This window comes from Pseudomonas sp. TWRC1-2 (genome assembly GCF_049896685.1).
Classification (GTDB): domain Bacteria; phylum Pseudomonadota; class Gammaproteobacteria; order Pseudomonadales; family Pseudomonadaceae; genus Aquipseudomonas.
This window is the reverse complement of the sequence record NZ_JAFCUU010000005.1, coordinates 229,072-344,414: the sequence shown is the minus strand read 5'-3', so window position 1 is coordinate 344,414 and position 115,343 is coordinate 229,072. Positions and strand designations below refer to the sequence as shown.

The 115,343-nt window shown below is 61.5% G+C and carries 92 protein-coding genes and 7 pseudogenes (2 of these 99 only partly in view); 43 read left to right on the top strand and 56 right to left on the bottom strand.

Annotated elements, in window-relative coordinates; translation table 11 throughout:
• The 5 genes and pseudogenes from mdoH to ACP7B3_RS16895 all read left to right on the top strand — a co-directional run.
• Window positions 1-842, top strand: a pseudogene (mdoH, locus tag ACP7B3_RS16915) (glucans biosynthesis glucosyltransferase MdoH) (it extends 1,767 nt beyond the left edge of the window).
• 149 nt (window positions 843-991) lie between these two features.
• Complete coding sequence (locus ACP7B3_RS16910; protein WP_145159943.1) at window positions 992-1,792, top strand: transporter substrate-binding domain-containing protein; 801 nt, start codon at window positions 992-994, stop codon at window positions 1,790-1,792.
• Between the two features lie 220 nt (window positions 1,793-2,012).
• Window positions 2,013-2,810, top strand: coding sequence for a transporter substrate-binding domain-containing protein (locus ACP7B3_RS16905; protein WP_145159945.1), 798 nt, complete (start codon window positions 2,013-2,015; stop codon window positions 2,808-2,810).
• 123 nt (window positions 2,811-2,933) lie between these two features.
• Window positions 2,934-3,893 (top strand): amino acid ABC transporter permease, encoded by a 960-nt coding sequence (locus ACP7B3_RS16900; RefSeq protein ID WP_426179759.1) that lies wholly within the window; start codon window positions 2,934-2,936, stop codon window positions 3,891-3,893.
• Window positions 3,886-4,620 (top strand): amino acid ABC transporter ATP-binding protein, encoded by a 735-nt coding sequence (locus ACP7B3_RS16895; protein WP_369301648.1) that lies wholly within the window; start codon window positions 3,886-3,888, stop codon window positions 4,618-4,620. The genes ACP7B3_RS16900 and ACP7B3_RS16895 overlap by 8 nt, the downstream gene beginning before the upstream one ends.
• A 195-nt stretch (window positions 4,621-4,815) precedes the next feature.
• Here ACP7B3_RS16895 and ACP7B3_RS16890 read toward each other — a convergent pair whose 3' ends face one another.
• From ACP7B3_RS16890 to ubiE, 11 genes and pseudogenes are all read right to left on the bottom strand, one after another.
• A complete protein-coding gene (locus ACP7B3_RS16890; protein WP_410017213.1) occupies window positions 4,816-5,529 on the bottom strand; it encodes a methyl-accepting chemotaxis protein in 714 nt (237 codons plus the stop codon).
• Window positions 5,530-5,700: 171 nt separating this feature from the next.
• Window positions 5,701-6,732: pseudogene (locus tag ACP7B3_RS16885) on the bottom strand (methyl-accepting chemotaxis protein); the annotation flags it as partial.
• Window positions 6,733-7,009: 277 nt separating this feature from the next.
• Window positions 7,010-7,717: a 16S rRNA (uracil(1498)-N(3))-methyltransferase gene (locus tag ACP7B3_RS16880; protein WP_145159953.1), complete on the bottom strand. Its 708-nt coding sequence runs from the start codon at window positions 7,715-7,717 to the stop codon at window positions 7,010-7,012.
• The gene (tatC, locus tag ACP7B3_RS16875; RefSeq protein WP_106577507.1) at window positions 7,714-8,505 is read right to left on the bottom strand and encodes a twin-arginine translocase subunit TatC; all 792 of its coding nucleotides are present in this window, start codon (window positions 8,503-8,505) and stop codon (window positions 7,714-7,716) included. Before tatC ends, ACP7B3_RS16880 begins: the two co-directional genes overlap by 4 nt.
• Window positions 8,502-8,933, bottom strand: coding sequence for a Sec-independent protein translocase protein TatB (gene tatB, locus ACP7B3_RS16870; RefSeq protein WP_369301646.1), 432 nt, complete (start codon window positions 8,931-8,933; stop codon window positions 8,502-8,504). Before tatB ends, tatC begins: the two co-directional genes overlap by 4 nt.
• Window positions 8,934-8,943: 10 nt before the next feature.
• Complete coding sequence (locus ACP7B3_RS16865; protein ID WP_242198780.1) at window positions 8,944-9,222, bottom strand: twin-arginine translocase TatA/TatE family subunit; 279 nt, start codon at window positions 9,220-9,222, stop codon at window positions 8,944-8,946.
• A gap of 25 nt (window positions 9,223-9,247) precedes the next feature.
• Entirely contained in the window at window positions 9,248-9,580 is a 333-nt protein-coding gene (locus ACP7B3_RS16860; RefSeq protein ID WP_049710425.1) for a phosphoribosyl-ATP diphosphatase, read from the bottom strand.
• A gap of 2 nt (window positions 9,581-9,582) precedes the next feature.
• Window positions 9,583-9,975, bottom strand: a complete 393-nt coding sequence (gene hisI / locus ACP7B3_RS16855; protein WP_012721796.1) for a phosphoribosyl-AMP cyclohydrolase — start codon at window positions 9,973-9,975, stop codon at window positions 9,583-9,585.
• 41 nt (window positions 9,976-10,016) lie between these two features.
• Window positions 10,017-11,621 carry a ubiquinone biosynthesis regulatory protein kinase UbiB gene (gene ubiB / locus ACP7B3_RS16850; RefSeq protein ID WP_242198781.1) on the bottom strand — a complete coding sequence of 535 codons (1,605 nt, stop codon included), beginning with the start codon at window positions 11,619-11,621 and terminating at the stop codon, window positions 10,017-10,019.
• Window positions 11,618-12,241, bottom strand: a complete 624-nt coding sequence (locus ACP7B3_RS16845) for a ubiquinone biosynthesis accessory factor UbiJ (protein WP_145159959.1) — start codon at window positions 12,239-12,241, stop codon at window positions 11,618-11,620. Before ACP7B3_RS16845 ends, ubiB begins: the two co-directional genes overlap by 4 nt.
• Window positions 12,241-13,011 (bottom strand): bifunctional demethylmenaquinone methyltransferase/2-methoxy-6-polyprenyl-1,4-benzoquinol methylase UbiE, encoded by a 771-nt coding sequence (ubiE, locus tag ACP7B3_RS16840; RefSeq protein WP_106577513.1) that lies wholly within the window; start codon window positions 13,009-13,011, stop codon window positions 12,241-12,243. The genes ACP7B3_RS16845 and ubiE overlap by 1 nt, the downstream gene beginning before the upstream one ends.
• A gap of 145 nt (window positions 13,012-13,156) precedes the next feature.
• Here ubiE and ACP7B3_RS16835 point away from each other — a divergent pair, with 145 nt between their 5' ends.
• From ACP7B3_RS16835 to ACP7B3_RS16825, 3 genes are all read left to right on the top strand, one after another.
• Window positions 13,157-13,432 carry a polyhydroxyalkanoic acid system family protein gene (locus ACP7B3_RS16835; protein ID WP_106577514.1) on the top strand — a complete coding sequence of 92 codons (276 nt, stop codon included), beginning with the start codon at window positions 13,157-13,159 and terminating at the stop codon, window positions 13,430-13,432.
• A gap of 105 nt (window positions 13,433-13,537) precedes the next feature.
• The gene (locus ACP7B3_RS16830) at window positions 13,538-13,960 is read left to right on the top strand and encodes a phasin family protein (protein WP_426179754.1); all 423 of its coding nucleotides are present in this window, start codon (window positions 13,538-13,540) and stop codon (window positions 13,958-13,960) included.
• A gap of 12 nt (window positions 13,961-13,972) precedes the next feature.
• Window positions 13,973-14,956 (top strand): phasin family protein, encoded by a 984-nt coding sequence (locus tag ACP7B3_RS16825; RefSeq protein ID WP_426179752.1) that lies wholly within the window; start codon window positions 13,973-13,975, stop codon window positions 14,954-14,956.
• Between the two features lie 173 nt (window positions 14,957-15,129).
• Here ACP7B3_RS16825 and ACP7B3_RS16820 read toward each other — a convergent pair whose 3' ends face one another.
• From ACP7B3_RS16820 to ACP7B3_RS16775, 10 genes are all read right to left on the bottom strand, one after another.
• A complete protein-coding gene (locus ACP7B3_RS16820; protein ID WP_145159967.1) occupies window positions 15,130-15,750 on the bottom strand; it encodes a TetR/AcrR family transcriptional regulator in 621 nt (206 codons plus the stop codon).
• Between the two features lie 27 nt (window positions 15,751-15,777).
• Complete coding sequence (phaC, locus tag ACP7B3_RS16815) at window positions 15,778-17,460, bottom strand: class II poly(R)-hydroxyalkanoic acid synthase (protein ID WP_426179749.1); 1,683 nt, start codon at window positions 17,458-17,460, stop codon at window positions 15,778-15,780.
• 88 nt (window positions 17,461-17,548) lie between these two features.
• Entirely contained in the window at window positions 17,549-18,394 is an 846-nt protein-coding gene (gene phaZ / locus ACP7B3_RS16810) for a poly(3-hydroxyalkanoate) depolymerase (protein WP_106577519.1), read from the bottom strand.
• A gap of 166 nt (window positions 18,395-18,560) precedes the next feature.
• Window positions 18,561-20,240, bottom strand: a complete 1,680-nt coding sequence (gene phaC / locus ACP7B3_RS16805) for a class II poly(R)-hydroxyalkanoic acid synthase (protein ID WP_426179747.1) — start codon at window positions 20,238-20,240, stop codon at window positions 18,561-18,563.
• A gap of 249 nt (window positions 20,241-20,489) precedes the next feature.
• On the bottom strand, window positions 20,490-20,867 hold the full coding sequence (locus ACP7B3_RS16800; RefSeq protein WP_145159973.1) for a gamma-butyrobetaine hydroxylase-like domain-containing protein: 378 nt from the start codon (window positions 20,865-20,867) through the stop codon (window positions 20,490-20,492).
• A gap of 171 nt (window positions 20,868-21,038) precedes the next feature.
• Window positions 21,039-22,376 (bottom strand): ATP-dependent protease ATPase subunit HslU, encoded by a 1,338-nt coding sequence (gene hslU / locus ACP7B3_RS16795; protein ID WP_008439258.1) that lies wholly within the window; start codon window positions 22,374-22,376, stop codon window positions 21,039-21,041.
• 37 nt (window positions 22,377-22,413) lie between these two features.
• Entirely contained in the window at window positions 22,414-22,944 is a 531-nt protein-coding gene (hslV, locus tag ACP7B3_RS16790) for an ATP-dependent protease subunit HslV (RefSeq protein WP_010563201.1), read from the bottom strand.
• Window positions 22,945-23,201: 257 nt separating this feature from the next.
• Window positions 23,202-23,903 carry an SPOR domain-containing protein gene (locus ACP7B3_RS16785; protein WP_053253947.1) on the bottom strand — a complete coding sequence of 234 codons (702 nt, stop codon included), beginning with the start codon at window positions 23,901-23,903 and terminating at the stop codon, window positions 23,202-23,204.
• Window position 23,904: 1 nt separating this feature from the next.
• Window positions 23,905-25,641 carry an arginine--tRNA ligase gene (argS, locus tag ACP7B3_RS16780; protein WP_426179744.1) on the bottom strand — a complete coding sequence of 579 codons (1,737 nt, stop codon included), beginning with the start codon at window positions 25,639-25,641 and terminating at the stop codon, window positions 23,905-23,907.
• Between the two features lie 189 nt (window positions 25,642-25,830).
• On the bottom strand, window positions 25,831-28,050 hold the full coding sequence (locus tag ACP7B3_RS16775) for a primosomal protein N' (protein ID WP_426179742.1): 2,220 nt from the start codon (window positions 28,048-28,050) through the stop codon (window positions 25,831-25,833).
• 439 nt (window positions 28,051-28,489) lie between these two features.
• Here ACP7B3_RS16775 and rpmE point away from each other — a divergent pair, with 439 nt between their 5' ends.
• Both rpmE and ACP7B3_RS16765 read left to right on the top strand, forming a co-directional pair.
• On the top strand, window positions 28,490-28,720 hold the full coding sequence (rpmE, locus tag ACP7B3_RS16770; protein ID WP_049710411.1) for a 50S ribosomal protein L31: 231 nt from the start codon (window positions 28,490-28,492) through the stop codon (window positions 28,718-28,720).
• A 287-nt stretch (window positions 28,721-29,007) separates the two neighbouring features.
• A complete protein-coding gene (locus ACP7B3_RS16765) occupies window positions 29,008-30,276 on the top strand; it encodes a malic enzyme-like NAD(P)-binding protein (RefSeq protein ID WP_056860619.1) in 1,269 nt (422 codons plus the stop codon).
• Between the two features lie 149 nt (window positions 30,277-30,425).
• On the opposite strand, the gene ACP7B3_RS16760 is transcribed toward ACP7B3_RS16765, so the two are convergent.
• A complete protein-coding gene (locus ACP7B3_RS16760; RefSeq protein WP_426179943.1) occupies window positions 30,426-32,891 on the bottom strand; it encodes a penicillin-binding protein 1A in 2,466 nt (821 codons plus the stop codon).
• A gap of 221 nt (window positions 32,892-33,112) precedes the next feature.
• On the opposite strand from ACP7B3_RS16760, the gene pilM reads away from it, so the two are divergent.
• The 10 genes and pseudogenes from pilM (at window position 33,113) to hemE (ending at window position 47,568) form a co-directional block, all read left to right on the top strand.
• Complete coding sequence (pilM, locus tag ACP7B3_RS16755; protein ID WP_145159979.1) at window positions 33,113-33,766, top strand: type IV pilus assembly protein PilM; 654 nt, start codon at window positions 33,113-33,115, stop codon at window positions 33,764-33,766.
• Entirely contained in the window at window positions 33,766-34,317 is a 552-nt protein-coding gene (locus ACP7B3_RS16750) for a PilN domain-containing protein (protein ID WP_106577526.1), read from the top strand. Before pilM ends, ACP7B3_RS16750 begins: the two co-directional genes overlap by 1 nt.
• Window positions 34,314-35,285, top strand: a complete 972-nt coding sequence (locus ACP7B3_RS16745) for a pilus assembly protein PilP (RefSeq protein ID WP_426179739.1) — start codon at window positions 34,314-34,316, stop codon at window positions 35,283-35,285. The genes ACP7B3_RS16750 and ACP7B3_RS16745 overlap by 4 nt, the downstream gene beginning before the upstream one ends.
• A 141-nt stretch (window positions 35,286-35,426) precedes the next feature.
• A pseudogene (locus ACP7B3_RS16740) lies at window positions 35,427-36,680 on the top strand (type IV pilus secretin PilQ); the annotation flags it as partial.
• 4 nt (window positions 36,681-36,684) lie between these two features.
• A complete protein-coding gene (gene aroK / locus ACP7B3_RS16735; RefSeq protein ID WP_145159987.1) occupies window positions 36,685-37,203 on the top strand; it encodes a shikimate kinase AroK in 519 nt (172 codons plus the stop codon).
• 124 nt (window positions 37,204-37,327) lie between these two features.
• Window positions 37,328-38,428, top strand: a complete 1,101-nt coding sequence (gene aroB / locus ACP7B3_RS16730; RefSeq protein WP_426179737.1) for a 3-dehydroquinate synthase — start codon at window positions 37,328-37,330, stop codon at window positions 38,426-38,428.
• Window positions 38,429-38,438: 10 nt separating this feature from the next.
• On the top strand, window positions 38,439-40,013 hold the full coding sequence (locus tag ACP7B3_RS16725) for an SPOR domain-containing protein (protein WP_404486495.1): 1,575 nt from the start codon (window positions 38,439-38,441) through the stop codon (window positions 40,011-40,013).
• Between the two features lie 348 nt (window positions 40,014-40,361).
• Window positions 40,362-44,807: a glutamate synthase large subunit gene (gltB, locus tag ACP7B3_RS16720; protein ID WP_426179734.1), complete on the top strand. Its 4,446-nt coding sequence runs from the start codon at window positions 40,362-40,364 to the stop codon at window positions 44,805-44,807.
• Between the two features lie 32 nt (window positions 44,808-44,839).
• A complete protein-coding gene (locus ACP7B3_RS16715) occupies window positions 44,840-46,258 on the top strand; it encodes an FAD-dependent oxidoreductase (RefSeq protein WP_003171228.1) in 1,419 nt (472 codons plus the stop codon).
• A gap of 242 nt (window positions 46,259-46,500) precedes the next feature.
• Complete coding sequence (gene hemE, locus ACP7B3_RS16710; RefSeq protein WP_106577532.1) at window positions 46,501-47,568, top strand: uroporphyrinogen decarboxylase; 1,068 nt, start codon at window positions 46,501-46,503, stop codon at window positions 47,566-47,568.
• 57 nt (window positions 47,569-47,625) lie between these two features.
• Here the strand turns inward: hemE and ACP7B3_RS16705 are convergent, their stop codons facing one another.
• Window positions 47,626-48,867, bottom strand: coding sequence for an MFS transporter (locus tag ACP7B3_RS16705; RefSeq protein ID WP_426179941.1), 1,242 nt, complete (start codon window positions 48,865-48,867; stop codon window positions 47,626-47,628).
• 157 nt (window positions 48,868-49,024) lie between these two features.
• Between ACP7B3_RS16705 and ACP7B3_RS16700 the strand changes: the two genes are divergently transcribed.
• Together ACP7B3_RS16700 and ACP7B3_RS16695 are read left to right on the top strand one after the other, a co-directional pair.
• Entirely contained in the window at window positions 49,025-49,918 is an 894-nt protein-coding gene (locus ACP7B3_RS16700; RefSeq protein ID WP_106577534.1) for a LysR family transcriptional regulator, read from the top strand.
• Window positions 49,919-49,928: 10 nt separating this feature from the next.
• Window positions 49,929-50,210 (top strand): type II toxin-antitoxin system PemK/MazF family toxin, encoded by a 282-nt coding sequence (locus ACP7B3_RS16695; protein WP_426179939.1) that lies wholly within the window; start codon window positions 49,929-49,931, stop codon window positions 50,208-50,210.
• A gap of 213 nt (window positions 50,211-50,423) precedes the next feature.
• Here ACP7B3_RS16695 and ACP7B3_RS16690 read toward each other — a convergent pair whose 3' ends face one another.
• The 20 genes from ACP7B3_RS16690 to ACP7B3_RS16595 all read right to left on the bottom strand — a co-directional run bounded on the left by ACP7B3_RS16690 (window position 50,424) and on the right by ACP7B3_RS16595 (window position 68,054).
• Window positions 50,424-50,876, bottom strand: coding sequence for a hypothetical protein (locus tag ACP7B3_RS16690; RefSeq protein WP_145160003.1), 453 nt, complete (start codon window positions 50,874-50,876; stop codon window positions 50,424-50,426).
• Window positions 50,877-50,902: 26 nt separating this feature from the next.
• Complete coding sequence (locus ACP7B3_RS16685; protein ID WP_106577537.1) at window positions 50,903-52,129, bottom strand: beta-ketoacyl-ACP synthase; 1,227 nt, start codon at window positions 52,127-52,129, stop codon at window positions 50,903-50,905.
• Window positions 52,129-52,857, bottom strand: a complete 729-nt coding sequence (gene fabG, locus ACP7B3_RS16680) for a 3-oxoacyl-ACP reductase FabG (protein WP_145160005.1) — start codon at window positions 52,855-52,857, stop codon at window positions 52,129-52,131. Before fabG ends, ACP7B3_RS16685 begins: the two co-directional genes overlap by 1 nt.
• Window positions 52,854-53,315, bottom strand: a complete 462-nt coding sequence (locus ACP7B3_RS16675) for a hotdog family protein (protein ID WP_242198822.1) — start codon at window positions 53,313-53,315, stop codon at window positions 52,854-52,856. Before ACP7B3_RS16675 ends, fabG begins: the two co-directional genes overlap by 4 nt.
• The gene (locus ACP7B3_RS16670) at window positions 53,312-54,478 is read right to left on the bottom strand and encodes a beta-ketoacyl-[acyl-carrier-protein] synthase family protein (RefSeq protein ID WP_426179730.1); all 1,167 of its coding nucleotides are present in this window, start codon (window positions 54,476-54,478) and stop codon (window positions 53,312-53,314) included. Before ACP7B3_RS16670 ends, ACP7B3_RS16675 begins: the two co-directional genes overlap by 4 nt.
• Window positions 54,475-54,957: a hypothetical protein gene (locus ACP7B3_RS16665; RefSeq protein WP_242198826.1), complete on the bottom strand. Its 483-nt coding sequence runs from the start codon at window positions 54,955-54,957 to the stop codon at window positions 54,475-54,477. The genes ACP7B3_RS16670 and ACP7B3_RS16665 overlap by 4 nt, the downstream gene beginning before the upstream one ends.
• On the bottom strand, window positions 54,954-55,688 hold the full coding sequence (locus ACP7B3_RS16660; protein WP_426179937.1) for a class I SAM-dependent methyltransferase: 735 nt from the start codon (window positions 55,686-55,688) through the stop codon (window positions 54,954-54,956). Before ACP7B3_RS16660 ends, ACP7B3_RS16665 begins: the two co-directional genes overlap by 4 nt.
• Window positions 55,689-55,699: 11 nt before the next feature.
• Window positions 55,700-56,947: an NAD(P)/FAD-dependent oxidoreductase gene (locus tag ACP7B3_RS16655; RefSeq protein ID WP_426179728.1), complete on the bottom strand. Its 1,248-nt coding sequence runs from the start codon at window positions 56,945-56,947 to the stop codon at window positions 55,700-55,702.
• 33 nt (window positions 56,948-56,980) lie between these two features.
• Entirely contained in the window at window positions 56,981-59,293 is a 2,313-nt protein-coding gene (locus ACP7B3_RS16650) for an MMPL family transporter (RefSeq protein WP_426179726.1), read from the bottom strand.
• The gene (locus ACP7B3_RS16645; protein WP_262207964.1) at window positions 59,283-59,978 is read right to left on the bottom strand and encodes an outer membrane lipoprotein carrier protein LolA; all 696 of its coding nucleotides are present in this window, start codon (window positions 59,976-59,978) and stop codon (window positions 59,283-59,285) included. The genes ACP7B3_RS16650 and ACP7B3_RS16645 overlap by 11 nt, the downstream gene beginning before the upstream one ends.
• Window positions 59,975-60,400, bottom strand: coding sequence for an acyl-CoA thioesterase (locus ACP7B3_RS16640; protein WP_262207963.1), 426 nt, complete (start codon window positions 60,398-60,400; stop codon window positions 59,975-59,977). The genes ACP7B3_RS16645 and ACP7B3_RS16640 overlap by 4 nt, the downstream gene beginning before the upstream one ends.
• Entirely contained in the window at window positions 60,393-61,934 is a 1,542-nt protein-coding gene (locus ACP7B3_RS16635; RefSeq protein ID WP_426179723.1) for an HAL/PAL/TAL family ammonia-lyase, read from the bottom strand. Before ACP7B3_RS16635 ends, ACP7B3_RS16640 begins: the two co-directional genes overlap by 8 nt.
• Window positions 61,918-62,853, bottom strand: a complete 936-nt coding sequence (locus ACP7B3_RS16630; protein WP_426179721.1) for a glycosyl transferase — start codon at window positions 62,851-62,853, stop codon at window positions 61,918-61,920. Before ACP7B3_RS16630 ends, ACP7B3_RS16635 begins: the two co-directional genes overlap by 17 nt.
• Window positions 62,850-63,584 (bottom strand): glycosyltransferase family 2 protein, encoded by a 735-nt coding sequence (locus tag ACP7B3_RS16625; RefSeq protein WP_242198842.1) that lies wholly within the window; start codon window positions 63,582-63,584, stop codon window positions 62,850-62,852. The genes ACP7B3_RS16630 and ACP7B3_RS16625 overlap by 4 nt, the downstream gene beginning before the upstream one ends.
• Before the next feature lie 242 nt (window positions 63,585-63,826).
• Window positions 63,827-65,497, bottom strand: a complete 1,671-nt coding sequence (locus ACP7B3_RS16620; protein ID WP_426179719.1) for an AMP-binding protein — start codon at window positions 65,495-65,497, stop codon at window positions 63,827-63,829.
• Complete coding sequence (locus ACP7B3_RS16615; RefSeq protein WP_426179717.1) at window positions 65,494-66,039, bottom strand: hypothetical protein; 546 nt, start codon at window positions 66,037-66,039, stop codon at window positions 65,494-65,496. Before ACP7B3_RS16615 ends, ACP7B3_RS16620 begins: the two co-directional genes overlap by 4 nt.
• Window positions 66,036-66,290, bottom strand: a complete 255-nt coding sequence (locus ACP7B3_RS16610; RefSeq protein WP_106577551.1) for an acyl carrier protein — start codon at window positions 66,288-66,290, stop codon at window positions 66,036-66,038. Before ACP7B3_RS16610 ends, ACP7B3_RS16615 begins: the two co-directional genes overlap by 4 nt.
• Window positions 66,291-66,299: 9 nt before the next feature.
• Window positions 66,300-66,569, bottom strand: coding sequence for a phosphopantetheine-binding protein (locus tag ACP7B3_RS16605; RefSeq protein ID WP_010213712.1), 270 nt, complete (start codon window positions 66,567-66,569; stop codon window positions 66,300-66,302).
• Window positions 66,547-67,359: a lysophospholipid acyltransferase family protein gene (locus ACP7B3_RS16600; protein ID WP_145160031.1), complete on the bottom strand. Its 813-nt coding sequence runs from the start codon at window positions 67,357-67,359 to the stop codon at window positions 66,547-66,549. Before ACP7B3_RS16600 ends, ACP7B3_RS16605 begins: the two co-directional genes overlap by 23 nt.
• Complete coding sequence (locus ACP7B3_RS16595; RefSeq protein WP_426179714.1) at window positions 67,335-68,054, bottom strand: beta-ketoacyl synthase chain length factor; 720 nt, start codon at window positions 68,052-68,054, stop codon at window positions 67,335-67,337. Before ACP7B3_RS16595 ends, ACP7B3_RS16600 begins: the two co-directional genes overlap by 25 nt.
• 349 nt (window positions 68,055-68,403) lie before the next feature.
• On the opposite strand from ACP7B3_RS16595, the gene ACP7B3_RS16590 reads away from it, so the two are divergent.
• Window positions 68,404-69,174, top strand: coding sequence for a ParA family protein (locus ACP7B3_RS16590; RefSeq protein ID WP_106577554.1), 771 nt, complete (start codon window positions 68,404-68,406; stop codon window positions 69,172-69,174).
• A gap of 477 nt (window positions 69,175-69,651) precedes the next feature.
• Window positions 69,652-69,879 (top strand): DUF6124 family protein, encoded by a 228-nt coding sequence (locus tag ACP7B3_RS16585; RefSeq protein ID WP_426179712.1) that lies wholly within the window; start codon window positions 69,652-69,654, stop codon window positions 69,877-69,879.
• Window positions 69,880-70,004: 125 nt separating this feature from the next.
• Here ACP7B3_RS16585 and trxC read toward each other — a convergent pair whose 3' ends face one another.
• The 6 genes and pseudogenes from trxC to ACP7B3_RS16555 all read right to left on the bottom strand — a co-directional run.
• On the bottom strand, window positions 70,005-70,439 hold the full coding sequence (gene trxC / locus ACP7B3_RS16580; RefSeq protein WP_426179710.1) for a thioredoxin TrxC: 435 nt from the start codon (window positions 70,437-70,439) through the stop codon (window positions 70,005-70,007).
• A gap of 230 nt (window positions 70,440-70,669) precedes the next feature.
• Window positions 70,670-72,133: a protein adenylyltransferase SelO gene (gene selO, locus ACP7B3_RS16575; protein WP_426179708.1), complete on the bottom strand. Its 1,464-nt coding sequence runs from the start codon at window positions 72,131-72,133 to the stop codon at window positions 70,670-70,672.
• Between the two features lie 48 nt (window positions 72,134-72,181).
• A complete protein-coding gene (mscK, locus tag ACP7B3_RS16570; protein ID WP_242198854.1) occupies window positions 72,182-75,520 on the bottom strand; it encodes a mechanosensitive channel MscK in 3,339 nt (1,112 codons plus the stop codon).
• Window positions 75,521-75,576: 56 nt separating this feature from the next.
• Window positions 75,577-77,319, bottom strand: a complete 1,743-nt coding sequence (locus ACP7B3_RS16565; RefSeq protein WP_106577559.1) for a potassium/proton antiporter — start codon at window positions 77,317-77,319, stop codon at window positions 75,577-75,579.
• A gap of 230 nt (window positions 77,320-77,549) precedes the next feature.
• A pseudogene (locus tag ACP7B3_RS16560) lies at window positions 77,550-78,149 on the bottom strand (methyl-accepting chemotaxis protein); the annotation flags it as partial.
• A gap of 303 nt (window positions 78,150-78,452) precedes the next feature.
• Window positions 78,453-79,109, bottom strand: a pseudogene (locus ACP7B3_RS16555) (MCP four helix bundle domain-containing protein); the annotation flags it as partial.
• A gap of 343 nt (window positions 79,110-79,452) precedes the next feature.
• On the opposite strand from ACP7B3_RS16555, the gene ACP7B3_RS16550 reads away from it, so the two are divergent.
• Together ACP7B3_RS16550 and ACP7B3_RS16545 are read left to right on the top strand one after the other, a co-directional pair.
• On the top strand, window positions 79,453-79,683 hold the full coding sequence (locus tag ACP7B3_RS16550) for a hypothetical protein (protein WP_038844376.1): 231 nt from the start codon (window positions 79,453-79,455) through the stop codon (window positions 79,681-79,683).
• Window positions 79,680-79,973: a cell division protein ZapA gene (locus ACP7B3_RS16545; protein WP_119738009.1), complete on the top strand. Its 294-nt coding sequence runs from the start codon at window positions 79,680-79,682 to the stop codon at window positions 79,971-79,973. Before ACP7B3_RS16550 ends, ACP7B3_RS16545 begins: the two co-directional genes overlap by 4 nt.
• Here the strand turns inward: ACP7B3_RS16545 and ACP7B3_RS16540 are convergent.
• The gene (locus ACP7B3_RS16540) at window positions 79,970-81,772 is read right to left on the bottom strand and encodes an acyl-CoA dehydrogenase (protein ID WP_426179705.1); all 1,803 of its coding nucleotides are present in this window, start codon (window positions 81,770-81,772) and stop codon (window positions 79,970-79,972) included. The genes ACP7B3_RS16545 and ACP7B3_RS16540 overlap by 4 nt on opposite strands.
• A 228-nt stretch (window positions 81,773-82,000) precedes the next feature.
• Complete coding sequence (gene putA, locus ACP7B3_RS16535; RefSeq protein ID WP_426179703.1) at window positions 82,001-85,954, bottom strand: trifunctional transcriptional regulator/proline dehydrogenase/L-glutamate gamma-semialdehyde dehydrogenase; 3,954 nt, start codon at window positions 85,952-85,954, stop codon at window positions 82,001-82,003.
• A gap of 463 nt (window positions 85,955-86,417) precedes the next feature.
• Between putA and putP the strand changes: the two genes are divergently transcribed.
• The 6 genes and pseudogenes from putP to ACP7B3_RS16505 all read left to right on the top strand — a co-directional run bounded on the left by putP (window position 86,418) and on the right by ACP7B3_RS16505 (window position 93,397).
• The gene (putP, locus tag ACP7B3_RS16530) at window positions 86,418-87,902 is read left to right on the top strand and encodes a sodium/proline symporter PutP (protein ID WP_145160050.1); all 1,485 of its coding nucleotides are present in this window, start codon (window positions 86,418-86,420) and stop codon (window positions 87,900-87,902) included.
• Window positions 87,903-88,106: 204 nt separating this feature from the next.
• Window positions 88,107-90,110: pseudogene (gene tssI / locus ACP7B3_RS16525) on the top strand (type VI secretion system tip protein TssI/VgrG); the annotation flags it as partial.
• Window positions 90,111-90,489: 379 nt separating this feature from the next.
• Window positions 90,490-91,146, top strand: coding sequence for a hypothetical protein (locus ACP7B3_RS16520; protein ID WP_426179701.1), 657 nt, complete (start codon window positions 90,490-90,492; stop codon window positions 91,144-91,146).
• Window positions 91,146-91,544, top strand: coding sequence for a hypothetical protein (locus tag ACP7B3_RS16515; protein ID WP_426179699.1), 399 nt, complete (start codon window positions 91,146-91,148; stop codon window positions 91,542-91,544). The genes ACP7B3_RS16520 and ACP7B3_RS16515 overlap by 1 nt, the downstream gene beginning before the upstream one ends.
• A 57-nt stretch (window positions 91,545-91,601) precedes the next feature.
• Window positions 91,602-92,327, top strand: coding sequence for a DUF4123 domain-containing protein (locus tag ACP7B3_RS16510; protein ID WP_426179697.1), 726 nt, complete (start codon window positions 91,602-91,604; stop codon window positions 92,325-92,327).
• Window positions 92,328-92,560: 233 nt separating this feature from the next.
• Window positions 92,561-93,397, top strand: a complete 837-nt coding sequence (locus ACP7B3_RS16505) for a 23S rRNA (adenine(2030)-N(6))-methyltransferase RlmJ (RefSeq protein ID WP_016975658.1) — start codon at window positions 92,561-92,563, stop codon at window positions 93,395-93,397.
• A 139-nt stretch (window positions 93,398-93,536) separates the two neighbouring features.
• Here the strand turns inward: ACP7B3_RS16505 and msrA are convergent, their stop codons facing one another.
• The 4 genes from msrA to aceE all read right to left on the bottom strand — a co-directional run bounded on the left by msrA (window position 93,537) and on the right by aceE (window position 101,585).
• Window positions 93,537-94,184, bottom strand: a complete 648-nt coding sequence (gene msrA, locus ACP7B3_RS16500; protein WP_106577569.1) for a peptide-methionine (S)-S-oxide reductase MsrA — start codon at window positions 94,182-94,184, stop codon at window positions 93,537-93,539.
• Between the two features lie 73 nt (window positions 94,185-94,257).
• Window positions 94,258-96,951: a putative bifunctional diguanylate cyclase/phosphodiesterase gene (locus ACP7B3_RS16495; protein ID WP_242198870.1), complete on the bottom strand. Its 2,694-nt coding sequence runs from the start codon at window positions 96,949-96,951 to the stop codon at window positions 94,258-94,260.
• A gap of 318 nt (window positions 96,952-97,269) precedes the next feature.
• A complete protein-coding gene (gene aceF, locus ACP7B3_RS16490) occupies window positions 97,270-98,928 on the bottom strand; it encodes a dihydrolipoyllysine-residue acetyltransferase (protein ID WP_426179694.1) in 1,659 nt (552 codons plus the stop codon).
• 11 nt (window positions 98,929-98,939) lie between these two features.
• Window positions 98,940-101,585, bottom strand: a complete 2,646-nt coding sequence (aceE, locus tag ACP7B3_RS16485; protein WP_262206998.1) for a pyruvate dehydrogenase (acetyl-transferring), homodimeric type — start codon at window positions 101,583-101,585, stop codon at window positions 98,940-98,942.
• A gap of 383 nt (window positions 101,586-101,968) precedes the next feature.
• On the opposite strand from aceE, the gene glnE reads away from it, so the two are divergent.
• The 8 genes from glnE (at window position 101,969) to ACP7B3_RS16445 (ending at window position 112,086) form a co-directional block, all read left to right on the top strand.
• Window positions 101,969-104,908 (top strand): bifunctional [glutamate--ammonia ligase]-adenylyl-L-tyrosine phosphorylase/[glutamate--ammonia-ligase] adenylyltransferase, encoded by a 2,940-nt coding sequence (glnE, locus tag ACP7B3_RS16480; RefSeq protein WP_426179692.1) that lies wholly within the window; start codon window positions 101,969-101,971, stop codon window positions 104,906-104,908.
• A 219-nt stretch (window positions 104,909-105,127) separates the two neighbouring features.
• Window positions 105,128-106,162, top strand: coding sequence for a lipopolysaccharide heptosyltransferase II (waaF, locus tag ACP7B3_RS16475; protein WP_106577574.1), 1,035 nt, complete (start codon window positions 105,128-105,130; stop codon window positions 106,160-106,162).
• Between the two features lies 1 nt (window position 106,163).
• Window positions 106,164-107,225, top strand: coding sequence for a lipopolysaccharide heptosyltransferase I (gene waaC / locus ACP7B3_RS16470; protein ID WP_262209742.1), 1,062 nt, complete (start codon window positions 106,164-106,166; stop codon window positions 107,223-107,225).
• The gene (locus ACP7B3_RS16465) at window positions 107,225-108,349 is read left to right on the top strand and encodes a glycosyltransferase family 4 protein (RefSeq protein ID WP_426179689.1); all 1,125 of its coding nucleotides are present in this window, start codon (window positions 107,225-107,227) and stop codon (window positions 108,347-108,349) included. Before waaC ends, ACP7B3_RS16465 begins: the two co-directional genes overlap by 1 nt.
• Window positions 108,346-109,152, top strand: a complete 807-nt coding sequence (rfaP, locus tag ACP7B3_RS16460) for a lipopolysaccharide core heptose(I) kinase RfaP (RefSeq protein WP_369301598.1) — start codon at window positions 108,346-108,348, stop codon at window positions 109,150-109,152. Before ACP7B3_RS16465 ends, rfaP begins: the two co-directional genes overlap by 4 nt.
• Entirely contained in the window at window positions 109,152-109,886 is a 735-nt protein-coding gene (locus tag ACP7B3_RS16455; protein WP_145160075.1) for a lipopolysaccharide kinase InaA family protein, read from the top strand. Before rfaP ends, ACP7B3_RS16455 begins: the two co-directional genes overlap by 1 nt.
• On the top strand, window positions 109,883-110,635 hold the full coding sequence (locus tag ACP7B3_RS16450; protein WP_262209741.1) for a lipopolysaccharide kinase InaA family protein: 753 nt from the start codon (window positions 109,883-109,885) through the stop codon (window positions 110,633-110,635). The genes ACP7B3_RS16455 and ACP7B3_RS16450 overlap by 4 nt, the downstream gene beginning before the upstream one ends.
• Complete coding sequence (locus ACP7B3_RS16445; RefSeq protein WP_426179686.1) at window positions 110,635-112,086, top strand: lipopolysaccharide kinase InaA family protein; 1,452 nt, start codon at window positions 110,635-110,637, stop codon at window positions 112,084-112,086. Before ACP7B3_RS16450 ends, ACP7B3_RS16445 begins: the two co-directional genes overlap by 1 nt.
• An 81-nt stretch (window positions 112,087-112,167) precedes the next feature.
• Here the strand turns inward: ACP7B3_RS16445 and ACP7B3_RS16440 are convergent, their stop codons facing one another.
• Window positions 112,168-114,252: a TonB-dependent receptor family protein gene (locus ACP7B3_RS16440; RefSeq protein WP_426179684.1), complete on the bottom strand. Its 2,085-nt coding sequence runs from the start codon at window positions 114,250-114,252 to the stop codon at window positions 112,168-112,170.
• Between the two features lie 179 nt (window positions 114,253-114,431).
• Between ACP7B3_RS16440 and ACP7B3_RS16435 the strand changes: the two genes are divergently transcribed.
• The 3 genes and pseudogenes from ACP7B3_RS16435 to ACP7B3_RS16425 form a co-directional block, all read left to right on the top strand.
• Window positions 114,432-114,761: a YceK/YidQ family lipoprotein gene (locus tag ACP7B3_RS16435; protein WP_426179682.1), complete on the top strand. Its 330-nt coding sequence runs from the start codon at window positions 114,432-114,434 to the stop codon at window positions 114,759-114,761.
• Between the two features lie 137 nt (window positions 114,762-114,898).
• Window positions 114,899-115,018 (top strand): annotated as a pseudogene (locus ACP7B3_RS16430) (YceK/YidQ family lipoprotein); the annotation flags it as partial.
• A 152-nt stretch (window positions 115,019-115,170) separates the two neighbouring features.
• On the top strand, window positions 115,171-115,343 hold the 5' end (the start) of the coding sequence (locus ACP7B3_RS16425) for a carbamoyltransferase family protein (protein WP_119737974.1). 1,585 nt of this gene lie beyond the right edge of the window; only the first 173 of its 1,758 coding nucleotides appear in the window; its start codon is at window positions 115,171-115,173; its stop codon lies beyond the right edge, outside the window.

Genomic DNA, 115,343 nt, shown 5'->3' with positions numbered 1-115,343 from the left:
ATCATCCTGATCTGGGCCAAGGGCGCGAAAGAGTTCGGCGGCAAGTTCAAGGTGACCTTGTCGATGCTGCTGGAGATGCTGTTCTCGATGCTGCTGGCGCCGGTGCGGATGATCTTCCACACCCGTTTCGTGCTCGCCGCGTTCCTCGGCTGGGCTGCGACCTGGAACTCGCCGCAGCGTGACGACGACTCCACGCCGTGGAGCGAGGCGGTCAAACGTCACGGTCCGCAAACATTGCTCGGCTTCCTCTGGGCGTTGTTGGTGGTGTGGCTGAACCCAAGCTTCCTGTGGTGGCTGATCCCGATTGTCGGTTCGCTGATGCTATCGATTCCGGTGTCGGTGATTTCCAGCCGCGTGAAGCTGGGCCTCAAGTCCCGCGACGAGAGCCTGTTCCTGATCCCTGAGGAATACAATCCGCCGCAAGCCTTGCTGTCGACCGAGAAGTACACCCACGAAAACCGTTGGCACGCGCTGAACGACGGGTTTGTGCGTTCGGTCGTCGACCCGCAGCAGAATGCGCTGGCCTGCGCCCTGGCGACCTCGCGTCACCGTGAAGCGGAGCCGATCGAGCATCTGCGTCAGGAGCGTGTCCGCCACGCATTGAAAGTCGGCCCTGCCGGCCTCAACAACGGCGAGCGCGTGGCGCTGCTCAGCGATCCGGTCGCCCTGGCTCGCCTGCACCAGCAAGTCTGGAGCGAAGGCCACGCCGAGTGGCTCGGCGCCTGGCGTGCCTCGATCAAGGCGGACCCGCACGCGCCTTTGCTGCCGCTGCAACCGCTGTCGTCCCAGGCTCAACCGGCCTGATTCATACGCCCCCGAGGGCCCACCTCGGGGGCGTTTGAAGCGCTGGTCCTACAGCGTTTCGCGCTTCTTCCTCTACGCACTAACGCCTTGTTATTTCGAAACAAAAGTCCTTTGTTCGCGACGTATTGCCGTGCCTGTGGCTGGGTTAGCATCGCCCCCTCGAATTGACGAGGTCACAGGGGGAATCATGAGCAAAAGCTATTGTTGGGCGTGGCTGACAGGCGCTGTCGCATGGGTGTACGCGGGTCTGCTGAGTGCCGGCGCCCTGGATGACGCCGTGCGCCGTGGCGTGCTTAAGGTCGGCACCACGCCCGCCTATGTACCCTTCGAGATGACGGACAAGCAGGGACGCATCGTCGGCTTCGAGATCGATTTGCTCAAGGCCATGAGCCACGCCTTGGGCGTCCAACTCGAATTGGTCACCATGCCCTATACCGACCTGGTACCGGGGCTGATGGCGAACAAGTTCGATCTGATCGGCAGCGGCATGACGGTCACTCAAGAGCGCAATCTGAAGCTCAATTTCAGCGACTCCTTCATCGTGGTTGGCCAAACCGCGCTGCTGCATCCGAGCCTGGCCGGCAAAATTTCCAGTATCGAAGACCTCGACGAAGCGGGTTATCGGATCGCCGCCACGGCAGGTACCACCGCAGAGACAGCGGCGCGACGCTTTCTCGGGGCGGCCCGGCTAAGCAGTTTCGCCACCGCGGAAGAGGGCGTGCGGCAGGTGGTGGAGGGCAATGCCGATGCCTTCATTCATGACGCACCCTACAACCTGATCGCAATGGCCCGGCCGGAAAACCGCACACTGTTGGCGCTTGAGCAGCCATTCACCTTCGAGCCTCTGGCGTTCGGGTTGAAAAAGGGTGATTACGACAGCCTCAACTGGATCAACCACTTTCTTAGCCAGGTGGCCCAGGACGGGACCTACGATCGCCTGCACGACAAGTGGTTCAAGGACACCGCCTGGATGGCCGAGATTGATTGATCGTCATAACCACTTATCTATCAAGACGTTGCCGCGCTCTCCTGCTGAACCTGTCTGACCCTGCGCGTTGCTGCACCGTTGTGGGGCTTTTCCGACATACGCAGGGAACATTTACCCGTGAAACCTTTGTGACGGGCAGCGAGTGGGGTAGGATCGCACCCCGAATTGGTGCAGCCCTTTTGCGCGCCGACTTTATAAGAACCGTTCAGGGGACTTGATGATGAAAAAGTATCTTTCGATGCTGATGCTCGGCGTCACCGCGCTGGTCGCGGCCACTGCGGCCCACGCTGGCGCCATCGATGATGCGGTCAAGCGCGGCACGCTGAAAGTCGGCATGGACCCGACTTACATGCCGTTCGAAATGACAGACAAGCGCGGTGACATCATCGGCTTTGAAGTCGACATCCTCAAGGCCATGGCCAAATCGATGGGCGTCAAACTGGAGCTGGTGTCCACCGGTTACGACGGCATCATCCCGGCCTTCCTGACCGGCAAGTTCGACATGATCGGCAGCGGCATGACCCTGACTCAGGAACGCAACCTGCGACTCAATTTCAGCGAACCCTTCATCGTGGTCGGCCAGACGTTGCTGATTCGCAAGGACCTGGAAGGCACCATCAAGTCCTACAAAGACCTCAACGATGAGAAATACCGCCTGACCTCCAAGCTGGGCACCACCGGTGAGATGGTCGCCAAAAAGCTGATCTCCAAAGCCAAGTACCACGGCTACGACAACGAGCAGGAAGGCGTGCTCGACGTGGTCAACGGCAAGGCTGATGCCTTTGTGTATGACGCGCCGTACAACGTGGTTGCCGAGAAAAAGGTCGGCAACGGCAAACTGGTGTTCCTGGAAGAACCCTTCACCTTCGAGCCGTTGGCGTTTGGCCTGAAAAAAGGCGATTACGACAGCCTCAACTACATCAATAACTTCCTGCACCAGATCCGCAACGACGGCACCTACGATCGCATCCATGACAAGTGGTTCAAGAGCGCCGAGTGGCTCAAGGACATGGAATAAAGGCTGACACCCAGTCGACTTCATCGCAGGCAAGCCAGCTCCCACAGTTGAAATGCGTTCCCTTATGGGAGCGGGCTTGCCCGCGATGACGGCATGCCAGGCGATACATCTTCGGAAAGTGAAATGAAACAGAAAAAAGCCCAATGGCCCTGGCACCTGCTGACCGTGGTCGTGCTGGTTGGCCTGGCTGGCGCGTTGTACTACGCCACCTCGCTGATGTCTTACGAGTGGCGCTGGAACCGCGTGCCGCAGTACTTCGCCTATCAGGCCGAAACGTCGCAGCGCGCCGCCGACATCTCCACCGTGGTGGAACTGGTGCACAAAGGCGACGTCGCTGAAGTGACCCTGCGCAACGACGCCGGCACTGAGCAAAAGCTCACCGTGGCCGACAACAGCCTGCAAGTGTCGCGTGGCGACGATGTTGCCGAGGGCGACGTGGTGGGCGTGACCCGGCATTGGGCGCTGGGGCCGTTGATGTGGGGCTTGTGGACCACATTGTGGCTCTCGGTGGTGTCCGGCATTCTCGGCCTGGCGATCGGTTTGGCAACCGGCCTGTGCCGTCTGTCCAGTAACCCGACCCTGCGCGACCTGTCGACGATCTACGTCGAGCTGGTACGCGGTACGCCGCTGTTGGTGCAGATCTTCATTTTCTATTTCTTCATCGGCACGGTGCTCAATCTGTCGCGGGAGTTTGCCGGGATCGCGGCGCTGTCGCTGTTCACTGGCGCTTATGTGGCGGAAATCGTGCGCGCCGGTGTGCAGTCGATCACCCGCGGCCAGAATGAAGCCGCGCGTTCCCTGGGCCTGAGTGCCGGCCAGTCGATGCGCCATGTGGTATTGCCGCAAGCGTTCAAGCGTGTGCTGCCGCCTTTGGCCGGGCAATTTATCAGCCTGGTCAAGGACACGTCGCTGGTGTCGGTAATCGCGATTACCGAGCTGCTCAAAAGTGGCCGCGAGGTGATCACCACCTCGTTCTCGCCATTTGAAATCCTGTTCTGTGTGGCAGGCCTGTACCTGCTGATCAACCTGCCGCTGTCGAAAATGGCCAGCCGGCTTGAGCGGAGGCTCGCGCAAAGTGATTGAAGTCCGCGATCTGGTAAAAGTCTTCGATACCCGTGGTCACGTGGTGCGCGCGGTGGACCACGTCACCACTCAAGTCGCCAAGGGCGAAGTGCTGGTGGTGATCGGCCCGTCGGGTTCCGGCAAATCCACCTTCCTGCGTTGCCTGAATGGTTTGGAAGCGTTCGACTCGGGCTCCGTCAGCATCGACGGCCTGCAACTGGCTGACCCGAAAACCGACGTGAACGCCTACCGCCGCGAAGTCGGCATGGTGTTCCAGCATTTCAACCTGTTCCCGCACATGACGGTGCTGGAAAACCTGTGCCTGGCGCAAAAAGTCGTGCGCAAGCGCGGCAAACAAGAGCGCGAGGCCAAGGCCCTGGCGCTGCTCGAAAAGGTCGGTATTGCGCAAAAGGCCAACGAGTTTCCGTCACGTTTGTCCGGTGGACAGCAACAGCGCGTGGCCATCGCCCGCGCGTTGGCGATGGAACCCAAGGTCATGCTGTTTGACGAGCCTACTTCGGCGCTGGACCCGGAAATGGTCGGTGAAGTGCTGGACGTGATGAAGACCCTCGCCCTGGAAGGCATGACCATGGTCTGCGTCACCCACGAGATGGGTTTTGCCCGCGAAGTGGCCGACCGGGTGCTGTTTTTCGATCATGGCAAATTGCTGGAAGACGCGTCTCCTGCCGCGTTCTTTGACGCGCCGAAAGACCCGCGGGCCCAGGCCTTCCTGCGCCAGGTCCTGTAAACCTCAAGGCCGGGCTCGATTGGGTCAATTGAGCACCGGCGGCCGCGGTGTGTAGCGACGCACACCGCACCCTCATCACACCGCGATTAATCTTCTCCGGCACTGCATTGTGCGGTGCCTGCAAGCGGGTGAGCCGAAACAGGCTCAAACGCTCAATGGATTCGGCGGCTCGGGTCGGCCGCCGTGCAAGGCGGCTCAGATGCGAAAGCGGCCTACCAGGGTTTGCAAGTAAATCCCCAGGCGCGCCAGTTCGGCACTGGAGGCGGCGGTTTCCTCACTGGCCGAAGAGGTCTGTTCAGACACATCGCGCACATTCAGCACACTGCGGTTGATCTCTTCGGCCACGGCACTCTGCTGCTCGGCGGCGGTGGCGATCTGCGAGTTCATCGCCTGAATGGTCGAGACCGTGCGGGTAATATTGCCCAGCGCGTTGCCGGCCCGACGGGTCAGCTCGACGCTGCTGTCGGTGAGGCCACGGCTGTTGTCCAGGATGGTGGCCACCTGCTGGGTGCCGCTTTGCAGGCCGACGATCAGCTCTTCGATCTCTTCAGTGGACTTCTGCGTACGCTGGGCCAGGCTGCGCACCTCATCGGCGACCACGGCAAAGCCACGTCCGGCTTCACCGGCACGCGCGGCCTCGATCGCGGCGTTAAGCGCCAGCAGATTGGTTTGCTGGGCGACCGACTTGATCACGTCGAGCACGCTGCCGATCTTGTCGCTTTCGCGCTTCAGATGGCCCATGGCTTCGGTGGAATTGCCCACCTCAGTGGCCAGGCGCTCGATCTGGGCGATGGCCTCACCCACGACCTTGTCGCCTTCGCGGGCCTGCTGGTCAGCGGCCACGGCGGCTTCAGAGGCTTCCTCGGCGTTACGCGCCACTTCCTGCACGGTGGCCGCCATTTCATTCATGGCAGTGGCCACCTGGTCGGTCTCGACCTTTTGGCTATTGACCCCCGCGCTGGTCTGCTCGGTGACGGCCGACAGTTGCTCGGCGGCGCTGGCGATCTGAGTGACGCCATCGCTGATGCCACCGATCAGCTCGCGCAGGCCGACGGTCATGCTTTGCGTGGCGCGTTGCAGCTGCCCCAACTCATCCTGGCGCGCAGAGTTGAGGTTGTGGCTCAGGTCGCCGGAGGCGACGTGCTCAGCGACTTTGAGCGTCTGGTTCAGCGGAATGACGATTTGGCGCGTGATGGCCCAGGCGGCGACCACGCCGAAGATCAGCGCCAGTACGGTGGCCAGCAGCAACAGCTGCTTGGCATGCGCCGCGTCGGCATCGCGTACTGCAGTTTGCGAGACGGTGAGTTTTTCGCTGTGGCCCAGCAGGATATCGCCTTGCTCGGTCATGATTTTCAGGGCCGCAGCGCTGGCGACCTGGGAGTCGCGGTACTGGCTGACGGCGGCGCGATAGGCCTGCAGCGACACGCCGGCTTCTTGCAGGTTGGCCTGGTACTGGGCAGGCAATTGGCCTTCCAGTTCGGTGATTTTCTTCAGGGCGTTGTCGATGGCATCCAGGGCAGGCTGCTCGGCCTCTGTCTTGGCGCTGTAGGTGTAGCCGCGCACCTGGAAGCGCGATTGCTGGATCAGCTTGCTCAAGTCGACCACGCTGTTGAACTGGGTGACGCTGTCACCTTGCAGCAGCGCCTTCTCGACCTCATTGGTCTTGGCCACGGCGTTGTCGGCGGTGTCGCCGAGCTTGCTGCGCGCGCCTTCGCGCTTCAGGCCGGCCTGGACCATGGTGGCGAAGGCTTTTTTGTATTGGTTCAAGGCCTCCTGTTGTTGCTCCACCAGGGCCTTGTCGTCGGGTTGCTCGATCAGGGTTTGTGCGGTTTTAAGGCCGTTGTCCAGCTGGGTAAGCAGGCTGTTGACCGCATCCGTGCCTTGTTCGCCGCGACGCATTTCGAAGTCCAGGCGCGCCAGGCGCAGGTCTTTGGTCAGGCCGTTGAGGCTGGAGATAAAGCCCAGTTTGTCCCCGCGACTGATCACATCGCCCAGGCCGGTCCAGCCGGTGAAGGTGGTCAACAACGTCAGGACTAACACCAAGCCAAAGCCAATGCTCAGCTTGCGGTTGACGCTCACATTCCCCAGTTTTTCGGCTAACCAACGATACATACTGCGAACTCCCTTTGAACAAGGCTTGGACTTATTCAGAGGCTATCGGCTGCGCAGGATTATTCTGTAGGCGCGATGGATCATGTTGCGCGTTTTGAGGTGGGCAGGTTTTTTATGGCGAGCGGGCTTGCCCCGCGTTGGGCTGCGCAGCAGCCCCAGTCAGAGCAACGCCGTATGTCAGGCATACCCAGTTGACCGTTTTGGGGCCGCTTCGCGCCCCAACGCGGGGCAAGCCCGCTCGCCACAAAAAGCCCGCTTGGCAGGCAAACGGCGAGGTTTAGAACAGGCGGGCGAGCAGGGCGGTCACGGCGGTTTCTACGCGCAGGATTCGTGCGCCGAGCTGCACGGGTTGCAAGCCGGCTTTGGTCAGCAGGTCCACTTCGTAGGGTATCCAGCCACCTTCCGGGCCGATGGCCAGCGTTACCGGTTCATCCAGCGCACGCGGGCAGGCTGGGTAGTCGCCGGGGTGGCCGATCAGGCCGAGGGTGCCTGCGGTCATGGCTGGCAGGCGATCTTCGACGAACGGCTTGAAGCGCTTTTCGATTACGATCTCGGGCAGCACCGTATCGCGCGCCTGCTCCAGACCCAGAACCAACTGCTCGCGAATCGCCTCGGGCTCAAGGAACGGGGTTTGCCAGAAGCTCTTCTCCACGCGGTAGCTGTTGACCAGCACCACCTTGGGCACGCCCATGGCTGCGACGGTTTGCAGCACTCGGCGCAGCATCTTCGGGCGCGGCAGGGCCAGCAGCAGGGTCAGCGGCAGTTTGGCCGGCGGCTGCAGGTCGAAGCTGACTTGCAGTTCGGCTTCGCCCGGTTCCAGGCGCAGCAGTTGGGCGTTGCCCATCAGCCCGCCAATGCGCCCCACACGCAGGTTGTCACCCACCACTGCGCGGTGGACGTCCTGCATATGCACCAGGCGCCGATCACGCAGGATCACCCGGTCGGCCGCGATAAAGTCGGCCTCCTCAAGCAGCAGCAGGTTCACGGCTGGGTCGCTGGCGGTTGATCGTCGTCGGCGGGTTGGTCATCCGGATGCTCGCCACGTTTGCTGATCAAACTGCCAAACAGGATGCCGATCTCGAACAGCATCCACATCGGCACCGCCAACAGGGTCTGCGAGAAGATGTCCGGTGGCGTCAGGATCATGCCGACCACAAAGCAACCGATGATCACGTACGGGCGCACTTTCTTCAGGTACTTGACGTCAACCACGCCGATCCATACCAGCAGCACCACGGCGACCGGGATTTCAAAGGCCACGCCAAAGGCGAAGAACAGCGTCATCACGAAGTCGAGGTAACTGGTGATGTCGGTCATCATCTCCACACCGGCCGGGGTGGCGGCGGCGAAGAACTTGAAGATCAGCGGGAACACCAGGAAATAGGCGAAGGCCATGCCGGTGTAGAACAGCAGGATGCTCGACACCAGCAATGGCACCGCGATGCGTTTCTCATGCTTGTACAGGCCCGGCGCGATAAAGCCCCAGATCTGGTGCAGGATCACCGGGATCGCCAGGAACAGCGAAACCATCATGGTCAGCTTCAACGGCGTCAGGAACGGTGACGACACGTCGGTGGCGATCATCGTCGCGCCGGCCGGCAGGTACTGGCGCAGCGGTGTCGAAACGAAGGTGTAGATCTGCTGGGTGAAGGCGAACAGCCCGGCAAAGATGATGAAGATCGCCGCTACGCAACGCAGCAGGCGGGTACGCAGCTCGGTGAGGTGCGAGACCAGCGGCATGTGCTGGTCGTTTTCCGGTTTATCAGCGCTCATGGGGCTCGCGGCGGCAATGTAGGGTCATGGGGAGCGGGCGACGCAACGGGCGTCGGCGCTGGCGCTGTCGGGGCAGGTGCGGTGGGTGCCGGGGTGTGTTCCATCACGGGGGCAGCATCAGCCGCAGCCGGCGGCGCGATGCTGTGCTCGGCCACGGGCTCTGTCGGTTTGCTCGGCTCATTGACCGGCGACAGAATCTTGCGCGCTTCCTGCTCCAGCGAAAGGATATGTTCGTTGTGCAGTTGGCGGCGAATCTCGTCAGCGCCGATTTCCCGTTCAACTTCCTGTTTGATGGCGTTGAAACTGCGTTTCAGGCGCCCGATCCATAGGCCGGCCGTGCGCGCGGCACCGGGCAGGCGTTCCGGCCCCAATACCAGCAGGGCGACGAGGCCGACGAGGAGCAGTTCAGAGAAGCTGATACCAAACATTAGTCAGTGCTCACGAGTCTTTGCGGGTCGGCTCTTGGACTTTTTCAGCCTGCACGTCGAAGGTACGACGCTCGGTGATGGGCTGGGTGGCCTGCGGGTGCACAGGCTGCGCCGGGGGGACCGGGTTGGCGGCAGGTTCGGCGGGCTTTTCATCGTCGTTCATGGCTTTGCGAAAGCCCTTGATCGACTCGCCCACGTCAGTGCCCAGGTTTTTGAGTTTCTTGGTGCCGAACACCAGTACCACCACCACCAGAATGACGATCCAGTGTTTCCAGTCAAAAATGCCCATGCTGCAATTCCTCTGTAAAAGTTATTCAGGTGGACGGGCGCGAGGCCTTTTCGGCATGCCCGGACAAGCCGAAGCGACGGTCCAGTTCATCCAGCACTGCCTGCGGATGCTGCCCCAGTTGGGCGAGCATGACCAGGCTATGGAACCATAGGTCAGCGGTTTCGTAGATGACATCGCTGCAGTCGCCGCTGATTTGCGCATCCTTGGCAGCAATGATGGTTTCGACGGATTCCTCGCCGAGTTTTTCCAGAATCTTGTTCAAACCCTTGTGGTACAGGCTGGCGACATAGGAGCTGTCGGCGTCCGCGCCTTTGCGGTCTTCCAGCACCTGGGCCACGCGGTTGAGGGTATCGCTCATGTCTAGTGTCCTGCCGAGTAAATGGCGTGCGGGTCTTTGAGCACCGGTTCGACCACCTTCCATTCGCCATTCTCGAACACGCGATAGAAGCAGCTGTGACGGCCGGTGTGGCAGGCGATGTCGCCGATCTGCTCGACTTTGAGGATTACCACGTCGGCGTCGCAGTCGATGCGCATCTCGTGCAGGGTTTGCACGTGCCCGGACTCTTCGCCCTTGCGCCACAGTTTGCCACGCGAACGTGACCAGTAAATGGCGCGCTGCTCAGTGGCAGTGAGGCTCAGGGCCTCACGGTTCATCCAGGCCATCATCAGCACGCGCCCGGTCTTGTAGTCCTGGGCAATGGCCGGCACCAGGCCGTCACTGTCCCATTTGATCTCGTCCAGCCAGTCTTTCATGTTCCGCTCCGGCAATTTGCGACAGTGTATAACCGGATCGGCTATCGGCGCACGATCAGATAAACACCCACGGCGACCATGATGCCGGCCGGCCAGTGGCCCAGTTGGTTCAACGGCCCACCGATGGCCAGCATCACGCCGCCGACCAGGTGCGCGGCGCCCAGCAGGCGCAGGAACCAATCGTCCTTGCGCTTTTGCCAGGGCGGCGCGGGGTCTTTGGCGTGGGGCTGAGACATGCGCTCGAGCAGGTCGCGCGTCATGTTGGCCAGGTGCGGCAGTTGCTCAACCTGGCTTTGCAGGTTGCCCAGCAAGGTTTTCGGGCTGACCCGCTCACGCATCCAGCGCTCCAGGAACGGCTGCGCGGTGTTCCACAGGTCGAGGTCCGGGTACAGCTGACGGCCCAGGCCTTCGATGTTGAGCAGGGTTTTCTGCAGCAGCACCAGTTGCGGCTGCACTTCCATATTGAAGCGCCGCGCGGTCTGGAACAGGCGCATCAGTACCTGGCCGAATGAAATATCTTTTAACGGTTTTTCAAAGATCGGTTCGCACACGGTGCGGATGGCCGCTTCGAATTCGTTGAGCTTGGTTTCTGCCGGCACCCAGCCCGAATCGATGTGCAGCTGCGCCACGCGGCGGTAGTCACGCTTGAAGAAGGCGAACAGGTTGCGCGCCAGGTAATCCTGGTCTTCCGGGGTCAGGCTGCCGACGATGCCGCAGTCGATCGCAATGTACTGCGGGCTCCACGGGTTGACGGTGCTGACGAAGATGTTGCCCGGGTGCATGTCGGCGTGGAAGAAACTGTCGCGGAACACCTGGGTGAAGAAGATCTCCACGCCGCGCTCGGCGAGCATTTTCATGTCGGTGCGCTGGTCGGCCAGGGTGGCGAGGTCGGTGACTTGCACGCCGTAGATGCGCTCCATCACCAGCACTTTGGGGCGGCACCAGTCCCAATACACTTGCGGCACGTACAGCAGCTGCGAGCCTTCGAAGTTGCGCTTGAGCTGGCTGGCGTTGGCGGCCTCGCGCAGCAGGTCGAGTTCGTCGTAGATGGTTTTTTCGTAGTCGGCGACCACGTCCACCGGGTGCAGCAGGCGTGCGTCGGCGGAGAAGCGCTCGGCGGCGCGCGCAAGAATGAACAGCCACGCCAGGTCCTGGCCAATGATCGGCTTGAGGCCGGGGCGAATCACCTTCACCACCACTTCTTCGCCAGTTTTGAGCTGCGCGGCGTGCACTTGTGCGACCGAGGCCGAAGCCAGCGGGTCGACGTCGAAACGGCTGAATACTTCGCTGATTTTTTTGCCCAACTGCTCTTCGATCAGCTTCATCGACTGTTGGGAATCAAACGGCGGCACGCGGTCCTGCAGCAGCATCAACTCGTCGGCGATGTCTTCGGGCAACAGGTCGCGGCGGGTGGAGAGGATCTGCCCGAACTTGATAAAAATCGGCCCCAAATCCTGCAACGCCAGGCGCAGGCGCGCGCCACGACTCAGCTCCAGCGGTCTGCGCGGGAGCCAGCGCCACGGCAGCACATAGCGCACCGCCAGCAGAAACCACGGCAACGGCAGGGCGAACAGCAGGTCATCGAGGCGGTAGCGGATTACGACGCGCTGGATACGAAACAGACGGCGGACGGCGAGCAGCTTCATGCGTTATCGCTTGGATCAAGGGAACGGCTCAGGCGCTCAACGCGCGCCTCGAGGCGTTCCAGGTCGATTTTGGCCTTGTCGAGTTCGCGAAAGCGCGCTTGCGCTTCCCGTTCTCCGACCAGGGTGCGCGATTCTTCGCTCAGGTATTCGGCAAGGTTCTGGTTGAGGGCGGCGAACCCTTGCTGGTACCAGCGCGAGCGGCTGCGCAGGTGCCCGCTGATCAACTGAGTGGCCACGGGGCCGATCCAGCGTGACAGCTCGTATTCCCAGTCCAGTTCCAGGTCTTGCAGCACGGCGGCCAGGTCCATCAGCACCGCGCTGTCGCCTTCCAGTTCCACGTCGGGGCCGTGGAGGATGGCGGTCTTGTTGCGGCTCAGCGCCAGGTGCAACAGGCTCGAGGCGGGCGCACGCAGGGTGCAGTCGGCTTCGGCGGCCCATTGGGTCGCGAGCAGCACGCCTTCATCGCTGGGCAGGATAAACAGCTGCAAGGCGGGGCTCGTGCAATCGACGGCAATGATTTTGCCGTTCAAGTGCGCGAGCCGCGCCAGGGCGGTGCTGTCCAGGCGCAGCACACGGTTGAGGCCGTGTTCAACGCTGGCGAGAAGGCCTGCGAACAGCATCAGGGTTTGATGCCGCGGTGCAGGGCGACGATGCCCGAGGTCATATTGTGGTAGGTCACGCGGTCGAAACCGGCGTCTACCATCATCGACTTCAGCGTTTCCTGGTCGGGGTGCATGCGGATCGATTCGGCCAGGTAGCGGTAGCTCTCGGCGTCATTGGTGATCAGCTTGCCCATCAACGGCATGAAGGCGAACGAGTAGGTGTCGTAGACCTTGGACATCAGCGCGTTGGTCGGCTTGGAGAACTCCAGCACCAGCAGGCGGCCACCCGGCTTGAGCACACGCAGCATTGAGCGGATGGCGTCTTCTTTGTGGGTCACGTTGCGCAGGCCGAAGGCGATGGTCACGCAGTCGAAATGGTTGTCCGGGAACGGCAGCTTTTCAGCGTCGGCCTGGACGAATTCGATGTTGCCGGCCACGCCTTTATCCAGCAAGCGATCACGGCCAACCTTGAGCATCGAGCCGTTGATATCCGCCAGCACCACCTGGCCGGTCGGGCCGACGAGCTTGGAGAACTTGGCGGCCAGGTCGCCCGTACCGCCGGCAATGTCCAGCACGCGGTTGCCGGTGCGTACACCCGACAACTCGATAGTGAAGCGCTTCCACAGGCGGTGCATGCCGCCCGACAGCACGTCGTTCATCAGGTCGTACTTGGCGGCTACGGAGTGGAACACCTCAGCGACTTTTTCCGCTTTCTGGCTTTCCGGAACGTTCTTGAAGCCGAAGTGAGTGGTGGGTTCGGCATCGCTGCCTTTGCGCTGATCAGTCATATCGCTGTCACCAAAAGAGAATGCGGGACATGATAATCCCCAAGGCTTGCTTTGTCTTGGCAAGGCTGAAGGTAAGATAGACGGTCACCGAGACCTTTTGCCGCATGGCAGGTGTTCTGAGTCGTTATAAAGAGGAGTCATTGCAATGGCCCGTATTACCGTAGAGCGCGCACATTCCCTGGGTAAAGAAGGCGCGCGGGCGAAGGCCGAGAAGTTGGCGCACAAACTCAAAGAGCAATATGGCCTTGAGCCCACGTGGTCCGGCGACACCCTGATGCTCAAACGGTCCGGGGTTAAAGGCACGGTACTTGTGGCGGATGATTCGCTGCGCATTGATGTGGAACTCGGCCTGTTGATGTCGGCCATGAGTGGCACTATCAAATCCGAAATCGAGAAAGCCGTGGATAAGGCGTTGGCCTGATTCGAGCGCGCTTAGGGTGCCGATTCTAATTTTTCACCCTACTTTGTGCCCAAGCCCTCAACTCCTGTGGGCCGTTCCTCGACCCTGATTTGCGTGAGGTGCACCATGGCCAAAGTTATTTTGAAGAAAAAAATCGACATTCAGACCACCGCCCTGAGTGACGTTAAAAGCTACGCCCGCAAGATCTGGCTGGCAGGTCTTGGTGCCTACGCCAAGGTCGGCAATGAAGGCAGCGAGTACTTCAAAGAGCTGGTTAAGACTGGTCAACATGTTGAAAGTAAAGGCAAAAAAGTTGTCGTTGAACAACTTGATGCTGCCAACAGTCAGATTGATCAAGTAAGGAGTAATGTCTCAAGCGTCAAAGGTTTGGTTGAAGTTCAACTGGATAAAGTTGAAAAAGCTTTTGACACGCGTGTTGCCAGTGCCTTGAATCGGATCGGCATTGCGTCTAAACATGACGTTGAGACACTCTCTGCTAAGCTCGAAGAGCTGACGGCATTGCTAGAACGTGTCGCGCGTAAACACTAAGGAGACATCGGGATGGCTGTTAAAAAGACTACTCAGAAAGAAGGCAGCTCGTGGATCGGGGAAGTTGAAAAATATTCCCGTAAGATCTGGCTTGCTGGTTTAGGCGTGTACTCGAAGGTTAGCAGTGACGGCGGTAAGTACTTCGAGACTTTGGTCAAGGACGGCGAAAAGGCCGAGAAGTTGACCAAGACTACAGTCGGTAAGAAAGTAGAAGCGGCAAAGGCGAGTGCGGGTTCTGCCAAGTCGAGCATTTCTGACACGTGGGGCAAGTTGGAAGAAACTTTCGACAAGCGCCTTAACAGTGCCATTTCGCGACTGGGCGTGCCGAGCAAAGCTGAGCTGAAGACGCTGCACGGCAAAGTCGATACGCTGACCCGTCAAATCGAAAAGCTCACGGGCGCAAAAGTGGCCCCGGCTAAAACCGCAGCGGCCAAACCAGCTGCCAAGCCTGCCGCTAAAACGGCTGCGGCAAAACCTGCAGCGAAAGCTGCAGCCAAGCCTCTGGTTAAAGCGGCGGCTAAACCCGCTGCCAAACCTGCGGCCAAGGCTCCAGCCAAAGCCGCGGCTAAACCGGCTGCCAAGCCTGCCGCTAAAACAGCCGCTGCCAAACCAGCCGCCAAGTCTGCTGCTAAGCCAGTGGCGGCTAAAGCAACTGCCAAGCCAGCGGCTAAACCTGCTGCCAAGGCGGCTGCGAAACCTGCGGCTAAAACGGCTGCTGCAAAACCCGCTGCCAAGCCTGCCGCGAAATCTGCAGCCAAGCCAGCCGCGGCAAAACCGGCTGCCAAAGCTGTGGCGGCCAAGCCAGCGGTAAAACCAGCCGCCGCCAAGAAGCCTGCTGTAGCGAAAAAACCAGCAGCGGCAAAACCAGCGGTTGCGGCCAAGCCTGCAACGCCGGCGCCGACCGCTTCGACAGCCAACTCGGTGTCCGCACCGACGCACGCTGCTACTGCCCCGACTGCATCGCCGGCAACCCCGACGCCATCCAGTCAGTCCTGATTTTTTCAGGGCACAAAAAACGCCCGGCCTGTGAAGGTCGGGCGTTTTTTATTGGCGATCTTATTACCCACATAGTTCCAATGTGGGAGCGGGCTTGCCCGCGATTGCGGTCTGCCGATGACATAGGTGCTAACTGACTCACCGCTATCGCGGGCAAGCCCGCTCCCACATTTTCAATCCAGATCATCCAGATATTTCAGGGCAAACTTCTCGGTCGCCTGTCGCGCCGGCAACAACAGATGCGGCGCCACCAGCATCATGATCTGGTACACCACCACGCGCACTTCGCCTTCTCGGTCGAGGATGCGCTGGTAGTCCAGCGAAAACAGCAGCGTCAGGGTGATCTGCTCCACCAATTGCCCCAGTGCCTGGGTATCACTGACCAACTGCCCCGCCGCCTTCAAACGCGCAAGCAGCGATGCCAGCGTGCGCTTGAGCGCCGTGAGCAAGGTGCGAATGCCCTTGGCCAGCTTTGGCAGGCGCCCCGCGAGGTTTGACAGGTCCTGAAACAGGAACCGGTAATGGGCCATGCGCTCGACAATCAGGTGCAGGAACAGCCAGTAATCCTCGGCGCTGAGTTGCGCATCCGCCGGCGGGTCAAGCAGCGGCGCCAGTTCATTCTGAAAGCGCTCGAACAACCCGAGCACCAACGGCTCCTTGCCATGGAAGTGGTAGTAGAGGTTGCCGGGGCTGATCCCCATTTCATTGGCTACCTCCATGGTCGACACGTTCGGTTCGCCCTTGTGGTTGAACAACTGCAAGGCACATTCAAGGATACGGTCGCGGGTCTTCATCCAGTCTTCTTAATGTGATCGTTGAGCTCAGCGCACATGCACGTAAGTGCCCGGCGCCGCTTCCATCGGTGGGTAATTCTGGTTGCCCAGGGCGGTGAGGGTTTCGCGCTGCACGCCGGAGCGTTGTTGAATCCACTCCAGCCACTGCGGCCACCAGCTGCCTTCGACGTGGTGGGCGTCGTAGTACCAGGCTCGCGGGTCGCTGCTCAGCTTGAGGTTTTCGACGTAATTGGCCTTGGGGTTGCCCGGCGGGTTGAGGATGCTCTGCACATGCCCGCTGTTGGACAGCACGAAGCGCCGCTCACCGCCCAGCAATTGCGTGGAGCGATACACCGCATCCCACGGCGTGATGTGGTCGTTGATGCCCGCGACGCTGAAGCTGTCCACCGTGACCTTCTGCAAGTCGATAGGCGTGCCGCACACCTCCAGGCCACCGGGATGGCTCAACGGGTTGTGCTTGAAGAAGTCCAGCAAGTCGCCATGCAGCGCGGCAGGCAGGCGCGTGTTGTCGTTGTTCCAGTACAGGATGTCGAACGCCGGCGGCTCCTTGCCCAGCAGGTAATTGTTGATCCAGTAGTTCCAGATCAGGTCGTTGGGGCGCATCCAGGCAAACACCTTGGCCATGTCCCGGCCGTCGAGCACACCTTGCTGGTAGGAACGGCGCTTGGCGGCTTCCAGGGTCTGCTCATCGGCGAACAGAGTGGCGGGGCTGTCGATCTGGCTGTCCAGCAGGCTCACCAGGTAACTGGCACTGGAGATGCGTCGCAACTGGCGCTTGGCTTGCAGATGGCCTTGCAGTGCGGCGATGGTCAGGCCACCCGCGCAGGCGCCCATCAGGTTGACTTCGCGGGCCCCGGTAATCGCGCGGCACACGTTCAGCGCTTCCTCCAGCGCGGCGACGTAGGTGGACAGGCCCCATTCACGGTGACGCACATCCGGGTTGCGCCAGCTGACCATAAACGTCTGCAGGCCGTTTTTCAGTGCGTACTGCACAAAGCTGTTGGCTGGGCTGAGGTCGAAAATGTAGTACTTGTTGATTTGCGGCGGCACGATCAGCAGCGGCTTGGCGTACTGTTTTTCGCTCATGGGTTTGTACTGGATCAGCTCCAGCAGCTCGTTGCGAAACACCACCGAGCCGGGTGTGGTCGCCACGGTCTTGCCGACTTCGAACGCATGCTTGCTGACCTGGCGGGGCAGGCCGTTGTTGTGCAGCAAATCATCAAACAGGTTGCTCACGCCGCGCACCACGCTGTTGCCGCCGGAGTTGAGCAGTTCCTTGACGGCCAGTGGGTTGAGCAAGGTGTTGGAGGGCGACACCGCATCGTTGAGCAGCGAGAACGCAAAGTGCGCGCGGGCGCGATCGTCAGGGTTGAGGGTGCTGTCGTCGATCCAGTGGCGGGTTTGTTTCTGCCAGCTCAAATAGGCTTGCAGGCTGCGGTGGTACAACGGGTTGAGCTTCCAGGTCGGGTCAATGAAGCGCGCGTCGTTGGGGTTGGGCTCATGCACGGTTTCGCCCAGCAGCACGCGGCCCAGCTGACCACTCAGCGCCAGGGCGTGGCGCGCGGTGTGCACCGGGTTGCGCAAGCCGTGGGCGGCGACGCTGCGCAGGGTCGCCAGCAAATCCCGACCGCGCAGGCCGGTGATTGCATTTTGCGCATTGATGAACACGGCAGGGGTGGGCGCCGGGTTCGTCACGGGTCTTTCTCGCATGAGCCAACACTCCTTCGTCAAGGCAACAACGGGCACGCCAATTCAGAACCATAGTCGGTTCTCGGCAAGTTGCGCGGCGGTGCGGTCCTTACACGGCCGGTCGCGGGTGAATCACGGCCCGCAGGCGCTCCTCTTCGAGAAACTTCATGATGATCGGCGCCACGGCTTCGGCCCGGGTGATCAGGAACAGGTGACCGTCATCGATGATGTGCAACTGCGCGTTGGGAATCCGCCAGGCCAGCATGCGCATATTGATCAGCGGAATCAGCGGGTCGTCGTCGCCCGCCAGCACCAGCGTGGGTTGGCGGATCTTGTGCAGCCAGTGAATGCTGGTCCAGCCTAGCCCGGCGAACAGCTGCCAGTAATAGCCGAGCTTGCCGGCCGAGCGCACTTTGCTGGCGTGCTCGGCGGCCAGTTTCGCGTCACGCCGGAACGAGCCGCCATAAATCATCGGCGCGATGCGCACCACGTGGGACGGTTGGATATAGCGCCGTGGGCTTGCCATCAGCCACAGCACCTTGGGCTTGCCCGGCACCATAAATGCACCGGCAGCGGTGGCGGCGAGGATGAGTTTTTTGCAGCGCTCCGGGTAGTCATAGGCGAACTGCTGCGCGAGCGCGCCGCCCCAGGACACACCCACGGCATTCACTTGGCCGTAGTCGAGGTAATCGAGCATGCGCGCGGTGAGTTTGGCCAGGCCAGGAAAGCGATAGGGCCGACTCGGCGTCGAGGAACCACCGACGCCCGGCACATCGAAGGCGATCACTTCCAGGTCCGGGTCCAGCGCCTGGACGAACGGAAACACCAGCTCAAGGTTGGCGCCGATGCCGTTGAAAATCAGCAACGGCGTCAAGTGAGGCTTGCCCGGGCGTACCGCCGTGCGGATGGCCTGGCCATCCAGGTCGATGGTACGGAAGATGAACGGTTGCGGCATGGGCTTACCCTGCAAAATGGCGCTATTTCCCTGCGGGAACACGGTCAATGTGGGAGCTGGCTTGCCTGCGATAGCAATCTGTCAGTTAGCTCATCATCTAGCTGACCCACCGTTTTCGCAGGCAAGCCAGCTCCCACATTGAACTCATTTCAAGCACAAAATTTATTTATCGTTCATGCACATAAGTACCCGGCGCCGCCTCAGCTGCGGCATAGGTTTTGTTACCCAAAATTGTCGGAGCTTTCTTCAACTTGCCCGCCCGCTCTGCCTGCCACACCTGCCAATGCAGCCACCACGAGTCAGTGTGTTTGGTCGCATTTTCCTGCCATTCCAGCGCCTTGCCCGCCAGGCCATCGCTGGTCTGGTAGCGTGCCTTGGGGTTGCCCGGTGGGTTGAGGATGCTCTGGATATGCCCACTGCTGGACAATACAAACTCGACCTTGCCGCCAAACAACTGCGCCGACTTGTAGCAGGATTGCCACGGCGTAATGTGGTCGTTGGTGCCGGCCAGGGAGTAGATGTCGGCGGTAACCTGCTTGAGGTCGATCGGCGTGCCGCACACTTCCAGTGCGTTGGCACGCACCAGCGGGTTGTTCTTGAACAGTTCAATCAGGTCGCCGTGAAAGGCGGCCGGCAAACGCGTGGTGTCGTTGTTCCAGAAGAGGATGTCGAACACCGGCGGCTCGTTGCCCAGCAGGTAGTTATTGACCCAGTAGTTCCAGATCAGGTCGTTGGGGCGCATCCAGGCAAACACCTTGGCCATGTCGCGGCCCTCCAGCACGCCGGCCTGGTAGGAGTGGCGCTTGGCTGCCTCCAGGGTCTGTTCGTCGACGAACAGCGCTACCTGGGTGTCCAGCGTGGTGTCCAGCACGCTCACCAGCAAGGTCAGGGCGTTGACCTTCTTCTCCCCCAGCGCCGCGTAGTGGCCCAGCAGCGCGGTGCAGGTGATGCCGCCGGAGCAGGCGCCGAGCATGTTGATGTCTTTGCTGCCGGTAATCGCCGTGACCACATCGACCGCTTCCTTGAGCGCCTCGATATAGGTCGACAGGCCCCACTCGCGCTGGGCCTTGGTCGGGTTGCGCCAGCTGACGATAAACGTCTGCTGGCCATTACGCAGGCAGAAGCGCGCCAGGCTTTTTTCCGGGCTCAGGTCGAATACATAGAATTTGTTGATCTGCGGCGGCACCACCAGCAGTGGGCGCTCGTGCACCTGTTCGGTGATCGGCTTGTACTGGATCAGCTCCAGCACGTCGTTGCGAAAGACCACGGCGCCTTCGGTGGTGCCCAGGGTCTTGCCCACTTCGAAGGCACCCATGTTGACCTGGCTCGGCATGCCGCCGTTGTGCACCATGTCCTTGGCCAGATGGGACAAGCCATCGAGCAGGCTTTTGCCGCCGGTTTCAAAGAAGCGTTTGATCGCCGCCGGGTTGGCCGCGCTGTTGGTGGGGGCCATGGCTTCGGTCATCAGGTTGATCACGAAGTGGCCGCGGCTGATGTCTTGATCCGACAGGTTGCTGTCGCCGATCCAGTCGTGCAGTTCCTTGCGCCACGCCAGGTAGGTTTGCAGGTAGCGTTTGTAGAGCGGGTTCTGGCTCCACGCCGGGTCGCTGAAGCGACGGTCATCGCCTTCAGGCACAAGCGCGGATTTGCCGAACATCACGTTCTTCAACTCAACACCGAAATGCGCGACGTGTTTGACGCTGTGTAACGGTTGCTTGATGGCTTGGGTCAGCACCATCTTCGCCGAAGCGAGTAAGTCCTTTTTTCGTAACGCGATGATCGGGTTCAGCCCCAGGGTGTTTTCAGAGGCCTGGCGTTTCAAGTCATCGTTATTCTTGTTACTCATCTACGACGCTCCATTGTCCGAAAGACGAGTACCGGCGATTGCTGCGCACCCAATTTCGATACACGACACCAGCCTGGTACTGCGACTCGGGTGACCGTTGATACCGCATCGTCAAATGCAGGGAACTTGCCAGTTCCATTGGTTACCCGAGTTTAATTTTTTTCGCAAGCGGGCCAATCGTTGACCACGCGACAGGGCATTCAAGCAGATGAAATTAGAAAATGCCCTCTAAAGAGCAAGACGCCTGAGTTAGAGCATCAGCCGCACGACCGACTCGCTCGGGTCGCGGGTTTTGCCGGCTGCTTTGAGCTCAGCAAGATAGTCGGCCCACAGGGCTTCCTGGCGCACGGCCAACTGGTAGAGGTAGTCCCAGGTGAACAGTCCGCTGTCATGGCCGTCGTCGAAGGTCAATTTCAGTGCGTACTGACCGGCCGGTTCTACCTTGATCAGCCTGACGTTGATCTTGCCGAATTGCAGGATGGGTTTGCCGTGGCCCTGGACCTCGGCGGAAGGCGAGTGGGTGCGCAATAGTTCGGCGGGGAGCTGGTAGACCTCGTCGGGCCCGTAGGTGAGGCCGAGGGTGTTGGAGGTTTTGTGCAGGTTTACGGCAGTAGGAAATTTCGACATTGATAATAATCCTGAAGAAACCGGCTCAAAAATGTGGGAGGGCTTCTGTGGGAGCCGGGCTTGCCCGCGATGCAGGCACCTCGGTGTTTCAGAAACACTGAGGTGATGCTATCGCAGGCAAGCCAGCTCCCACAAAAGCCAGGCTCCTACATACGCCTTTTTCTAAAAGGCTTACAGGATATAACGAGACAGGTCTTCGTTCTGCGCCAATTCGCCCAGGTGGCTGTTGACATAGTCGGCGTCGATCTTGATCGCTTCGCCATTCTGCGCACCGGCCATGTCGCCAGCGCTGAAGGACACTTCCTCGAGCAGGCGCTCAAGCAAGGTGTGCAGACGACGCGCACCGATGTTCTCGGTCTTCTCGTTAACCTGCCAGGCAATCTCTGCCAGGCGCTTGATCCCGTCCGGCAGGAACTCAATGCCCAAACCTTCGGTTTTCAGCAGCTCACGGTATTGCTCGGTAAGCGACGCATGCGGCTCGCTGAGGATGCGTTCGAAGTCGCCCGGGGTCAGCGCCTTGAGTTCCACACGAATCGGCAGACGGCCCTGCAGCTCCGGCACCAGATCGCTTGGCTTGCTCAGGTGGAACGCACCGGAGGCGATAAACAGGATGTGGTCGGTCTTGACCATGCCCAGCTTGGTGTTCACGGTGCAGCCTTCGATCAGCGGCAGCAGGTCACGCTGTACGCCCTCGCGGGACACGTCGACGCCACCGGAGTTACCGCGCTTGGCCACCTTGTCGATCTCGTCGATAAACACGATGCCGTGCTGCTCGACCGCTTCCAGCGCCTTGGCCTTGAGTTCTTCCTCATTCACCAGGCGCCCGGCTTCCTCGTCGCGCACCAGTTTCAGCGCTTCTTTCACCTTGAGCTTGCGGCTTTTCTTCTTGCCCTTGCCCATGTTGGCGAACAGGTTCTGCAGCTGGCTGGTCATTTCTTCCATGCCAGGCGGTGCGGAAATATCCACGCCAGACACTTCGGCGACTTCGATCTCGATTTCCTTGTCGTCCAGCTGGCCTTCACGCAGGCGCTTGCGGAACAGCTGACGGGTATTGGAATCGGACGACGGCGCGGCATCTTCGTTAAAGCCCATGCGTGCCGGTGGCAGTAGGGCGTCGAGGATGCGTTCTTCGGCGGCGTCTTCGGCGCGGTGGCTGACTTTGGTCATTTCCTGTTCGCGCAGCAACTTCAGGGCGGCGTCGGCCAAGTCACGGATGATCGACTCGACGTCGCGGCCCACATAGCCCACTTCGGTGAACTTGGTGGCTTCGACCTTGATGAACGGGGCGTTGGCCAGTTTGGCCAGGCGCCGGGCGATTTCGGTTTTACCGACGCCGGTCGGGCCGATCATCAGGATGTTCTTCGGCGTTACTTCAACGCGCAATTCTTCCGGCAATTGCATCCGGCGCCAGCGGTTACGCAGCGCAATGGCAACGGCGCGCTTGGCATCGTCCTGGCCGATGATATGGCGGTTAAGTTCATGGACGATTTCGCGGGGAGTCATGGACATAGTGTTTGGCGGCCTCAAGCGGGAATAAGCCTACGGCTTACTCGGCGAGGTCCTGCTCCTCAATGGTGAAGTTGTGGTTGGTGAACACGCAGATGTCGCCGGCAATGCCCAAGGCAGTCTCGACGATTTCACGGGCCGACAGGTCGGTTTTCTTCAGCAAGGCGCTGGCGGCCGCTTGGGCATAACCACCGCCGGAACCCATGGCGATCAGGCCATGTTCAGGCTCAACCACATCGCCATTACCGGTGATGATCAAGGACGCGTCTTTGTTGGCGACGGCCAACATGGCTTCCAGGCGGCTGAGGGAGCGGTCGGTACGCCATTCTTTGGCGAGTTCGACAGCGGCGCGAACGAGGTGGCCCTGGTGTTTTTCCAGCTGGCCCTCGAAACGCTCGAAGAGAGTGAAGGCGTCGGCGGTAGCGCCGGCAAAGCCCGCGAGAACCTGACCGTGGTATAGACGACGCACCTTTTTGGCGTTGCCTTTCATCACGGTGTTGCCAAGGGAAACCTGGCCGTCGCCGCCCATGACGACTTTGCCGTGGCGACGTACTGAAACGATGGTGGTCAAGGGGAGAGTCTCCACGCAGCGGGGCGAAAATGCCCTGATGGAATCTCATATGGGGGTGGCGGGAGGGATTTCAACCGTAGAGGGTTATGGCGGACGGGCGGTGTTTATAGGTCTTACACCTTCTCAAGCACACCGCAAAACCAATGTGGGAGGGGGCTTGCCCCCGATGGCAGCGCATCAGTCGCCAAAAATAGTGACTGATCTACCACTATCGGGGGCAAGCCCCCTCCCACATTTTGATCCGCGTTGACTCTGAATCAGCGGCTCTGGCGTTGTTGTAACAACAGGTTGCTAAACCCTGCGCCGGCCAGTTGCTTCTGCGCCACGGTCAGCTGTTCACGGTTGCTGAACGGCCCCACCAGCACGCGATACCAGGTCGCATCCTTCACCGTGCCGGACTCCACCGTCACCGCCTGGCCCAGCAGGATGATCTGTGCACGCACGCGATCCGCGTCTGCCTGTTTCGGGAACGAGCCCGCTTGCAGGAAGAACTTGGTCACCGGCGCAGCCTTGGTGGTGGCCACGGGCGGCGGTGGCGGCGGGGTGATCCCGGCCAGCGCAGCTTGCGCCCGCGCGGTGTCGATTTTCGCCGCTTCCGCTGGCGTCACCGGCGTGGTCGGCACTTGCGGCGTCGGCAGGGTTTTCTCCGGCACGGCGTCGGGCGGCACAATCACTTCCGATTCCGGCAGCAGCGTGTAGAAGTCGTATTTCGGCTTCACCGGTGCAGTCGGGCTTGGCGCCGTCTTGTTGGCTTCGGCCATTTTCGTGGCCTTCTGCTGCTCTTGCTTGACGCGCTTGACGTCATCGCCCTTGCCCGGCTCCAGCTTCATCAGGATCACGACGAACGCACCGACCGCCAGGCCGATGGCCATCCACAACCAGCCCGGAATAGGCTTCTTTGCCGGGGCTTGATAGCGGCTGGCGCCGCGCTTGGGGGCAGGTTTTTTCTTGGCAGCCAACTTACATACGCTCCAGGGTTTCCAGGCCTAACAGTTCCAGGCCTTGCTTGAGGGTCCGTCCAGCCAGTGCGGCGAGGCGCAGGCGACTTTGCTTTTGGGCTTCGTCGTCGGCGGTGAGAATCGGGCAGTTCTCGTAGAAGCTGGAGAACAGACCGGCGACTTCGTACAAATAGGTGCACAGGATATGGGGCGTGCCTTTCTCTCCGACGCTGTTCAGCACTTCGCCGAATTGCGCCAGTTTGGCCGCCAGTTCCTGTTCATGCGGGGCATCCAGCACGATCTGGCCTTCAACTTCGCTGAAGTCCTTGCCCAGTTTGCGGAACACACCGGCGACGCGAGTGTAGGCGTACAGCAGGTACGGCGCGGTGTTCCCTTCGAAGTTGAGCATCAGTTCGAAGTTGAAGCTGTAGTCGCTGGTGCGGTGCTTGGACAGGTCGGCGTATTTCACCGCGCCAATGCCCACCACGCGGGCGATGTTGCGCAGCTCGGCTTCGGCCAGTTCCGGGTTCTTTTCCTTCACCAGGTTGTAGGCACGTTCCTGGGCTTCGTTCAGCAGGTCGATCAGCTTCACGGTGCCGCCGTCGCGGGTCTTGAACGGGCGGCCATCGGCGCCGTTCATGGTGCCGAAGCCCATGTGTTCCATGTGCATCGGGTGGGTGACGAAACCTGCGCGGCGTGCCACTTCAAACACCTGCTGGAAGTGCAGGGCCTGGCGTTGGTCGACGAAATACAGCGCGCGGTCGGCCTTGAGCACGCCGCTGCGGTAGCGCACGGCCGCCAGGTCAGTGGTGGCGTAGAGGTAGCCGCCATCGGCCTTGACGATGATCACCGGCAGCGGCTCGCCGTCGGTGGTCTTGAATTCTTCGAGGAACACGCACTGCGCGCCGTTGCTCTCGACCAGCAGGCCTTTGGCCTTGAGGTCGTTGACCACATTGATCAGGTCGTCGTTGTAGGCGCTTTCGCCCATCACGTCGGCCATGGTCAGTTTTACGTTGAGCAGCTCGTAGATTTCCTGGCAGTGCGACAGCGAGATCTCGCGGAAGCGGCCCCACAACGCCAGGCATTCCTCGTCACCGGCTTGCAGCTTGACCACCAGGCCACGGGCGCGGTCGGCGAATTCTTCGGATTCGTCGAAACGCTTTTTGGCGGCGCGGTAGAAGTTTTCCAGGTCGGCCAGCTCGTTGCTGGTGATCGGGTTTTCCTGCAGGTAGGCCATCAGCATGCCGAACTGGGTGCCCCAGTCGCCCACGTGGTTCTGACGGATCACGGTGTCGCCGAGGAACTCCAGCACCCGCGCCACGCCGTCGCCGATGATGGTCGAACGCAAGTGGCCGACGTGCATCTCTTTGGCCAGGTTGGGTGCCGACAGGTCAATGGCCACGCGCTGCAGCGGGCCGGCCTTGCGCACGCCGATCCTGGCGTCGGCCAGGGCGGCGTCCAGGCGCGAGGCCAGGGCCTGGGTGTTCTGGAAGAAGTTGATGAAGCCTGGGCCGGCAATTTCGGCCTTGGTGACGCTGTCGTCAGCCGGCAGCGCGGCAATGATTTTTTCCGCCAGGTCGCGCGGTTTCATGCCCGCAGGCTTGGACAGCATCATCGCGATGTTGCTGGCGAAGTCACCGTGGGTCTTGTCGCGGGTGTTTTCCACCTGGATCGCCGGCGTCAGGCCTTCAGGCAACACACCTTCGTTGACGAGTTGGGTGAGGGCTTGTTGGATCAGCTGGCGAATGGTGTCTTTCATGGTGTTCTCTTTCGACCGCAAGCGGCGGCGCGCGATGCGCAGGTGGAAAAACTGGGCATTATCCGTGGCGAGGGCGGGCTTGCCAACCGTTCAGACCAGATGGCGGACCTGCGGGCCTCATCGCGGGCAAGCCCGCTCCCACATTTAAAGGTGTTCACATTTCAAATGTGGGCGCTGGCTTGCCTGTGATCAATACAAATCTACCGGGTCCACATCCAATGACCATCGCACCTGGCGGCCACTGGGCATTTGCTCCAGAGCAAGCAACCAGCTACTTAATAGTCGATGCAGGGGCGCGCGGGACGTTGCCTGCAAGAGTAGCTGAGCGCGATAACGCCCGGCGCGGCGCTCCATGGGCGCAGGCACCGGGCCGAGCAATTCGATGCCGGTCAGACCCAGTTCGCCGAGCAAACGTTCGGCGGCGCTGCACGCCTCATCCAGAAAACCTTCCGCCTGCCCCGGTTTATGGGCTTCGGCCCGCAACAGTGCAAGGTGTGAGAAGGGCGGCAAGCCGGCAGAGCGGCGTTCGCTCAGTGCCTGTTCGGCGAAGGCGAAGTAGCCTTGTTCTGTCAGCTGGATCAGCAGCGGATGGTCGGCCAGGTGCGTCTGGATAATCACTTTGCCCGGTTCTTCAGCGCGCCCGGCGCGGCCTGCGACCTGCACGATCAGCTGCGCCATGCGCTCGCTGGCGCGGAAATCACCGGAGAACAGGCCGCCGTCGGCATCCAGGATCGACACCAGCGTCACCCGTGGAAAGTGGTGCCCCTTGGCAAGCATCTGCGTGCCGATCAGGATGCACGGCTGGCCTTTCTGGATGGTCGCGAACAGCTGGTTCATCGCGTCTTTGCGCGAGGTGCTGTCGCGGTCGACCCGCAGCACCGGGTAGTCCGGAAACAGGATGCCCAGGCGCTCTTCGGCGCGCTCGGTGCCCGCGCCCACTGGGCGCAAATCCACTTTGCCGCACTGCGGGCAGTGGCGCGGCACCCGCTCCACATGGCCGCAGTGATGGCAGCGCAGCTCGCCGTGGCGCTGGTGCACGGTCATGCGCGCATCGCAGCGCTCGCACTCGGACATCCAGCCGCAGTCATGGCACAGCAACGTCGGCGCAAACCCTCGGCGGTTGAGAAACACCAGCACTTGCTGGCCGGCGGCGAGGGTCTGGCCGATGGCTTGCTGCATCGGCCCGGAAATGCCGCTGTCCAGTGGACGGCTTTTTACATCCAGACGCAGGAAGCGCGGTTGCTTGGCACCGCCTGCACGCTCATTCAAACGAAGGAGTCCGTACCGGCCGGTGTAGGCGTTGTGCAGGCTTTCCAGGGACGGCGTGGCCGAGCCCAGCACAATCGGGATGTCTTCCTGGCGTGCGCGCACCAGCGCCAGGTCGCGGGCGTGGTAGCGCAGGCCTTCCTGCTGTTTATAGGAGCCGTCGTGCTCCTCGTCGATGATGATCAGCCCGGGGTTCTTCATCGGCGTGAACAGCGCCGAGCGGGTGCCGATAATAATGTCGGCTTCGCCGTCCCGCGCGGCCAGCCAGGACTCCAGGCGCTCGCGGTCGTTGACCGCCGAATGCACCAGGGCGATGCGCGCATTGAAGCGCTGCTCGAAACGCGCCAAGGTTTGCGGGCCCAGGTTGATCTCGGGGATCAGCACCAGCGCCTGCTTGCCGGCCTGCAGGGTTTCGCGGATGAGCTGCAGATAGACTTCGGTCTTGCCGCTGCCCGTCACGCCCGCCAGCAGGAACGCGTGGAAGCTGTCGAAGCCTGCGCGAATCGCTTCATAAGCAGCACGTTGCTCGATGTTCAGCGGCAGTTCGGGCTGGGCCAGCCAGTGTTCGTGGCGTGGGTCGGGGGCGTGCTTGCGGATTTCCACCTGCACCAAGCCCTTGGCCAGCAGCAGGTCGAGGCTGTCCTTGCTCAGCATCAGCTTGCTCAATAGCTGATGCGCCACGCCGTGGGGATGCTGCGCCAGCGTGGCCAGGGCTTCACGCTGGCGCGGCGCGCGTGCGATGCGCGGGTCATCGAGGCGCGCGCCGGGCACCATCGACCAGAAGCGCTCCTGGCGTGCCTCGGCCAGCTCGCCCTGACGCAGCAGCACCGGCAGCGCCCAGCTCAAGGTATCGCCCAAACTGTGCTGATAATACTGGGCGGTCCACAGGCACAGCTTGAACAGGGCCGGTGGCAGCGGCGCAGTGGTGTCGAGGATCGCGATGGCCGGCTTGAGCTTTTCTGCGGGTACTTCGCTGTGGTCGGCGACTTCCACCAGAATGCCGATCATTTCCCGGCGCCCGAACGGCACGCGCACGCGCATGCCTGGCTGCAACTGCGCCCGCAGCACGCCGGCGGGGGCTCGGTAGTCGAACAGACGGCGCAGGGGCGAGGGCAGGGCTAGGCGCAAAATGGCGTCGGGCACGCGGGGAATCTCATATAAAGGCAGGCGGTGGCGCAGGGGCGGGAGCCTAGCAGACCTGCGGTAGAGGTGTCCTGTCTCTGCTGCACGAGGCAGCGCTTCTGTGGGCGCTGGGCCTTTTGTGGCGAGCAGGCTTGCCCTGCGTTGGGGCGCGCAGCGGCCCCGATGCCCGCAGCAAGTTCCAACTGCAAAATCGCACCAGCTTTATTGGGGGCTGCTTCGCAGCCCAGCGCAGGGCGAGCCTGCTCGCCACAACACCACCCGGCTCCCATATTGATCGTGGTGTGTCGGGGGTTTTTCTGATGAAAGGGGCTTATATGTGGGCAATCGGCCGCAAGCGCCGCTTGCGCGTTTAAAAAGGTCTGGTAGAATCCGCGGCCTAATTACGTGCGGTATTCGACAATAGTGTCGAGTGGCGGCACGCTAGCCCGAGGAAGTCACCATGAAAGCCGATATCCATCCAGCGTACGAAACCATCGAAGTAACCTGCAGCTGCGGCAACAAGTTCGAAACACGTTCGAACCTGTGCAAGCCACTGGGTACTGACGTATGCAACGAGTGCCACCCGTTCTACACCGGTAAGCAGAAAACTCTGGACACCGGCGGCCGTGTACAGCGCTTCGCAGATCGCTTTGGTGCTTTCGGCAAGAAGCCTGCTACTCCAGCAGAGTAAGGCTCAAAAGCCCTCCGGGTTTTTGTCAGCTGTTGAAGAAGGCGTCCTTTGGGACGCCTTTTTTGTGCCTGCAATTTGGTCGCGCGTGATTCAAATCATTTTTAATAAAAAAATTGTAGACATTTTTTAATGCGATTGTGAACAGTTGAGCCCTTGTATCCCGTGGCTCTTGGCCAAAAGTCGTAGCGCAGGGCCCTTGACACCTGTGACTGCCCAGTCTTGTAGGGACTTTGCGACACGCGTATCCTCGGCGGTCCGTCGACCAACAGTAAAAGCGGAATGCCGATATGTCTGATTTGAAAACTGCCGCTCTCGAATATCATGCCCATCCTCGTCCAGGAAAGCTGAGTGTAGAGCTCACCAAAGCCACTGCCACCGCCCGCGACCTGTCGCTGGCCTACAGCCCTGGCGTTGCCGAGCCCGTACGTGAAATCGCCCGCGACCCTGAACTGGCGTACAAGTACACCGGCAAAGGCAACCTGGTTGCAGTGATTTCCGATGGCACCGCGATTCTCGGCCTGGGCAACCTTGGCCCATTGGCGTCCAAGCCAGTCATGGAAGGTAAAGGCGTGCTGTTCAAGCGCTTTGCCGGCATCGACGTTTTCGACATCGAAGTCGATTCCGAAAGCCCGCAGGCTTTCATCGACACCGTAAAGCGCATTTCCATCACGTTCGGTGGCATCAACCTGGAAGACATCAAGGCACCTGAGTGCTTCGAGATCGAAAAGGCCCTGATCGAGCAGTGCGACATTCCGGTATTCCACGATGACCAGCACGGCACTGCGATCGTTACCGCGGCCGGCATGATCAACGCTCTGGAAATCGCCGGCAAAACCCTGGCTGACGCGCAAATCGTCTGCCTGGGCGCCGGCGCTGCAGCCATCTCCTGCATGAAATTGCTGGTAAGCATGGGCGCCAAGCTGGAAAACATCTTCATGGTCGACAGCAAGGGCGTTGTTCAGTCCGAGCGTACCGACCTGAACCAGTACAAGGCGATGTTTGCCCACGCCACCGACAAGCGCACCCTGGCTGACGCCCTTGACGGTGCAGACGTGTTCGTTGGCCTGTCTGGCCCGAACCTGCTGAGCGCCGAAGGCCTCAAGTCCATGGCGGCCAACCCGATCGTGTTCGCCTGCTCCAACCCTGATCCGGAAATCTCCCCGGAACTGGCCCACGCCACCCGTAACGACGTGATCATGGCCACTGGCCGTTCGGACTACCCGAACCAGGTCAACAACGTACTGGGCTTCCCGTTCATCTTCCGCGGTGCCCTGGACGTTCGCGCCAAGCGCATCAACGAAGAGATGAAAGTGGCTGCGGCCAATGCCCTGCGTGAACTGGCCAAACTGCCGGTGCCTCAGGATGTATGCGATGCGTACGGTGGTGCTCCACTGGCGTTCGGCCGTGAGTACATCATTCCTAAACCAATGGATAAGCGCCTGATCACCCTGATCTCCGATGCCGTGGCCAAAGCCGCCATCGAGACCGGTGTGGCGACCCTGCCGTATCCGAAGCACTACCCGCTGCAAAGCGTGGATGATGTGTTCAACGGCTAAGCCGTCGTAGCGCACCAACAAAAAGCCCCGGCTCTTGCGAGTCGGGGCTTTTTATTACCTGCGATTTAACTGGAGCTGTTTAGACATCCAAATGTGGGAGGGGGCTTGCCCCCTCCCACATTTTGCACCTCGTCGGCTTGAGGTCGCGATCAGAACAAATCGATCGGCGCCCCTTCATCCGCCGGCAGCGGGCTGCCCGGCGCAACGCCATTGCCCAGTTCGTTGACCGACGGCGGCGTGTCTTCGCTCTTGAACAGCTCGAAGTACGCGTTCGGCGTGCTTGGCGAAGCCGCACGGCCACTCACCGGGTCAATCCGCAGGCTGAGAATGCCTTCCGGCTCAGGCTGGGTGTGCAGCGGCTTGTCCTTCAAGGCCGCGCCCATGTAGCTCATCCAGATCGGCAGCGCGACGGTGCCACCAAACTCGCGGCGACCCAGGCTTTCCGGCTGGTCGTAGCCGGTCCACACGGTGGTCACGTAGTCGGCGTTGTAGCCGGAGAACCAGGCGTCCTTGGAGTCGTTGGTGGTACCGGTCTTGCCGGCGATGTCCGCACGGCCCAGCGCCAGGGCGCGACGGCCGGTGCCTTTCTTGATCACATCTTCCAGGATGCTGTTGAGGATATACGTGGTGCGGCCATCCACTACGCGTTCAGCGACAGCTGGCGTTTGTGGGTCGTTTGCGGCAGCGGTGTTCGGTGTGGCTGGCGCTGCGCCCGGTGTCGGCTCGATGGTGATGCCGCCGTTGCTGGGCGCCGCGATGCCATCAGGCGCCGCCACGCCGTTGACCACGTCACCCGGCACGCGCGGAGGGTTGGCGGTAAACAGGGTGTCGCCATTACGGCTTTCGATCTTGTCGATCAGGTACGGTGAGATCTTGTAGCCGCCGTTGGCAAAGGTGCTCCAGCCCGTGGCGATTTCCATCGGCGTGAGAGTCGCGGTGCCGAGGGCCAGGGACAGGTTGGGCGGCAAATCCGACTTGTTGAAGCCGAAGCGCGTCATGTAGTCGATGGTTTTGCCCACGCCCATTGCCTGCAGCAGGCGGATCGACACCAGGTTACGCGACTTGTACAGCGCCTCGCGGATGCGGATCGGGCCGAGGAAGGTGTTGGTGTCGTTCTTCGGGCGCCAGACCTTGTCCAGGTACTCGTCGACAAACACGATCGGGGCGTCGTTGACCAGGCTGGCGGCGGTGTAGCCGTTATCCAGTGCGGCGCTGTAGACGAACGGCTTGAAGCTCGAGCCCGGCTGGCGCTTGGCCTGGATGCCACGGTTGTAGTTGCTCTGCTCGAAGGCAAAACCGCCGACCAGGGCGCGGATCGCACCGTTCTGCGGGTCCAGGGACACCAGCGCGCCTTGGGCCACAGGGACCTGGCTGAATTTCAGGCTGTCGTCTTTCTGGCGTTGCACGCGGATCAAATCACCCACCTGTGCCACGTCCGACGGCTGCTTGGGCATCGGGCCCATGCTGTTGGTGTTCAGGAAGTGGCGTGCCCACTTCATGCTGTCCCACGCCACATGCGCTTCGCCGGAGCGGGTCAGCACCTGCACGCCATCTTTCTTCACTTGGGTGACGATGGCGGGCTCCAGGCCGCTGATCGGGCGCTGTTTGCCCAGTTCAGTGGTCCAGGCGCTCAACGTCTTGCCTGGCAGGCGGGATTCGGGACCGCGGTAGCCGTGGCGCTGGTCATAGGTGACGAGGCCATCGCGTACCGCGTTGTTGGCAATTTCCTGCAAGTTGCTGGGAACGGTCGTGGTCACGCGGAAGCCTTCGGTGTAGGCCTCGCTGCCGTAACGGCCGACCATCTCGGCGCGCGCCATTTCAGCGATGTACGGTGCGTTCACTTCCGGCGTCGGCACGTGGTAGCTGGCATTCAGCGGTTCGGCCACGGCGCTTTCATAGGCGGCCTGGTCGATCTTGCCCAGCTTGTACATGCGGCCGAGGATCCAGTCGCGGCGCTCTTTGCTGCGCGCCGGGTTGGCCAGCGGGTTAAAGCGCGAAGGGGCCTTGGGCAGGCCGGCAATCATTGCCATTTGCGCCAGGCTGGCGTCACGAATCGACTTGCCGTAGTAGACCTGCGACGCCGCCTCGATCCCGTAGGCGCGGTTGCCCAGGTAGATCTTGTTGACGTACAGCTCAAGGATCTCGTCCTTGGTCAACTGGCGTTCGATCTGCAGGGCCAGCAGGATTTCAGTGGCCTTGCGCGAAAAACTGCGCTCGCTGGTGAGGAAGAAGTTCTTCGCCACCTGCATGGTGATGGTGCTGCCACCAGATTGAATGTGTCCGCTTTTTACCAGCTGGGTAGCCGCACGCACCAGACTGCTGGGGTCAACGCCGTAGTGATTGGCGAAATTATCGTCTTCTGCCGACAGCAGGGCATTGATGAAATTGGGTGGAATGTCGGCGAAACGGATCGGTGTGCGGCGCATCTCGCCGAACTCCGCGATCAGTTTTTCGTCGCTGCTGTAGACCCGCAAAGGAATCTGCAACTGGATACTTCTGAGTGCCTCTACGGAAGGCAAACCCGGACTAAGGTAGAGGTAGGCACCGCTGAGTACGAGCAGCAGCCCGCAGACAATCGCGACAATGGAGTACCCGAAAAACTTCAGCAGACGAATCAAGGCTTTTGGATTTCCAGAGAAAAGAATGAGTTAGGCGTCGGGGCATGCATGGCAAACGATGGATCGACCCGAGCAGCAGATAAATAGCGGGAAAAAACGCTGGGCATTAAAGCATTTTTCGGCTTGGGGCGTCATTCACGCCACTCAAACAAGTCGACCGAATGCACGATGGCCGGCGGCAATCAGGCGGTATGACAGGCAAAGTTTTGGGGAGTTTTATGAGAAAGGGATTTTTCAGGCGCAAAACCGACACCCTGCTGGGCGTCGACATCAATGACACGGGCATCAAGCTGATAGAACTGGGCCATTCGGCCGCGGGTTACCGGGTGCAGGGCTACAGCACCCAGGTGTTGCCGCCGAATGCGATGGTCGATGGCACCTTGCTGGACCTTGAAGAGGCAGGGCGGGCCTTGCACCTGGCGTTATCCCGGCTGCGTACGTCTGCTCGGCAGGCGGCCGTCGCTGTAGCGGGCCCTTCGGTCATCACGCGGGTCATCGACATGGAGGCCGGGCTCAGTGATGAAGAGATGGTCTGGAAGATCCAGATGGAAGCCGATCAGTACATTCCTTACCCGCTGGATGATGTAGCCATCGATTTTCAGGTGCGCGGCCCCTCGGCCCAGGATCCGGCCCGGGTCGAGGTTTTACTGGCTGCCTGCCTGAGGGAGCAGGTCGAGGCGCGCACTGCGGTTTTGGCCCTGGCGGGGCTCGTGACACGGGTGGTGGATGTCGAAGGGTTTGCATTGGAGCGCGCTTGCAGTCAGGATTTCGCCAGCTTCACGCCGGGTCATCAAGTCGATGGCACACAATGGGCCGTGGATGCCCACGGGATGGGAATTGCTTGCGGGTTGGCCCTGAGGAGTTTCGCTTGATGACAAGAATCAACCTTTTGCCCTGGCGCCAAGCCCTGGCGGACCGGCGTCGCAAATACTTTCTGATGTTTTTGCTGGCGTTCGCCTGTGCGGCCTTCGCGGCGTTATGGCTGGCGGACCAGGTGATTGACCAGGCCATCGACCGGCAGGGCGCACGCAATAACCACCTGAGCAAAGAAGTGACCGTCGTCGATTCGCGCATCAAGACCATCGGCGACTTACAGGAGCAAAGCCAGCAACTGGCCGCGCGCATGAAAGTCGTGCAGGACCTGCATGATGCCCGCTCTTCCAGCGCGCAGATGTTTGATCAACTGGCCCGCGCGGTGCCCGAGGGTGTCCATCTGCATGAAGTGGTGGCGAACGGCGACACCATCAGTGTCAGCGGCAGTGCCGAGTCCAGCCAGGACATTGCTCAGCTGATGCGCCGCCTGGAAGCCTCGCAAGGCACCCACGCCACTCGGCTTCAGCATGTGCGGGCAGAGGGCGAGCGTGGCGGTAACGAATTCCAATTGATGGTGCGCCAGGGGGAATCCACCGAGGCTCAGCCTTGAGCCTGCCCAGGCTCGACTTTTCCACGTTCTCTCACAACGCTTCGAAATGGCCCTTGCCGGGCAAGCTTCTGCTGGGCTGTGCGCTGGCAGGCTTGGTGCTGGTGGTGGGCGATAGCGTTTATTTGAGCCCGTCACGCGAGCGTTTGCACGAGTGGGAGGCGCAGGAAAAGGTCTTACAACAGCTGCTCGAGCAGAAGGTCGATCTGGCCACCCGCCTTGAGGGCAGCGCCCACCCGGCTCAGGTGATGCAGGAAAAAACCGATGGGGCCTTAGGGCAGTTGTCTGGCGCACCGGACATGCCAGCCCTGCTGGATGAAATTGCGCGGCTGGTGGCTGCCAACGGCGTGGTGGTTGAAGGTGTCACGGTGCTGGACGAGCAAACTCGGCCGTTTTACATCGAGGAGCCGGTGCAGGTCGATGTGGTTGGGGCTTACCACGACCTGGCTACCTTCGTGAGTGCGTTGGGCGGCTTGTCTCGGATCGTTACCGTGCATGACATCACGCTTCGTTCCGAAGGGTCGTTGCTGCGCCTTGGCATGTTGGTGAAGACCTACCGGAGCACGTCGCTGCGCGGCGAACCTGACTCGGTTTTCGAGTCGAGGCCGGCATTTGTCTACGACGCATTTTCCCTGCGTGACCCGTTCCAGCCGGTCGCATTGCAGGTTAATCACCTGCCCGGACGCCCGGTGCTGGCGCCTGACCTTGCCCGGGTCCGCGGCGCCCTGGAAAAGGTCGCCATCGACCAGTTCGAGATGGTCGGTACGCTGTCCCGTGGGGAGCAGAGCTTTGCGCTGTTGCGTGTGGCCTCCACGGTGCACCGGCTGGCCGTTGGCGACTACCTGGGGCCGAACCACGGCAAGGTCACGGCCATTCATGACGGCTACATCGAACTGGCGGAGCTGTTCCCCGATAAACAGGGCGCGTGGCTGGAGCGCCCGCGAACCCTCGTGTTGAAACTCAACTCATAACGGAATCAAACAATGAAATGGACTTTCTCGTCCTTCGGTGTGGCGCTATGGATAGCGTTCACGGCACCGACGGCATTCGCTGTACCCACTCGTGTGGACCTGATCCAGCTGCCGCCGCCTGGCAGCGCGGCGCCAGGCACCTACCACGGCGCCAAGCTGAACCTCAACTTCCAGAACATCGATGTACGTGCGGTATTGCAGCAGATTGCCGATGTCGCCGGGCTCAACCTGGTTGCCAGCGATGAAGTACAAGGCTCCATCACCTTGCGGCTCAAGGGCGTGCCCTGGGACCAGGCGCTGGACCTGGTATTGCAGACCAAGGGGCTGGATAAGCGGGTGAAGGCCGGCGTTTTGCTGGTGGCACCTGCCGATGAGCTGGCTGCGCGTGAATTGCTCACGCTGGAATCGCGCAGGCAGATGGCTGAGCTGGCGCCTTTGCGCCGGGAGCTGTTGCAGGTCAACTACGCCAAGGCGGCGGACCTGGCCAAGCTGTTCCAGTCGGTGACAGGCCTTGAAGGCGCCGGCGATGAGCGCGGTTCCGTGGCAGTGGATGACCGCACCAATAACATCATTGCCTACCAGACTGGCGAGCGCCTCGAAGAGCTGCGCCGGATTGTGGCGCAGCTGGACGTCCCGGTGCGCCAAGTGATGATCGAGGCACGGATCGTCGAGGCCAATGTTGATTACGACAAAAGCCTCGGCGTGCGCTGGGGAGGGCGACTCAACCGTGCCAATTGGGGCGCTGGAGGCATCAGCAAACCCTTGGCCGCCGGTGCCGAGCCGCCGCAGAACCCTGTCAGTTCGCCATTTGTCGACATGGGAGCGCTCACCGGTACATCGGGCTTGGGCATCGCCTATATCACCAACAACCTGTTGCTGGACCTTGAACTGACGGCCATGGAGAAAACCGGCAACGGCGAAATCGTCTCACAGCCCAAGGTGGTCACTTCCGACAAGGAAACGGCACGGATCCTCAAGGGCACCGAGATTCCCTATCAGGAATCCAGCTCCAGTGGCGCCACCTCAGTGTCGTTCAAGGAAGCTTCGCTATCGCTGGAGGTGACCCCGCAAATCACCCCTGATGGCTGGGTGATCATGGAGGTCAAGGTCACCAAGGATGAGCCCGACTATCTGAACAAGCTCAACGACGTGCCGCCGATCAAGAAAAACGAAGTCAACGCCAAGGTGCTGGTCAAGGATGGCGAGACCATCGTCATCGGTGGCGTTTTCTCCAACACCCAAAGCAAAGTGGTAGATAAAGTGCCATTTTTAAGCGATGTGCCGTATCTTGGCCGCCTTTTCCGGCGCGATGTGATGGCGGAAAGAAAATCCGAGCTGCTGGTATTCCTGACTCCGCGTATTATGAATAACCAGGCGATTGCTGTGAGTCGTTGATTCTGTGCGAAATTTGATTCTTGTAGGACCGATGGGGGCTGGAAAAAGCACCATCGGCCGTTTGCTGGCCAAAGAGCTGCGCCTGCCATTCAAAGATTCCGACAAGGAAATTGAATTGCGCACGGGCGCCAATATCCCATGGATCTTCGATAAGGAAGGCGAACTGGGCTTTCGCGACCGCGAGCAGGCGATGATTGCCGAGCTGTGCGGTTGCGACGGCTTGGTATTGGCCACCGGCGGCGGCGCTGTCATGCGCGATGAAAACCGCCGGGCGCTGCATGCCGGTGGGCGCGTGGTCTACCTGCATGCGTCAGTCGAGCAGCAAGTGGGTCGCACCGCCCGCGACCGGAATCGCCCATTGTTGCGCACCGCTGACCCGGCAAAAACCCTGCGGGATTTGCTGGCGCTGCGCGATCCGCTGTATCGGGAAATTGCCGATCTGGTGGTGGAAACCGATGAGCGGCCGCCGCGAATGGTCGTTCTCGACATTCTCGAGCGTTTACAGCAGCTGCCACCCCGTTAAAGCCAGACCCGAAATGCGCTATTCTCGGCGGCGCGCTAACAGCCTTCGAGGTGTGGCGTAGAGCCATCAGGCAGCGTCAGATCCGAGCGTTGCCGATCGTATATCCATCTTCACGCGGGGACACATGCAGACACTTAAGGTCGATCTAGGCGAGCGCAGCTACCCAATCCATATTGGCGAGGGTTTGTTGGACCTGCCCGAGTTGCTCGCCCCGCATATTGCCGGTCGGCAAGTGGCGATCATCTCCAATGAAACGGTCGCGCCGCTGTATCTTGAGCGCCTGAGCCGCAGCCTTGAGGCGTACTCGGTGATTTCGGTGATCCTGCCTGACGGCGAGGCCCACAAGAACTGGGAAACCCTGCAACTGATCTTTGATGGCCTGCTGACTGCGCGTCATGACCGCCGGACCACGGTAGTCGCCCTGGGCGGCGGTGTGATCGGCGACATGGCCGGATTTGCGGCGGCCTGCTACCAGCGCGGCGTGGACTTTATCCAGGTGCCGACCACCTTGTTGTCCCAGGTCGATTCGTCGGTAGGCGGCAAAACCGGCATCAACCACCCGCTGGGCAAGAACATGGTGGGTGCGTTCTATCAGCCCCAGGCCGTGCTGATCGACACCGCGACGCTGAACACGCTGCCACCGCGCGAGCTGTCGGCGGGCCTGGCGGAAGTCATCAAGTACGGGCTGATCTGCGACGAGCCGTTCCTGACCTGGCTTGAGGAGCATATGGACGCCCTGCGCGCTCTGGATCAAGTGGCACTTACCGAGGCGATTTCCCGCTCCTGCGCCGCCAAGGCGCTGGTGGTGAATGCCGACGAGCGGGAGTCCGGCGTACGCGCCACCTTGAACCTGGGTCACACCTTCGGCCATGCGATCGAAACGCACATGGGCTATGGTGTGTGGTTGCATGGGGAAGCCGTAGCGGCTGGCACAGTGATGGCGTTGGAGATGTCGCAACGTCTGGGCTGGATCAGTGCCCAGGAGCGGGATCGGGGTATTGACCTGTTCCAGCGCGCCGGTTTGCCGGTTGTTCCTCCTGAGGAGATGACCGAGGCGGATTTCCTCGAACATATGGCAATAGACAAGAAAGTGATCGACGGTCGCCTACGACTGGTGCTGCTGCGCCACATGGGCGAAGCGGTAGTGACCGACGATTATCCGAAAGAGATTTTACAGGCCACGCTGGGAGCGGATTACCGCGCCCTGGCCCAGCTTAAAGGTTAATAAGATCCCGATGACTAGTTTGCATGCCGACGAGGCGTTCCTCGGCCATTACCAGTTAAGCCACGACCCTTTTGCTCCGCGGGTACCTGGCTTCAAATTTTTCCCTGCCCAGCGCAAGCCGGTGCTTGGCCAGTTGCACCATCTGGCGCGCTACAGCCAGCTGTTGCTGGTGGTCACCGGGCCGTTGGGCAGCGGCAAGACCCTGCTGCGCCAGGCACTGGTCGCCAGCACCAACAAGCAATCGGTACAGAGCGTGGTGGTGTCGGCCCGCGGTGCCGGTGACGCGGCGGGCGTATTGCGCCAAGTGGCCCAGGCGCTGAACGTATCCAATGCCGAGCCGAACGCGATCCTCAAGCAAGTGGTGCAGCTGGGCCTGACCGGCCAGGAAGTCTATCTGCTGGTGGACGACGCCGAGCAGCTCGACGAATCCGCCCTGGAAGCGCTGTTGGCGCTGGCTGCGGGTACGCCTGAAGGCCGCCCGCACGTGTTCCTGTTTGGCGAGTCGTCGTTGATCGCCGATCTGGAACAGATCAGCGGTGATCAGGAGCTGTTTCACGTCATCGAATTGCAGCCGTACGAAGAGGAAGAAACCCGCGAATACCTGGCGCAACGCCTTGAGGGCGCCGGGGCCGGTATCGAACTTTTCTCCGCTGCGCAGATCTCTGATATTCACGAAAGCTCCGACGGCTGGCCTGGCACCATCAACCAGGTTGCCCGGGATGCCTTGATCGAAGCCATGATTGCAAGCCGCTCTGCGGTTAAGCGTCCAAAGATGGGGTTTACTATGCCTAAGAAGCACGTATTGGCTATTTCCGCCGTTGTCGTGGTCGCTGTAGCCGCCGCCTGGTTGATCCCGGGCCGTAGCAAGGCGCCCGCCACCGCCGGCGCGCCAACCGAACAGGCGCAGTTGCCACTGGGCAAGCCCACACCAAACGTCGAATTCGCCAACTCCGGCCAACCGACCAACCTGCCGATGGTTGGCCAGCCGGTAATGCGTGGCCCGCTCGCCGAAGAAGCCGGTGGCATTTCCGAAGGCGACGACGGTGTGCCGGTGGAGGGCTCCAGCGCCACGCCGCCGACCGTAACCACTACCGCGCCGCCTGCGGGCGTGCCAGCCGGTCAGCCGGCAGCGCCGGTTGCCAAGCCGACCCCTGCACCGACTGTCGCCACCGCCAAGCCAGCGCCAGCGCCGGTGACCAAGCCTGTTGCACCGGCGCCAGCCGCCAAGCCAGCGCCGGCACCGGCTGCCAAGCCTGCCGAGAAACCTGCGGCGACCGTCGCCAAGGCAGGCGGCGCCGGCAGCAGTTGGTACACCAGCCAGCCAACCGGCAACTTCGTGGTGCAGATCCTCGGCACCAGCTCCGAAGCCAACGCTCAGGCGTTCGTGAAAGAGCAGGGCGGTGAGTACCGTTATTTCAAGAAAGTGCTCAACGGCAAGCCTCTCTACGTGATCACCTACGGCAACTTCTCCAGCCGTGCAGCAGCGGAATCCGCTATCAAGGCCTTGCCAGCGAAGGTTCAGGCTGGTAAACCTTGGCCTCGCACTGTCGCCAGCGTCCAACAGGAACTGGCAACAACTCGCTGAAGATTCGGCGGCCTTACCCAGGCCGCCTCTCCCGGCACCTCAAAAAACTACAGAAGCGTGCAGCCCTGAAGGCCGCGCGCTTTGTGGTGTCTGCGCCCGTTGCTTTTGAGTCGTAGCGGTCAAAATTAAAAAAGTTTTGACTAGCACAGCATATCGTTTTAAACCTTTCATAAATGCGACATAGATTTGCGACATTTCGTCGTTAAATTTGTGAGCGTTCGTGTCGGTGTGTACAATGACCTCCCTTTTGCCCCCGCTAAGCCGGCGTACGTTCGGCGTGGAAGGTAACCGGTTGAATTGAAAAGAAATTTGCCTCGTTATAAGAGGCAGCCTGGTGAGAAAGTGTCTATGAAAGCAGGTCTGTACCAACCCGATGAATTCAAGGATAACTGCGGTTTCGGCCTGATAGCCCACATGCAGGGCGAGCCCAGTCATACCCTTTTGCAAACGGCCATCGAGGCCCTGACCTGCATGACCCACCGCGGTGGGATCAACGCCGACGGCAAGACCGGTGACGGTTGCGGCTTGCTGATTCAAAAGCCCGACCAGTTCCTGCGCGCTGTCGCAAAAGCGCAATTTGCGGTCGACCTGCCCAAGCAGTACGCCGTGGGCATGGTGTTTTTCAACCAGGACCCGGTTAAAGCCGAAGCCGCTCGCGAAAACATGAACCGCGAAATCCTGGCTGCCGGCCTGCAGCTCGTCGGCTGGCGCAAAGTGCCAATCGACACCAGCGTGCTCGGCCGTCTGGCCCTGGAGCGCCTGCCTCAGATCGAACAAGTGTTCATCGCAGGCGAAGGCCTGAGCGACCAGGACATGGCGATCAAGCTGTTCACCTCGCGTCGTCGTTCGTCGGTGGCCAACGCTGCCGACACCGACCACTACATCTGCAGCTTTTCGCACAAGACCATCATTTATAAAGGCCTGATGATGCCGGCGGACTTGACCGCCTTCTATCCAGACCTGAGCGATGAGCGCCTGCAAACCGCGATCTGCGTGTTCCACCAGCGCTTCTCCACCAACACCCTGCCGAAATGGCCGCTGGCTCAGCCATTCCGCTTCCTCGCCCACAACGGCGAGATCAACACCATCACCGGCAACCGCAACTGGGCCGTGGCCCGTCGCACCAAGTTTGCCAACGATTTGATGGACCTCGAAGAGCTCGGCCCGCTGGTCAATCGCGTGGGTTCGGACTCCTCGAGCATGGACAACATGCTCGAACTGATGGTCACCGGCGGCATCGACCTGTTCCGTGGCGTGCGCATGATCATTCCGCCAGCGTGGCAGAACGTCGAAACCATGGACCCGGACCTGCGTGCGTTCTACGAGTACAACTCGATGCACATGGAGCCGTGGGACGGCCCGGCGGGCGTGGTCATGACCGACGGCCGCTACGCGGTGTGCCTGCTCGACCGTAACGGTCTGCGCCCGGCGCGTTGGGTCACCACCACCAACGGTTTCATCACCCTGGCGTCGGAAATCGGCGTGTGGGACTACAAGCCTGAAGACGTGATCGCCAAAGGCCGCGTCGGCCCTGGCCAGATCCTGGCCGTGGACACCGAAACCGGGCAGATCCTCGACACCGACGCCATCGACAACCGCTTGAAGTCGCGTCACCCGTACAAGCAATGGCTGCGCAAGAACGCCCTGCGCATCCAGGCGACCATGGAAGACAACGACCACGGTTCGGCTTTCTACGACGTCGACCAGCTCAAGCAGTACATGAAGATGTATCAGGTCACGTTCGAAGAGCGCGACCAGGTGCTGCGCCCGCTCGGCGAACAAGGCTACGAGGCCGTCGGCTCCATGGGCGATGACACGCCAATGGCCGTGCTGTCCCAGCGCGTGCGCACGCCGTACGACTATTTCCGCCAGCAGTTCGCCCAGGTGACCAACCCGCCGATCGACCCGCTGCGCGAAGCCATCGTGATGTCGCTGGAAGTCTGCCTCGGTGCCGAGCGCAACATCTTCCAGGAATCGCCTGAGCACGCCTCGCGTGTGATCCTCAGCTCGCCGGTGGTGTCTCCGGCCAAGTGGCGTTCGTTGATGACCCTGGAACGCCCAGGCTTCGACCGCCAGATCATCGACCTGAACTACGACGAGAGCCTCGGCCTTGAAGCTGCAGTGCGTAACGTCGCCGATCAGGCCGAAGAAGCCGTGCGCGCTGGTCGTACCCAGATCGTGCTGACCGACCGTCACATCGCGCCGGGCAAGCTGCCGATCCACGCCTCGTTGGCGACCGGTGCGGTGCACCACCGTCTGACCGAAAAAGGCCTGCGTTGCGACTCCAACATCCTGGTTGAAACCGCCACCGCCCGTGACCCGCACCACTTTGCGGTGTTGATCGGTTTCGGCGCGTCGGCGGTGTACCCGTTCCTGGCGTACGAAGTGCTCGGTGACCTGATCCGCACTGGTGAAGTGCTGGGCGACCTCTACGAGGTGTTCAAGAACTACCGCAAAGGCATCACCAAGGGCCTGCTGAAGATCCTGTCGAAGATGGGCATCTCCACCGTCACGTCCTACCGCGGCGCGCAGCTGTTCGAAGCCATCGGCCTGTCCGAAGAAGTCTGCGAGCTGAGCTTCCGTGGCGTGCCGAGCCGCATCAAGGGTGCGCGTTTCGTCGACATCGAAGCCGAGCAGAAAGCCCTGGCAGCCGAAGCCTGGAGCGCGCGCAAGCCGATCCAGCAAGGCGGCCTGCTCAAGTTCGTGCACGGTGGCGAATACCACGCCTACAACCCGGACGTGGTCAGCACCCTGCAAGCCGCCGTGCAGCAGGGCGACTACGCCAAGTTCAAGGAATACACCGCGCTGGTGGATAACCGCCCGGTGTCGATGATCCGCGATTTGTTCAAGGTGAAAACCCTGGACACGCCGCTGGCCATCAACGAGATCGAGCCGCTGGAATCGATCCTCAAGCGTTTCGACTCCGCCGGTATTTCCCTGGGCGCCTTGTCGCCTGAGGCTCACGAAGCCCTGGCCGAAGCCATGAACCGCCTGGGTGCGCGTTCCAACTCCGGCGAAGGCGGTGAAGACCCGGCGCGCTACGGCACCATCAAGAGCTCGAAAATCAAGCAGGTCGCGACCGGCCGTTTCGGTGTCACCCCGGAATACCTGGTCAACGCCGAAGTGCTGCAGATCAAAGTCGCCCAGGGCGCCAAGCCGGGTGAAGGCGGGCAACTGCCCGGCGGCAAGGTCAACGGCCTGATCGCCAAGTTGCGTTATGCGGTGCCGGGCGTGACCCTGATTTCGCCGCCGCCGCACCACGACATCTACTCGATTGAAGACTTGTCGCAGCTGATTTTCGACCTGAAACAAGTCAACCCGCAGGCGTTGGTCTCGGTGAAACTGGTCGCGGAAGCCGGCGTGGGCACCATTGCCGCTGGCGTGGCCAAAGCCTATGCCGACCTGATCACCATCTCCGGCTACGACGGCGGCACCGGCGCATCCCCGCTGACCTCCATCAAGTACGCCGGTGCGCCGTGGGAACTGGGCCTGGCGGAAACTCACCAGACCCTGCGCGGCAACGACCTGCGCGGCAAAGTGCGCGTGCAGACCGACGGCGGCCTGAAAACCGGCCTCGACGTGATCAAGGCGGCGATCCTCGGCGCCGAAAGCTTCGGCTTCGGTACCGCGCCAATGATCGCCCTGGGTTGCAAATACCTGCGCATCTGCCACCTGAACAACTGCGCCACCGGCGTGGCGACTCAGAACGAGAAGCTGCGCAAGGATCACTACATCGGCACCGTCGACATGGTGGTGAATTTCTTCACCTATGTCGCCGAAGAAACCCGTGAGTGGCTGGCCAAGCTGGGCGTGCGCTCCCTCGAAGAACTGATCGGGCGTACCGACCTGCTCGACATCCTCGAAGGCCAGACCGCCAAGCAACAACACCTGGACCTGACGCCGCTGCTGGGCAGCGATCACATCCCGGCAGACAAGCCGCAATTCTGCCAGGTGGACCGCAACCCGCCGTTCGACAAAGGCCTGCTGGCCGAGAAGATGGTCGACATGGCCAGCTCCTCGATTAACGACGCCAGCGGTGGCGAATTCGCCCTGGATATCTGCAACTGCGACCGTTCCATCGGCGCACGCATCTCCGGCGAAATCGCGCGCAAGCACGGCAACCAGGGCATGGCCAAGGCGCCGATCACCTTCCGCTTCAAGGGCACTGCGGGCCAGAGCTTCGGCGTGTGGAACGCCGGCGGCCTGCACATGTACCTGGAAGGTGACGCCAACGACTACGTGGGCAAGGGCATGACCGGCGGCAAGCTGGTGATCGTTCCGCCAATCGGCAGCGTCTACAAGACTCAAGACAGTGCCATCATCGGCAACACCTGCCTGTACGGCGCAACCGGCGGCAAGCTGTTTGCAGCCGGTACGGCCGGTGAGCGTTTCGCGGTGCGTAACTCCGGTGCCCACACCGTGGTGGAAGGCACGGGCGATCACTGCTGCGAGTACATGACCGGTGGTTTTGTCGCGGTGCTGGGCAAGACTGGCTACAACTTCGGCTCGGGCATGACTGGCGGTTTCGCCTACGTGCTCGACCAGGACAACACCTTCGTCGACAAGGTCAACCACGAGTTGGTCGAGATCCAGCGGATCAGCGGCGAAGCGATGGAATCCTATCGCAACCACTTGCAGCATGTGCTGGACGAATATGTCGAGGAAACCAACAGCGAATGGGGTCGTAACCTCGCTGAAAACCTCGATGACTACCTGCGTCGTTTCTGGCTGGTCAAACCCAAGGCTGCCAACCTGAAATCGTTGCTTTCCAGCATCCGTGCCAACCCGCAGTGATATGCGCCTGAAGAGTTTGATGAGGTTTTAACATGGCTGAACGTCTGAATAACGACTTCCAGTTCATCGATGTCGGGCGCAAAGATCCGAAGAAGAAACTGTTGCGTCAACGCAAGAAAGAGTTCGTGGAAATCTACGAACCCTTCAAACCCCAGCACTCGGCCGACCAGGCCCACCGCTGCCTGGGTTGCGGTAACCCGTATTGCGAATGGAAGTGCCCGGTGCACAACTTCATTCCCAATTGGCTGAAGCTTGTGGCCGAGGGCAACATCCTCGCCGCCGCCGAGCTGTCGCACCAGACCAACACCCTGCCGGAAGTGTGCGGCCGGGTGTGCCCGCAGGATCGTCTGTGCGAGGGTGCCTGCACCCTTAACGACGGCTTTGGCGCGGTGACCATCGGTTCGGTGGAGAAGTACATCACCGACACCGCGTTCGCCATGGGCTGGCGCCCGGACATGTCCAAGGTCAAACCGACCGGCAAGCGCGTCGCGATCATCGGCGCGGGCCCGGCGGGCCTGGGCTGCGCCGACGTGCTGGTGCGTGGTGGCGTGACCCCGGTGGTGTTCGACAAGAACCCGGAAATCGGTGGCCTGCTGACCTTCGGTATTCCCGAGTTCAAGCTGGAAAAAACCGTACTGAGCAACCGTCGTGAAGTGTTCACTGGCATGGGTATCGAGTTCCGTCTCAATACCGAAATCGGCAAAGACATCACCATGGAGCAACTGCTCGCCGAATACGATGCGGTGTTCATGGGCATGGGCACCTACACCTACATGAAAGGCGGCTTTGCCGGTGAGGACCTGCCGGGCGTGTATGACGCGCTCGACTTCCTGATCGCCAACGTCAACCGCAACCTGGGCTTTGAAAAGTCGCCGGAAGATTTCGTCGACATGAAAGGCAAGAAGGTTGTGGTACTGGGCGGTGGCGACACCGCGATGGACTGCAACCGTACCTCGATCCGCCAGGGCGCCAAGTCGGTGACCTGTGCGTACCGCCGTGACGAAGCCAACATGCCCGGCTCGCGCAAAGAGGTGAAGAACGCCAAGGAAGAGGGCGTGAAATTCCTCTACAACCGCCAGCCGATCGCCATTGTCGGCGAGGACCGTGTTGAAGGCGTGAAAGTGGTCGAGACCCGTCTCGGCGAGCCGGACGCCCGTGGCCGTCGCAGCCCCGAGCCGATCCCGGGTTCCGAAGAGATCATCCCGGCCGACGCCGTGGTCATCGCCTTCGGTTTCCGCCCAAGCCCGGCGCCGTGGTTCGAGCAGTTCGAAATCCAGACCGACAGCCAGGGCCGCGTTGTGGCACCGGAACAAGGCCAGTACAAGCACCAGACCAGCAACCCGAAAATTTTCGCCGGTGGCGATATGGTGCGCGGTTCTGACCTGGTGGTAACCGCGATCTTCGAAGGGCGCAATGCCGCTGAAGGGATCCTGGATTACCTGCAAGTCTGACCCCTGATCCCAGGTTGAAATGGGATCAAAATGTGGGAGGGGGCTTGCCCCCGATAGCGGTGGTTCAGTGACAAAGACTGAAACTGACACACTGCAATCGGGGGCAAGCCCCCTCCCACATTGGTTTTGCAGCGCTTCCATGTCCGCGACAAATTGACCCGATAGACAAAAGGCACGGCTCACTCCGTGCCTTTTGCGTCGCGCTCTGAGAAAATGCCCGCACTTTTTTTGCGGATGCCGACATGACTGCCCTCAAGAACGACCGTTTCCTTCGTGCCCTGCTCAAGCAACCCGTAGACGTCACGCCCGTGTGGATGATGCGTCAAGCCGGTCGCTACCTGCCGGAATACCGCGCCAGTCGCGCCCACGCCGGCGACTTCATGAGCCTGTGCATGAACCCGGAGTTCGCCTGCGAAGTCACGATGCAGCCGCTGGACCGCTACCCACAACTGGACGCGGCCATTCTGTTCTCCGACATCCTGACCATCCCTGACGCCATGGGCCAAGGCCTGTACTTTGAAACCGGCGAAGGCCCGCGTTTCAAAAAAGTCGTCAGCACCCTGGCCGACATCGAAGCCCTGCCGATCCCCGATCCGCACAAAGACCTGGGCTACGTGATGGACGCGGTCAGCACCATCCGCCGCGAGCTCAATGGCCGTGTGCCGCTGATTGGCTTCTCTGGCAGCCCGTGGACCCTGGCCACCTACATGGTCGAAGGCGGCTCGTCGAAAGACTTCCGCAAGACCAAAGCCATGCTCTACGACAACCCACAGGCCATGCACCTGTTGCTGGATAAACTGGCGCAGTCGGTTACCGCCTACCTCAACGGCCAGATCATGGCCGGCGCGCAAGCGGTACAGATTTTCGATACCTGGGGTGGCAACCTGTCGGCGGCGGCGTATCAGGAATTCTCCCTGGCCTACATGCGCAAGATCGTCAGCGGCCTGATCCGCGAACACGAAGGCCGCAAAGTGCCGGTCATCCTGTTCACCAAAGGCGGCGGCCTGTGGCTGGAAAGCATCGCCGACGCGGGCGCCGATGCGCTGGGCCTGGACTGGACCTGCGACATCGGTGAAGCCCGTCGTCGCGTTGGCAACCAAGTCGCGCTGCAAGGCAACATGGACCCGACCGTGCTCTACGCCAAGCCTGAAGCGATCCGCACCGAAGTCGGCCGCATCCTGGCCAGCTACGGCAAGGGCACCGGGCATGTGTTCAACCTCGGCCATGGCATCACCCCGGAAGTGAATCCGGAGCACGCCGGCGCGTTCTTGCGTGCGGTGCACGAGTTGTCCGCCCAGTATCACGAATAAACGCAAAACCAATGTGGGAGGGGGCTTGCCCCCTCCCACATTAAAAGCCAGAAATCCTCAGGCTTTCACATGGCCCAGCGGTGGCAGCTTCGCCAGCTTCAGCGCCACCAGCAGCGCGCCAATCAACAGCGCCACGATAAACCCGCCAATCCCGTTCCACCCGGCAAAGTGCCAGAAGAACCCGCCCGCCGTCCCCGCAATGCTTGAGCCCACGTAGTAGCAAAACAGGTACAGCGACGACGCCTGCCCCTTGGCCTTGACCGCGCGCCGGCCGATCCAGCTGCTGGCCACCGAGTGCGCGCCGAAGAAGCCGAACGTAAAGATCAGCATGCCCGGCACCACCAGCCACAGCGGGGTGAACAGGGTCAGCAACATGCCCGAAAGCATCAACACGATTGTGCCCCACAGCACGCGCCGCCGGCCGAGGCGGTCGGCCAGCGAGCCGATTTTCGCCGAGCTGTAGATGCCCGACAGGTACACCAGCGACAGCAGGCCGACCACGGCCTGGCTCAACGCGTAAGGCGACGCCAGCAGGCGATAGCCGATGTAGTTGAACATCGTCACGAACGCGCCCATCAGCAGGAAGGCTTCGAGAAAAAGCCAGGGCAGGCCGGCATCCTTGAAATGCATCACAAAGCCGTCTACCAGGCTGCGCGGCTTGAGGCTGCTGGCGCGGAAGTTGCGCGACTCGGGGAGGATCTTCCAGAACACCGTGGCAGCGATCAACGCCAGGGCGCCGATGATCAGCGTGGCGGTGTGCCAACTGACGAAGTCGATCAGCACGCCCATGATCAGGCGCCCGCTCATGCCGCCAATCGCGTTGCCGCCGATGTACAAGCCCATGGCCAGGCCGATGTGTTGCGGGTGGATCTCTTCGCTCAGGTAAGTCATCGCGACGGCTGCCAGGCCGCTCAGAGACAGACCGACCAGCGCACGCATCAGCAGGATGCCTTCCCAGGACGGCATCAGGCCGCTGGCGATGGTGGCCAGGGCGGCGCAAAACAGCGCGGCGACCATCACCGGTTTGCGCCCGAGGGTGTCGGAAATCGGCCCGGTGATCAGCAGGCCAAATGCGAGCATGGCGGTGGCGACTGACAGGATCAGGCTGCTCTGCGCCGCGTTGATGGAAAACTCGTGGGACAGCGCGGGCATCATCGGTTGCACGCAATACAGCAGGGCAAAGGTGGCAAACCCACCGGAGAACAGCGCCAGCACGGTGCGCATGAACATTGGCGTGCCTTTTTCGATGAACTGCTCGTTGAGCTGGGCCACCACCTCATCCAGGGCGGTAGGCGGCACTTCTTGAGCAAATGGAGCTACAGCAGATTTCACGAGGACCTCGGCGAGGGAAAGCCTGCCAGGACTGGCAATGCAAAAAAGAATATAGCTGGCTAATGATTCTTTCCAATATATTGTTCGACCTGTTTGATAGCTTTTACGACCTAATGAGGTTTGCATGGAATTGCGTCACCTGCGGTACTTCATCGCCGTCGCCGAAGAACTGCATTTCGGCCGCGCCGCGCAGGTGCTGGGCATCTCGCAACCGCCGCTGAGCCAGCAGATCCAGGCGCTGGAGCAGGAGGTGGGCGCGCGCTTGTTTGAGCGCACCAATCGTCGGGTCGAGCTCAGTGAGGCCGGGCGCTTGTTCCTGCAAGAGGCGCGACTGGTGCTGGCGCAGGTCGACAAGGCCGCGGATGTCGCTCGGCGTGCCCAGTTGGGAGAGCTGGGGGAACTGAAGATTGGTTTCACGTCTTCCGCACCCTTCAATTCGAGCATTCCGCAGGCGATCTTTGCGTTTCGCCAGGCCTTCCCGGCGGTGCACTTGAGCCTGCAGGAAATGAGCAGCACCGAAGTGGCCGAATCGTTGGTGGATCAATCGATCCAGGTCGGCCTGATGCGCCCGCTGCCGTTGCCGGATTCGCTGAGTGTCATCGAGCTGATGCGCGAACCGCTGGTTGCCGTACTGAACGCCGGCCACCCGCTGGCGGAAGGCAGCGAGCGCGGTTTGCACCTGGCGCAACTGGCACAGGAGCCGTTTGTATTCTTCCCGCGCAGCTATGGCAGCGGCCTTTACGCGCAGCTGCTCAACCTGGCCCGTGACGCCGGCTTCAGCCCGCACTTCGCCCAGGAAGCGGGGGAGGCGATGACGATTATCGGGTTGGTGGCGGCGGGCTTGGGCGTGTCGGTGCTGCCGGCGTCTTACCAGCGCATACGCATTGATGGCGTGGTGTATCGCACGTTGCTCGATCAGGAAGCGGTCACGGCGGTGTGGCTGGTGCAGCGCAAGGGTGCGCAGTCGCCGAGGGCGAAGGCGTTTGTGGAATTGTTGACGCGCAAGGCCGTGGTGTAGGCGAAGTCACATATCAGGTAACGGAACTGGCTTAGTGACGGTTGTGCCTTTGAGCACCACCGCCCCGCAAACGCTGCTGGAGCATCATTTGCAGCTAGACAGTCATCTTCAGGGCGCGAACCCCATCTGCTGGGCGAAGTGCGACATTGTGGCGACCGTAAGCCTGGGGCGACTGGATCGAATCAAAAGCAAAGACCGTCATGGAAAACGAACTTACAAAATCGCGGAGCTCACCAATGATCAGTTTTCAGCGATAAAAGCAGCGGTGCGCAGTGCGCTGGGGGTGCGATGAAGTGGGTAAGGAATAAGCGGCGCTTTGCCACCGATTGCAGGCGAGTTGTTTTCAGGCATACTGGCCGAGTTCCCGAAAGGGGCTTGTGAGACTCTGAGGATCCTGGGTAACCAGCCATCGCAGAGCCAGGCAGGAAGCGGCGATGACAAGCCAACCTGTTTGTGAAGAGGGCGCCGAAAGGCGCCCTTTGTCGTTTCTGACGGACCGCGATCCTCAGTTCTGCTTCGACGCCCCTGTCTGCTCAAACGACTGCGCCGCAGGTCCCGGCGCGTTACCCACGCCATTGCTGCGCAGCGCGGCCATGATGTCGCGATCGAGCATGCTCACCCAGCGGTTGTAGTTGCGATGGATCTTGCCGTCCTTGTAGCCCAGGTCGCGGCTGTCGCGGTAGGTGATGGCGTAGCTGTTGCGGCTGTAACGGATGTCGATGGCCGCGTAGAACTGGTTGCGCACGGTGATCTGGGCCTGTACGAGTTGTGGGCTGAAACGCTGCACGGTCCACTCGCGTTTTTGCAGGGCCGTGACGATGACCTGCTTCATGGTTTCTTCGCTCACCTGAGTGCCGGCCGGCAGCTCGTGCTGGGTGTTGAGCACGGGTTTGCTGGTGCAGCCGGCGGCGGTCAGCAAGGCCAGGGTGATCAGGGTGGCGCGTAGCAAGGAAGACATTCCATTTTCTCCAATCAATTAAAAAATCAGGCCCAGCGACGGAAAATCAGCGAGGTGTTGACGCCGCCAAACGCAAAGTTGTTGTTCATCACGTAGTCGTGGTGCATCTCGCGAAAGCCGCCCTGCAGATAATCCAGCTCGCCACATTGCGGGTCGACCACGTCCAGGTTGAAGGTGTGTACGTACTGGTCGCGGTTCATCATTTCGATGCTGAACCACGACTCCAGCGCGCCGCATGCACCCAGGGTGTGACCAAGGAAGCTCTTCTGCGAACTGATCGGCATGTGGCGGCCGAACAGGCTGCTGGTGGCCAGGGTTTCGGCAATATCACCTTGATCGGTGGCGGTGCCATGGCCGTTGACGTAGCCAATGGCCGACGGCTCCAGCCCGGCATCTTCCAAAGCCAGCTCCATCGCGCGGCGCATGGTTTTCTGCTCCGGGCGGGTGGTGTGCTGGCCGTCGGCGTTGCTGCCGAAACCCACGAGTTCGGCGTGGATGTGCGCACCGCGCGCCAACGCGTGTTCCAGTTCTTCGAGCACCAGCATGCCGCCGCCTTCACCGATCACCAGGCCATCACGGCCGCTGTCGTAAGGACGTGGGCTGGTCTGCGGCGCGTCGTTTTTCAGGCTGGTGGCGTAGAGCGCATCAAACACCATGGCTTCGGTGGGGCACAGCTCTTCGGCGCCGCCGGCGAGCATCAACGGCAGGCGTCCGAACTTGATCGCTTCATACGCATAGCCGATGCCCTGGCTGCCGCTGGTGCAGGCGCTGGACGTCGGGATCAGCCGCCCGGTAAGGCCAAAAAAGATGCTGATATTCGCCGCCGTGGTGTGCGGCATCATGCGCACATAGGAGTTGGCATTCAGCCCCTCGGCCACCGAGTTCAGCAGCATGTTGCCGAATGCCTTGATCTCGTCGGTGCTGCCGGTGGACGAGCCACAGGCCACGCCCATACGCCCGTCCTTGATCGACTCGTCGCCGAGCAAGCCGGCGTCCTGCAACGCCTGCTCCGCCGCCCACACTGCCAGGCGCGACACGCGGCCCATGCTGCGCAGTTGCTTGCGCGTCCAGTGGGCCGGCACCACGAAATCGTCAATCGGCCCGGCCAGGCGCGTGTTCAGTTCGGTGAAACGGTCCCACTCGTCCATGCGCCGAATGCCACTGCGGTTGGCGCGAAAATTGGCGGCGATGGTGTCCCAATCGCTGCCCAGGGAGGTCATGCCGGCCATGCCGGTGACGACGACGCGTTTCATCAGCACAGGCCTCCGTTCACGGCCAACACCTGGCGCGTGATGTAGCCGGCTTCGGCCGACATCAGGAAATTCACTGCACCGGCCACTTCTTCCGGGGTGCCCATGCGCTGCGCCGGGATCATTTTCATCAGTTCTTCGACCGGCACGTTTTCATCCAGCATCGCGGTGTCGATCAAGCCGGGGGCTACACAGTTGACGGTGATCTTGCGCTTGCCCAGCTCGATGGCCAGTGCCTTGGCCGCGCCTATCAGACCGGCCTTCGACGCGCTGTAATTGACCTGCCCGCGGTTGCCGATCAGCCCCGACACCGAGGTGATGCACACAATGCGGCCGGCGGCGCGACGACGAATCATCGGCATCATCACCGGGTGCAGCACGTTGTAGAAACCGTCGAGATTGGTGCGCATCACCACGTCCCAATCGTCTTCGGACAAGGCCGGGAACGCGCCGTCACGGGTCAGGCCGGCATTGAGCACCACGCCGTAGTAGGCGCCATGTTGCTCCACGTCGGCTTCAAGGATTTGCTTGCAGCTGGCGCGATCGGCCACGTCAAACTGCAACACCCGCGCCTTGCGGCCCAGGGCTTCAATCTCGACCTGCACCGCGTCCGCTTCCGCGCGGCCGCTGCGGCAATGCAGCACGATGTCATGCCCGGCCTGCGCCAGACGCAGGGCAATGGCGCGGCCGATGCCACGGCTGGAGCCGGTGACCAGTACGGATTCAGTCATGGCGTTTTGTCCTTCGATTCATCTAAATAGGTGGCCGCCTGGGGCGGTCGAAATACGTTCAAGCGCGCGCTGGCCTGGATGCCGTCGCCGGTGAGGTGGCATTCGAACACACCCATGCCGTTGTCGTCTTCCAGCGAGCGCAGGCCGTGGATACGCAGTTCGGCGCCTGCCGGAAAGTGCTCCACGTTGCACTCGAACTTACGCGTGCCGAGCAGGAAGCCCAGCTCCACTGCTTCGCCGTTCTGGCGCGCGCGGCACCCGGCATACGCGGCGACGCTCTGCGCCATCAGCTCGATGCCAACCCAGGCCGGCAGGCTGCCGTCCGGGCGGTTGAACAGGCCGCCGGGTTTGACGGTAAGGCGCGTGTGAATCTGCTCTTCATCGAACGACAGCACCTGGTCGATCAGGATCATGTCGCCCGCGTGGGGCAGCAATTGGGCGAGTGGCCAATCAATCATGGGGCCTCTGCGATTATCAGGCTGACGTTGTTACCGCCGAAGGCAAACGAGTTGCTCATCAGGCAGCGTTTTTCCAAGGTGTCGCCGGTCTGCGCCCATTGCAGGGCGGGCAGCGCCGGGTCGGCCTGGCCGTCCCACATATGCGGCGGCACGCGGCCGTGGGTCAGGCTCAGCCAGCAGAACGCCGCTTCCAGCGCGCCGGCTGCACCGAGGGTGTGGCCGCTCATGGGTTTGGTCGACGAACAGGCCACGCCGTGGGGAAACAGGTTGGCCACGGCCAGGCTTTCCATGGCGTCGTTGTGCTGGGTGGCGGTGCCGTGCAGGTTCAAGTAACCGATCTGCTCGGGCACCAGCTTCGCGCTGGCCAAGGCCTTGCGCATCGCCTGCAATGCGCCTTTGCCGGTAGGCTCGGGCGCGGAGATATGGTGCGCGTCGCAACTGGCGCCACTGCCCAGCAGGGCAATCGGCGCCGGTTGTTGGGTCATCAGAAACAGCACGGCCGCTTCGCCGATATTGATGCCATTGCGGTTCACTGAAAACGGATTGCAGCGCTCGCTGGAGACTGCTTCCAGCGCGGTAAAACCGTTGAGTGTCAGCTTGCACAGGCTGTCGACACCGCCGCAGATCACCGCGTCGCACACGCCCAGGTCCAGCAGGCGTTGGGCGCTCATCAACGCGCGGGCGCTGGAGGTGCAGGCGGTAGAAATCACATAGGCCGGGCCGCTCAGTTGCAGCCAGTCGGCGAGGAAGTTGGCGGGGGCGCTGAGTTCCTGTTGCTGGTAGTCGTAGTCGCCGGGGAACTGCTTGTCGCGCAGGTAATTGGCGATGCCGCGGCTGGCCTCGTCGATGCCCGAGGTGCTGGTGCCCAGCACCACACCGACTCGCGAGGCGCCATAGGTGTGAATGGCCTGGCGGATCTCGCCCTCGATCTGCAACGCCGCTTCCAGCAACAACTGGTTGTTGCGGCTGCTTTGCTGGTTCAGTTCGGCCGGAATAGTCACCAGCTCGCTGCGCACGCCGCCGACCGGCAACACGCGTTCCGGCACCCAGCCACTCTCGGCACGCATGCCCGAGCAGTCGCCGGCAAACAGGTTGCGGCTGACCTCGGCCTGGCCGCGTCCCAGGGCGCAAATCACGCCCAGCGCATTCAGATAAGCCGTCATCGAGCGACCCCCAGCGGTGTGATGCGATAGCTCAGCGGTTGGCCCGTCATGTTCACGCTGAACACCTCTGAAGACTGATAGACGATTTGCCAATGGCCCGGCAGCGTGCGTGTGAGGTCCATGGCCTGGGCGCTCGGGTAAAGCGCGCGCACGTCATCCGATGAAGTCAGGGCAAACAGCAAGGCGGCAAACAGCTCGCGCGCCGCCGGGTTGGGCGGCAGCAGACCATCGGCCTGCCACTGGCCATCGAGCAGTTTTTGCCGGGCCTGGGGAATGCCCAGCGGGTCCATCATCGACCAGCGAAGGGCCGCGCCTTCGCGCTGGATCACCAACAGCCAGTCCTGGCTCTGGCCACCCGAAAGGCGCTGCACATGCAATTGCATCGGCAAGGCCAACGCCGGGGTTTTTGCGGGCAGCGGCGGTTGGCTGGCGCAGGCGCTCAGCAGCAACAGGCAACCGATCAACAGCAGACGGATCATGGTGCGACGCTCGCTGCAGGTTTGCGCGCTACACAGTTGACCAGCGTCTCTTCGCGCTGGCCCACCGGTGGCGGGTTGCGCAGGCCCCAGCGCTCGAGCAAGCCAAAATCACTGGAACGGCTCCACCACAGATACGGGTACGAGACGTTCTGCGGGGCGAATTCAAACCCCTGCTCGCGCAGCATCTCCAGGTATTCGTCGGCGCTTTTCTGCACGTGCATCGGGTGGCGGAACAGCCAGCGAATCACCCAGGTATCGATATAGGCTTCGGTGGACTCGGCAAACAGCAGGTAGCCGCCCGGCTTGAGCACGCGGTAGAACTCCTTCAAGGCGCGATGCTGTTCCACCAGATGGTGGAAGGTCTGGTGGCAGAACAGGATATCGACGCTGGCGTCGGGCACCTCAAGGGTGGCGCAGTCACTGCCGATCAGCTCGACGGCCAGGCCCTGGCGCTCGGCTTCGGCCTTGCTCAGCGCCAGGCTATGCGGGTCGGCATCCACCCCGATCAGGCGCTGCGGCGCGAACACCTGCTGCAAATACTGGAACGACTTGCCCTGGCCGCAACCGGCGTCCAGCAGCACCGGCGCGACCGGCAATGGCTCGGTGAACAAGCTGCGCAGATCGTTGATCGCCACGCGCAACACGTGGTGCTGCCAAGTGTGGCTGCGCAGGAACCAGAAGCCGAACCGGGTTTCTTCGACGTAGTTTTTGCTCAGGTAGTTTTTTTCCAGCGCTGGACTGCTCATACCGGCTCACTCGCGCAAATCTCCGACAACATCCGCAACCGCCGCTTGGGCTCGCTGACAAACGGGTTGCGCTCATCCCACGCGTAGCCGGCGAGGATCGAGCTGATCATCCGGCGAATGTCCGGCGAGCTGCCCGGATGGAAAATCACATCCTGGAAGGTGCCGGCGTACCAGCCTTCGACGTAGCAGCGGAAGGTGTCGACACCGCGTTTCAACGGCTCGGCAAACTCGGTTTGCCAGTCCACGGTTTCGCCTTTGAGTTGGCGGTGCAGCAAGCCTGCCGCCATGCTCGCCGAGCGCATGGCGATGGTCACACCGGAAGAAAATACCGGGTCGAGGAATTCCGCCGCGTTGCCCAGCAGCGCAAAGCCCGGACCGTGCAGGGTTTTGACGTTGGCCGAGTAGCCGCCGATGGTGCGCGCAGGCGTGTCCCACTCGGCGTTTTGCAGCACGCCGGCCAGGCTCGGCGTTTCAGCGATAAAGCCGCGCAGGCACGCGTCGAGGTCGCTGTCGCGGCCGTCGAAATGCTCCTTCGCCGCGACCACGCCCACCGAGCAGCGGCCGTTGCTGAACGGGATGGTCCAGAACCAGATGTCACGCTGGGTCGGGTGGGTGGTCACGAGGATTTTGGTGCGGTCGAAACCGGGGTGTTCGATATGGTCTTCGACGTGAGTGAACACTGCCTGGCGCACCGGGAAATTCGATGGCGCCTCAAGGTCCAGCAGGCGCGGCAACACACGGCCATAGCCGCTGGCGTCGAGCACAAATTTGGCTTTGAGGTGGTATTCGCTGCCATTCTCGCGGCGCACGTGCAGGTAGCGGCTGTCACCGGAAAAATCCACACCGACGACGCTTTCGCCGTAGCGAATGTCGACGCCTTGCAAGGCGGCCTGGTCGGCCAGCAATTTGTCGAATTCACCGCGCTGCACCTGGAAGGTAGTGGGTTTGCCGTGGCTGAACGTGTCGCCAAAATCAAACGCGCTGTAGCGCTCGCCCCAGGCAAACGCAGCGCCGGTTTTTACCTGGAAACCCGCCGCCTGCACGGCCTCAAGCATGCCGGCTTCTTCGATAAAATCGATGCAGTGCGACAGCAGGCTTTCGCCAATCGAGAAGCGTGGAAAATGCTGGCGCTCGATAATCAATACATCATGCCCGTTGCGCTTTAACAGCGCGGCGGCGATGGCACCGGACGGGCCGGCACCGATCACCACCACCTGGCGACGTTCCATTTCAACTGTGGGCACGAGGGCTCCTTGCCGCTATGGCGATAATCACATTCATAAGGCGTGCTTCTGATGGCCGGCCCAGGGCGCCAGCATAAAGCTGAAAGCCAGGCCCAGGCTGACCGACAGGCCAAAATTGCTCACGGCCGGTGTACTCGACACCGCCAGCAGGCCAAACGACAACCAGGTCGTCAGCGCCGCCAGCAGCGTACCTAAAAGACTCACGGCAGGGCCGCCGATCTGTTCGCGCATCAAGATCGCGTAGTCAACGCTGATCGCCGTGACCAGCAGCAGGCCGAACAGGCTGAACAAGGTCAGTGGCTGGCCCAGCCAACCCAGGCTGGCCAGGCTGCACAGCGCCGCGAGCAGCGGCAGGGCGACGATGCGCAAGGCGCCGCCAAACCCGAACGGCAGGATCAGCAACAGCACGATCAGTACGCACGACATCAATTTCAATTCAGCGGCGCTGATCTGAGTGTCGGCGAATACCCGGTTCAAGTCGCCCAGGCGATCGACCAACTGTACGCCAGGCAGGTCCAGCGCCTGCACCCGCAGCAGCGCCGGGTTGTTCAGGCCTTGCAAGCTGACCATCGCCGCGACGCCGCCGTCCACCGGGCCCAGCCACAGCGTGCGCCAAGGCTCGGCGAGCGGGCCGACCAGCGCCGCGTCGATGTCTTCGGTGGGCAAGGCTTGCAGTTGCGCGATTTCGGCGTGCAGGGCGCTGGCGGGCACGCCCAGGTCCAACAGCGGCTGCCAGTGTTGCGGCAATTGGTTGAGCGCGTCGCGCAGCTGTTGCTGCTCGGCGGGCAGGTTGACCAGTTGGTTGAGCGCCAGGTAGCCCTGCAGCTTGTCCATGTTCACCAGTTGATCCAGGCGCTGGCCCAGGGCGGCCTGACGTTCGAGCAACTGCTGCTGATTGTCGGCGCGCACCAGAAAGAACTGGCTGGTGGGCTGGAACCCGGTGATGCGCGCCACGGCCTGGGCTTCCTGCAGCAATTGCGGCGGGGCACCGATCCATTGGCGGATATCGTTCTTGCTGTTCAGGTGCCACAGGCCACCGGCGCAAAACAGCAGCACCAGCGCCAGGAGCAGCGGGCTCGGCAAGTGTTTGATCAAGGTGGCCCGCAGCAGCCACAGGCCTTCAGCGATGCGCAGCGGCCATTGCGCCGGGCGCAGGTCCACGCCGTTGAGCAGCGCGGGCAACAGGCACACGGCCGACAGGTAGGCGCCGACCAGACCGGCGGCAGAGAACACCGCGATCTGGGTGAGCGCCGGGAACGGCGTCCAGGCCAGCGCCAGGTAACCGATGCAGCTGGTCGCCAGGCTCAGGCTCAACCCCGGCAGGGTCAGGCGCAACGCCGGCCAACTGCGCCACGGCTGCAGGCTCCAGCTTTTGGACAGGTAATGCAGCGGGTAATCCACCGCCACGCCGATCAGGCTAGAGCCGAGCACCAAGGTCATCACATGCATATGGCCGAACAGCGCCACACAGGCCACCGCGCCAAACAGCATGCCCACCAGCACCGGCACAAAGGCCAGCAGCACACGCCAGCGGCGGAAGGCGAGCAACAGCAACAACAGGATGCCCAGCGTGGCGCCGCCGCCCACCCAGGTAATTTCCCGGGTCGCCTGCTGCTGCCCATTGGCCGCATAGAGCAAACCGCTGGCGGCGAGCAATTGCGCGCCTTGCTCGCCGGCCTGCGCGCGGCTGGCCTGGAGCAGATCCGCCACTTGCAGCGGCAGTTTCATATCAAAGGCATTGCCGGTGGTGCGCGCCCGCAACATCACCCAGCTTTTGCCGTCGGCATCGGCGATCAAGGTGCCGCTGCCGATATCCAGTTGCACCGAGCCGTGTTGCGGCTGGCTGTTCTGGATACGTCCGGTCAGGCCCAGCCAGTCGTCCTGGCTCGGCACCAGGCTGAACCCGGTGAAGGGGTCGAACAGTGCTTGCACGCGCTGCTGGATGAAGGCGTCGGGGTGCTCGATCAGTTGTTCGCGGTCCTTGGCCGAGAGCATCGCCAGGCGCCCGCGCAGCAATTGCTCGCGCAGGGCCGGCAAGTCGGCCTGCAGGTTCCACTGCACCTTTTCAAACAGCCCGCTGGCCTGCCAGCGCTCGCCCAACTGCTGCGCCACCGTCACGGCTGTTTGCCGATCGGCATGCCCGACCAATACCAGCATTTCGCGGTTCAGCGGCTCTTGCATGCGTTGTTCGGCTTTGAGCTCAAGCGCATCCGGCGTGCTGCCCGGCACCAGCTCCATCAGGTTGGCCGACAGCGGCGCGCCATGGCGCCACTGCCAGCCGGCCAGCGCCAGCACGGCCACCAGCAGAATCAGGAACAGGCGCGGCAGCAGGCGCTCACTGGGCAAAGTCGTGTTGCTCCGCATCGCTTAACGGTTGGGCGGCAGTGCTGTCCTGCATGCGTAGCACGGTGCTGTCGCCTTGGGTTTCCAGCAGCTGGATGGTCTGCACCAATTCGCCGCCGTCGATATTGATCTGGGTGAAGACCTGCTTGAGCAGCAATGAGCGCGGGATCAGCGTCAGCTTCCACTGCTTGGCTTCGCCTTGCAGTTGCAATTCGAAGTCGCGTTGCAGGCCGCTGCTGTCGCCTTGGAGCACGGCGAGGAACAGGCGGTTCTGCTCGGCCCCGGCGCTCTTGTTTGGCAGCAGTTGCCAGCCATTGGCGTCACGGCGCGCGATGCCTTGGGCGCTGATGCGGTAGTCCTGCTGCAGCGGGGTTTTCAACAGCCACAGCAGGCCATGGTCTTTGGCGAGCACGAAGGTGCCTTTGCTGACCAAGGGTTGGGGCAGGGCGCGCAGGTGTTTTTCCTGGATGAAGTTGCCGTGGATCACCGAGGGCTTGGCCAACTGATCGCTCAGCTGTTGCAGATCAAAAGCATGGGCGAAACCTGGAATGCTTAATAACAGAGTCAATGCGATTCCTGTGGGAGCGGGCTTGCTCGCGAAGGACGTTAACGATGACGCGGACCGTCTGATACTACACAGGGCCCTCAAGACCTTCGCGGGCAAGCCCGCTCCCACAGGGAATCTCATTTCAAGGCTCTCTCTACGGCGTCTGTAAAGACGTTGGGGGAGGCCAGCTGCATTTCGCGGCTGGCGATTTCTACCGCCACTTGCACGGTGCTGGCGCGGGTCAGGCGTTCGCCGCTGGCGAGGTCGGTGATAAGGTAATTGACCTTCAAACGGTTCTCCCACTCCACCAAACTGGCGCGCACATTGATCGTCTGGCCGAACACCGCGCCGCGCACGTAGCGCAGCTGCATGTCGATCACTGGCCATGCGTAGCCGGACTCGAGCATTGCCGTGTAGTTGTGGCCGATCTTGTCCAGCAGCGCGCAGCGCGCCACTTCCAGATACTTCACGTAATGCCCGTGCCACACCACGTGCATGGTGTCGATGTCGAAAAACGGCACGAGGATTTCAGTGTCGCAATGCAACACGCCCTGGCTACGCATGCAGCCTCCAGTGTTGCTCGGCAATACGTTTCAGGCACAGGCGCAGTTCGCCTTCCAGCGCACGGTCTTCGATGACCGGCGGGAAGTCCTTGGCCAGTTCTGCATGCATGGCGGCCAAGGCCGGCGGCAGGGCGCGTGCATCTTCAGCCTGGGCGCGCAGCCACACGCCTTGGTTGGCCGCGAGCAGCGTGGCGGCGGCGACTTGCTCGGTCAGCTCCAGCACGCGGATCGCATCGCGGGCGGCGATGGTGCCCATGCTCACTTTGTCCTGGTTGTGGCACTCGGTGGAGCGCGAGAACACGCTGGCCGGCATGGTGTTTTTCAACGCTTCGGCTGTCCAGGCGCTGGTGCCGATCTGCACGGCCTTGAAGCCGTGGTTGATCATCGCGCGGTCGGCCGGCGCGCCGGACAGGTTGCTCGGCAGGCCGTGGTTGTAACGCACGTCCACCAGCAGCGCGAGTTGGCGGTCGAGCAGGTCGGCGACGTTGGCCACCAGGGTCTTGAGGCTGTCCATGGCAAAGGCGATGTGCCCGCCGTAGAAGTGCCCGCCGTGCAGCACGCGCTCTTCTTCGGCGTCGATGATCGGGTTGTCGTTGGCGCTGTTCAGTTCGATTTCGATAAACGAGCGCAGCCAGTTCAGGCTGTCGGCCAGCACGCCAAGCACGTGCGGTGCGCAGCGCAGCGAGTAGCGGTCCTGCAGGCGGTGCAGCGGCGCGGTCGGTGCATCAATCGCCAGGTCTTTGCGCAGCCACGCGGCGACTTGCATCTGCCCTGGGTGCGGTTTGGCGGCGAACAGGCGCTCGTCGAAGTGTTCCGGGTTGCCTTGCAGCGCCACCACGTTCAGCGCGGTGATGCGCGTGGCCAGTTGCAGCAGGTAGTCGGCGCGGGCGAAAGCCAGGCAGGCCAGGCCGGTCATGACGGCAGTGCCATTCATCAGGGCCAGGGCTTCCTTGGGGCGCAGCACCAGCGGCTCCCAACCGAGTTCGCGGTGCACGTCAGCCGCCTGGCGACGCTCGCCACGCAACATCATTTCACGCTCGCCGGACAAGGTCGCGGCCACGTAGGACAGCGGCGTCAAATCACCGCTGGCGCCTACCGAGCCTTCTTCCGGAATCAGCGGCAGTACGTCGTGTTCCAGAAACGCATGCAGACGCTCGAGCAATTCCACACGCACCCCGGAAACGCCGTGGCACAGCGACTGCAAACGCGCTGCCAGCACGGCGCGGGTGGCTTGTGCGTCGAGCAACTTGCCCAGGCCGCAACCGTGAAAGGTATACAGATGACGCGGCAGCGCCTCGACGTGCTGCAACGGCACCGCCACCACGCACGAGTCGCCGTAGCCGGTGGTCACGCCGTAGATCACGCCTTCCTTGTCCAGCAGCGAGTCGAGGAACTGCGCGCCTTTGGCAATGCGCTGGCGGTACGCGGCGTCGCCCTGCAACTGCGTGGGCGCCTGACGGTTGGCCAAGGCCAGCACGTCTTCAATGCGCAAAGCGCGTTCGCCAAAGGTTACTGGCTCAAGATGCGTCGTCATCGGTTTTCCAGAAAGGGTAAAAGTTGAACCACTGTTGGGGCGCTTCCAGGCAGAACTGGCCCAGGCGTGCGGCGTAGCGCGCGGTCCACAGGGCGATGACCTGCTCGCGGGTGCTGCGCTTCCATTCGATCAATTGCGCGAACGGCTCGATGGTCAGGCGATAACGACCGTCGTGCTTCAGGCACATCAGCAGGTTCACCGGGCATTTGAGCAGCCCGGCCAGCAGCCACGGGCCTTGCGGGAACGCCGCGTCAAAGCCGAGGAAATCCACGCGCACCTTGCGCCCGCCGTGCAGCGGCACGCGGTCGCCGGCAATCGCCAGCCACTCGCCGTCGTCCAGGCGCTGGCTGAGCAGCAGCATGGTCGCCGGGTCCAGTTCGCTGACCTGGATCAGGCGCAGATGCGTGGCCCCGGCTTCGCCCAGCAGGCGGTTGAAACGCTCGGCGTGCTTGGTGTGCACCAGCACGTTCATGGTGACTTGCTCACCGATCTCGGCCAGCGCGCGGCACACTTCGAGGTTGCCCAGGTGCGCGCCCACCAGCATCTGCCCGCGCTCGCCGCGCAGTTGCCCGCGCAATTGCGCCGGGTCGTTGATTTCGATCTGTTCGATGCGCAGCTTGCCGTTCCACACGTCGAGTTTGTCGAGCAGCGAGTCGGCAAACGCCATGAACTGGCCGAAGACTCTTTTATGCGTGGGCCGCAGCTCATCGCGCCCGCTCCAGTCGGCCAGGCGCTGCTGGTATTCCCAGGCGCTGTGGCGCGCGGTGCGGCCGAACAGGAAAAAGTACAGCACGATGCTGTACAGCAACGGGCTCAGCAGGCGACGGCCGAGGACCTTGGCGGCGACGGCAGTGAGTTTCATCAGCCAGAAGCTGCCGCGCTCCTCGCGGTCGGCCCAGTGTTTGGTGCGGTCGCTCATGCCTGCCACCGTCGCCACAGAATCATCGGCGCGCGCACCAACATGCCGAAAAACAGCCGCGTGTGCATGGCCGAGATGCGCACGTTGTCGCGAAACAGGCGGAAGTGCGACAAGCCGTCGGCGGGGTAATGCACCTGGGTCGGCAGCCAGCGCATCGGCTGGTTACGCCAGGCCAGGCGCACCAGGATGTCGGAATCGAAATCCATGTGCGTGCCGATGTAAGCCGAGTCCATCAGCGCTAGCGTAGGCGCCAGCGGGTACACGCGAAAGCCGCACATCGAGTCGCGAATCTGCAGCGACAGGGTGTTGATCCACACCCACACGTGGGTCAGGTAGCGCGCGTACAAGCGGCCCTTGGGCACGCTGTCGTCGTATTCGGGGTAGCCGCAGATCACCGCGTCGGGGTGCCTGCGTGAAGTATCGAGAAAGCTCTCGACTTCGCGCAGGTCGTGCTGGCCGTCGGCGTCCACTTGCAGCGCATGCGTGAAGCCCCGGCGTGCGGCTTCGCGAAAGCCGGCCATGACCGCGCCGCCTTTGCCTTGGTTGTTGGGCAAGGTCAGCAGGGTGACGTTGTCGAGCGTTGCCAGTTGCGCCAACACCGCCGCGCACGCCGGGCTGCTGCCGTCGTCTACCAGCAGGCACGGCAGGCCACTGTTCAACAAGCTGTGCACCACGGCCGGTACGGCGGCTTCGTGGTTGTAGACCGGGATGAGCGCGCAGGGGTTATGCATGGCTGACCCCACTTGCTGGTAGCGGGCTTGTTGGGATGAATGGGCTTCCTGTGGCGAGCGCGCTTGTTGTGGCGAGCGGGCTTGCCCCGCGTTGGGCTGCGAAGCGGCCCCCGTAAGGTAACCGAGGTGTGTCAGGCATACCGAGTTGGCAGGTTTTGGGACTGCTGCGCAGCCCAACGCGGGGCAAGCCCGCTCGCCACAGGAAGCCCGCTCGACACACCAGGCCCGCTGGCCACAAAAGGTTATGCACTTGGCGCCTCCAACACTATCCGGCCGCTGGAGCAGGCGGCGACGCCATTGCGGTAGGCAAAATACAGCTTGCCGCGTTCCTGGTCGAAGCGCAGGTGCAGTTCAACCTGATCGCCGGGGCGCACCAGTTGCTGGAACTTGAGCACTTCCATGCCGGCAAAGGTCGCGGGCAGGTCGAGCAACTGCTGGCCGAGGTTGAAGGCCCATTCCACCTGCACCACGCCCGGCAACACCGGCGTGACGGGGAAGTGGCCGCTGAAGTAGGCAAGGTCCGGCGGGATGCTCAGTTGCACGGTCCATTCGCCGTTGGCGTGCACTTGCGCCAGCACGTCCGGCGCTTTGGGCCGGGGGGCGAGTAACAGCGCTGTGACGTCGGCTTGAGGCAGTTTGCCCTGGGCATTCAGCGGCAACTGGCGCAGCAACCGCCAGCGACGCGGCAGTGCCAAGGCTTCGCAATGTTGGCTCAAATGCTGGCGCAGGGTTTGGGTGACGGTGCGGCGGCCTTGATTGCGCAGGGCATGCAGGCCATCGGCGCTCAACACCACCAGCGCGCCGAGCGAGGCGCGGTTTTCCTGCACCACGCCCAGGCGGGTTTCGGCGACCCAGGCGTGGGCCATCAGCGCCTGTTCGAGCATCGGCAGGGAGATGCGTTTCTCTTCCAGCTTGACGATACGGTCCAGGCGGCCGAGCAACTCGAAGCGCCCGTCGCAGTGGATGCGGGCGGCATCGGCGGTCTGTTCAATGTGCCCAGCCGGTAGATAAGGTGAGGCAATGCGCAGGGCGCCGTCGGCATCCTGGCTCAGTTCTACCTCGGCAAACGGCTGCCACGGCTGCGCGCCTTGGCGCCAGGCAATGCCGCCGGTTTCCGAGCTGCCGAGGATTTCCGTCGGCCATTGCTGCAAACGGTCGTACAGGCTGCCGGCAGCCTCGATGGGCAGCGCGCCACCGGACGAAAACACCCGCGACACGTGGCTCAGGGCGGGCCAGTCGAGGTTGTCGCCCATGCGTTTGAGCAGCGCGGGGCTGGCGACCCAGGCAAATTGTGGGTGTTCGCGGCTGGCGCGCTGCAGGTCTTCGGGGAAGGCCAGTTGTTTGCGTACAAAGGTGCGCCCGGCGCACAGCGGCCACAACACCCGGAACAGCAACCCGTAGATGTGCTGGGTGGCGACGCTGCCGATGATGCAGGCGTCTTTAAGGTCCGCGCCCCACAAGGCTTCCAGCGCTTCCACTTCGTTGGCAAGTTGGCGCAGGGTCTTGTCGATGCGCTTGGGCTCGCCACTGGAGCCGGAGGTGCACAGGCTCAAGTGGCAGGCGTCCAGGTCGAGCGCGGCGGCGCTCAACGGCGCCTGGTACAGCGTGTCGAAATCGGCGGCCTCAACCAGCCAGGCGTCCACGGCGTCGTCCCAGCGCTGGCGGGTCTGGGGTTGCAGGTCGGCCGGCAGCAGCACGCTGACCCCGGCCCGCCAGGCGCCCAGCAGGGCAATGGCCAACAGGCCGGCGTCTTCCAGGTGCACGGCCAAACGCCGGATGCCGCGCGCTTGCAGGCCCGCCGCCAGGCTCAGGGAGTGCGCCCACAGTTGGGCATGGCTCATTTCAGGCTCGGTGGTGACCCAGCGCTGTTGCAGCGGCTCAAGCAGCAGGTGCTCAAGTTTCAACCCATTCATACGCGGCCTCGAACCCTTTGTCGTACCAGCCATTCCACGGCAAACAACAACCCCATCAGCCCGTAGGCGATCAAGCCGTTGTACAACGTCCACCAGCTCAGCGGCGCCCACAGGGTGAGGGCGGCGGCGAGCAGGCCATTACACAGAAAAAATACACTCCACACCACGGTGACCTGACGCGTATAGCGGATGGCCTCGGGCGGCAGTTGCGGTTCAGTGATGCGGGCCAGGCGCTCGACCATCGGCGGGCCGTATTTCAGGCTCAAGCCGAACAGCGCCAGCATGAACACGCTGACCATGCTGGGGTACCAGCGCAGCAGCTGCGGGTTGTCGAACCAGGCCAGCAGCAGGCAAAACACGATCACCGCCATCGCCATCCAGCGGCTGCCCGGGCGGCGTGCGCCGGTCAGCGCGCGCAGCAACCACAGGCTGCCCAGCAGCATGCCGAATTGCCACGGCGCAAAGTGCTCGGTGCCGTAATACACCGCAAAAGGGTACAACAGCCCCGCCAGCAACAGGCCAAGGCCGATCAGCCGGCTCATGCGGCAGGTGCGACCAGACGGTACACCGCCTCAACCACGTCGTTCACGGTGCGTACGGCCTTGAATTCTTCGGCGGCGATCTTCTTGCCAGTCTGGCGCTTGATGTGATCGATCAAGTCCACGGCGTCGATGCTGTCGATTTCCAGGTCCTGGTACAGGTTGGCGTCGAGGGTGACGCGCGAAGGCTCCAGTTCAAACAGTTCCACCAAGGCGTCGCGCAGGGTGTTGAAAATATCGTCACGAGTTTGCATGGTCCGGTCTCAAGCTGCCTGTCTGGCCGTGACGAACGCCGCAAGGCTGGCCACGTTGGTGAAGTGATTGCGCGTGTCTTTGGCGTCGGCATCGATCTTGATGCCGTACTTTTTCTGGATCGCCAGGCCCAATTCCAGGGCGTCTACCGAATCCAGGCCCAGGCCTTCGCCGAACAGGGTCTGCTCGCTGCCGATGTCGTCGACGCTGATGTCTTCCAGGCCCAGGGCCTCGATGATCAGCATCTTTATGTCGTGCTCAAGGCGGTGTTGGTCGCTCATCTTCGGCGAGCTCCTTAATGAAATAGTGGTGCAGGTAATCGTTGAGCTTGCGTGAAGCCTGGGGCGCGGGCCCGAGTGCGGCAAAGGTGTGTGGTTCTATATCGGCACCCACGCGCAAACTGAAGTGAAATCGACGTTTGGGAATGCGGTACCAGGGTTCTGCCTTGGTCAACGTCGTAGGGCTGACCTTGATCACCACGGGGGTGATGATTGTCGCACCGCGCAGCGCGATGGCGGCGCCACCGCGATGAAAGGCGGGCGCCGCGCCGGGTGTGGTGCGGGTGCCCTCGGGGAAAATGATCAGGGTCTGGCCCTGGCGTAACGCCTCGGCGGCGGCGTCGAGCATGTCGGCGCTGCCGTCATTGCTGATATAGCCTGCATCGCGCACCGGCCCACGGGTGAACGGGTTCTGAAACAGGCTCTGCTTGACCACGCAGTTGGTCTGGCGCATCAGGCCGATCAGGAACACCACGTCGATCAGCGACGGGTGGTTGGCGATGATCATCTGGCCCGGGCGACCGAGCTTTTCCGCGCCTTCGACGCTGTAGGTCAACACGCCGGCGCGCTGCATCAGGCGGACGAAGAACCAGAACAGTTTGCTGATGGTGTGGCGGGCGCGGCGCTGATGTTTTTCAGCGCTGCCTGGCAGGCAACTGAGCAGCGGAAACACCAGCAAACGCAGGCACAACCCGCCGACGCCGAAGAAGAAAAAGCTCGCGGCGGTGGCAAACAGGCGCCAGTAATAGGCGTCCCGGGCTTTTTCGGTCAGGGCTTGCGTTGCCAGTTCCATACACGGTTCTTCCAGGCATGTTGGCAGGCAACCTGTTCGGTGAGCAGGGTGCGTAGCAGGTTCAGGGCGTGGGGCCACTGGGTTTGAGTGAGTTGGACAGCGCCGCTGTTTAGTTCCAGTCGCAACTCGTCGCCCGGTGTCAGCAGCAGGCCGAGGGCGTAAGGGAAGGGCACGTCATGAATCCAGCGAGCATAGGCTTCGGGGGGCTGTTCCTCGGTGATCACCAGCAACACCGCCGGGGCACCTTCGTTGAGCAGCGCAGCGGCTTCGAGCATGCCGTGCTCCAGGCCGTCGCCTGCGGCGGCGAGCGCGGTCATCTCGCTGGTTTCATTGCGCAGGATCGACCACAGGCCGATCACCGCGTTATGCACCGATAGGCTGAACTGCGTCGGCGACAGTGGTTGGCCATCGGCCAGATCACTGAGGATGTCGAGGGTGCGCGGGGTTTCGCCGTGCCGGGAAATAAACACCAGCGGCAGGTCTTGCAGGCCTTCGGCCAACGGCCAGCCGACACTGAACGCCATGCGTGCCAGGCGGCTCAGGCGTCGGCGCTGCATGGCCGGCAAAAAGGACACGTCAGGCCAAGCATCGCTGGCAGGCAGCGCCACTGGGGCCTGGCACCAGGCGTGCCAGTCGTGCGCACTCTCCAGGCCGGGAGCCCAGGCGCGCCATTGGGCGATGTTGAAAGTGATCACTGAGAAGTTATCCCGCCCCTGCGGGCTTCCATGTGCGGCCGTTGGCCCCGAATACCGGGACACGGAACGCAGGCCGAATGGCGCGCATTATCCCGGTGCTGCGGGCTTCTAGCAAACTTTGGTAAAGAATTGTTCACGGCTGATTACAATTTACTGGGAAAGATTTACAGATTGTCCTTTACGCGAGGACTGACGGGGTTGTCGGAGTATTCCTTTTAGTTTGTCGGCGCTGGATTACGGGTATCGCGCATCCGGCCGTGCAATGCGCCAGTGCATGGATGAACGAGGTAGCTAACAGGCGCTTTTGCCCTCTACACTCGGACATTCATTGATACACGGAGGTTTTTCCATGCGGCGTGTGGTGTTCAATCAGAAAGGCGGCGTTGGCAAGTCCAGCATTGCCTGCAACCTGGCGGCGGTCAGCGCCAGTGAAGGCTATCGAACCCTGTTGGTGGACCTCGATGCGCAAGCCAACTCGACTCAGTACCTCACCGGGCTGACCGGCGACGATATCCCGATGGGCATCGCCGAGTTCTTCAAGCAAACCCTGTCATCCGGGCCGTTTTCCAAGAAAAACCGCGTGGATATCTACGAAACGCCGTTCGACAACCTGCACGTCATCACCGCGACCGCCGAGCTTGCCGACCTGCAGCCCAAGCTTGAGGCCAAGCACAAGATCAACAAGCTGCGAAAGCTACTCGATGAGCTGAGCGAGGATTACGACCGGATTTACCTGGATACGCCGCCGGCGCTGAATTTTTATGCGGTTTCGGCGCTGATTGCCGCTGATCGTGTATTGATTCCGTTCGACTGCGACAGCTTTTCACGTCAGGCGCTGTATGGCCTGCTGGCGGAAATCGAAGAATTGAAGGAAGACCACAACGAAGGCCTGGAAGTGGAAGGCATTGTGGTCAATCAGTTCCAGGCCCGCGCGAGCCTGCCGCAGCAGATGCTCGATGAGCTGATTGCCGAAGGCCTGCCGGTGCTGCCGGTGTACCTGGCCAGCTCCGTGCGCATGCGCGAGTCGCATCAGGAGAGCAAGCCGCTGATCCACCTGGACCCACGGCACAAGCTGACGCAGCAGTTTGTGGAGTTGCATAACTTGCTGGAAAGCGCGTGATCCTTGCCGGCACCGCCTGACCCTGTGGGAGCTGGCTTGCCTGCGATAGCATCACCTCGGTTTAACTGGCAAACCGAGTTGCCTGCATCGCAGGCAAGCCAGCTCCCACATTTGTTGTGCATTCCTGCAGGGGGAATTGGATTGTTCCCACAGTGGCTGTAGGAAGGGTCTGGCAAGCGGGGTTGTGCCTTGTCTCGCTGCCTACAGATAAGCCAGAATCCGCCGGCTTGTGCGTCTGGATGGGCGTCTCTAAGGTTCTTCGGTCGTTGAATGTTCAGCGATCGGGTTTAGTAGCCCGAAGAGCAGCGTAAAGTGCACGAGCTTCATCTAGCAGACTTTTGTCTGTGTTTGATGGTGGCTGTGCGTAGGGCATCTTCGGGTGCGCCGGCTTTGCGTTGTTCCCCGGTCTACTAACCTGCGCACAGCTGCCACCCTCGTTTAGTAGCGAGGTGAGGGCGGCTCACTCCGGGAATAACGATGAAAACCAGCAACCTTTACAGCCTTACCCCCGACCTTCCTACCGAAACCCTCGTGCTCAACAGCTACGAAACCTTCTCTTCCGTGCGCACGCTATTACTCAAGCTATCCAACGACCTAAGCGGCGAACACCGCGACGTGGCCCTGGCCATCCATCAATTAAGCGAGCTGGGCGTACAACTCGTAGGCCAGATGATGGACCGCGAAACCCCCGTAGCACGGGCTTAAAACGCGGTCAGTGTGGGAGCTGGCTTGCCTGCGATGCAGACAACCCGGTCTGTCAGGCAAACCGAGGGGATGCCATCGCAGGCAAGCCAGCTCCCACATTTGACCGAGTTGATGTTGGGTGTGGGTTATACGCCCTGGCTACGCAACCAGCTCATCAACTGCGGCAACGGGAATGCCCCACTCTGGCGCGCCACTTCGCGGCCGTTTTTGAACAGAATCAAGCTGGGAATCGAGCGAATCCCCAACTGCGCCGACAGCTGCTGATTGGCCTCGCTGTCGAGCTTGGCCAACCGGCACTTGCCCTCCAACTGCCCAGCCGCCTGCTCAAACACCGGCGCAAACGACTTGCACGGCCCACACCATTCGGCCCACACATCCACCAGCAGCGGCAGATCGCCCTTGATCTGGCTGGCGTAGTCGCCCTGTTTCAACTCAAAGGGCTTGTTCAACAACACCGCCTGTTTACAGCGCCCGCATTTAGGCGCATCACCCAGGCGCTCGGCGGGGATGCGGTTGAGGCCGTTGCAATGGGGGCAGGGAATGACGAGAGGTTCGGACATTGAGGGCTCCTGGAGATGGCCAATAGTTTCTATTTGGAGCCAGCGCCGATATTTATCAAGGCAAATACATAACTGTGGCGAGCGGGCTTGCCCCGCGTTGGGCTGCGGAGCAGCCCCAGTAAAGTAACCGAGTTGTATCAGGCAGATCTTCATTGCAGATTTTGGGGCTGCTTCGCAGCCCAACGCGGGGCAAGCCCGCTCGCCACCGTAAACGTATCGTTTTTGCGAACTTACGACGAACAACTAATCTCCAAATGCTTGCCCCAATCCGGCGGCCGCTGGGCGTATTGCTCCATCCCCGCCTGCTCTTCAAAGGGTTTGCTCAGCACTTCATGCAATCGACGTACTTCGCTGTAGTCGCCTGACTCGGCGGCGGCGATGGCGTTTTGTGCAAGGTAGTTGCGCAGGATGTACAGCGGGTTTACCGCGTGCATGCGCTCACGGCGCTGCACTTCGCTGTAGTCCCCGTCTCGCGCAACGCGCGCTTTATACCGTTCGGCCCAGGCATCCAACCCGGCGAGGTCGACGAAGTCATCGCGCAGCCGCGCCACAGCTTGCGCTGCGGGCTCATCACCCAAGCGGCGGAAGAACAGCGTGTAATCGACGCCGCTGTTTTGCATCAGCTTGAGCAACTGCTCCACCAGCTTCTGGTCATCGTCTTCGGCGGTGCTCAGTCCCAGCCGGCGGCGCATCAGGTCCAGGTAATGGGCCTGGTACAGCGGCAGGTAAAGGCCAAGCGCCTCTTTCAAGGCGTCAACGCTGATAAACGGCGTGAGCGCCTGGGCCAGCGCGCTGAGGTTCCACTGCCCAATGGGCACCTGATTGATGAAGGAATAGCGCCCTTCGTGATCGGAGTGGTTGCAGATGAAATGCGCGTCAAAGTCATCGAGGAACGCAAACGGCCCGAAGTCGAAGGTGATGCCCAGGATCGACATGTTGTCGGTGTTCATCACGCCGTGGCAGAAGCCATAGGCCTGCCATTTGGCGATCATTTCGGCATTGCGCTCGACAATTTCGCGGAACATCGCCAGGTACGGCTCGGGCTGCTCGCGGCACTCGGGGTAGTGCAGGTTCAACACGTGTTCGGCCAGTTCAGCCTGCTGCTCGGGCTTTTTGGTGTAGTAAAAATATTCGAAATGCCCGAAGCGGATATGGCTGTGCGCAAGGCGCAGCACCATGGCGCCGCGTTCCTGTTTCTCGCGCCAGACGGGCGTGCTGGAGCCGATCACGCACAGGGCGCGGCTGCTGGGAATGCCCAGCGCATGCAAGGCTTCGGAAGCGAGAAACTCGCGGATCGAAGAGCGCAGCACCGCGCGGCCGTCGCCCATGCGCGAATAAGGCGTCATCCCGGCGCCTTTGAGGTGCAAGTCCCAGTGTTCGCCGGCCTCGTTGTACACCTCGCCCAGCAACAGCCCACGGCCGTCGCCCAGTTGCGGGGTGTAGCCGCCAAACTGGTGGCCGGAATAGACCATCGCCCGCGGCTCCGCTTCGGCCCACAACTTGTGCCCGCTGAACAGCTCGGCAAACACCGGCGTTTCGGCCACCGCCGGGTCGAGGTCGAGCAGCGCCATGGCGGCGTTGCTCGCCACCACAAGGCGCGGCTCATCAAGGGGTTCAGGCAGTACGTGGGTTGAGAACGCGTCGCCCAGGCGTGCGAAGCGGTTGTCGAAGGTCAGTTCGTCGAGGGCTTTCACCGGCCATCTCCAGCAGAATGTCCGAGCATTCTGCTGGGGATAGACGCGTTAGTCGAGTTTGCTCGGCGGTGGTTCTTGCACGCCGCCGTCGTTGGCGGGTTTGGCTGGGGTATCGACTTCCACCAGTTTGTATTCCTGGCCGTGGAGGTTCTTGAGGTAAACCTCCATCTGGCGGAACGAGATGTTGATGTGGTGGTTCTTGAACTCGCGGTTGATAAAGCGGTTCACCTCGTCGATCACCGGGTTGCGGTCACCGAGGTCACGCACGTGCATGCGCAGTTCGTGGTCGAGGGTGCTTTCGCCGAAGTTGAGGAAGTACACGTGGGGTTCCGGCTCTTTCAACACACGCGGGTTTTCTCGCGCCGCCTTGAGTAAGAGTTCCTTCACCAGGTCCAGGTCGGAGCCGTAGTCCACGCCCAGTTTCAGGGTCACGCGGGTGATGGTGTCGGTCAGCGACCAGTTGATCAGTTGCCCGGTAATAAACGTCTTGTTCGGGACGATGATGTCTTTGCGGTCAAAGTCGGTGATGGTCGTCGCACGGATGCGGATCTTGCTGACCGTGCCCGACAGGTTGCCGATGGTGATGGTGTCGCCGATACGCACCGGGCGTTCGAACAGGATCATGATGCCGGAGATAAAGTTGGCGAAGATCTCCTGCATCCCGAAGCCCAACCCCACCGACAGCGCTGCCACCAGCCATTGCAACTTGTCCCAGCTCACCCCGAGCGTGGACAGGGTGGAGACAAAGCCGACGCCGGCAATCACGTACGACAGCAAGGTGGTTGTGGCGTAGGCGCTGCCTTGAGCCAGGTCCAGCTTGGACAGCACCAGCACTTCCAGCAAACCCGGCAAGTTGCGCGCCAGGGCGAAGGTGATGCCGATGATGATTGACGCACCCAGCAAGTCGCCGAAGCTGATCGGCACCATGCTGATGTTGGCGCCGGTGCCGCTGGTGTATTCGTACAGGGTGATGTTGTCCAGGTAGGAGAACACGGTGATCAGGTCTTTCCACACCCAGTACAGCGCCGCGATAAAGCCGCCGAGCAGGGCCAGGCGGATCAGGCGCATGGACTGTTCGTTGACCTGTTCGATATCCAGGGTCGGTTCTTCGATCACCGCTTCGCCATCCCCGGCTTCCTTGGCTGCCTGGCGTTTGGCCAGTGCGCGCGCGTAGGCCAGGCGCCGTGCGGCGACGCCCAGGCCGCGCACGAAGGTGGCTTCGATCACCAGCCAGAACATCAGCAGGTACAGGGTATTGATCAAGCGGTCGCTGAGTTTGAGCGCGGTGTAGTAATAGCCAAAGCACACCGCCAGAAACAGGGCGACGGGCAGGGCGGTGAACACCAGGCCCACGGCTTTACGAAACAGTGAGGCCTTCTCGTGGGTCGGGCTGTTCAGCAGCAGGCGGCCCAGCAACCAGGCCATCAACGCGTAGCACGTCAGCACCACACCGATGCCCAGCACGTCGTCGGCCAGCGCCTCGGGTTGGTGCTCGGCGATGGCCACTACGGCCACCAATGCCAGCACTACCAGGCCGAGTTTGCGCACCCAGCCTTGCAGGAATTCAACCTGGGGTTTCTCCCAACGAAAGTGCAGTTCCGCCACGCCGCCCGGCGCCAGGATGCGGTAGGCGGTGTAGAACACCAGCCACGCTTGGGCGATCTGCAGCAGTGCATCGCCCAGGTTGGCGTTTTGCCCGCGGGCGTCGATCTGCAGCGCGTAGCCGCACAGCGCCAGGCCCAGGGACACCGGCATCGCCAGCAGAATGTTGATCAGGATGGCCTGCGGCGTGTGCCACTGGCTGTCGCGCTTGAAGTGGCCGATGTCCAGGTGAACCTTGTTCAGCCGTTGGTACAGCGCTTTACGCCGCCACAACAATGCACCGATCAACAGCAGCAGGGGCAGGAACAACAGCGGGCGCTGGGTCAGGCCGTCGTACAGTTCGCTGACGCTGGAGGCCCACGGCAGAGTGGTGATCTGTTTGTTCAGGTGCGCCGGTACGGTTTCCAGCCACTCGGTGTCCAGCGGCTTATTGCTGGGGATCCAGAACATTTGCTCATCCAGCGTCGCGCGCAGGGTGGTGGCGGTGCTGAGCAGTTGTTTCTGGTTCAGTTGCAGGGTGATCGATTCGTTCAGCAGTGCGCTCAGCTCACGGCTCAGGCGCTCGAGCAAGTCGCTGCGGGTGATCGCCAATTCCAGCAAGGTGCGGCGCAGTTGCGGCGTCACGTCTTCCGGTGGCTGGTTGGCCAGCAAGTTATCCACATAGGCACTGGGTGAGTTGATCTGCTCACGTTGCTGGTTGATCTCGAACTGGTACAGGCGAATGTTGGCGATATCGTCCGCCAGGTCGCGGTCGACCGTGAGACGGGGCAGCGCCTGTTTCTGCTTGTAGAGGATCTTGGAGAGCAGCAGGCTGCCCTTGAGCACGTTGATTTGCTCGTCCAGGGCCGAGTCGCTTTGCGTCACTGCGTCCAGTTGCTGCTTGGTCTTGAGGTTGGCCTGGGTCAGCTCGTTAAGGCGGTCGGTACTCTTGAGCAGGTAGTCGGACAGCTTGAGGTTGGCCGCGCTTTCCGAGGCCAGCAAGCTGCTGCCCCCGGCTTTCTGCGCTTCGATGGACTGTTGGGTCACGGTCTGCTGGGACTGGGCCAGGCGTTTCTGGTTGATCAGCGTTTGCAGGTCCTGGATTTCCTGCTCCAGGCGGCTGGTTTTCTCGGTCGCCAGGTCGCGCTGGCTATTGCCCAGGTCTTGCAGTTGGCTGTTGCCGGCCAGTTCCTGGCGGCGCAGTGGAATCAGGGCATTGAGGGCGGCCAGTTCGGCATTCAGTTGGTTGCGCTGGTCGCCGGTGAGGGTCTTGCCGTTGTCTTTGCCCGCCTTGAGGATCGAATTGATCTGCTGGATGCGGGTCTGGCTGTTGCTGATTTCTGTCTGGGCGCGTTCGGGGCGGGTCTGGGCGGCGACGGACATGCTGTTGGCGTCGGCCACGGTTTTTTGCAGATCGCCTTGCTGAGTGGTGCGTTGCACCAGCAATTGCTCAAGCTGCGGCACCGGCAGGGTGGCGTAGCGCTGCGCCACCGGGATGATTTTAGTGGCCTTGAGCCGCACCAGTTCGCGCTGGTTTTCAGTGGTTTGGCGCGGGGCGTCTTCGAGCTGGCGCTTGAGGTCGACAAGGCGCTGCTCGTAATCCTGCTTGTTGCCCAGGTAGGTCAGGGTCTGTTGCAGGATGGTTTGCAGCGCCTTCATGTCGGCGTCGGGCAGCTTGCGGTCGGGCAGTTTGTCCAGGGTTTGCTGGATGGACTCGGCGCTGGGCGGGTCGGCGGCGTAAACGCTGCCGACACAGAGGGTCAGGCCCAGCAGGGCAGTGGCTAAAAAGGTGCGCAGAGTTGTCATGGATACCGGTCGAGCAAGGTAAAGAAGGTGGGGGCGTGGCGCCATAGCCCCGCAGTTTAGAGGAAGAGTCCAGGGCCTGGACGACTTCCTTCGGGGAATTTGACGCCGACTTTTCCGATTCTGTTCCCGTCCATGACCGCGACGGTCCACAGCGTGTTGTTCCATTCCACTTGGTCGCCCACCACTGGCGCGCCGCCGACCTTCTGGGTGATGAAGCGACTCAGTGGCATATCCGGGTCGATACCCTCGAGCTTGAGGCCGTACAGCGCCGACACCGCGCCCAGCTGGGCGTCGCCTTCGAGCACAAAGTCGCCGAAGAAGCGCAGGTCGAGACCGCGTTGCGGCGCCTGGCTGAACAGTTTGCCCAGGGCCGGCAGGTTGTGTTCGTGGCCGATCACGCAGAGCAAATCGTCGACTTCAAGCACCGTACTGCCCGACGGATGGAGCAGTTGCTGGCCACGGAACAGCGCGGCGATCCGCGTGCCTTCGGGCATTTTCAGTTCGCGCAGGGCCGCGCCGATACACCATTTTTCTGCGCCCAGGCGGTAGACGAACAGCTCCCACTCGCTGGTAACGTGCACTTCCAGGGCAGCGCGGGAGATCGGCGCAGGGTCGGGCGGTACGGTCACTTTCAGCAGCTTGGCCACCCACGGCAGGCTCGTGCCCTGCACCAGCAGCGAGACCAGCACGATAAAGAACGCCAGGTTGAAATACAGCTGCGCGTGCGGCAGGCCGGCCATCAGCGGGAACACCGCCAGAATGATCGGCACCGCGCCACGCAGGCCGACCCAGGCGATAAAGGCTTTTTCGCGCCCGTGGAACGCCTTGAACGGCAGCAGGCCGACCATCACCGACAGCGGCCGCGCAAACAGGATCATCCACAGCGCCAGGCCCAGGGCGGGCAGGGCGATGGGCAGTAAGTCATGCGGCGTGACCAGCAGGCCCAGCACCAGGAACATGCCGATTTGTGCCAGCCAGGCCATGCCGTCGAGCATATGCAAAATGCCATGGCGGCTGCGCACCGGGCGGTTGCCGATTACCAGGCCGCACAGGTACACGGCGAGGAAGCCGCTGCCGTGCAGGGCGTTGGTCAAGGCGAACACCACCAGGCCACCGGCGATCACCAGGATCGGGTACAGGCCGGTGGCCAGGTTGATGCGGTTGACCATCTGCAGCATCAGCCAGCCGCCGCCCAAACCGACGATGCCGCCGATGCCGAACTCGCGAATCAGGTGGGTCAGCAGGCTCCAATGCAGGCCGGTCTGGCCGGTGGCGAGCATGTCGATCAGGGTCACGGTGAGAAACACCGCCATCGGGTCGTTGCTGCCGGATTCGATTTCCAGGCTGGCGGTCACCCGTTCGTTCAGGCCTTTGCCGCCCAATAGCGAGAACACCGCGGCGGCGTCGGTTGAGCCGACAATCGCGCCGATCAGCAAGCCTTGAATGATATTGAGGTTGAATAGCCACGCTGCGGCCATGCCGGTGAGGCCGGTGGTGATCAACACCCCAACCGTGGCCAGCGACAACGCCGGCCAGAGTGCCACGCGAAAACTCGCCACCCGTGTGCGCAAGCCGCCGTCGAGCAGGATCACTGCCAAGGCAAGGTTGCCCACCAGGTAGGCGGTCGGGTAATTGTCGAAGATAATGCCGCCGCCATCGACGCCGGCGATCATGCCCACGGCCAGGATGATCACCAGAATCGGGATCCCCAGGCGGGACGAAAGAGAACTCACCAGAATGCTCGCACCCACCAGCAACGCGCCGATCAAGAACAGGCTGTTGATGGTCGTCGCATTCAAAGGCAGTACTCCAGAACTGGGAAGACAGGGCGCAAACTGACCATGCAGTCTGCGTGCCAGCGATTCTAACCTGTTGAATTGCTGTGCTGTCAAAAAGCTTTTTCTGAATCGCACAGATCCAAATGTGGGAGCTGGCTTGCCTGCGATTGCGGTGTGTCAGTCACTGGGGTATCGACTGTTAGATTGCTATCGCAGGCAAGCCAGCTCCCACAAAGGATCACCGCAGTCAGTTACAGGCGAAAGCGCCCCACCATCCCATTCAAATCCACTGCCAGGCGCGACAACTCGCTGCTTGCTGCACTGGTTTGGCTGGCGCCGGTGGCCGATTGCACCGACAGATCACGAATGTTCACCAGGTTGCGGTCCACTTCCCGCGCCACCTGCGCCTGCTCTTCTGCCGCGCTGGCGATCACCAGGTTGCGCTCGTTGATCTCCACAATTGCGGTATTGATGGTGTCCAGCGACAGGCCCGCGCCTTTGGCGATGTTCAATGTCGATTCCGCGCGTTCGGTGCTGTTACGCATCGAATCCACCGCGTGTTCGGTGCCGGCCTGAATGCTGCCAATCATCCGCTCGATCTCGCTGGTCGACTGCTGGGTGCGATGGGCCAGGGCGCGCACTTCATCAGCCACCACGGCAAACCCGCGACCGGCTTCACCGGCGCGTGCGGCTTCAATTGCGGCGTTCAGCGCCAGCAGGTTGGTCTGGTCTGCCAGGCCACGAATCACGTCCAGCACCTTGCCGATGTCACGCGATTCATTGGCCAGGTCGCCAATCAGCGTGGCGGTGGCCTGCACATCACCGCTCATGCGCTCGATGGCGCTGACGGTTTCCTGCACCAGGTCACGGCCATCACCGGCGGAGGTGGTGGCGTTGCGCGAGGCTTCCGAAGTGCTCACCGCATTGCGCGCGACTTCTTCCACGGCGCTGGTCATCTCGTTCACCGCTGTGGCGGCTTGTTCGATTTCATTGTTTTGCTGGGTCAGGCCGCGAGCGCTTTCGTCGGTAACGGCGTTCAGCTCTTCGGCGGCGGAGGCCAGCTGCGTGGCGGAACCGGCAATGCGTTGCAGCGTGTCGCGCAATTTTTCCTGCATCTTGGCCATCGCCGCCAGCAGGCGTCCGGCCTCGTCGTTGCCGTCGACCTTGATCGGGCGGGTCAGGTTGCCTTCGGCCACTTCTTCCGCTGCTTCCAATGCCTGGGAAATGGGCAGGGTGATGCTGCGGGTCAGCAGCCAGGCGAACAACAGGGTCAGCAGGGTAGCGATCACCAACAGGCTCACCACCATATTGAAGGCCATGTTGTATTGGTCCTCGGCGTCCTTATTGGTGGTCAGGGCCATTTTGTTGTTGAGCTCCAGCAGGCGCGTGAGCACGGCATTGACCTGCTCGGAGTTGCTGAGCAATTCGGTGTTGAGCAATTTGCGCAGATCGTCGACTTGATTGGCCTGGGAGAAGCTCTTCATGCGCTCTTCAATCTGATGGTATTGACCGAGCAAGCGCACGTACTCGTCGTAGGCCGAACGCTCTTCAGCACCCTCGATGAGTTTTTCGTAGACAGCCTGGGCGGTGCGGATCTGCTGATTACGCAGCTCAAAAGCTTCCAGGGTTTTTTGCTGGATCTCCGGCTCGCGGTTGGTCAGCAGGCGGTACGACAATACCCGCAGGCGCAGGGTCAGTTGGGTGAACTCGTCGAGGGCGCGAATGCTCGGCACGCTGGCCAGGGTGATGTCTTCCGTGGCAGCACGGATCTTGCTCATTTGGTTCAGGGCGAACACACCGAGAAACAACATCAACGCGCCAATCAACGCAAAGCCGAGAAAGGCCCTCGGAGCGATATTCATATTACGAAGCGACATGCGGGAATCCTGGGGGAGAGCGCGATCCGTGCGGCCATGAGACGGTCAGTCCCCCTCTATCGGTCGTAGGACTAAAGTCTAAAGGGGCCTGTGCGTTTTTGTCGCATCTGACGAGGGGTTGGGCGGATTCAGGAACCAGATCGGGTAAATGCAGTCACTAAGGCTCGAAAGTGCGGCCCGGCCCTTAAATATCGGGCTGCGCGCCTGGGATAACCCTGGCATCCGAGGTGAATTTTCTTTATCGTCACCGCCCTTTGAAAAAGCCCGAGAAATCAAAATGTTAGAAGCATCCCTCAGCCAACTGGAACAACTGGTCAGCGACCTGGTACAGCAGAATCAGGACCTACTGGGCAGCAACGAATCCCTCAAGGCCGAACTGGCCCGCGCCAAGGATGAAAACGACAGCCTGCAACTGAACCTGATGGAACAGGAAGAAAAGCACGGCGCTACCGCCGCACGCATCCAGGCCCTGGTTGAGCGTGTGAGCGCAGGTCCTGTCGGCGCATGAATGAAGGGATAAAGGTCGTTTCGATTCTCGGAGAGGATTACTCGATCAAGGCGCCGGACGGGGAAGATCAAACCCTGATGCACGCCGTGACCATGCTCAAGGCCTCCCTGGCCACCACCAAGAAAAAGTACCCGACCCTGATCGGTGACAAATTATTGGTACTGGCTGCGCTGAACCTGTGCGCCGAGCAGATCGAAATGCAAAAGCACCACCAGCAGGAACTCGACCGTTACCAAGAGCAAGTCAGCGCCACGGTCGAAGTGATTTCCAAGGCGATCGGAACGCCTTAGAACCACGCATTCTGCATCCCCAGGCACGTGTCATCGCGTGCCTCCAGAATCGCCAGTTCATGATGGCAGCTCGGCACTTCCCAGGTCAGGAAGTACCGAGCGGCCTGGAGCTTGCCTTTATAAAAGGCAGCATCCGCCGCATTGCCTTTGGCCAAGCCTTCCTCGGCGCGAATCGCCTGCTCCAGCCAGCGCCAGCCAATCACCGTGTGCCCGAACACCTTCAAATACAGTGCCGAATTCGCCAGGCTGCTGTTGACCTTGCCTTGGGCGAGATCGGTCAGCAGGCCGAGTGTGACGCGCTGCAGGTTGGTCACTAATACTTCCAGTGGTTCTCGCAGTGCGGTCAGTGATGGGTATTGCTGTGCTCGAGCGCCTGTCTCGGCGATCAGGCGGATCAGTTGCTTGAGGCCCGCGCCGCCATTCTGCGCGAGCTTGCGCCCGAGCAAATCCAGGGACTGGATGCCGTGGGTGCCTTCATGGATCGGGTTCAGGCGGTTGTCGCGGTAGTACTGCTCCACCGGGTATTCGCGGGTGTAGCCGTGGCCGCCGAGAATCTGGATCGCCAGCTCGTTGGCCTTGAGGCAGAACTCCGACGGCCAGGATTTGACGATGGGCGTGAGCAGGTCGAGCAGTTCGTGGGCTTGCTTGCGCTCGGTTTCGGTATCCAGCGTGGTGGTGTCATCGAACAACCGCGCGGCATACAGGCCGAGGTCGAAGGCGCCTTCGACGTAGGCTTTTTGTGTCAGCAGCATGCGCTTGATATCGGCGTGCTGGATGATCGAAACCGGCGCGGTGCCTGGGTCTTTGCTGTCGGGCAGGCGACCTTGTGGGCGTTCGCGGGCGTATTCCAGCGAGTAGAGGTAGCCGGCGTAACCGAGCATGACTGCGCCCATGCCCACGCCGATGCGCGCCTCGTTCATCATCTGGAACATGCAGCTCAGACCCTGATGCGGCTTGCCGACCAGATAGCCGACGCAATTGCCGTTATCGCCGAAGTTAAGCGCCGTGGACGTGGTGCCGCGCCAGCCCATCTTGTGGAACAACCCGGCCAGCAGCACATCGTTGCGCGCGCCCAGGCTGCCATCCTCGTTGACCAGGAACTTGGGCACGATAAACAGCGAAATACCCTTCACCCCGGCCGGCCCATCCGGCAGCTTGGCCAGCACCATGTGCACGATGTTTTCCGACAGCGAATGGTCGCCGCCGGAGATGAAGATCTTGTTGCCCTTGAGGCGATAACTGCCGTCAGCCGCTGGCTCTGCCCGCGTACGAATATCCGACAGGGATGAACCGGCATGTGGCTCGGTCAGTGCCATGGTGCCGAAAAAGCGGCCCTCGATCATTGGCTGCAGGAAGCGCTGCTTCTGTGCCTCGGTGCCGAAGCTTTCGATCAGGTTGGCGGCGCCCATGGTCAGGAACGGGTAGGAGGTCGAGGCCGCGTTGGCCGACTGGAAGTGCGCAAAACAGGCTTGCGATAGCAGGGTCGGCAACTGCATGCCGCCGGCTTCGAAGCTGCGCGCGGCGTTGAGAAAGCCGGCTTCGAGGAACGCGTCCACGGCGGGTTTGACGTCCGGGATCAGGATCGCCTTGCCGTCTTCATAGCGCGGTTCGTTTTCGTCGTTTTTGCGGTTGTGCGGCGCGAAGTACTTTTCGGCAATGCTGCGCGCGGTGCTGATGGCGGCATCGAACGTTTCGCGGTTGTGCTCGGCAAACCGCTCGCGCTGGGTCAGGCCCTCGGCATCGAGGACTTCGTACAGCTCGAAAGCCAGATTGCGGGAACTGAGCAGCGTCTCGGACATGGCGGCTTACCTTTTAAGGGAATGGCCGGAGTCTAAGTGCGCAAATAGAGGCTGGATAGCAAGATTGATTTGCGTGATGCAGAGGCAGAACGCGAGAAGGGAGTTGCGAACGCGGTCAATGTGGGAGCTGGCTTGCCTGCGATGAGGCAGTGCCAGCCGACATCTTCGTCACTGACCCGCCGCTATCGCAGGCAAGCCAGCTCCCACATTTTGACCGCGTTTCGTCAGTTAGCCGATAGTCATCAGGCTGGCGTTACCGCCCGCCGCAGCGGTGTTAACACTCAACGCCCGCTCAATTACCAGACGCTCCAGCGCAATCGCCGTCTCGCCCTGTGACAAGCCATGCACCCCGACAATCGCCCCACCACGCTGCGCCACTTGCTGGCACACCGCACGCAATTGATCGGAATCACCGTGGTGCAGGACCGCGTCGAATACCACCTCATCCTTGGTCCAGTCAGCCACGCGCTTGATCTTCGCCTGAACTTCCCTCGGCAGGCGTGGGAACAACGCTTTAGTCAGGTCAGTTTCCGGCCATACCGCCGAACCGCCGACGGCTAATACCGCCGCCAGTTGCGTCAGCAGATCACCTTCCACGTCCGCCAGACACAGCACGTGCTCGCGGGGCAGGATCGCGTAGCTGTTGCGCTCGCCGGTCGGGCCGGCCAGCTGGCGAGTAATACCGCTTTGCGACTGCGCGGCGAACTGGTTGCACAGGGCGCTCAGTTCGCTGAACTTGTGGCCCTCGGCCCAGGTTTTCAGGGCGGTCAGCGGTTGGCTCATGGCATCGCGCAGACGCACGTCCGGCGCGGCCAGCTTGTCGCCACGCACGAAGGACTGTTCGATCGCATCGGTAGGACGAGTCGACAGCAGACGGTACAGGTACAGCGGCCCACCGGCTTTCGGGCCAGTGCCCGACAGGCCTTCGCCGCCGAAGGGCTGCACGCCAACCACCGCGCCCACGATGTTGCGGTTCACATAGACGTTACCGGCGTGAACATTGTCGATCACCTTGGCGATGGTCTCGTCGATGCGGGTGTGCACGCCCAGCGTCAGGCCGTAGCCGGAGGCATTGATCTGCGCGATGAGCTGGTCGATCTCTTTGCGCTTGTAACGCACCACGTGCAGCACCGGGCCGAAGATCTCGCGTTGCAGTTCGTCGAAGCTTTCCAGCTCGATCAGGGTGGGCATCACGAAGGTGCCGCGCTTGATCTCCTCGCCGTCGGCAATCGCCACCTGGTACACATTGCGGCCTTTGTCGCGCATGGCCTGGATGTGTTTCTCGATGCCGGCCTTGGCTTCGGCGTCGATCACCGGGCCGATGTCTACCGACAGGCGCTCCGGGTTGCCCAGACGGCATTCAGCCATGGCACCCTTGAGCATTTCGATCACACGGTCTGCCGAGTCTTCCTGCAGGCACAGAACGCGCAGGGCCGAGCAGCGCTGGCCGGCGCTGTCGAAGGCCGAGGACACAACGTCGATGACCACTTGCTCGGTCAGCGCCGAAGAGTCGACGATCATTGCGTTCTGGCCACCGGTTTCGGCGATCAGCGGAATCGGACGGCCCTGGGCATCCAGGCGGCCCGCAACGCTGCGTTGCAGCAGGCGCGCCACTTCGGTGGAGCCGGTGAACATCACGCCTTTGACGCGATCATCCCCCACCAGGCGGGCACCGACGCTTTCGCCCTGGCCCGGCAGCAGTTGCAGCACGCCTTCCGGAATGCCAGCTTCGAGCAAAATACGCACAGCTTGTGCCGCCACCAGCGGGGTTTGCTCGGCAGGCTTGGCCAATACCGGGTTACCGGCAGCCAGTGCGGCAGCCACTTGGCCGCTGAAGATCGCCAGCGGGAAGTTCCACGGGCTGATGCACACCACTGGGCCCAATGGGCGGTGGGCGTCGTTGGTGAAATCGTTACGGGCCTGTACCGCGTAGTAGCGCAGGAAATCCACGGCTTCGCGCACTTCGGCGATGGCGTTGGCGAAAGTCTTGCCGGCCTCGCGGGCCAGCAGGCCCATCAACGGCTGGATCTCGCCTTCCATCAAGTCGGCGGCACGCTCCAGGATCGCGGCGCGCTCGGCGGGCGGGGTGGCCTGCCAGATCGGGCCGGCATTGATCGCGCATTGAATGGCGTTGTCGACGTCTTCGACGGTGGCTTCTTGTACATGGCCCACCACGTCACGCAGGTCGGAGGGGTTCAGAACAGGTGCGGCCGGCTCATTGCTGGAGGCGCAGCCCAGCATCGGCGCGGCTTTCCAGTCGTTATGCGCGGTAGCCAGCAAGGCGCAGGACAACGACGCCAGGCGGTGTTCGTTCGCCAGGTCGATACCGGCCGAGTTGGCGCGGTCGCTGCCATACAGGTCACGCGGCAGTGGAATACGCGGGTGCGGCAGGCCGAAGCCGCCTTCCAGCGTGGCCATCTGCTCGATGCTGGCCACTGGGTCGGCCACCAGTTCCTGAATCGAAATAGTGTGGTCCGCAATACGGTTGACGAACGAGGTGTTGGCGCCGTTTTCCAGCAGGCGACGCACCAGGTAGGCCAGCAGTGTTTCGTGGGTACCGACCGGTGCGTACACGCGGCACGGACGGTTCAGCTTGCCCTCGGAAACTTTGCCTACAACTTGCTCGTACAGCGGTTCACCCATGCCGTGCAGGCATTGGAACTCGTACTGGCCGGGGTAATAGTTCTGACCGGCGATGTGGTAGATGGCCGACAGGGTGTGGGCGTTGTGCGTGGCGAACTGCGGGTAGATGGCTTCCGGCACCGACAGCAGTTTGCGTGCGCAGGCAATGTAGGAAACGTCGGTGTACACCTTGCGGGTGTACACCGGGTAGCCTTCCAGGCCTTCAACTTGGGCGCGCTTGATCTCGCTGTCCCAGTACGCGCCTTTTACCAGGCGGATCATCAGGCGATGGCGGCTGCGGCGTGCCAGGTCGATGACGTAGTCGATCACATACGGGCAGCGTTTCTGGTAGGCCTGGATCACGAAGCCGATGCCGTTCCAGCCGGTCAGTTGCGGCTCGAAGCACAGGCGTTCGAGCAGGTCGAGCGACAGCTCCAGGCGGTCGGCTTCTTCGGCGTCGATGTTCAAGCCAATGTCGTAGTGCTTGGCCAGCAAGGTCAGCGACAGCAGGCGCGGGTACAGCTCGTCCATCACACGCTCGTACTGCGCACGGCTGTAACGCGGGTGCAGTGCCGAGAGTTTGATGGAAATGCCCGGGCCTTCATAAATCCCACGGCCGTGAGAGGCTTTGCCGATGGAGTGAATGGCTTGTTCGTACGAGGCCAGGTACTTCTGGGCGTCGTGTTCGGTCAGCGCGGCTTCGCCGAGCATGTCGTAGGAATAGCGGAAGCCCTTGGCTTCGAACTTGCTCGCATTGGCCAGGGCTTCGGCGATGGTTTCGCCGGTGACGAACTGCTCGCCCATCAGGCGCATGGCCATGTCGACGCCCTTGCGAATCATCGGCTCGCCGCTCTTGCCGATAATGCGGCTCAGGGACGAGGTCAAACCCGCTTCGTTGTGCGTGGCGACCAGTTTGCCGGTCAGCAGCAGGCCCCAAGTGGCGGCGTTGACGAACAGCGACGGGCTGTTGCCCAGGTGCGGCTGCCAGTTGCCGGTGCTGATTTTGTCGCGGATCAGTGCGTCGCGCGTGCCCTTGTCCGGGATGCGCAGCAGCGCTTCGGCCAGGCACATCAGGGCCACGCCTTCCTGGGACGACAGGGAAAATTCTTGCAGCAGGCCTTGAACAATACCGGCACGGCCGCCGGCGCTCTTCTGATTGCGCAACTTCTCGGCAATCGAGGCGGCCAGCTTGTTGGTGGCTTCGGCCATCTGCTGCGGCAGGCGGGCCTGCTCGATCAGCATTGGCACTACTTCCGGTTCCGGGCGGCGGTAGGCGGCGGTGATCGAGGCGCGCAGTACCGATTGCGGCAGGATGCTCTCGGCGAACTCCAGGAAGCACTGGTGAGCGTGGTCAGGCTGAACCTCGCCAGCGTCCTCCGCGTCCTTGCTGCCCAAGCCATTGAGCTCGTTCAGGGTTGCACCACCCTCCAGTTTCTCCAGGTAATTGAAAATCGCCTGCTTGATCAGCCAGTGCGGCGTGCGATCAATGGAGGTCGCGGCGGCCTTGAGGCGTTCGCGGGTCGGGTCGTCGAGTTTGACCCCAAGGGTGGTCGTTGCCATCTTTTTATCCTCATGGGTGCCACTACTGCGTGGCATCTGCTGGCGGCAAGATTAGCTTTGCCCATGCAGAGGTGCAACCGGGTGCAACCCAAATTGTTCAGGAAATTTTTGATCGTGATCGGGAAAAAATCCGGCCTTCAGAAAAATCTGCTTTCCATTGGTGCGTTTACTTCTGAGGTCGGCTGTTCTTGCTCCGAAAAGGAGCAAAAAACCGTGGTTTTGGCCTAAACATGTCTAGGTGCAACTTATTCTCAAGAAACTGGTTGCACCTTATTTGCTTTGTTGAATAGCATTCGCGCCCAAGGTGCAACCGCCTGCAAGGTTCGGTTCATCGGCTGGCGGCTTTCCTGGGGAAACGCCAGTCATAAATGCACGGCACGCAGTCTCGTCTATCCGCTTATCAACGGGTGGCCGTCTGACACAGACCGTCGCTACATAAAAACAAAGCCAGGGCGTCACTCTTATGAGCGTAAGTAATCCTACCCTGATCACATTTGTGATCTACATCGCAGCAATGGTGTTGATCGGCTTCATGGCCTATCGCTCCACCAACAACCTCTCTGACTACATCCTCGGCGGTCGCAGCCTCGGCAGCGTGGTCACCGCGTTGTCCGCCGGTGCTTCCGATATGAGCGGCTGGTTGTTGATGGGCCTGCCGGGCGCCATCTACATGTCCGGTCTGTCGGAAAGCTGGATCGCCATCGGCCTGATCGTCGGCGCGTACCTGAATTGGTTGTTCGTGGCCGGCCGCCTGCGGGTGCAGACCGAACACAACGGCGACGCCCTGACGCTGCCGGATTACTTCTCCAGCCGTTTCGAAGACAAAAGCGGCCTGCTGCGAATCATCTCTGCGGTGGTGATTCTGGTGTTCTTCACCATTTATTGCGCTTCCGGCATCGTGGCCGGCGCCCGTCTGTTTGAAAGCACTTTCGGCATGTCCTACGAGACCGCCCTGTGGGCCGGTGCTGCCGCGACAATTGCCTACACCTTCGTCGGTGGTTTCCTGGCAGTCAGTTGGACAGATACCGTACAAGCCACGCTGATGATCTTCGCGCTGATCCTGACGCCGATCATTGTGTTGCTGGCCACCGGTGGCATCGACACCACGTTCCTGGCAATCGAAGCCAAGAACCCTGACAACTTCAACATGCTGAAAAACACCACCTTCATCGGCATCATTTCGCTGATGGGCTGGGGCCTGGGTTACTTTGGCCAGCCGCACATCCTCGCGCGCTTCATGGCGGCGGATTCGGTGAAGTCGATTGCCAAGGCGCGTCGCATCTCCATGACCTGGATGATCCTGTGCCTGGGCGGCACCGTGGCGGTGGGCTTCTTCGGTATCGCTTACTTCTCGGCGCACCCGGAAGTGGCCGGCCCGGTCAACGAGAACCACGAACGTGTGTTCATCGAACTGGCCAAGCTGCTGTTCAACCCGTGGATCGCCGGCGTGCTGTTGTCGGCCATTCTGGCTGCGGTCATGAGTACCCTGAGCTGCCAGTTGCTGGTGTGCTCGAGCGCGCTGACCGAAGACTTCTACAAAACTTTCCTGCGCAAAAACGCCTCCCAGGTTGAGCTGGTGTGGGTCGGCCGCGCGATGGTGCTGCTGGTTGCCCTGATCGCGATTGCCATGGCAGCCAACCCGAACAACCGCGTGCTGGGCTTGGTGAGCTACGCCTGGGCCGGTTTTGGCGCCGCGTTCGGGCCTGTGGTGCTGATCTCGGTGATCTGGAAACAGATGACCCGCAACGGCGCACTGGCCGGCATCCTGGTCGGCGCGGTCACTGTGATTGTGTGGAAGCACTTCGAGCTGCTGGGCCTGTACGAAATCATCCCGGGCTTTATCTTCGCCAGCCTGGCGATCTACGTCGTCAGCAAGCTGGGCGCACCGACTGCCGGTATGGTCGAGCGTTTTGACGCGGCGGAAAAAGACTACAACCTCAACAAGTAATTCGTCGGGTGTTAAGCGCCCGTTGAATTGGAAAAAAGGCCCGCGTCCTACGGATTGCGGGCCTTTTTTTGCGTGTGATTTGGGTTGGTCCGAAGAACTTTCTGATGCGCGCGCGTAGGGATTTACTGATTTGTCTGGGGCGTGCTCAGCAGGGCGCACCCGTAGTGCAGAATCGGCCGCCTACCCTTCGCAGAGAAACACCGGATGTTCGCTCCTGCCAATCAAAGTACGTTTAACCTGACCCTGGATGGGGTCGCCAGCGACCTCAAGGTCTACAGCTTCCAGGGTGAGGAGGCGCTGAGTCAGCCTTACTGTATCGACCTTGAACTGGTCAGCGAACAGCCCGATCTCGATTTGGAAAGCTTGCTGCATCGCCAGGCCTATCTGGGGTTCGATGAGCTGGGGCATGGGGTGCATGGCCTGGTCTATCGAGTCGGGCAGGGCGAGTCGGGGCGGCGCCTGACGCGTTATCAGATCCGTCTTGTGCCGCATCTTAAGTACCTGGCGCACAGCAGTCATCAGCGTATTTTTCAGCACAAGAGTGTGCCGCAGATTGTGGCGCTGGTGTTGGTCGGGCAAGGCATCCTGAGCGACCGCTTTGAGTTTCGCCTGAGCGGTACTTATCCACTGCGCGAGTATTGCGTGCAGTTCGGCGAGACTGATCTGGCGTTCATTCAACGTCTGTGCGCCGAGGTGGGCATCCACTACCACTTCCAGCATTCGCCCGATGGGCACCTGCTGGTATTCGGTGATGACCAGACGGTGTTCGCCCAGGCCGAACACCCCACTCCCTACAGCCCCGGTTCCGGGATGGTGGCGGCAACACCGGCGATCAAGCGCTTTGCGATGCAACTGGAAACCCGCACAACAGGGGTAAACCTGCGCGATTATGATTTTCGTAAGCCGCGCCTGACGCTGGAAAGTGCCGTGGCTGGCGAACAGCTTCCGCGCCTTGAAATGCAGCAGTATCCCGGCCACTTTTCCGATCGCCCCCATGGAAAATACCTTGCGCAGCGAGGCTTGGAGCGCCTGCGCAGAGACTCAAGAGCCGCCCAGGGTGAAGGCGATGATCCCGCCTTGGGCAGTGGCCGGTTCCTCAGGCTTGGCGGGCACCCGCGAGAAAGCTGGAATGATTTGTGGCTGGTCACCCAGGTTTCCCATCAGGGCAAACAACCCCAGGTGCTGGAAGAGGCTGTTACTGAGGCTTCAGGTGAGGGTTTACGTCAGGGTTATCACAACACGTTTATCGCCGTGCCATGGGATGTGATTTTCCGCCCACCCTTGCCTGAACTGCCGCGACCGAGCATCGGCGGTTATCAACACGCGGTGGTTACCGGGCCTGCCGACAGTGAAATCCATTGCGACGAATACGGCCGGGTCAAGGTGCAACTGGCCTGGGACCGTGACGGGGAACACAACGAGCACTCCAGCTGCTGGCTGCGTGTCGCCAGTGGCTGGGCGCATGATCGTTACGGCTCGGTGCTGATACCCAGGGTCGGTATGGAAGTGCTGGTGGGGTTCGCCAATGGTGACCTGGACATGCCGCTGGTGATGGGCTGCCTGCCCAACGCGGCGAACCCTCCGCCCCTTGACCTGCCGGCAGACAAGACCCGCAGCATCTTTCGCAGCCAGAGCAGCCCGGGGGGTGGCGGTTACAACGAGCTGCGCATCGAAGACCGCAAAGGCGCCGAGGAAATCTACCTGCGCGCCCAGCGCGATTGGACTCAGCATGTGCTGCATGACCAGCAAGTGCAGGTGGATAACCAGCGCCGGGTGAAAGTGGGCGGCGAGTCGCACCATGAACTGCAAGGCGAAGAGCAGCGCATTACCCATGGCAACCGCCTGACTGAACTCAAGCAGGACGATCATTTGGTGGTCGGTGGCTCGCAGCAGATGCGTGCAGGTCGCACCATCCAGATCGGAGCGGGGCAGAGCATCGTCATCGACGCCGGTGCGAGCGTGACAATCCAGGCCGGAGGGCAGTCGATCACGCTGTCGGCGGGTGGGATTTTCAGCAGCGTGCCGATCCAGCTTGGCGGCGCGCCGGCTGCCGCGACTGCGCCGTTAATGCCGGGGATAAAGGAAAAGCTGCTGGCGGTTGTTCCTGCCCCGTTAAGCCGCGTGCAAGTGGCCAGCCTGAAACGTAGCGCACCTTTTTGCGAAGAGTGCGAGCGCTGCAAGAACGGCCAGTGTGACCTCCCGCAGCATGGGAATAAAGGTCCGGGACCCTCTGCCGGGAAAGCTGCTGGCGTCGAGCCGGGGTTTCATATCGTGCAGCGCGCAATGTCTCGGGATGCCTTGGAAAAGTCGCTGTTCGAATCGCCCAGTGCGATCGTGCTGGAGCGGTTTCGCGGCCTCAATCCACAACTCACGCAGTACGCCAGGCCGGGGCAAATGCTCGTCCTCAGCGACCCGCTTAACAGCCAATGCACGCGTGAAGAGGCATTGCTGATGGAGGCGGCGAAAGAAGTGAACGATGCACTGACGCCGATGAGCGATGACGAGGCGGCGTTTATGGTTGAGCACCAGCAAGAGGTTGGTGCTTTTTTTGGCGCAGAGTTCGATGGCGTTTGGGGTGGGATCCAGCATGGTGGAAAATCATTTAACGCGAACCAAGTCCGTTCTCGTAGATCTTGAAAAGTTGCACGTCAAAACCTTTCAGGCTCAGGGCAATTTGCAAGGTGCAGAATTTTTCTCTAAACGTCAGAAGCTGTTAACTCAACTGGATAACAGCCTCGGGCCTCTGGTACGCAAAGGTGTTGGCATTGCCGATCACCCAAAGCTCAAAAAAGCATTGGGGATTTCCAGTCGTAGTTTGGTTCATCATTGGAGCAAAGCGGGTGTGTCAGGGGGGATTCCTGGGTACGCGACGCATATTCAAGGTGTGGCGCGGGCGAGCCAGTATATGAAGGTCGGCGGGTTTATCGGTATTGGGCTAGGGGGGGCAGCGTCCGCATTGAAGGTGAAGGAAACGTGTCGAGTTGGAAGTAAAGATAATTGTCAAAGAGTGAAATATACAGAAGGAGGGAATTTTGTCGGGAACGGCGCGGTTGGCTGGTTAGGTGGTGCTTCCGCAGCAGCGGGTGCAGGAACAGTGTGTGTTGCTATAGGTGCAGGTACTGCGGGTTTAGGAGGCATTTTATGTATTTTGGTTGTTGTAGGTGCGGGCACTGCTGCCGGTGGCGCCGTTGGTGCGCTTGCTGGAGAGAGGATCGGAGATTTTATTTATGAGGTGGGGAAGTAATGAAGGGTGAATTTTACGCATTTTATATGTGGTGCTGGTTAGGCGTATTTGTGTTTATTTTTTTTACATTTTTGGTTCAAGTTTATTTCTCTTACTCTAAAGTTAATGAAATATTGGAATGCCTAGGTGAGTCAAATATTGTATTGGATCGTCAACTTCTTCTTGGAAACGGGATTTTCAGTAGGTCGTTTTTTGTACTGTCGATTGCGGGGATGCTTGTGTTTCCTGAAATACATATAAAAGACGGCGGGTTTACTCGTGAGGAGTTTGAAGGCGTTCCTTATTGGCTTAGATTTCAACTAAAAGCACTGGTGTATGTTTTGTTTTTTTTGGTTGGGGTTTGCATCGCTTTATTGTGTATGGGTGAGTATATGGGTTGGCTTAATAAACATTCTTAGACGCTCGGTTATTCGCCGATTGTTTTGCCATATTTTTTCGTGAAGGAACATTATTTTATGCTAATGCAGTCCATACCCCGCACATGGCTATTCCACTCCCCGATTCAACCAGCCGAAAAATTCTTCGTCATTTTTAGCAGCGCCAGCGCCGCCAGGCCTTTGGACGCTTGGCGAACCCTTTCAGCCGGTCTACCGCCCCATCCAATCTGGGCAGGCACGGTTTACAGCGAGTGGACTGAGGTCATGCCTTACGTCGCCATCATCGAGCCCGAAAGCCCATTCCTCGACTGGATAGCAACCACCGAATCTACGGACTGGGGTTGGCTGGCGGTATCGTCCAGCCCACTGGAAACAGTGGTCGCGCACCTGCAAAGCTTGACCAAGGTGCTGTTGCCCGAGGGGCAGGAAGTGTTTTTGCGCTTCTGGGATGGCGGTCAATTTCTGCCAATTGTGCAAAACATCGGCGATGAGGCGGGGAAGGTGTTGCCGGTATTTCAACGTTACCTGATCAACGGCCAACCGCTAACGGTTGCGACTGGCCCGGCCACTGCCGCCAAAACCAGCCCATGGTGGCAAGTGCCTGCCTCGTTGCTGGAGCATCTGGCAGAGCAATCGCCCCACGTGCTGATCGACAACTTGCTGCAATGGCTCGAAGAGCAGCGCCCCGACCTGCATACCGCTTTCAAGCCTGCGATCTTGCGCCACAAGGTCGCCTGCTTTGCGCGCGGGGCGGATGTCAGCCATGGGGCGCTGGCCGACTATCTGGCCTCAGAGTTGAGTTGACGCAGCGCCTGCTGGAAATAGTCATCGGTGCGAGAGGTTGTTGTGGCGAGCAGGCTTGCCCTGCGTCGGGCTGCGTAGCGGCCCCAAAACCTGCCACTGAGTTCTGGCAAAAAAAGAATGCGGTGACCTTATCCAGGGCTATTGCGCAGCCCAACGCGGGGTGAGCCCGCTCGCCACACTCTGCCCCTTTGCTCCTGTAGAAGGTAAACTTCGCCCCCTGCGCAGGAGCAACCATGAATTATCGTCACGCCTTTCACGCCGGCAACCACGCCGATGTCTTCAAACACCTGACCTTGACCCGCCTCATCGCTCTGATGTCGCGCAAGGAGCAGCCGTTCGCCTACCTCGACACCCACGCCGGGATCGGGCTATACGACCTGCAAGGTGATCAGGCCAACCGCACCGGTGAATACCTGGAAGGCATCGCCCGCTTGTGGGGCGAGAGCGACCTGCCGCCGCTGACCGCCGACTACATGCGCGTGTTGCATGAGATGAACCCGGATGGTCAGTTGCGCTACTACCCGGGCTCGCCAGAACTGGCGCGCCGCCTCACGCGGCCTCAGGACCGTGTCCTGCTGAATGAAAAACACCCGGAAGACGGCGTGCTGCTCAAGGACAACATGAAGGGCGATCGCCGCGTCAAAGTGCACTTGGGCGAAGGCTGGCATGTACCGCGCGCCTTGCTGCCGGTGCCGGAAAAGCGCGCGTTGATGCTGATCGATCCGCCGTTTGAAAAGCTCGACGAAATGCAGCGCTGCGCGGCGTCCCTCAAGGAAGCGGTCAGCCGCATGCGCCAGACCGTTGCGGCGATCTGGTACCCGGTGAAAGACCAGCGCATGTTGCGCCGCTTCTACCAGGACCTGGCCGGCACCGGTGCGCCGAAGTTGCTGCGGGTGGAGTTGCTGGTGCATCCGCTGGACACGCCCAACACCCTGACCGGCTCGGGCCTGGCGATTGCCAACCCGCCGTGGGGTTTGGAAGAGGAGTTGCGTGAGCTGCTGCCGTGGTTGTCCAAGAAACTTGGCCAGACCCAGGGTGGGTGGCAGATGGATTGGCTCATCGCTGAGTAATCAGATCTCAAGCCAAGCACAAGACTAAATGTGGGAGCGGGCTTGCTCGCGAAAGCGGAGTGTCAGTTAACAGATATGTCGACTGATATACCGCATTCGCGAGCAAGCCCGCTCCCACATTTTTTGATCTGCGTTGTGCTTAGATCGGGCAGGTCACGCCCGTGCCGCCGATCCCGCAATAGCCCTGTGGGTTCTTCGCCAGATATTGCTGGTGATACGCCTCGGCGAAGTACACCGTCGGTGCTTCTTCGATTTCTGTGGTGATGGTGCCCAGGCCGGCCTTGGTCAGCTCGCCCTGATACGCCTCGGCGCTGGCTTTGGCCGCTTCCAGGTGCTCAGGCTTCACGGCGTAGATCACCGAACGGTATTGGCTGCCGATGTCGTTGCCCTGGCGCATGCCTTGGGTCGGATTGTGCAGCTCCCAGAACATTTTCAGCAGCTCTTCGTAGCTGATCTTGTCCTGGTCGAACACCACCAGTACCACTTCGCTATGGCCGGTCAGGCCCGAGCAGACTTCTTCGTAAGTGGGGTTCGGCGTGTAGCCGCCGGCGTAGCCGACCACGGTGCTGACCACACCGTCGCGCTGCCAGAACCGGCGTTCGGCACCCCAGAAACAACCGAGGCCGAAGATCGCGAACTCGACGTTGTCGACAAAGGGGCCGAGCAGCGGGTTGCCGTTGACGAAATGCGTCTCTGGCAGTGCCATCGGGGTTTCACGGCCAGGCAAAGCTTGTTCTTGAGTGGGCAACACGTTTTTGTTCACCAGAATTTCCGAGCGCAAGACCATGAGCAGTCCTCTCGTCAGGTTGAGTTAGCGGTAAAGATTCAGACAGCCAGTGTGCCCGAGTGTTACAGCGCTGTCAGGCGATTGGCCCGCGCGGGTAGCGTTTAAGCTTCTCGAGCAGCTCTGCACCGGGGATCGGCCGGTCGAACAAATAGCCCTGGCCCACATCGCAACGATGCCGGCGCAGGAAGGCCAGTTGCTCGGAGGTTTCGATGCCCTCGGCCACCACTTTGAGCTTGAGGTTGTGGGCCATGGCGATCACTGCCGAGGTGATTTCCATGTCGTCCTGGTTGTCCGGGATTTCGTGGATAAAGCTGCGATCGATCTTGATGATGTCGATGGGGAATTTCTTCAGGTAGCTCAGCGACGAATAGCCGGTACCGAAGTCATCCATGGCCAGGGTCAGGCCAAAGCTCTTTAGCTGGTCCAGTTGAAGGCGCGTGTCTTCGGTGGCTTCCAGCAGCAGACCTTCGGTCAGCTCCAGCTCCAGCAGTTTCGCGGGCAACTGTTCTTCCTTGAGGATGGTGGCAATCGAGGCCACCAGGTCCGGGTCGGAGAATTGCTTGGGCGACAGGTTGATCGCTACCTGCAAGTTGCCCATGCCGGCGGCGCTCAATTGCTTGCTCATGCGGCAGGCCTGGCGCGCGATCCATTTGCCGATGGGGATGATCAGCCCGGTTTCTTCCGCCACGCTGATGAACTGGTCGGGACGGATCATGCCCTTTTCCGGGTGGTTCCAGCGCAACAGCGCTTCCATGCCCAGCAGCCGGCCGCTGCGCAGGCACAGCTTGGGCTGGTAGAACACGTCCAGCTCGTTTTGGGTCAGGGCGCGGCGCAGGTTGTTTTCCACAAACAGTTTGTAACTGGCCTCGGCGTTCAGCGCCTCGGTAAACACCTGTACCTGGTGTTTACCATTGGCCTTGGCCTTGTGCAGGGCCAGCCCGGCGTTACGCATCAGGGTTTGCGGGTCGCGGCCGTGCAACGGCGCGCAGGCCAGGCCCACGGAGCCGGTGACACTGATCAGTTGGTTGTCGACGAACATCGGTTTGTCGAGGGTTGCCAGCAACTGGCTGGCGACCTGTTGGCCACTCTCCAGGTCGGTGTCGTCGAGCAACACCGCGAACTCGTTACTGGCGAACCGCGCCAGGCTGCCGCTGGCACTCAGGCTGTTGCGCAGGCGCCGGGCCAGGCTGATCAGCAACTTGTCGCCGGTCTGGTGGCCGAGGCTGTCGTTGATCCGCTTGAAATTGTCGATGTCCACCAGCAACAGGCTGATCGGGCTGTCGCTGTCGCGCGCGAAGCGCTCATCCAGGTTGCGGATAAACGCCGGGCGGTTGCCCAGGTTGGTCAGGTTGTCGGTGTAGGCCAGGCGCTCGATGCGCTGCTGGGCCAGCTTGGTCTGGGTGATGTCTTCGTAGATGCCGATGTAGTGGGTCAACTCACGGTTGTCGCCATACACCTTGGAAATCGACAGCTGGCCCCAGTAGGGTTCGAGGTTTTTACGTCGGCTCTTGAACTCACCTTGCCAGCTGTTGCTCTTGGCCAGGCTCGACGGTGCGTCGAAAAGCATTTCGCTGAGGTTTTCCAGGGCCGGCAACTGCGCCAGTCGATGGCCATGGACTTCTTCGGCGCTGTACTGGGTGATCGCGGTAAAGCTTGGGTTGACGTACTCGACCACGCCGTCGCAATTGACCAGCAGAAACGCGTTGGCGCTTTGCTCCACAGCCCGCTGAAACAAGTGCAGCGCGCTGGTGGCGGCGCGCCGGTTGTGGTTGTTGATCACTTGCGCGAACTGGTCCGCCAGCTCGCCGGCGAAGGCGATCTCATCAGCCTGCCAGGCACGCGAGCTGCCGCTTTGTTCCAGGCACAGCACGCCGATGACTTGGCCATCCACACGGATGCTCGCGTCGAGCATCGCGTGCACGTCCTTGGCGCGCAGGCTTTCGGCCATTTCCCGGGTGCGCGGGTCACGCAACGCATGGGTGGCGTCGATGGCGCGGCTCGAGTGCAGGGCTTCCAGGTAGTCCGGGAAGCCGCTGGCGTCGATCGCTTCAGGCAAGTGGTGCTGTTGGTTGTCGCGGTGGTACGCCGAGATCGGCACCAGGCGCTGGCCTTCCAGGTTCCAGATGCTCGCGCAATCGATCTGGTAGATGTCGCACGCGCTGCGGGTGATCAGCTCGGCGGCTTCCTGCAGCGAGTTGGGCGTGGTGTAGCGCTGGCGTGCCAACAGCAGGATCAGCTCCTGCTGGGCGCGCACGCGCTCCAGGTGCTGCAACTGTTCCTGCTGGGCACGCTGGTTGAGTTCCAGGGCGATCTGCAGGCGGCTGTTCTGGTTTTCCAGGTCTGCGGTCGGGACGGCAGTGGGGATTTCGCTAAACAGTCCGTCGACCACCATCAGGTAGCCGCGCAGCAGGTGGCGATTGTGCTGTTTGTAGGTCTCGCCCATTTCCAGCAGGCTCAAAGGCCCGTCGCTGGTGTGCAAGGTGTAGCGCACCAGGTAATGCGGGCTCTGGGTCAGTTGTTGCTGGATGGCGTCGTGCAGTTGGTAGCGCGCCTGCGGTTCCATCAAGCTGGCGTAGGGCGTGCCGACCAGGGCGCACAGTTCGACCGCCGGCAGACCAAACTGGCGCTCGCAATTGGGGTCGAGGTACAGCAGCGCCCAGCTTGCCTCATTAAGCCGTTCGAAACGCAACATGCCGAGGCGCGAAGGCACCGGTAACTGCGTCACTACCTCGGCCGCCATATGGGCGGCATCGGGTTGGCTTTTCATGGGGAAACTCGCTTGGAAAAATGCGCACGGCGCCGGGCTCACGCCCTCTTTACTGTCGCCTGCGGCAAGGTTGCATCATGCAGCACGCACTGACAAGAGAGGATGAAGGCTAAGTGCTATATGGCTGTTATCGGCCGCGGGAGTGGTTTCTACAATCCAGGTGATGGGTGGCGAGTTGACGCACGCGCTACAGCCCTTACCCCGACAAAAAAGCAGGCCAAAAAAAGCCCCGCCAAGTGGCGGGGTTGAGGTACGAGCGTGGCGCTCGGAAATCGGTGCAGCCAGGCCTCCCCGGTGAATGGGAGGCCCGTTTGCGGCTTACAGCAGGATGGTGCGGATGTCGTTCAGCAGTTGGCTCAGACGCTGCGTGAAGCGTGCAGCGGCGGCGCCGTTGATCACACGGTGATCGTAGGACAACGACAGCGGCAGCATCAGCTTCGGTTGGAAAGCTTTACCGTCCCACACAGGCTGGATAGTGGCCTTGGACACACCCAAGATAGCCACTTCCGGCGCGTTGACGATCGGCGTAAAGCCAGTGCCGCCAATGTGCCCGAGGCTGGAGATGGTGAAGCACGCGCCTTGCATGTCGTCTGCAGTCAGCTTCTTGTCACGGGCCTTGGCGGCCAGTGCAGCCGCTTCAGCAGCCAGTTGCAGCAGGCTCTTCTGATCAACGTTCTTGATCACAGGCACCAGCAGGCCATCCGGGGTATCAACTGCAAAACCGATGTGCACGTATTTCTTGCGAATGATCGCTTTACCGCTTGGCGCCAGCGAACTGTTGAAGTCCGGCAGTTCCTTGAGCAGGTGCGCGCAGGCCTTGAGCAGCAGTGGCAGCACGGTCAGTTTCACGCCAGCCTTCTCGGCCACGGCTTTCTGCGCAACGCGGAAAGCTTCCAGGTCGGTGATGTCGGCCTGGTCGAACTGGGTCACGTGCGGAATGTTCAGCCAGCTGCGGTGCAGGCTCGACGCGCCGATTTGCATCAGGCGGGTCATCGGCACTTCTTCGGTTTCGCCGAAGCGGCTGAAGTCCACGACCGGAATCGGCGGAATACCAGCGCCACCGGTAGCAGCGCCGGCAGCCGGAGCTTCCTTGGCCTTCTGCATCATGGCCTTGACGTAAACCTGCACGTCTTCTTTCAGCACACGACCGTGCGGGCCAGTGGCCGACACAGCATTGAGCTCAACACCGAACTCACGGGCCAGCTGACGCACGGCTGGGCCGGCGTGAACCTTGGCACCGCTTGGCGCAGGTGCGGCAGCCGCAGGAGCCGGAGCGGCCTCGGCTTTCGCAGCAGGTGCAGGGGCGGCAGCAGCCGGAGCCGGAGCCGCTTCAGCTTTTGCAGCAGGTGCAGCCGCAGCCGGTGCTGGAGCAGCAGCCGGCGCAGCGCCTTGTACTTTGAGCTTGAGGATGAAGTCGCCAGTGCCGACTTCGTCTTCGAGCTTGACCGCGATGCTTTCCACCACGCCGGCAGCCGGCGATGGGATTTCCATGGAGGCCTTGTCGGACTCCAGGGTGATCAGCGACTGGTCGGCTTCGACGGTGTCGCCGACCTTGACCAGCAGCTCGATGATCTTGGCCTTGCCCGACGAACCGATGTCCGGGACGTGAATGTCCTGAACAGAGGCCTCAGCCGGAGCGGCGGCCGGGGCTGCAGGAGCCTCGGCAGCGGCGGCAGGCTTTTCAGCAGCCGGTGCAGGTGCAGCAGCGGCAGCAGGAGCCGCCGCAGGGGCCGCGTCAGCGGCGCCTTCGATTTCCAGTTCCAGCAGTTCGTCGCCTTCTTTCAGGCGGTCGCCCAGCTTCACTTTCAGGCTTTTGACCACGCCGGCCTTGGGAGCAGGGATTTCCATGCTCGCCTTGTCCGATTCCAGGGTCAGGATGCTCTGGTCGGCTTCGACGGTGTCGCCGACCTTCACAAACAGCTCGATTACTTCACCTTCACCGCTGCCGATGTCAGGTACGCGAATGAGTTCGCTCACAAAAAATCTCCTCAGCAGTCCAGTGGGTTGCGTTTTTCCGGGTTGATCCCGAACTTGACGATAGCGTCAGCCACCACCTTAGGTTCGATCTCACCACGGTCAGCCAAGGCTTCCAGGGCTGCCAACACCACGAAGTGACGGTCAACTTCGAAGAAGTGACGCAGCTTCTTGCGGCTGTCACTGCGGCCGAAACCGTCGGTGCCCAAGACTTTGAATTCCTTGGACGGGACCCACTGGCGAATCTGTTCAGCAAACAGCTTCATGTAGTCGGTAGAGGCAATGACTGGACCTTTACGGCCGGCCAGGCACTCTTCGACGTAGCTTTTCGCTGGCTTCTGACCTGGGTGCAGGCGGTTGTTACGCTCCACTGCCAGGCCGTCGCGACGCAGTTCGTTGAAGCTGGTAACGCTCCACACGTCAGCGCCGACGTTGAACTCGTCACGCAGGATCTTGGCCGCTTCACGCACTTCACGCAGGATGGTGCCGGAGCCCATCAGCTGTACGTGATGCGCCGCTTCCTTGGTGTCTTCTTCGAGCAGGTACATGCCCTTGATGATGCCTTCCTCGACACCGGCCGGCATGGCTGGCTGCTGGTAGGACTCGTTCATCACGGTGATGTAGTAGAAAACGTCCTGCTGCTCTTCGGTCATCTTCTTCATGCCGTCCTGGATGATCACCGCCAGCTCATAGCCGTAGGTTGGATCAAAGGTGCGGCAGTTCGGGATGGTGGCAGCCAGGATGTGGCTGTGACCGTCTTCGTGTTGCAGGCCTTCGCCGTTCAGCGTGGTCCGGCCGGCGGTACCGCCGATCAGGAAGCCACGGGTACGGCTGTCGCCTGCTGCCCACGCCAGGTCGCCGATACGCTGGAAGCCGAACATCGAGTAGAAGATGTAGAACGGCAGCATCGGCTGGTTGTGGCTGGAGTACGAAGTACCGGCAGCGATGAAGGAGCTCATGGCGCCCGCTTCGTTGATGCCTTCTTCGAGGATCTGGCCCTTTTTGTCTTCCTTGTAGAACATCACCTGGTCTTTATCGACTGGCTCGTAGAGCTGGCCGACGGAGGAGTAGATGCCCAACTGACGGAACATGCCTTCCATACCGAAGGTACGGGCTTCGTCCGGGATGATCGGGACGATACGCGAACCGATTTCCTTGTCCTTGACCAGCTGCGCAAGGATCCGCACGAAGGCCATGGTGGTGGAGATTTCACGGTCGCCCGAGCCGTCCAGGATAGCCTTGAGGGTATCGAGTGGCGGGGTCGGAATGTTGAAGCTCTTGGCGCGGCGCTGTGGCACGAAACCGCCCAGTGCAGTGCGACGCTCGCTGAGGTAGCGGGCTTCGGCGCTGTTTGGCTCTGGCTTGAAGAACGGCAGGTTCTCCAGCTCTTCGTCCTTGACCGGGATGTCGAAGCGGTCGCGGAACAGCTTCAGGCTTTCAACATCAACCTTCTTGGTGTTGTGCGCAGTGTTCTTCGCTTCGCCGGCACCGGTGCCATAACCCTTGATGGTCTTGGCCAGGATGACGGTCGGTTGTTCTTTGTGGTTGACCGCTTCGTGGTACGCCGCGTAGACCTTGTACGGGTCGTGGCCGCCACGGTTGAGTTTCCAGATCTCGTCGTCGGACAGGTCTGCAACCATTGCCTTGAGTTCAGGCGTGTTGAAGAAGTGTTCACGTACGAACGCGCCGTCTTTGGCTTTGTAGTTCTGGTACTCGCCGTCGATGACTTCGTCCATGCGACGCTGCAGGATACCGTCGACGTCTTTGGCCAGCAGTGGGTCCCAGAAACGGCCCCAGATGACTTTGGTCACGTTCCACTGAGCACCGCGGAACACGCCTTCGAGTTCCTGGATGATCTTGCCGTTGCCGCGAACCGGGCCATCGAGGCGCTGCAGGTTGCAGTTAATGACGAAGATCAGGTTGTCGAGCTTCTCGCGGCCGGCCAGGGAGATGGCGCCCAGGGATTCCGGCTCGTCACACTCGCCGTCGCCCAAGAAGCACCAGACTTTCTGCTTGCCTTCAGGGATGAAGCCACGCGCTTCCAGGTACTTCATGAAGCGTGCCTGGTAAATTGCCTGGATCGGGCCCAAGCCCATGGACACAGTCGGGAACTGCCAGAAATCAGGCATCAGCCAAGGGTGCGGGTACGACGACAGGCCGTTACCGTCCACTTCCTGGCGGAAGTTGTTCATGTGTTCTTCGGTGATGCGGCCTTCCATGAACGCACGGGCGTAAACGCCTGGAGAAGTGTGGCCCTGGAAGTAGATCAGGTCGCCGCCGTGTTCGTCGGTCGGGGCCTGGAAGAAGTAGTTGAAGCCGATGTCATACAGGGTTGCGCTGGAAGCGAAGCTGGAGATGTGACCGCCCAGGTCAGAATCTTTCAAGTTCGTGCGCATTACCATCGCCATGGCGTTCCAACGTACCAACGAGCGAATGCGGCGTTCCATGAACAGGTCGCCAGGCATGCGTGCTTCGTGGGTAACGGGGATGGTGTTGCGGTATGGCGTGGTGATGGCGTAAGGCAATTGCGAGCCGCTGCGGGTCGCGAGTTCGCCCATACGGGTCATCAGGTAGTGAGCACGGTCTTCGCCTTCTTTGTCGAGAACCGATTCCAGGGCGTCCAGCCATTCCTGGGTTTCGACGGGATCGAGGTCTTGCATGGCTTGCTCCAGGGCGGAAAGGCTACCAGAATCGGTTGCCTGAAGTTTGCGACTGGCCTTGTGGGCAGACGACATAAATTCTTGGATGGCCGAAGGTTGCTTCGGCGTCCTGTAGTTTTACTACAAATCGTCGGCCATTTCAGCCTTTCGAATGTATATACGAGTAGTAAAACTACACAAGACCGAGTGGATTGCTCGGTCTGGCTGGTGAGCATAATCGTTATTGTTGATCTTTTGCGAACAAGAAAAGGTGAAAGTTTGATGTTGCCTGCCAAGATTAATTTAATTTCAGCTATTTATAACCTTTGTTCGACAGTCCTTCACCGAGCGTGGTTCTTGCGTTCACAGCAACAAGCCTTTTACGCGCCGATCAAGGATAGACCATGAGCCTTCCAACGCTGGCCCCATTACCGGCCATTCTCTTGCCTTTTGCCCAGCGGGCCGAGCAGTCATTTCGTGACGCAGTGGCCGCGCTGGACGACGATCATGGACTTTCTGCCTGGACGCCGCAACGGTGGGCTGACTTCGCCCGCGTGTGCGCCGCCAGTGATTTTGTCATTGAACAGAGCCTGCGTGACCCTTTGATGTTGCTCGAGCTGGTGGCCTGGGGCGAGCTGGACCGCGGCTTTGCGCCCGGCGAGCTGTGCGGCCAGATCGCCGGCGCCGTGCAACAGGCCGAAACAGAAGATGAGCTGGGTCGCGTGCTGCGTCGCCAGCGTACCCGCCAGCAAGTGCGCATCATCTGGCGCGACCTGACGCGCCAGGCCGACCTGGTGCAAACCTGTCGCGACCTTTCCGACATGGCTGACGCCAGCATCGACCAAGCCTACCAATGGCTGTACCAGCGCCATTGCGTGCAATTCGGCACCCCCACCGGCCGACGCAGCGGCGAAGCCCAGCACATGGTCATCCTCGGCATGGGCAAGCTCGGCGCCGTGGAGCTGAACCTGTCGTCTGATATCGACCTGATCTTCGCCTACCCCGAGGGTGGCGAAACGGTGGGCGTGAAGCGCGCGCTGGATAACCAGGAATTTTTCATCCGGCTTGGTCAAAAACTGATCAAGGCGCTCGACCCGATGACGGTCGACGGGTTTGTGTTCCGCGTCGACATGCGCCTGCGCCCCTACGGTTCGGCTGGCGCCCTGGTGCTCAGCTTCAACGCGCTGGAACAGTACTATCAGGACCAGGGCCGCGACTGGGAGCGCTACGCGATGATCAAGGCGCGCGTGGTTGCCGGTGACCAGGTGGCCGGTGCGCAACTGCTGGATATGCTGCGACCGTTCGTCTATCGGCGTTACCTGGACTTTTCGGCCATCGAAGCGCTGCGCACCATGAAGCAGCTGATCCAGCAGGAAGTGCGGCGCAAAGGCATGGCCGACAACATCAAGCTGGGCTCGGGTGGTATCCGCGAGGTGGAATTTATTGCCCAGGCGTTCCAGTTGATCCACGGCGGCCGCGACCTGAGCCTGCAACAACGGCCATTGCTCAAGGTGCTCGGCACGCTCGAAGGGCAGGGCTATTTGCCTGCGGCAGTCATTGCCGAGTTGCGCAACGGCTACGAATTCTTGCGTTACACCGAGCATGCGATTCAGGCGATCGCCGACCGTCAGACGCAAATGCTCCCGGACACCCCGGAAGATCAGGCGCGTATCGCCTTTATGCTGGGCTTTGCCGATTGGTCCACGTTCCATGAGCGCCTGATGTACTGGCGTGGTCGGGTGGACTGGCACTTCCGCCAAGTCATCGCCGACCCTGACGAAGAAGAAGGCGCAGAGAGTGAGTTGGTCGTAGGCGGCGAGTGGCTGCCACTGTGGGAAGAGTCTCAGGACGAAGACGCCGCTCGCCTGCAATTGCAGGAAGGTGGTTTTACCGACGCGCCCAAAGCCCTCAAAGCCCTGGCCGGCTTGCGCGGCAGCCCGCAATTGCGTGCCATGCAGCGCCTGGGGCGGGAGCGGCTGGATGCCTTTATTCCGCGTCTGCTGGCCCAGGCCGTCGAGCACGCCAACCCGGATTTGGTGCTTGAACGTGTACTGCCGCTGGTCGAAGCCGTCGCCCGCCGTTCCGCTTATCTGGTGCTGCTCACCGAAAACCCCGACGCGTTGCGCCGTCTGCTCACACTGTGCGCCGCCAGCCCGTGGATCTCCGAACAGATCACGCGCTTCCCGCTGTTGCTCGACGAATTGCTTAACGAAGGCCGCCTGTTCAAGCCGCCGTTGGCGCCGGAACTGGCCGCCGAGCTGCGCGAGCGCCTCACGCGCATTCCCGAGGATGACCTTGAGCAGCAGATGGAGGCGCTGCGCCACTTCAAGCTGGCTCACCGTCTGCGCGTGGCCGCTTCGGAAATCGCCGGCAGCCTGCCGCTGATGAAAGTCAGCGACTACCTGACCTGGCTCGCCGAAGCCATTCTTGAACAAGTACTGGCCCTGGCGTGGCGCCAGACCGTGGCCCGCCACGGTTCGCCGCAGCGGCTTGACGGTACGCTGTGCGACCCGGGGTTCATCATTGTCGGTTATGGCAAGGTTGGCGGCATCGAGCTGGGGCATGGTTCCGACCTGGACCTGGTGTTTATCCACGACGGTGACCCGCAGGCCGAGACTGACGGCGCCAAGCCGATCGACGGCGCGCAGTTCTTCACGCGCCTGGGCCAGCGCATCATCCACTTGCTGACCACCCAGACCAACTCTGGCCAGCTGTATGAGGTCGACATGCGCCTGCGCCCATCCGGCGCGTCGGGTTTGCTGGTGAGTTCACTCGGAGCCTTCGAGCGCTATCAGCAAAATGAAGCCTGGACCTGGGAACATCAGGCGCTGATCCGCGCGCGGGTGCTGGTGGGCAGTCAGGATGTGGGCCAGGCGTTCGAGCAGGTCCGCGCTAAAGTACTCGGGCGTGAGCGCGACCTGGTCAAGCTGCGCCAGGAGGTCAGCGAGATGCGCGCCAAGATGCGCGACAACCTGGGCACCCGGTCTACGGCGGCCGGCACCGGCGCCAATGCCTTTGAGCCCACGGTGGTGTTCGACCTCAAGCAGGACGCCGGAGGTATCGTCGATATTGAATTTATGGTGCAATACGCGGCTTTGGCGTGGTCTGCGCAACATCCATCGTTGCTGCGCTACACCGACAATATCCGCATTCTGGAGGGCCTGGAGCAGGTCGGGCTGATGCCCGCCGCCGATGCCCATCTGCTGCGCGAGGTGTATAAAGCCTACCGTTCCGCGGCGCACCGCCAGGCCTTGCAAAATGAGGCTGGCACGGTAGCCGGGGATCAGTTCGCCGACGAACGGCGCCAGGTGATGCGAATCTGGCAGGCGCTGGGGTTAAGCTGATACTCGATTAATTGAGCGATGCCTATCTAATGTGGAAACCAGCCTTGTGTGGGAGCGGGCTTGCTCGCGAAGCAGGCGCTGCGGTCTGTCTGGCGGACCGCGGTGATGCTTTCGCGAGCAAGCCCGCTCCCACACAAAGCGGTTCCGTGGCTACCGCAACCTAGGATAATTGTCGATGCGGGGAGGCATAAGCCTCCCCGCATCGTTTGTGGAAACTACATGAATATTCTGATCGTTGGGCCCAGCTGGGTCGGTGACATGGTGATGGCGCAGACACTGTTCCAGTGCCTGAAACAGCGTCATCCCGACTGCCAAATCGACGTGCTCGCCCCCGAGTGGAGCCGGCCGATCCTCGAGCGCATGCCCCAGGTGCGCAAGGCCTTGAGCTTCCCGCTCGGCCACGGTGCCCTCGAATTGGCGACGCGCCGGCGCATCGGCAAATCCATGGTCGGCCAGTACGACCAGGCGATCCTGTTGCCCAACTCGCTCAAGTCGGCGCTGGTGCCGTATTTCGCCGGCATCCCCAAACGCACCGGCTGGCGCGGCGAGTTTCGCTACGTATTGCTCAACGATGTGCGCACCCTCGACAAAGCACGCTACCCGCTGATGATCGAGCGCTTTATGGCCCTGGCCTATGAGCCAGGTGCCGACCTGCCGACGCCGTACCCGCGCCCCAGCTTGCAGATCGACCCGGTGACCCGTGACGCGGCCCTGGCCAAGTTCGGCCTGATGCTCGACCGTCCGGTGCTGGCGCTGTGCCCAGGCGCGGAGTTTGGCGAGTCCAAGCGCTGGCCGTCGGAGCATTACGCCAAAGTCGCCGAGATGAAGATTCGCGAAGGCTGGCAGGTGTGGTTGTTCGGCTCGAAAAACGATCACTCGGTGGGCGAGGACATCCGCCAGCGTCTGATCCCTGGGCTGCGCGAAGAAGCGGTGAACCTCAGCGGCGACACGTCTCTGGCCGAAGCCATCGACCTGCTGTCCTGCGCCGACTCGGTGGTGTCCAACGACTCCGGCCTGATGCACGTGGCTGCCGCGTTGAACCGCCCACTGGTGGCGGTGTACGGCTCGACCTCGCCTGGCTTCACGCCGCCGTTGGCCGACAAGGTCGAAGTGGTGCGCCTGGGCCTGGATTGCAGTCCGTGTTTTGAGCGTACCTGCCGTTTCGGCCACTACAATTGCCTGCGCCAGCTGCTGCCGCAACCGGTCAGCGACGCGTTGCAGCGGTTGCAAGGCTCCGTGGTCGAGGTCCGTTAGTTTGCGAGTACTGGTAGTCAAGACCTCATCCCTGGGCGACGTGATCCACGCCTTGCCGGCACTGACCGACGCGGCGCGGGCGATCCCCGGCATTCGCTTTGACTGGGTGGTGGAAGAAGGCTTTGCCGAGATCCCCACCTGGCACCCGGCGGTGGACCAGGTGATCCCGGTGGCGATTCGTCGCTGGCGCAAAAACATCTGGCAAACCATCAAGAGCGGCGAGTGGCGACGGTTCAAGCAGCGTGTTCAGTCGACCAAGTATGACTTGGTGATTGACGCCCAAGGCCTGCTGAAAAGCGCCTGGCTGACGCGCTACGTGCGCGCTCCGGTCGCGGGTTTCGACAAGCATTCTGCACGCGAACCCATCGCTGCGCGTTTCTACTCGCGCCGTTTGGCCGTGGCCCGTGGGCAGCATGCGGTGGAGCGTTTGCGCCAGCTGTTCGCCGTTGCGCTGGGCTACGACCTGCCCAAAGGGTTGGGCGACTACGGCCTGAGCACTGAAAAGCTGCTCGGCCTGCCGCCGAAAAAACCATTTGTGCTGCTGCTGCACGGCACCACCTGGGACACCAAGCATTGGCCCGAAGCCTATTGGCGCGAGCTGGCCGAGCGCATGGGCCGCCTGGGTGTGGACGTGAAGTTGCCGTGGGGCAATGCCGACGAAAAAGCCCGTGCCGAGCGCCTGGCCCATGGCCTGCAACACGCCGAAGTGCTGCCCAAGCTCAACCTGGCCGGCGTGGCCCGCGTGCTGGCCGGCGCCCGTGCCTGCGTGGCGGTGGACACGGGCCTGGGTCACTTGGCCGCTGCGTTGGACGTGCCGACCATTTCCCTGTTCGGCCCCACCAACCCTGGCCTGACCGGCGCCTATGGCAAGGGCCAGATTCACCTGGCCAGCGACTTCCCGTGCGCGCCGTGCCTGCAAAAACACTGTACCTATCAACCAACGGCCGACGACCTGCGTCGGTTCGACATCAAGCGCGAGTCGCCCCTGTGCTTCACGCGCCTGAACCCTGAGCGTGTGGCAAGCCGACTGAGCACGTTGTTACTGGCTGAGGAGCTGCACTGATGCAACTGGCTTTTGTTCTGTACAAATATTTCCCCTTCGGTGGCCTGCAGCGCGACTTCATGCGTATCGCCCTGGAGTGCCAGCAGCGCGGCCATCAGATTCGTGTCTACACGCTGATCTGGGAAGGCGACATTCCGCCCGGCTTCGAAGTGCTGGTGGCGCCGGTCAAGGCGTTCTTCAACCATCGGCGCAATGAAAAGCTCAGCGCCTGGATGGAAGCCGACCTGGCCAAACGCCCGGTGGACCGTCTGATCGGCTTCAACAAAATGCCCGGCCTGGACGTGTACTACGCCGCCGATGGCTGCTTTGAAGACAAGGCGCAAAACCTGCGCCATTCGCTGTACAAACGCTTTGGCCGTTACCGCCACTTTGCCGAGTACGAGCGCGCGGTGTTCGCCAGGGACGCCAAGACTGAAATCCTGATGATCTCTGAAGTGCAGCAACCGCTGTTCATCAAGCATTACGACACCCCGCTGGAACGCTTCCACCTGCTGCCGCCGGGCATCGCCCAGGACCGCCGTGCGCCGCCGAATGCCGCCGAGATCCGCGAAGGTTTTCGCCAGGAATTCAACCTCGCCGGCGACGACTTGCTGCTGGTGCAAATCGGTTCCGGCTTCAAGACCAAGGGCGTCGACCGCAGCCTCAAGGCCGTGGCCGCCTTACCGGCGGAACTGAAAAAACGCACGCGTCTGTTTGTAATTGGCCAGGACGACCCCAAAGTATTCCAATTGCAGAGTGCTACGTTGGGGCTGGGCGATAACGTGCAGTTCCTCAAAGGGCGCAGCGATATTCCGCGTTTCCTGCTGGGCGCCGACCTGTTGATCCACCCGGCGTACAACGAAAACACCGGCACCGTGTTGCTTGAAGCCCTGGTGGCCGGGTTGCCGGTGCTGGTCTCGGCGGTGTGTGGTTACGCCCATTACATCAGCGAGGCCGACAGTGGGTTGGTGCTGGACGAGCCGTTCGATCAAACGCAGCTCAACCACTACCTGACACGCATGCTCACCGACACTGCACAGCGCGCGGCCTGGGGCCGCAATGGGTTGGTGTACGCCGAGACGGCCGACCTCTACAGCATGCCGCAGCACGCGGCGGATGTGATTCTGGCGGAGCCAAAACGATGAAGTTGATGCTTGCCGAACCGTTCAAGACCCTCTGGGCCGGGCGTGATGCCTTCGCCGAAGTCGAGCGGCTGGAAGGCGAGGTGTACCGTGAACTTGAAGCCCGGCGCACCTTGCGCACCGAGGTGGATGGGCGTGGCTATTTCGTGAAGATCCACCGTGGCATCGGCTGGGGTGAGATCGTCAAGAATCTGGTCACCGCCAAGCTGCCGGTGCTCGGTGCGGGCCAGGAGTGGCAGGCCATCCAGCGCCTGCAGCAGATCGGCGTGCCGACCATGACCGCCGTGGCGTACGGCGAGCGCGGCAGCAACCCGGCCGACCAGCACTCGTTCATCATCACTGAAGAACTGGCGCCGACTGTCAGCCTGGAAGACTTCAGCATCGACTGGCTCAAGCAGCCGCCCGCGCCGCGCCTCAAGCGCGCACTGATCGCCGAAGTGGCGCGCATGACCGGCATGATGCATCGCGGTGGGGTCAACCATCGCGATTGCTACATCTGCCACTTCCTGTTGCACACCGATACGCTGGTGACGGCTGATAACTTCAAGTTGTCGGTGATCGACCTGCACCGCGCCCAGACCCGCGACAAAATCAGTCATCGCTGGCGCGACAAAGACCTGGCCGCGTTGTACTTCTCGGCGCTGGACATCGGCCTGACGCGTCGTGACAAGTTGCGCTTCCTCAAAGGCTACTTCCAGCAGCCGTTGCGCCAGATCCTCGCTGAAGAAAATGCCTTGTTGCAGTGGCTGCAAACCAAGGCCGACAAGCTTTATGCACGTAAACAACGCTACGGGGATGCGCTCTGATGGCGGGTTGGAACCTGGAACCTGCTTACGCCGCCCTGGCGGATGATTTCGGCAGCCTCGAAGCGGTATTCGCCCTGCAAGGCGAGCGCCTGACCCGCGACCCGTTGTCGGAAGTGATTCGGGTGGCGCGCGGCGGGATCAATTACTACGTCAAGCGCTACGTCGGTGCCGGCAAGGGCCTGCGCCGCTACTTGGGCAAACCTCGGGTGAAGTCCGAATGGCAGAACCTCAAGCGTTTCGCCAAGTGGGGCATTCCCACCGCCGACGTGGTGGCCTGGGGGCTGGAACGCAAAGGCCTGGCCTACGCGCGGGGCGCGATGATCACCCGCGAGCTGCCCAAGACTGAAGACCTGTCGATGCTGGCTGATCGCAAAGATCCGCGCTTGAAAGACCCCAAGTGGGTCAGCGTGATCAGTCGCCAGCTCGCCGAATACACGCGCACCATGCATGAGCACCGCTTCACCCATAACGATTTGAAGTGGCGCAACCTGCTGGTCGACGACCAGCAGACCCTGTACCTCATCGATTGCCCCAACGGTGATTTCTGGCGCGGTTTCTGGCTCAAGTACCGAATTACCAAGGACCTGGCCTGCCTGGACAAGGTCGCCAAGTATCACTTGTCGGCCACGCAGCGCCTGCGCTTCTACATGCAATACCGCCAACGCACGCACCTGACGGCGTCAGACAAACAGCGAATTCGCCACGTGGTGAAGTTTTTCGAGGGACGCGAATGAGTGATTTCCTGGCGGCCGAAGACCGCGCTCTGCTGGAGCGCCATGGTCTGGCAACCTTCGACGCCCTGTGGGCCAGGCAACTGGACGCGGTGGACGAGCCCAATACCAGCAAGGGTGGCTGGAGCAGCGTGTTTCGCCTGGAGCTTGAAGGGCAGGGTTACTACCTCAAGCGCCAGAGCAACTACCTGACACGCACGCTGCACAAGCCGTTTGGCGAGCCCACCTTTGCGCGCGAATTCCGCAATATCAGCCGTTATCAGAAACTCGGTATTCCGGCGTTGCAGGCCGCGTTTTTCGGTGAGCGCAAGGTCAGCGGCGAGCATCGCGCGATGTTGCTGACCCGTGCCCTGGACGGTTGGAACGACCTGGATTCGTTGCTGGAACAGTGGCCGCAACTGACTGACGCCCAGCATCGCGCGATTCTGCTGGCCTGCGGTCAATTGGCCCGTCATCTGCACAGCGTAGGCCAGGTGCATGGCTGTTTTTATCCCAAGCATATTTTTCTGCAGACCCTGGGCGACGGTTACGCCGCGCAGCTGATCGACCTGGAGAAAACCCGCCCGCTGTTGTTCGGCCAACGTGACCGGGTCAAAGACCTGGAGCCGCTGCTGCGCCGCGCGCCGCAGTGGACGGACGCGCAAGTGCGACAGTTGCTGGCGGCCTACCTGGCAGAGCCTGAAAACAGCGCAAAGGTGGGCGCCTGGTTTGAACGGCTGACGGCGCGTCGCAGCCACAAGGAGAACCGCTGATGCGTTTGTCCGAGCTGAAAAAAGCCGGCCGCACGCCCAGCCTGCCGCTGACCATTGAACTGGCGGATGCCGCCGGCCCAGGGCAGCTGCAATTGCTCAGTCTGCTGCGTGTGTTGCCGGGCGAGCGTTATGTGGGCGCCGGCGTCTGGCGCGGGCGCACGGTGCTGGCCAAGTTATTGGTGGGCAGCAAGGCGGCACGTCATTTTCAGCGCGAGCTCAGCGGCGTACGCCTGCTCGCCGAGCAAGGCCTGACCACGCCGCAGTTGTTGGCCGATGGCTTGCAGGAAGGCGAGGGCGGCTGGCTGCTGTTCGAGTTCATTGAGGGCGCCGAAAGCCTCGCCGATGCCTGGCAGGCAGTTGAAGGCTTGCCGCCGCTGGCGGACGAACAAACAGCCGTGCTTGCCGAGGCGCTTGGGGCGATTGCCCACATGCATGCCAAAGGGCTGTGGCAGGAAGACCTGCACCTGGACAACCTGTTGCGCCAGGACGGCAAGCTGTACCTGATTGACGGCGCCGGCATTCGTGTCGAAGCCGCGGGCAAGCCGCTGTCGCGCAACCGGGTACTGGAAAACCTCGGGGTGTTTTTTGCGCAATTGCCGAAAAACCTCGAACCCTTTACCGAAGAGTTATTGGTCTATTACCTGCTGAGCAATGGCGAGCACGCCGTGCCGCTGGAAGCGCTCGAAAAACAGGTGCGCAAGGTCAGCGCCTGGCGCTTGAAGGACTTTTTGAACAAGGTTGGCCGCGACTGCACGCTGTTCAGCGTCGTGCGTGGCGCCTTTGCCTTGCGCGCGATTCGCCGTGAGGAAGAGGCCGCCATGCTGCCGGTGCTGGAGCAGGCCGACGCATTGCTGGATCAGGGCCACCTGTACAAAACCGGCGGGGCCGCCAGCGTGGGCAGGGTCGAGGTGGCCGGTCGGCCGCTGGTGATCAAGCGCTACAACATCAAGGGTTTTGCCCATTGGCTCAAGCGCTTCTGGCGCCCGAGCCGCGCCTGGCATTCGTGGCGCGAAGGCAACCGCCTGGCGTTTCTGGGGATTGCGACGCCCAAGCCGCTGGCGGTGTTGGAGAAGCGGTTTTTGTGGCTGCGCAGCCGGGCGTACCTGGTGACTGAATACTTGCCGGGGCCGGACATCATCGAGCGTTTTGCGCCGTACGTTGAGCGCGGTGACGCGCCAGAAAATGAGCTGCTGGCGCTGGATCATCTGTTTGCCGAGCTGATTCGCGAGCGCATCAGTCATGGTGACTTCAAAGGCCATAACCTGTTCTGGCACGCAGACCGCTGGGCGTTGATCGACCTGGACGCCCTGTGTCAGCACAGCTCACTCGCCAGCTTCGCGCCGGCGTTTGCCAAGGATCGCGCGCGGTTTATGCGCAACTGGCCCGAGAGCAGCGCGCTGTATCAGCTGATCGATCAGCGTTTGCCCAAAGAGATCGGCGCCGCCGGTTAAAGCGGGCAAGCCTGCTCCCAGAGGTTAATGTGGGAGCGGGCTGGCCCGCGATGACGGGCGCCCAGGCGCCGCGCTGGCTGATCAAAACTGATATTCGGCTCCCGCCCCCGCGTACCACGACCTTCCCGGCGCCGCTTCGTAATAGCGGAAGTTGCCGTCCCCGACGATTACCGAACCCACGTACTGGCGATCCAGCAAGTTATCCAGGCGCAGGGTCTGGTGGAAGGTCCAGTGCTCGACCTTCTGCTCGAAGCGCGCACGCCAGTTGAACACGCTGTAGGCGGGTGCGGCGCGTTGCTGGTTGGTGTCTTCCACGTAGACTTTGCTGCGGTACATGCCTTCGAGGCCAGTGCTGACCCAGTCGCGGGGTTTCCAGTTCAGCTCGGCGAAAAGCGTGGTCTGGGGCACGCCGGGCAGGTAGTTGCCTTTGTCGATCGCCGTGCTGGCGCCGCTGACAAAGTCGCTGTCATAGGTGGCGTGCAGGCGGGTGTAGGCGAGGTGGGTGCTCCACTGTTCGGTCAATTGGCTTTCCAGGCTCAGTTCGAAGCCACGGCGCAAGGTGCGACCGGCGTTCTGGTAGGTGGTGCGACCGCCGCTGGATTGCTGCACGACCAGTTCGTCATCGGTGGTGATCTGGAACACCGCAGCATTCACGCGTGTGTCTTGGCCAATCCGGGCCTTGAGCCCCATTTCATACTGCTTGCTGATCGACGGCTTGAGCGCGAAATTGAAGCCGTTTGACGTGCTGGAATACGCCGACTCCGCCTGGGTCGGGGTTTCAAACCCTTTGCCTGCGCTCACATAGCCATGCAGGTCCGGCGTGAAGGCATACATCACGCTCACTGACGGCGTGTTCTTCTGGTAGGTCTTGTTGCCGCTGTCGTTGCCATCGCTGAGGAAGTGGTCGTCCACGTCCATCTTCATGGTGCTGTGACGCAGGCCGGCTTGCAGGGTCCAGTTGCCCAGCAGCCAGTTGGCTTGCACGAACGGGTCGAGGCTGGTGGCGGTGTCGATTTCATCGCGGCCCAGCGCGCCTTTGACGCCGTGCACGCCGTTGAGGGTGTTGGAGTACCCTTGGCGATCATCCTGGCTGCGGTCGTAGTCAAGGCCGGTGATCAGGGTCAGGTCGCCGGGAACGCTGGTGATGGGTTGCAGCCAGTGGACGGAGCCGCCGTAGAACTCGCGGTCGAAGTCCACCACGCCGCCGCGCTTGTCTGACGGCGTACCGCCGGGAATCGACAAATACTGAATCACACTGCGCCGCCCGGTATACGCATTCACCTGCAGCGTTGCATCACCGATATAGCGCTCGTAATTCAGGCCCAATTGCTGATGATCGATGCTTTTTCGCGTGTTGTACTGCAGCGCGGCCGGCGCCACCGAGCGCGGGTCCGCCTTGTACGCGGCCCAGGTCTGGCCCAGCGGGTCTTGCGTGCCGTTTTGCTCCAGGCTGCTGTAGATCAGCGCCAGTTTGCTGTCGTCATCGGGCTGGACATTCAGCTTGGCAAAGGTCTGGTCACGACGGGCGCTGCTGTGGTCGCGGTAGCCGTCGGTGTCCATGCGCGAGGCGTCGAGTACAAAACCGGCGCCATTTGCCGCGCCTTCGGCCGTCAGGTGGTTCTTGTTCAGGCCGTCGCTGCCCACCAGCGTTTCGGCGCCGATGCGCGGCGGGCCTTCGCCATCGCGCGAGAACATCTGGATCACGCCGCCGGCATTGCTGCCATACAGCGTGGCCGCCGGGCCGCGCAGCACTTCGATGCGTTCGGCGGTGTCGAGGTTGAACGTGGCGGCCTGGCCCTGGCCATCCGGAGTGCTGGCGGGGATGCCGTCGGCGATCAGCTTGATGCCGCGCACGCCAAACGCCGAGCGCGCACCGAAGCCGCGCGAGGAAATTTGCAAGTCCTGCGCGTAGTTCTGACGGTTCTGCACCACCAGGCCAGGCACGCGGGACAGGGCTTCGGAGGCATTGATGCCGAGTTGGCCGTCGCTGATCTGCTCGCCGCTGATGCTGTCGACCGAATACGGAAGGTCGAACGTCGGGCTGGCGCTGCGTGAACCGGTTACCACGCTGGGGTCGAGGATCAGGGCTGCGTCTTCAGCCTGGGCGGTGTCGCACAAGGTGAACAGGCCTGGCAGCAATAGGGTGAGGCGAGCGAGGGTTTTCATGGGGCAGCCCGAATCCGTGGCGCATAAGACATAAACGCGCAAAAGGGCGCGAGTTTAGTGAAATGCTGAGTTTTTACCATTTCGGATTTTTCGCACGCAATTTGGCGATGCGCTTGGGTGGGGGAGCCGACATTTCGCTGATAGCGTGGCCGGCCGTTGGCGATCACAGGACAATCACAATGAAAATCACGGCTGCAATGGGCATTGCCGCACTGCTGGTGGGCGGTTGTGGGACCGTCAACAGCGTCATCCGCAAAGACGGCGACACCGCGCGTGAGCTGCGGCTTATCAAAACGTACTGCCAGTCCATACCTCGCGTTTACAGTGGCGTGGCCTTTGATTTCTGCGCGCTGCACGCGTCTCCCGATCCGACCGGCGTACTGATACCCTTCGTGCTGCTGGACATTGCAGCGTCCGGCGTTGCCGATACCGTTGTGTTGCCCTACACGATTTATCGCCAGGCAAACGACGGCAACATCAGCGTCTATTGGCGCCCTGGCGGTTCTTGAAGGAGGCTGTGCATAAGCCGGCCATGACAAATGGAGTTGTCTATGAATCGTGGTTTCACCCTTCTATGGGTGCTGACGCTTGCAGTGCTCACCGGCTGCGGCACGATCAATAACGACCCAACCTTTCCCCGCGCGAAAGCAATGTGTTCCCGATCATCGCCATTGAGGCGATTGCCTCCGGTGTGGCGGACACGCTGGTGATGCCCTACACGATCTACCGCCAGAACAGGGACGGCAGCATCGAGACCTACCGCTAGGCGCAGTGACAACCGGTCGCCACATTCCCTAGATCATCACGTGGCGTGTTTACGCTATAATCCCGCCCTTTAGCTGTTTCTCGTCCAGGCGAGAGGCACACTTTTTTCAGGCGCACCCCGCCTGCATGCAGACTAAAAGAGGCTAGACCCCTGTGGCATTGACGATTCTTGGCCTGTCCGGCGCCCTTAGCCATGATCCTTCCGCAGCCTTGTATATCGACGGCAAGCTGATCGCGGCCGCCGAAGAAGAGCGCTTCGTACGCGACAAACATGCAAAGAACCGCATGCCCTACGAGTCGGCGAAGTTCTGCCTGGAACAAGCCGG

What these genes read in the sequence shown, in the direction of transcription:
- ACP7B3_RS16910 (WP_145159943.1), top strand. Translation starts at nt 992, where the DNA reads ATGAGCAAAAGCTATTGTTGGGCGTGGCTGACAGGCGCTGTCGCATGG.
- ACP7B3_RS16905 (WP_145159945.1), top strand. Translation starts at nt 2,013, where the DNA reads ATGAAAAAGTATCTTTCGATGCTGATGCTCGGCGTCACCGCGCTGGTC.
- ACP7B3_RS16900 (WP_426179759.1), top strand. Translation starts at nt 2,934, where the DNA reads ATGAAACAGAAAAAAGCCCAATGGCCCTGGCACCTGCTGACCGTGGTC.
- ACP7B3_RS16890 (WP_410017213.1), bottom strand. Translation starts at nt 5,529, where the DNA reads ATGAATGAAATGGCGGCCACCGTGCAGGAAGTGGCGCGTAACGCCGAG.
- tatC (WP_106577507.1), bottom strand. Translation starts at nt 8,505, where the DNA reads ATGAGCGCTGATAAACCGGAAAACGACCAGCACATGCCGCTGGTCTCG.
- tatB (WP_369301646.1), bottom strand. Translation starts at nt 8,933, where the DNA reads ATGTTTGGTATCAGCTTCTCTGAACTGCTCCTCGTCGGCCTCGTCGCC.
- ACP7B3_RS16865 (WP_242198780.1), bottom strand. Translation starts at nt 9,222, where the DNA reads ATGGGCATTTTTGACTGGAAACACTGGATCGTCATTCTGGTGGTGGTG.
- ACP7B3_RS16860 (WP_049710425.1), bottom strand. Translation starts at nt 9,580, where the DNA reads ATGAGCGATACCCTCAACCGCGTGGCCCAGGTGCTGGAAGACCGCAAA.
- hisI (WP_012721796.1), bottom strand. Translation starts at nt 9,975, where the DNA reads ATGAAAGACTGGCTGGACGAGATCAAATGGGACAGTGACGGCCTGGTG.
- ubiB (WP_242198781.1), bottom strand. Translation starts at nt 11,621, where the DNA reads ATGAAGCTGCTCGCCGTCCGCCGTCTGTTTCGTATCCAGCGCGTCGTA.
- ACP7B3_RS16845 (WP_145159959.1), bottom strand. Translation starts at nt 12,241, where the DNA reads ATGCTGTTCGCAGGCCTTCTCGCCAGCGTTGAACACGGCCTCAACCGT.
- ubiE (WP_106577513.1), bottom strand. Translation starts at nt 13,011, where the DNA reads ATGACTGATCAGCGCAAAGGCAGCGATGCCGAACCCACCACTCACTTC.
- ACP7B3_RS16835 (WP_106577514.1), top strand. Translation starts at nt 13,157, where the DNA reads ATGGCCCGTATTACCGTAGAGCGCGCACATTCCCTGGGTAAAGAAGGC.
- ACP7B3_RS16830 (WP_426179754.1), top strand. Translation starts at nt 13,538, where the DNA reads ATGGCCAAAGTTATTTTGAAGAAAAAAATCGACATTCAGACCACCGCC.
- ACP7B3_RS16825 (WP_426179752.1), top strand. Translation starts at nt 13,973, where the DNA reads ATGGCTGTTAAAAAGACTACTCAGAAAGAAGGCAGCTCGTGGATCGGG.
- ACP7B3_RS16820 (WP_145159967.1), bottom strand. Translation starts at nt 15,750, where the DNA reads ATGAAGACCCGCGACCGTATCCTTGAATGTGCCTTGCAGTTGTTCAAC.
- phaC (WP_426179749.1), bottom strand. Translation starts at nt 17,460, where the DNA reads ATGCGAGAAAGACCCGTGACGAACCCGGCGCCCACCCCTGCCGTGTTC.
- phaZ (WP_106577519.1), bottom strand. Translation starts at nt 18,394, where the DNA reads ATGCCGCAACCGTTCATCTTCCGTACCATCGACCTGGATGGCCAGGCC.
- phaC (WP_426179747.1), bottom strand. Translation starts at nt 20,240, where the DNA reads ATGAGTAACAAGAATAACGATGACTTGAAACGCCAGGCCTCTGAAAAC.
- ACP7B3_RS16800 (WP_145159973.1), bottom strand. Translation starts at nt 20,867, where the DNA reads ATGTCGAAATTTCCTACTGCCGTAAACCTGCACAAAACCTCCAACACC.
- hslU (WP_008439258.1), bottom strand. Translation starts at nt 22,376, where the DNA reads ATGTCCATGACTCCCCGCGAAATCGTCCATGAACTTAACCGCCATATC.
- argS (WP_426179744.1), bottom strand. Translation starts at nt 25,641, where the DNA reads ATGAAAGACACCATTCGCCAGCTGATCCAACAAGCCCTCACCCAACTC.
- rpmE (WP_049710411.1), top strand. Translation starts at nt 28,490, where the DNA reads ATGAAAGCCGATATCCATCCAGCGTACGAAACCATCGAAGTAACCTGC.
- ACP7B3_RS16765 (WP_056860619.1), top strand. Translation starts at nt 29,008, where the DNA reads ATGTCTGATTTGAAAACTGCCGCTCTCGAATATCATGCCCATCCTCGT.
- pilM (WP_145159979.1), top strand. Translation starts at nt 33,113, where the DNA reads ATGAGAAAGGGATTTTTCAGGCGCAAAACCGACACCCTGCTGGGCGTC.
- ACP7B3_RS16750 (WP_106577526.1), top strand. Translation starts at nt 33,766, where the DNA reads ATGACAAGAATCAACCTTTTGCCCTGGCGCCAAGCCCTGGCGGACCGG.
- aroB (WP_426179737.1), top strand. Translation starts at nt 37,328, where the DNA reads ATGCAGACACTTAAGGTCGATCTAGGCGAGCGCAGCTACCCAATCCAT.
- ACP7B3_RS16725 (WP_404486495.1), top strand. Translation starts at nt 38,439, where the DNA reads ATGACTAGTTTGCATGCCGACGAGGCGTTCCTCGGCCATTACCAGTTA.
- gltB (WP_426179734.1), top strand. Translation starts at nt 40,362, where the DNA reads ATGAAAGCAGGTCTGTACCAACCCGATGAATTCAAGGATAACTGCGGT.
- ACP7B3_RS16715 (WP_003171228.1), top strand. Translation starts at nt 44,840, where the DNA reads ATGGCTGAACGTCTGAATAACGACTTCCAGTTCATCGATGTCGGGCGC.
- hemE (WP_106577532.1), top strand. Translation starts at nt 46,501, where the DNA reads ATGACTGCCCTCAAGAACGACCGTTTCCTTCGTGCCCTGCTCAAGCAA.
- ACP7B3_RS16700 (WP_106577534.1), top strand. Translation starts at nt 49,025, where the DNA reads ATGGAATTGCGTCACCTGCGGTACTTCATCGCCGTCGCCGAAGAACTG.
- ACP7B3_RS16690 (WP_145160003.1), bottom strand. Translation starts at nt 50,876, where the DNA reads ATGTCTTCCTTGCTACGCGCCACCCTGATCACCCTGGCCTTGCTGACC.
- ACP7B3_RS16685 (WP_106577537.1), bottom strand. Translation starts at nt 52,129, where the DNA reads ATGAAACGCGTCGTCGTCACCGGCATGGCCGGCATGACCTCCCTGGGC.
- fabG (WP_145160005.1), bottom strand. Translation starts at nt 52,857, where the DNA reads ATGACTGAATCCGTACTGGTCACCGGCTCCAGCCGTGGCATCGGCCGC.
- ACP7B3_RS16675 (WP_242198822.1), bottom strand. Translation starts at nt 53,315, where the DNA reads ATGATTGATTGGCCACTCGCCCAATTGCTGCCCCACGCGGGCGACATG.
- ACP7B3_RS16670 (WP_426179730.1), bottom strand. Translation starts at nt 54,478, where the DNA reads ATGACGGCTTATCTGAATGCGCTGGGCGTGATTTGCGCCCTGGGACGC.
- ACP7B3_RS16665 (WP_242198826.1), bottom strand. Translation starts at nt 54,957, where the DNA reads ATGATCCGTCTGCTGTTGATCGGTTGCCTGTTGCTGCTGAGCGCCTGC.
- ACP7B3_RS16645 (WP_262207964.1), bottom strand. Translation starts at nt 59,978, where the DNA reads ATGAGATTCCCTGTGGGAGCGGGCTTGCCCGCGAAGGTCTTGAGGGCC.
- ACP7B3_RS16640 (WP_262207963.1), bottom strand. Translation starts at nt 60,400, where the DNA reads ATGCGTAGCCAGGGCGTGTTGCATTGCGACACTGAAATCCTCGTGCCG.
- ACP7B3_RS16635 (WP_426179723.1), bottom strand. Translation starts at nt 61,934, where the DNA reads ATGACGACGCATCTTGAGCCAGTAACCTTTGGCGAACGCGCTTTGCGC.
- ACP7B3_RS16630 (WP_426179721.1), bottom strand. Translation starts at nt 62,853, where the DNA reads ATGAGCGACCGCACCAAACACTGGGCCGACCGCGAGGAGCGCGGCAGC.
- ACP7B3_RS16625 (WP_242198842.1), bottom strand. Translation starts at nt 63,584, where the DNA reads ATGCATAACCCCTGCGCGCTCATCCCGGTCTACAACCACGAAGCCGCC.
- ACP7B3_RS16620 (WP_426179719.1), bottom strand. Translation starts at nt 65,497, where the DNA reads ATGAATGGGTTGAAACTTGAGCACCTGCTGCTTGAGCCGCTGCAACAG.
- ACP7B3_RS16615 (WP_426179717.1), bottom strand. Translation starts at nt 66,039, where the DNA reads ATGAGCCGGCTGATCGGCCTTGGCCTGTTGCTGGCGGGGCTGTTGTAC.
- ACP7B3_RS16610 (WP_106577551.1), bottom strand. Translation starts at nt 66,290, where the DNA reads ATGCAAACTCGTGACGATATTTTCAACACCCTGCGCGACGCCTTGGTG.
- ACP7B3_RS16605 (WP_010213712.1), bottom strand. Translation starts at nt 66,569, where the DNA reads ATGAGCGACCAACACCGCCTTGAGCACGACATAAAGATGCTGATCATC.
- ACP7B3_RS16600 (WP_145160031.1), bottom strand. Translation starts at nt 67,359, where the DNA reads ATGGAACTGGCAACGCAAGCCCTGACCGAAAAAGCCCGGGACGCCTAT.
- ACP7B3_RS16590 (WP_106577554.1), top strand. Translation starts at nt 68,404, where the DNA reads ATGCGGCGTGTGGTGTTCAATCAGAAAGGCGGCGTTGGCAAGTCCAGC.
- ACP7B3_RS16585 (WP_426179712.1), top strand. Translation starts at nt 69,652, where the DNA reads ATGAAAACCAGCAACCTTTACAGCCTTACCCCCGACCTTCCTACCGAA.
- trxC (WP_426179710.1), bottom strand. Translation starts at nt 70,439, where the DNA reads ATGTCCGAACCTCTCGTCATTCCCTGCCCCCATTGCAACGGCCTCAAC.
- mscK (WP_242198854.1), bottom strand. Translation starts at nt 75,520, where the DNA reads ATGACAACTCTGCGCACCTTTTTAGCCACTGCCCTGCTGGGCCTGACC.
- ACP7B3_RS16550 (WP_038844376.1), top strand. Translation starts at nt 79,453, where the DNA reads ATGTTAGAAGCATCCCTCAGCCAACTGGAACAACTGGTCAGCGACCTG.
- ACP7B3_RS16545 (WP_119738009.1), top strand. Translation starts at nt 79,680, where the DNA reads ATGAATGAAGGGATAAAGGTCGTTTCGATTCTCGGAGAGGATTACTCG.
- ACP7B3_RS16540 (WP_426179705.1), bottom strand. Translation starts at nt 81,772, where the DNA reads ATGTCCGAGACGCTGCTCAGTTCCCGCAATCTGGCTTTCGAGCTGTAC.
- putA (WP_426179703.1), bottom strand. Translation starts at nt 85,954, where the DNA reads ATGGCAACGACCACCCTTGGGGTCAAACTCGACGACCCGACCCGCGAA.
- putP (WP_145160050.1), top strand. Translation starts at nt 86,418, where the DNA reads ATGAGCGTAAGTAATCCTACCCTGATCACATTTGTGATCTACATCGCA.
- ACP7B3_RS16520 (WP_426179701.1), top strand. Translation starts at nt 90,490, where the DNA reads ATGGTGGAAAATCATTTAACGCGAACCAAGTCCGTTCTCGTAGATCTT.
- ACP7B3_RS16515 (WP_426179699.1), top strand. Translation starts at nt 91,146, where the DNA reads ATGAAGGGTGAATTTTACGCATTTTATATGTGGTGCTGGTTAGGCGTA.
- ACP7B3_RS16510 (WP_426179697.1), top strand. Translation starts at nt 91,602, where the DNA reads ATGCTAATGCAGTCCATACCCCGCACATGGCTATTCCACTCCCCGATT.
- ACP7B3_RS16505 (WP_016975658.1), top strand. Translation starts at nt 92,561, where the DNA reads ATGAATTATCGTCACGCCTTTCACGCCGGCAACCACGCCGATGTCTTC.
- msrA (WP_106577569.1), bottom strand. Translation starts at nt 94,184, where the DNA reads ATGGTCTTGCGCTCGGAAATTCTGGTGAACAAAAACGTGTTGCCCACT.
- ACP7B3_RS16495 (WP_242198870.1), bottom strand. Translation starts at nt 96,951, where the DNA reads ATGAAAAGCCAACCCGATGCCGCCCATATGGCGGCCGAGGTAGTGACG.
- aceE (WP_262206998.1), bottom strand. Translation starts at nt 101,585, where the DNA reads ATGCAAGACCTCGATCCCGTCGAAACCCAGGAATGGCTGGACGCCCTG.
- glnE (WP_426179692.1), top strand. Translation starts at nt 101,969, where the DNA reads ATGAGCCTTCCAACGCTGGCCCCATTACCGGCCATTCTCTTGCCTTTT.
- waaF (WP_106577574.1), top strand. Translation starts at nt 105,128, where the DNA reads ATGAATATTCTGATCGTTGGGCCCAGCTGGGTCGGTGACATGGTGATG.
- ACP7B3_RS16465 (WP_426179689.1), top strand. Translation starts at nt 107,225, where the DNA reads ATGCAACTGGCTTTTGTTCTGTACAAATATTTCCCCTTCGGTGGCCTG.
- rfaP (WP_369301598.1), top strand. Translation starts at nt 108,346, where the DNA reads ATGAAGTTGATGCTTGCCGAACCGTTCAAGACCCTCTGGGCCGGGCGT.
- ACP7B3_RS16455 (WP_145160075.1), top strand. Translation starts at nt 109,152, where the DNA reads ATGGCGGGTTGGAACCTGGAACCTGCTTACGCCGCCCTGGCGGATGAT.
- ACP7B3_RS16450 (WP_262209741.1), top strand. Translation starts at nt 109,883, where the DNA reads ATGAGTGATTTCCTGGCGGCCGAAGACCGCGCTCTGCTGGAGCGCCAT.
- ACP7B3_RS16445 (WP_426179686.1), top strand. Translation starts at nt 110,635, where the DNA reads ATGCGTTTGTCCGAGCTGAAAAAAGCCGGCCGCACGCCCAGCCTGCCG.
- ACP7B3_RS16440 (WP_426179684.1), bottom strand. Translation starts at nt 114,252, where the DNA reads ATGAAAACCCTCGCTCGCCTCACCCTATTGCTGCCAGGCCTGTTCACC.
- ACP7B3_RS16435 (WP_426179682.1), top strand. Translation starts at nt 114,432, where the DNA reads ATGAAAATCACGGCTGCAATGGGCATTGCCGCACTGCTGGTGGGCGGT.